Source organism: Clostridium autoethanogenum DSM 10061 (assembly GCF_001484725.1).
Classification (GTDB): domain Bacteria; phylum Bacillota; class Clostridia; order Clostridiales; family Clostridiaceae; genus Clostridium_B; species Clostridium_B ljungdahlii.
Genome location: NZ_CP012395.1, coordinates 4,094,674 through 4,210,016 on the forward strand (window position 1 = coordinate 4,094,674; position 115,343 = coordinate 4,210,016).

Below are 115,343 nucleotides of genomic sequence, written 5' to 3' on the forward strand. Positions count from 1 at the left end.
CACTTTTCTTTCCTCCTTCCATAACATCTTAAAGATACATTTATGTTTTTTGATATTATAGAAATTTATTCTATAATATACTAATTTCTCATTTGTATGTGATGGGTATGTGATGAAATAATTACAATAGTATTAATAAAATATAAATTTACTGTAAACTAAAAAATATAACTAGCATACTGACTGGCTATTTCTTTGAAAATGCCTTATATAGAACTAATTAGGACAAACAAATCGTATAAGTTGGCATTTTTCATAATATCCTTAAAATATAAAAGCTAATTAGTGATTAACTTTAAAAGTGATGTCAATAATATAGACAAGTATAAACTTTTATAAAAGTTCACGAAATAAGAAGTAGAGAGTCTGAATTGGAGGTAGTGATGGTATGGGATACAATATTATAGATATAATTAATAAGTCAATAAATATTGCAGTTAGAAGAAAAGCTGAATATGAGGACATAGGAAAAAGGTGCAATAAACAATCTATAAAAATAATGTCAGTTGTTTTAGTGAAACAATTAGATAAAAGTATTCAATATTACGAGAAGCTAAAAAAAGTAATAAGTGGTATGGAATTTGAAGAAATTGATTTTGTAATATATGATAAAATGTCTTTTTTAATAGATGAGTTTAACAGGAAAGTATATAAACCTGAGATAAATAATGTTAGAGACTATTTGAAGTCTTTTCTTGACTTAGAGAAAGATGTGTATTCTTTACTTGTTGATGTACAAGGTAGATTTGTGAAAAATACAAGTGATGTAAGTACAAAAACATATACAATATTGTCCCATATTATTAATAATGAGGCTAGCCATATTTCAACTCTTGAAAAAATGCTAAAATAAAATTTATATATAAAATATATTTCCTTATCTTATGGATGCCTATGGTAATACTCACTTCCACTAAGCAGGTAGTTATCGGATAAACATAATGCATCAGGTGTTGTTTAGAAAACTTCACCCAATGCATTTTAAAATATATTTATTTAATAGGAGGATCATCATTGATGATTCTATTTGCCTCTTCCTCCGAAAGGTCATAATTTAAAAACGTTTTATAAAAATTTCTAGTTTCTTTAACTATATCTATGTTAGAAAATTTATCAGGGTGTATGATTTTTGCTGCCCATTGTATTTGTAATGCTTCTTCTGCACTGTACCTATCCCAGTAAAAAGCTCCATCTGGATTAAAGTATACTTTTGAATTCTTAACAGCATTTACTTTTTGCCAGGAAGGATCATTTAATAAATTGTTTATATTTTTTTTGCCATTGCTTACTTTCATTAATGTATTGCTGCTTAATATTACAATATCCGGATTCCATTTTAATATTTGTTCCATGGATACTTGTTTATTATTTCCTTTTACTTCTGAAGCTGCATTTACTCCACCAGCTGCTTCTATCCAGGAATTAATTATTGTATTGTTTCCATCTACAGTTATTGGTGAAAGTGAAGTTACATGGAGAACTTTAGGCCTTTGTTCCTTAGGTATTTTAGACGTTATACTAGTTATAGTGTTGAGTTTTCCATCTAAATAGGATACATATTCATCTGCCTTTTTCTTTGAGCCTTGTCCTAAAATATCACCTGTAAGTTTAACACATTTTTTTAAACTATTAAAATCAGTAAAATTTAATTCTACAGTTGGAATTCCTGAATCTGATATTTTATTTACGCTTTTATCATTTAGTGGTGTAAATACAATGTCAGGTTTTGCTTTTATAAGTTCTTCTGTATTCACACCGTCTGAAGTAAATGCTGTCACTGCATTTTTCATTTGAGGATTTACTTTGTAGAGCCAGGGCCTTCCTTTTTCTGTGAGAATAGTGGCAACAATTTTATTTCCTTGGCCTAAAATACACAGAACCTCATTATGAGCTTGCCAGGAATCTCCTATCTTTTTAATATTTAAAGGCACGTCCACTTTTCGTCCAGCAGTATCGGTAATCGTTTTCGTCTGCGTGCTTTTTTCACTTGTTTTTTTTGATGTATCACCATTATTACATCCAGTTATTAAAAAAATAATTGCAAAAACAGTGATGAGTATAAATTTTAGTTTTTTCATGATTTAACACATCCTTTTAGGTTTATTTAACTATAGCTAAATGCTATAAAAATCCATCATAATATGTATTTATTGACATAATATAGTTGATTTTGGGGTAAAATATGAACTTAATGGTACAATAATCTGCTACATTTATTATAATATAATAATTTATATTACACAATTGATTTTAAACCTAAACAGTATAAAAAGTGACATAATATGCTTAAAACAAAATATAAAATATACTTTATATTATATTTTGTTATGTTTTATTGAAAACATAACAAGGATAGAATATAATATAAATATCTTAAAATTGTAATAAATGTTATTACGTAATTGGTAAAATAGAAATTCACCACAGGGAGTGTAGCATTAAGTTAAGACAGAGCCGAGTGCTTGGGCTATAGAATGTCTGGGTACTTTTGTTTATAAAATACTTACATAAATTATGATAGTAATGGGGGAATGGCAAGTAATGAAAAGAGAAAATGAGGAACACATATCGCTGCCTAGAAATGAGGCTCTAAAGAGAATAATGGAAAGATGTGATTTAAAATCACGAATAGAAACAATACCTCTAATTCATGGACTAGGAAGAGTGTGCGCTTACGACATTGTATCTATGAATACGCTTCCTAATAGTCTTACTAGTAGGTTAGACGGTATAGCTGTATATTACCATGATTTTGAGAATGGAACACCTGATACTTCTAGTTGGAAAAGAGGAGTACAATATGACTTTGCAAATACTGGAATTGCTATTAAAAAGGATTATGATACCGTTATCAAAATAGAAGAAGTTGAAGTAGACAAATTAGATAACATAAAAATACTAAAGGCACCTTCAGCAAAAGGAGAACTCACTCAGCCTGTAGGACAAAAAATGAAAAAAGGTGATGTACTTGTAAAGTCCCATACGTTACTTACACCATCTCATCTTGAAATACTTGCTATGGGGGGAATTGATAAGATTGACGTGCTGCAAAAACCTGTAGTAGCTATTATACCTACAGGTAATGAATTGGTTCCTGTAGGAACACCCTTACCCTTGGGAAAAAATGTTGAGTCTAATAGTATAATGATGAGAACAAAAGTTGTTCTTTGGGGAGGACAGCCGCTAGTTTATGATATCGTTCCAGATGATCCTAAAAAAATTATAAATACACTTCTTGATGCTTTAAAAAAGGCGGATATTGTAATAATCAATGGAGGATCATCAAAAGGTACTGAAGACTATAATATAAAAATGTTAGGAGAAGTAGGAGAAGTACTAGCTCATGAAGTAGAACATGGACCAGGTAAACATACGTCATTTACCGTGGCTTATGGAAAGCCTGTAATTGGAATCGTAGGCCCACCAATTGGAGCTGAATATACGGTAGATTGGTATATTATGCCTCTTATCAATAAATATCTTTTTCAACCAACCATAAAGCCGCAAAGGTTACAAGTAGTTCTTACAAAGCCAATTGTATCAAAGCGCCCATTCGATTTTTATGTACGTATTATTGTAAAATATGAGGATGGTCAGTATAAAGGTACGCCAGTAATTGGTCGTGACAGGCCTGTTATTGAAGGCTTGATTTATGCAAATGCTCATTTATGCATACCAGGAAGTGTTGATGGATATGAAGCAGGAGCTAAGGTTGAAGTTGAACTGCGCTGTCCTATCGAGCTTATAACAAGAAATGGAGGGGAAACAGAGTGAAATGTAAAGCGCTTAGTAAAAAAAGTATAACAGCTATTATTGCTATGGTATTTGTTGCTTCTACATTTATTGGATGTGATGGTAAAAGCAGTAGTGAATCGACTAAAAAAAATACAATTAAAATAGTTGACATGACTCATAGAAATGTTAAGGTACCTGCCGATATTAAGAGTGTTTTATCAATCAGTCCTCCAGCTACAATGCTAACATATATGCTTGCGCCAGACAAACTTATGGGATGGAATTTGAAAATGACAGGTAAGTACATACCTGATAAATACAAGAAATTACCTGTTGTGGGAGGATGGTATGGTACAACCAAAGGTAATTATGAAAAATATATGTCGCTGAAACCTGATTTGATAATTGATGAAGGACATAATGCTGTCCAAGCTGATGCAGTAAAAAAGGACACAGAAGAAGACCAGAAGAACCTGGGAAATATCCCGGTTGTAGGTGTAACAGATACTGTTACTCTGGCAAATTTTCCGAATTATATAAGATTTGTGGGTAAGATGCTCAATGAGAGCCAGCAGGCCGAAAAACTAGTGGCCTTCTATAATAAAGTAATAAATCAAGCTAAAAGCGTAGCAGCTACTATTCCAGATAATCAAAAAGTAAAGGTATATTATGCAGAAGGCTCAAATGGTCTTCAGACTGCCCCGGCTAAATCTATACACACACAGCCTATAGATATTTGTGGTGGAATCAATGTAGCACAGGTAGCATTAGATAAAATGGGTATGGTTGATGTATCTCCAGAACAGGTACTAAACTGGAACCCAGATGTGATTATAGCTACTGATGCTAATTTTTATAAAGGAATTTATTCCAATCCTGTATGGAAAGGGATTAAAGCTGTTAAAAATCATAAGGTATATCTTGTGCCAAGCGATCCTTTTAATTGGTACGACAGGTCTCCTAGTGTAAACATAATCCTTGGGGTGCCATGGACTGCTAAAATACTGTATCCAGATAAATTTCAGAATATGGATTTAAATAGCCTTATCAAGGAATTTTATACTGATTTTTATCATTATAATCTTACAGACAGTGATGTTAATAAATTATTAAACACCAAACAATAAAAGACAACTTTTGTAAGGTGATTAATTAGAGTTTAAAAGGAGGACAAGTATATGCTAGAAGAAATGAAACTGGCTAATTCGTCTGAAAAATCTATGTCAAAATCAAAAACAACTTATATTATGATACTTATTGCCTTGTTACCAATACTTTCTTTTTTCATTTCCTTAGCTTTAGGTAGATATCCTATATCAGTATCACAATTTTTTAATGTTATATTATCAAATGTTTCAGGGATGGATAATTCAAAATATGCAACTATTAGCACAGTTTTATTTAATGTCAGGATTCCTAGAATTTTGTCTGCATTACTAGTTGGGGCAGGTTTAGCTATAGCTGGTTCTGCATATCAGGGCTTATTTAAAAATCCAATGGTATCTCCAGATATACTTGGAGCTTCTTCTGGTGCGGGATTTGGTGCAGCGTTTGGAATACTTTTATCATTTAACAGCTTTGGTGTGCAGATTTCAGCATTTCTATTTGGACTTGCAGCAGTTAGTATAACCTATTTAATAAGTTTAATCATAGGAAGAGGTAATAATGCTACATTAGTACTTGTGCTTACAGGTATGGTTGTTTCGGCTTTATTCTCTTCTTTTATTTCTATAACAAAATATGTGGCTGATCCCTATGACAAACTCCCGGCTATAACCTTCTATTTGATGGGAGGATTATCTTCTGTCACTATGAAAGATATCAAAATATTATCGTTACCATTTATAATAGGAATTGTACCGCTAATTTTATTGAGGTGGAAACTTAATGTACTTTCTTTTGGTGATGAGGAATCAAAGTCTTTAGGCGTAGATACTTCAAAGTTAAGAATAGTTATAATACTTTGTTCAACTTTAATTACTGCTGGAGCCGTATCAATCAGTGGTATTATTGGCTGGATAGGGCTTGTAATACCTCATATAGCAAGAATGTTTGTGGGACCTAATTTTAAAGTTTTATTGCCTGCTTCCTTATTGATTGGAGGTACATTCCTTTTGTTAGTTGATGACATAGCTAGATGTGCTTTTTCTGTGGAGATTCCATTAGGAATTCTCACGTCATTAATTGGAGCACCATTTTTTATTTATCTTTTGATTAAAGGAAGAAGAGGATGGATATGAAAAAAATTTTTTTTACTGGTGAGAAGGGGATTGGTAAATCTAAATTATTAGAAAAAGTTATTAAAAATATAGATTGCTCTATAGGCGGATTTATTCAAGAAAAAGAGTTTACAGAAGGAGTGAAAATTTTTAAAGTTATTTCACTTTATAACTCGGATGATAATTATATTATTGGAAGATATGATATAAAAAAAGAAAAAATGTATATAGATATGGATATATTCAATGTTATAGCTAATGATGTACTTTTAAAAAGCCTATATAACAGAGATTTAGTAGTACTTGATGAATTAGGATTTATGGAGGAAAATGTATCATTATTCAAAGATACCATTTTTAAAATACTTAATAGTGATAAGCCTGTTATAGGAGTGTTAAGAGAATGTGATGGGGATTTCGTACAGAAAATAGCAAAGAGAGAAGATGTACAGGTAATTAGAATTGATGAAAATAATAGAAATTTTATGGAAGGTAAAATTCTTCGAACTTTACAAGAAAATAATGTAAGGTTGAAGAAAAATATAAGTTAAAAAAATCAATGGGGGAAGAAAAAATGAAAAAAATATCTAAAATTTTAATTCTATTATTAATAGTGTGTATCTTTGGAGCTTGTGGAAAAAGCACGACTTCTACAAGTACAACTACTGCAGATAGCAATAAAAAAATTACTGTTACTGATGGATTAGGAAGAAAAATAGAGTTATCCAAGCCAGCTAAAAAGGTGCTAACTAATTATGCTGTAGCAACACAGATATTGTGTGCCTTAGGGGAACAAAATAATATTTTAGGTATAGATGGAAAGGTTATGAAAAATCCATTAGGTTCTTCACCAAAAGCAGGTGCAAGTAAATCGTCTGCTACTAAAGATGCTAATGAGTTAAATGTGGAACAAGTAGCAGCTGCTAAACCAGATCTTGTTATTATACAAAAAAAGAACAAACAGGTTGTACCAAGCCTTGAAAAAGCTAATATTAAAGTTTTTGTTGTGAATGCAGAGGGTCTTGATGAATTAAAAGCTACTGTGAAAAATTTAGGAATAGTTACTGGTAAAGAAAAAAAGGCAGATGAATTTATAGATTATTATACAAAAAAGTTAGATTCTATTAATAATAAACTTAAAGGTATAGATCAAAAAAATAAGCCTAAAGTATATATGGCAGGAGGAAGTATGTATTTAACTCCAGGAAAGAATATGTTTCAAAACTCATTTATTGAATTAGGCGGTGGAATAAATGTGGCAGGTCCTTTAAGTAAAAGTGCTAAGTGGAGTGAAATATCTGCAGAGCAGTTAATTAGCTGGAACCCTGATATAATAATTCTTACACAATATTCTGCAGTAAAACCTCAGGATGTACTTAATAATGATGGTTTAAAAGATGTAAATGCTGTGAAAAATAAAAAAGTTTATTTGATACCTTCAAAAATGAGTTCATGGGATATGCCTTGCCCGCAGACGATTTTAGGAATAATGTGGTTAAATACAAAAACAAATCCTGAAGTATTTAAAGATACAAACATAACAAAAGAAGTAGATGATTTTTATCAAAAATTTTATGGAACTACTTATACAAAGCTTGGTGGTACTTTAGATTAAAATAGAAACGTCCTAAATGTCATAATCTGATAAAAGGAGGAGAGGGCGGATATGAAGTTAGAAATAAAAAATGTTAGTTGTGGTTATAGTACAAAAGTGGTTGTAAAAGATATATCCATGAGTGTGAGTTCAGGAGAAATATTGTGCCTATTGGGACCAAACGGTGTAGGTAAAACTACTTTTTTTAAGACTATATTGGGTTTTTTAAAGCTTAAAGGTGGAGAAATACTCTTGGATGGAGAAAATATACATAACTGGTCTAGAAAACAGCTGGCTAAAAATATTGGGTATGTACCACAGGCTCATACACCTCCTTTTCCCTACAAAGTTTTTGATGTAGTATTGATGGGCAGAACTGCCCATCTTTCAATGTTTTCTTCTCCTACAAAAGAGGACAAAGATATTGCTGAGGAGGCTATAGATATCTTAAATATATCCTATTTAAAAGACAAGATATATACGGAAATAAGCGGTGGGGAAAGACAAATGGTCTTAATTGCCAGGGCACTTGCACAATCTCCTAAAATGCTTATAATGGATGAACCAACTTCTAATTTGGACTTCGGAAATCAAATTAGAGTATTGAATCAAATAAAAAAGCTTTCTAAAAGAGGACTAGCAGTTGTTATGACGTCACATTATCCTAATCATGCATTTATATGCTCTACGAAAGTAGCGTTTATGCAAAGAAACAATGTATTTACAGTAGGTAATGTAGATGAAGTTGTTACAGAAGATATGCTTAAAGAAGCATATGGTATTGATGTAAAGATTATTAGCGTACCTAATTCAAATGGAGAAGAGATTAAAGCTTGTGTACCCGTGATCAATTAAGACGTATGATAGAATAATTAAATGAAAGTTAACAAGATATAAGTAAATATAAAATAACTAAAACAATATATTTTATATTTTTTTAATATGTTATGTTATGTTTTGTTGCAAATTTAACAAAAATATAATATAATATAAACATGTTATATATGTAATAGTATTTATTACACAACTGGCGATAATAGAATTGACCAGAAATAATGTGATAGTAATTTGAAACAAACAAGAGCGCCTGGACCATATAACGTCTAGGTGCTTTTGTTATATCAAAATGCTTATATAAATTATGATAAAAATAGGTTGATACATCGCTGCGAGAATGTTTAAATCTCTAAAATATTCAAAATTAAATTTTTTGAATGCAGAAAGGAGGAAGTACACATGTTGGAAGAAGACGTATCCATAAGAAAAACTAATTTTTTAGCTCATATTGTATGTCCTATGCAGCAAATCTTCAGAAGAAACTTTCAAATGAAACTTAACGAATATAAAAGATTAACAGGCAAAACATTCAAGTGCCATATAGCTGTTGGATGTGGTGGAAGTGATAAGTATGATGATATCTGGAAGGTAAAAAGTATAGAAGACTTTCCTGACATTGTAGCTTCTGTTACATTTGGAAACTTTTTTAGAAAGGATTTCATAGAGAAATTTGTTTACAAGGGATATTTTAAATCAGTAATAGAAAAAAATGCAAATGAGGACTTTGTAAGAGCAGGACTAGAAGACCCTGATGGTAATTATTCAGTTTATTCTGTATTTCCGCTTGTAATGCTTGTAGACAAGAACAAATTGGGTAACCTTCCAATGCCGAAAAAATGGAGTGATCTTTTAAAGCCTATATATAAAAATAACATAATTGTTTCAGGATCACAAAAAGGTATAGGAGAGCTCCTTCCTCTGTACATATATAAAGATTATGCTGAAAAAGGACTTCAAATGTTGGCAGCTAACATAAAGGAAGGGTGGCATGCTTCAAAAATGTCTAAAGTAGCAGGAACTTTAAATAATGAAGGGGCTGCAATATATGTGCTTTCATGGTTTTTTGCTAAAGTGTGTCCAAGAAAGGAGTATGTTTCTGTAGTTTGGCCTGAAGATGGAGCAATTGCAGAGCCTATATATATGCTTGTAAAAAAGTCAAAAATTAATGAACTGAAGGAAATAATAAATTTTATTACAGGGAGTGAATATGGGCAAAAATGCGCTTCATATTATTTTCCTTCGGCAAATGCTGCAATAGATAATAATTTACCCCAGAATGCGTCTTTTAAGTGGTTAGGGTGGGAGTATATTAAGCGCAATGACATTTATGAGGTAAAAGAACATGTAAGAGATAAAATTATGCAGTACTACAAATTAAAAAATAGGGTTGAGGGGGGATTTAAAAATGAAACGTAGGATAAGTAAAAGAGCTATAGTAGTTGTTATGGCTATAGTATTTGTCCTAATTATGTTTTTTGGATGTGGAAATAAAAAAAGTTCTGCAGTCAGTGAAACAGAAAAAGTAAGTATTACAGATATGGCAGAAAGAAACGTTAAAATTCCAGCTAATATAAACAAGGTACTGTCAGTATCTCCTGCTACTACAACAGCAGTATACATGCTTGCTCCTGAAAAGTTGGTAGGCTGGAATATGAAATTTTCACCAGATAATGCAAAATACATACTCAAAAAATATCAAAAACTTCCTATGGTAGGTTCTTGGTCTGGGAAAAATGATATCAATTATGAGACATATATATCCATGAAGCCAGATATAGTTATGGATAACTCTGAAAATAATTCTATAACTAAGGTGAGGCAGCAAAAACTTGGAAACATACCTGTGGTAGTTGTACATGATTTGGATACTCAAAATTTTGTCCCATACATTACATTTATGGGAAAGGTTTTAGGAGCAAAGCAAAAGGCAGACAAATTGATATCTTTTTATAACAATGTAAAGAAAGAAGTAGAGAGTAAAGTTTCAAATATACCAGATGAACAGAAAGTAAAGGTCTATTATGCTGAAGGACCTAAAGGCTTACAAACTGATTATGATTCAGGACCATCAGCTTTTAAAACCAATTATGCTAGTTTAAAAAACAATCAACACACTCAACTTATATATCTTTGTGGAGGACTAAATATTGCAAGGGGCACTGGAATTAATAACACCTCAGAAGTTTCAATAGAAAAGGTACTCCAGTGGAATCCAGACGTTATTATAACAAATAATCCTCAATTTTATAAAAGTGTTTACTCTGACAGTTCCTGGCAAAATGTAAAAGCTGTAAAGGAACATAGAATATATTTAACACCTACAAAACCTTTTAATTGGGTTGACAGACCACCAGGAATTAATACAATAATAGGAATACCATGGACAGCTAAAATGTTGTATCCTGATAAATTCAAGGATATGGATTTAAATAAACTTACCAAAGAATTTTATTCAGAATTTTATCATGTGAACCTTACTGATAGTGATATTAATGTTTTGCTTAATAATCAACAATAAATTTATGGAGGTAGGTGTTTTAGAAATTGTCCGAATCAGAAAAACCCAAGGTTTATTATGTGAGAGGACCTGATGCACTTACAAGTCATGGACGTAATTCCTATACAGAATGGTATGTGGAAATGGCAGGAGGAACACTTGTAACTTTTAGAATATGTGGATTTAATTTAAATAATCAAGATGATTTGCTAAATAAGTTTGGAGAAAGGACTATGCTCCAGACAGTCTTAAAAGTTAGAAAATTAAACATAAAGTCATATTGATTACAGGAAAAGAATTTGGAGGCGAATGTGCAGAAGGCTGCTGTCTGTCACTAAATCCTTGTGTAGATAACGAACTCCCTAAAAATGCAAAATTCAAGTGGATTGGTTGGAATTATATTAAATCCAATGATATGTGTAAACTAAAGAATTATTTAAATTCTATTTTTATTAACAGCATAAATTCAAATACCCTTTAAGAAATGAAAAGTAAGTATTTGACTATTAGGAGAGAAGGATATAAATATGTTTAAAAAATTAAAAACAAACAATTTAATTATATTATTAGTTGTTTTATGCATGATTTTAGTTACAGGTATTACGGGTTGTGAAAATAAGAGTTCGTCTTCAAGTGTAAACTCAAATAAACAATCACAAAGCACTAAAACTATTGTAGACATGGATGGAAATTCAGTTAAGGTTCCTGTGAAGGTTACTAAAGTGGCAACTTCTTGGCCTGGATTTTGTAATGCACTTTTTACAGTTAGTGGCAGAAATAATAAAATAGTTGCAACATCTCCTGCTATTAAGAAAAGCTATCCTTGGGCCATTAAATTGTATCCACAACTTAAGAATATATCTTACCCATTTAATGGAGAAACAACTAATATTGAACAATTGGTAAAGTCTAAACCAGATATAGCATTTTTACGTAAAGGCGACAGTGTACAAAAAGTTAAAGAAGCAGGTATACCTGTAGTTATGATTGATTATAAACATAATAGCATAGAAGACATAATAAATAGTGTCGTTATAACAGGTAAAGTGCTAGGAGAAAATGAATATAAGAAAGCAGAACAGTATAAAGATTATTTTAACAAAAATATAAGTAGAGTATCTTCTATAACGTCTAAAATACCTGAAAATGAAAGACCTAAGGTAATTTATCTATCTGTGCAAAATCAAAGTATTTCAGTATGGGGGAGAAACATGCCTCAAAATGAAACTATAAATATGGTAGGAGCAATAAATGAAGCAGCGAATGAAGTAGATGGATATAAAGAAGTTTCCATGGAGCAAATGCTTAAGTGGGATCCAGATGAGATAATAGTAGATGGGAATCTTAAAAAAAGTAAAGTAGCAAAAAATCCTTCATGGAGCCAATTAAAGGCAGTAAAAGACAATAAAGTATTTGTAAGTCCTAGTGGTGTCTTTTCATGGGCAAGACTTGGAACAGAATCAGCACTGCAATTATTATGGATGGCTAAGAACATATATCCCCAAAAATTTCAAGATATTGATATTGGAAAAGAAACAAAATATTTTTATAAAAATTTCTTTGAATATGAATTAAAGGATAATGAGGTTAAAGAAATACTAAATTGTGAAAATCCAATTTAAACAAGTATTAAAAAGTATATTTATGGAGTAGGTGAAAAAAATGAGATTAATTACCGTTTCAGGTCCACCTTCATCTGGAAAGACATCCGTAATTTTAAAAACTATACAGTATTTGAAGTTAAAAAAGCTAAATGTAGGTGTAATAAAATTTGATTGTCTTTCTACATTTGATGATATTTTATATAAAAAAGCAGATATTCCAGTGAAAGTAGGACTCTCTGGAAATTTATGTCCTGATCACTTCTATATAAGTAATATTAATGATTGTGTAAGTTGGGGATGTAAAAACAATTTGGATTTATTAATTAGCGAAAGTGCAGGATTATGTAACAGATGTTCGCCTCATATAAAAGGTGTCCTTGCCATATGTGTAATAGATAATCTCTCTGGAATAAATACACCTAAAAAAGTGGGCCCTATGCTAAAATTAGCTGACATTATAGTTATAACTAAAGGAGATATTGTATCTCAAGCAGAAAGAGAGGTGTTTTATTTTAAGGTAAAGCAATCTAATCCAAAAGCTTCAATTTTTTGTGTGAATGGTATAACGGGACAGGGAGCTTATGACTTAAGTGAAAGTTTAAAAAATGCTTCAGAAGTAAATAACTTAGAAGGAGAAATGTTAAGGTTCACTATGCCCTCCGCACTTTGTCCTTATTGTGTAGGTGAAAGGAAGATAGGCAAGGATTATGAAAAGGGAAATGTAAAAAAAATGAATTTGGGGGATGCCATATAATGAAGGATAAAGTTATATCAATTCCTATAAAACACTTAATAAAAGAAGACTCATATATAGAAGACTTTTTTACATCAATTGGAATTAAAAATTATAACAATGAGTGCACATTAGAACAAATAGTAGAAACACTTACAGATGAATTTATTGATGACTGCGGACTTGATAGAGAAGAGATATTAAACCATTTTCAATTGTTTGTTGAGAAAATGGAAGAGTTAAAATTAAAATCAGAAAGTCACATTGAATATATAACTATTATAGGAGGACATGACAAGTCAGGAAAAAATGAAAATATAAATATCACAGTAAAGCCTGGCGAAATCATATCTTTAGTTGGACCTACAGGAGCTGGTAAAAGCAGACTGTTAGCGGATATTGAATGTATTGCACAGAAGGATACTCAAACGGGTAGGCAGGTACTTATAAATGGGAAAGTACCTGAAATAGATAAAAGATTTTCTATGGACAATAAGCTAGTGGTACAGCTTTCTCAAAATATGAATTTTGTAATGGATTTAACGGTTAAGGAATTCATTACAATGCATGCAGAAAGCAGGATGATACATAAAGTAGAAGATACGGTTAAAGCAATAATTGAATGTGCCAATGAACTTGCCGGTGAAAAGTTTTCTTATGATGTACCTGTTACACAATTGAGCGGAGGTCAATCAAGGTCACTGATGGTTGCGGATACAGCACTATTAAGTATATCTCCTATAGTTTTAATTGACGAAATAGAAAACGCAGGTATTGATAGGGGAAAAGCAATAGAATTACTAGTGAAAAAGGAAAAAATAGTTTTTATGTCTACTCATGATCCTATATTAGCTCTTATGGGCAATAAGAGAATTGTTATAAAAAATGGAGGAATAAATAAAATAATTGAAACTAATTATGCTGAACGAAAAAATCTTCAGTTGCTTAAAAAATTTGATATAAAAATGACAAAACTTAGAAATACAATACGCAGCGGAGAGGTTATTGATTTTGATGTAAATGAATATTTATGTGATTTATAAATTAAAAATGGGGGAGCAATTATGTGGGAGATATATGATGAGTTAATAGAATTAATACCTAAGGATTTAGTTATAAAAGATTTTGTAGCAGGATTAAACTGGTTTTTAGTGGAATCTATTGGAACAGGTATGGCAATGACACCTAAAGAGGGAAATTCTTATTTGCAGATAGCGGGTAATGTGGTTGGAATGAAAGTCTGTGAGGTAGCAAAATTTATAAAATCTTGGAGTAATTATGAAGCGGCTTTAGGGTTAGCAGCAATTAATTCTGTAATTAATACTCCTTACAATGTAGAAACATTTAGTGGCATTAAGATAAGTGAACAGCCTAATATTAATGACTTTGAATACATGAAAGATAAAATAAAGGGAAAAAAGGTAGCCGTTATAGGACATTTTCCAGATCTTGAACCTTTAGCTGAGATATGTGAACTTTCTATACTTGAAAGAATTCCACAAAAGGGAGATTTCCCAGATCCATCCTGTGAATATTTATTACCCCAGCAGGAATTTGTGTTTATAACAGGAACTACTTTAATAAATAAAACCTTACCGAGACTTCTTCAGCTTAGTAAAAATGCTTACGTTACTGTTGTAGGACCTAGTACACCTATGACTAAGTGCTTATATAAGTATGGTATTAATATGCTTGCAGGGACTGTAGTTACAGAACGTAATAAAGTATGGAATTTAATCAGAGAAGGCGGTAGACATGAATTTTTTAATAATGGGGCGCTCATGGTTAAAATACCTAAAGACAAAGTAAAATAAAATAAAACAAGGAAGTTGACAGTAAAAATGGGGGAGCAATTATGTGGGAGATATATAATAACCTTATTTCAAGAATACCAGAAAATATAGAAATAAAAAGATGTTTAATGGGAGTAAATTGGTTTTTAGTGGAGTCCGAGGGAATTGGCATGGCAATGAGACCTTTAGAAGTGTATGGTAAGGTAAGTATTCCTGAACATATAGCAGGAATGAAGGTTTGTGAAATAGCTAGGTATGTAAAGTCCTGGAATAATTACGAGGCTGCACTTGGATTGGCAGCAATAAATTCGGTAATAAATACTGAAAGTAATGTTTCTAAAATTTATCCCGGTGATTTAAATGGACAACCTAATGAATCTTCATTTATATCGTTAAAGGAAGAAATAATAGGAAAGAATGTCACAGTAATAGGGCATTTCCCGAGAGTAGAAGCACTTAGAAGAATATGTAAACTGTCAATATTAGAGAGAAAACCTGATGGGGGAGATTACCCTGATCCAGCCTGTGAGTATATTTTACCTTATCAGGATTATGTTTTTATAACAGGAACGACTATTATAAATAAAACTCTTCCAAGGCTTCTTGAATTGAGTAAAAATGCAAATGTAATATTAATTGGACCAAGTGTTCCTATAACTGAAATGTTGTTTAGTTATGGGGTTGATGTATTAGCTGGTACAGTTATTCTTGAAAAGGAAAGAGCCTGGGATGTTATACAAGAAGGCAACCCAACAAAGTTTTTTAAACGTGGTGCCAGAAGAGTTAACATAAGTTTTGAAGATTATAAAAATGTACAATGGAGAGATGAAGTTCGATTAAGTAGGAAAGATATTTAAAAGATAATCAAATTAAGTTATTTGAAACAGGCAAAGCTGTTTAATTGATATAAAAAATTAAGATAGGATGTGAAAGTATAATGAAAAAAATAAGAAGAGTTAGAAATTTAATTGCAATTATTTTTGCAGCTGTGTTTTTGCTAGCAGGATGTGGACAAAGTAGCACAGATTCTACAAAGAGTAGTGAAAAATCGCAGCAAAAAGTTATAACTGATGCTGCAGGGCAGAAAGTGAAAGTTCCTGCCAAAATTGATAAAATAGCCGATGCATGGCCGGCACATAATGAAATGGTAACTATGCTTGGAGCTGGAAATAAGATAGTTTCAACAATTTCTACTCCGCAATCTGTTCCGTGGCTTTATAAAGTAAATCCACAGATGAAAAGTGCAGTTACTGATTTTACAAATGAAAGTGTAAATACAGAAGAAGTTTTAAAGACAAAACCTGATATATTGTTTATGCCGATAAATTCTAAGACAGCAGGAAAGGTAAAGGAACTTGGAATTCCTACAGTACAATTAAATTTTACTGACTTTGACAGCATGAAAAAGACTGTTAAATTAACAGGAGAAATTCTTGGAGGGGATTCAGTAAAGAGAGCAGACAAATATGTTTCTTATTTAGATAGCAAATTGAAAATGGTAACAGATGTAACATCCAAGATACCTGATTCACAAAAACCAAAAGTACTACATATAATATCTTTTTCACCACTTACGGTAGATGGAAAGAATACTATAATTGATTCATGGATAAAAGCAGCGGGTGGAATAAATGCAGCATCTGAAATAACTGGTAATATGAAAGTAACTTCTACAGAGCAAATACTCAAATGGAATCCAGATGTTATAATACTTGGAAGTAATACTTTAACTGATGCCAAAAGTGCTATAAAGAATATAGACCAGTTAACTCAAAATTCAACTTGGAGCCAGATAAATGCTGTTAAGAATAGGAAGGTTTATATAAATCCAACAGGAGCATTTTTGTGGGACAGGTATGGTGCAGAAGAAGCATTACAGATACAATGGGCAGCAAAGACACTTCACCCTGATAAATTTAAAAATTTGGATATAGTTAAAGAAACTAGAAACTTTTATAAGACATTTCTGAATTATGATCTTACAGAGGAAGAGGCAAGCAAAATTATAAATGATAAAAATCCTGATTAATTAATATATTATTTTATTAGACGCTGGATAAATGGATAAAATCATTTGAATCATTAAGTTGGCGAGGAGCAGAAGATAAATCTACTCCTCACAAAATCTAAATAATTTAAACCACTTTTGTTTCTTTTGTTTCTTTCTCTCCTTTCGGCTAATATATTCAGATTGATTATTTTGAATTTGTTCAACTAATTCTTTAGTATTTGTAATAGAATCAAATAGGGAATTTTTATCATTTAATATCTTAGATAAATTATCATTGATTAGAGAACTGCTTTTTTCAATATCACTTTTAATGATATTTGTATTGTTTTGCATAATATCTGAAACAGATTGTCTAATAATAGTTTCTATTTCAGGTTTTATCAAATTGGATATTGCTTGTGCTGCAAATTCTAAATCTTTTTGATTACTAAATAGGGAAGAATCATTATCTAAGAAATATTGTTTAATTTGTTGTGTTGTATAATGCTTTTCCTTGGATAAGTATTGAATCATCTTTAATTTGTTAATATCATCTTCAGTAAAATTTCTATATTTGCAGTGATGATTGGAGTTTAAATAGTCTTTGAAAGTAAGACAGTAATTTCTAATTGTTTGAGTGCTGGTGTTTAATAATTTTGCAACATCTTTTGTCTTGTAAGTATTTATTTTGAAATCGCTTATGTTTATTGATTTGTTTTCCATAGTTATCACTCCTTTTACAATATTATACAATTAATTGGAAATATTATCAAGACGATTTTTATATAAAATCATTAATATAAATAAAGTTCTTGACTAGGGAAAACTCTGTAAGGTTATTTTATTTAATTGCTCTATAATATAATATTTTAAGGATATTTTTTACTTAACTACAATATTTTATATTAGAGAGTAATTATATTTAAAAATTGATTTTTTAATGTTGGTACATAGAGATTTTCTCATTTTTATTGATATATACTTTGATAATTTTATTTGGTGCCAAAAATTTTGTTTATCAATGGATCTTACTTAGTGGGAGTGTTACAGTAGGCAGTTATCAGATAAAAAGTGAGGAAGTCCTATCATATAAATTTTAGTCCTTATGGGACTAGAAAAATAAAATCCTTAGAATTATGTTAAAGTCTAAAATAACTTATAAGGGGGTAATTGAATATGAAACTTAACTCTTTTGTAATAGCTGATGCCCATAAATGTATAGGGTGTAAAGCTTGCGAACTTGCCTGTGCTGCTTCACATTCTGATAATGACGGGAAGACAGTGGGAACAGTAGAAACTCCAATTATGCCGCGGCTTTTTCTTGTTAAAACAGCTGAAGTAACTGTGCCTATTCAATGTCGACAGTGTGAAGATGCTCCTTGTGCCAATGTTTGTCCGGTAAGGGCTATTAGTCAGCTTGACAATAAGATTGTGGTTGATACCGAAGCTTGTATAGGATGTAAAACTTGTATAATGGCTTGTCCGTTTGGTGCAATGGATCTTGTACCTAAGTATAAAGATGGTCAACTAGTTACTCAGAATGTGCTTATGTCTGAAACGGATAATGGTTTAGTAAAAAAAGAAGTAATTGTGGCACATAAATGTGATTTGTGTATTGATCAGCCTGATGGTCCAGCTTGTGTTAGGGCATGTCCAGAGAAAGCGTTGGAACTTATTGTACCAAAACAAGTAAAAAAGAAACGAAATATAGAGGCAGTTGATAATCTTTGGGATGCAGTAAAAGGTGTTTTTGATTAGAAATTTAATCTAAAATAAGCTAGGAGGCGATTGTTTTGACAGTTAAAAGTGAAGGTATTGTCAAAATTGATAAAGAGTTGTGTACAGGATGTAGACGATGTGCAGATATTTGTCCTGTAGATGCTATAGAAGGTGAGAAGGGACAACCTCAAACAATTAATACTGAACGCTGTGTTTTGTGTGGTCAGTGTGTACAAATTTGCAGTGCTTATGCATCTGCATTTGATGAAGATATTACTCCTCATAAGGAAAAGATAAAAGAGCGTAATATGCTTCCATCTGTTAAAGAGCCCTTATTTGCATCCTACTATAGAGGAGATGCTCCAGCAGTAAAAGAGGCCTTAGCAAATTCTAAACTTTTTACTATGGTTCAATGCGCACCAGCAGTACGTGTGGCTATTGCCGAAGAATTTGGTATGCCACTTGGAAGTTTAACACCAGGGAAAATGGCAGCTGCGCTAAGAGAGTTAGGTTTTGATCGAATTTATGATACTAATTTTGCTGCTGATCTAACTATTATGGAGGAAGGCAGTGAACTTATTAAAAGGGTTACTGAAGGTGGAGTACTGCCAATGTTCACTTCATGTTGTCCTGCTTGGGTAAAATTTATTGAGCAGGATTATCCGGAACTTATTCCACATCTGTCTTCTTGTAAATCTCCGCAGCAAATGGAAGGTGCTCTGCTTAAAACATATGGTGCACAGGTTGATGGTGTAGATGCTGGCAAGATTTATAGTGTTTCAGTTATGCCTTGTATTTGCAAAAAATTTGAATGTGAACGTCCTGAAATGAAAGACAGTGGATATCAGGATGTAGATGCTGTAATTACCACACGGGAACTTGCACAATTAATCAAGGATGATGGCATTGATTTTAATGGTTTACCTGAAAAAGAATTTGACAAGCCACTTGGAACTTATTCTGGTGCAGGCACTATTTTCTGTGCTACTGGTGGTGTTATGGAAGCTGCCCTGCGTACGGCATATAAATTGATTACTAAAGAAGAGATTCCAGATGTCGATCTCAAATTCATAAGAGGAGGCGAAGGCGCAAGAAGTTCAGAAATTAAAGTAGGAGATTTAACACTAAAAGTAGCAGTAGTTGCTGGTCTGAAAAATGTTGTACCAGTTTTGGAAGCAATTAAAACTGGGAAAGCAGATTTCCATTTCATTGAAGTGATGACCTGTCCAGTTGGATGTGTTAGCGGGGGCGGACAACCTAAGGTATTGATACCTGATGAAAAAGCTGATTCGTATACTAATCGTACATGCAGTACGTATGTACATGATGAAAATATGGAATATAGAAAATCACATGATAATCCTGAAATACAGAAAATTTATAAAGAATTCTTGGTAGAAGATAATATTCATCATTTGCTTCATACTACGTATACGCCAAGGAGGTAAGTATATTAAATACCTTATTGTATGGGGAATTTTTTAGTTTGTTACAAAACATAATTAAGATTATACTATTAATAAGTAACTCAATTTTCGCAGTTAAAAAACTTGCGAAGCAAAGCTTTTGAAAATAACAAAGTTCAAATAACAAAGAATAGATAAAGATGATTTTCTTCGTAACTCAGGAAATCTATAATTTTAATATTTTCTGACATTAGGAAGAAAGTTATCCTTATTTGATATTTGAACTTTGAACTTTGTTCTTTAAGAAAATTGCTTCGCAATATTTTTATATTAAGTCAAAATTTTATATGTGCGTAAATTGAGTAAATAGCTATATCAGAAGAGGAGAAGTAAAATGGAAACTAAAAAATATAATGTCCCCAATATGATTTTAATTGGTTCAACTGCTAGAAACAGTGGAAAAACTACTCTTGCTGTTTCAATAATAAATAAATATAAATTAAGTAGACCGGTGGTAGCACTAAAAGTGACAACTATCCAGGACAAAAATGGGAAATGCATACGCGGAGGAGAAGGTTGTGGGGCATGTTCAAGCTTAAAAGGAAACTTTGAGATAACGAAAGAGTTAAATTCAGACAATAATAAGGATACATCTTTACTATTAGCTGCTGGTGCAGAGAATGTTTACTGGCTAAAAGCATTAAAGAATAATATATACGAAGGGTTTAATGCATTTATTGCTAAAATGCCTGAAAATGCTCTTATAATATGTGAATCAAATAGCTTACGAAAAGTTGTTAATCCAGGCGTCTTTATTATGATAAAAAATTCAAAAGATAGTCAAATGAAAAAGTCAGCAAGTGAAGTTATAGATCAAGCTGACATAACTATAGAAAATAGTTTTAATAATGATTTTGAAAAAGTAATAAAAGAAATAGAGAATATAATTAATTGATCAAATTTAATTACATAAAAAATTCTATGTAACTGATTTCTAATGAAATTCTAATCTTTAACTAATTGTCTTCTAATTATTCCCCAGTAGTATATAGGCATAGAGAAAATTCATTATTAAAAAATAGTTATAGGGAGGAATTAAGATGACAATTTCAATTGAACAAATTGATTCATTAAGAAAAAGAGCAAATGTAAGCTATAAGGAGGCCAAAGAGGCACTTGAAAAATGTAATGGTGATTTGCTGGAAGCACTTTTGTATTTAGAGGAACAGAATAAAATCAAACCGGAGCATGAAAGCATAAAGGGATCACCTTTTATTAAAAAAATTAAAAATATTATTTTAAAGGCTAACAAGGTAAGATTTGTAATATCTAAAGATGATAAAACAATTTTAAATTTGCCTTCTACTCTGGCAGTTTTACTTTGTATATTTGCATTTCCTGTTGCAATAGCTGTTGTAGTAATTGCTTTAATTACAAGTTGTAAGATAAGATTTCATAAAGAAAGTGGAGAAGAATGCAGTATTAATAGTAAAATAGATAAAGTTACTGAAGCTATGAACAATGCCAAATATAAAATAACAGAAGAGATTAAGAATGCATAAAATGAAACCTGCTTATGATTTTTCATAAAGCAGGTTCTATTTTTGCATAGAATTTAGCTTATTATAAGGATTGTGAGTAATAAAAAAGGTATAATAAAATTAAAAAAGTACAGGAGGATAATATGGCTGGTGAAAAAATTCTTATTGTAGAAGATGAAGTGAAAATTGCAAGGTTTGTTGAGTTGGAACTTCAACATGAAGGATATATTGTAGATAAAGCTGTAGATGGAAGAGATGGACTGGAAAAAGCTTTAAATGAAAACTTTGATCTTATAATACTTGATGTAATGCTTCCTTCATTAAATGGAATGGAAGTACTAAGGAGGTTAAGGCAGAACTCTGAAGTTCCTGTCATCATGCTTACTGCAAAAGATGAAATAATGGATAAAGTAATGGGACTTGATATTGGTGCAGATGATTACATTACAAAACCATTTGCTATAGAAGAACTTCTTGCACGTATTCGTGTTACATTTAAGCATAAAAGGGTTACACCAGATAAATCTGGTATTATAGAAATAGGTAAATTGAAACTTAATGTGAGTAAATATCTTACTACATATGATGATGAAGTAGTAGAACTGACAAAAACAGAATTTGATCTATTAAAATATTTAATGGTAAACAAAAATATAGTACTTTCAAGGGAAAACATTCTTGAAAAAGTATGGGGATATGATTATACAGGGGATACTAATGTAGTAGACGTCTATATTCGTTATTTGAGAAGTAAAATAGATGATAGATTTAATCACAAATTTATTTATACCGTTCGAGGAGTGGGGTATCAATTAAAGGATGAGTAAGATTAAGCTTATATTTAGAATAATAGTTAAAATTATAAAGATTTTGTTTTTACTATTAGAGCGTGCTTTGAAGATTTTACCTAAATATTTAAGCAGGGCAGTTGAAAGTATAGAAAACAAACTTAGATTTTCCATTAGCTTTAAGATAACAGTAACCTATGTATTCACCTTTGTGATAATTTTTTTCTTCATTACTTTAGGTATAATTGGAAGCTTTAACTACTATATGCAAAATAGTAGAAAGGATAATTATATAGTAGTTCTTTTAGAAATTTTAGCAGTATGGAATATTATAGGATTAATTATAATCATAATAATTGGTTCAAAGGCCAGTAAAAAATTTTTATCTCCTGTGTATACTATGGCAGATACAGTGAAAAAGATATCAATTAACGCCCTGGATAAAAGACTTGATATTAAGGGATCAAAAAATGAACTTAAGGATTTAGCAAAAACTTTTAATGATATGATGGACAGAATTCAAAGTTCTATAGAGAAACAAAATCAATTTGTTTCTGACGCATCACATGAACTGAGAACACCTATTTCAGTAATCCAAGGATATGCTAATATGTTAGACCGCTGGGGAAAAGATGATAAAGATGTACTTGAAGAATCCATTGATGCTATAAAAAGTGAATCTAAAAGCATGAAAGACTTGATAGAGAAACTTTTATTTCTTGCAAGAGGAGATAAAAATACTCAAAAAGTTGAGAAAGAAAATTTCATGATGAATGAGCTGATAGATGAAATAGTAAAAGAGACAAAATTAATTGATGATGTCCATAAAATAGAAAATGAGCATAATGATGAATTTAGCATCAATGCTGACAAAAAGCTCATAAAGGAAGCTATAAGAATTTTCATAGACAACAGTATCAAATATACCGAGAAAGGTGAAGGCATAAAAATTGATTCTTATAAAAGAGAAAAGGAAGCTATAATAACCATTGCAGATAATGGTACAGGAATTTCAAAGGAAGACTTGCCTCATATATTTGATAGATTTTATAGAGCTGATAAATCTAGAACTAAAAGTAGTGGAGGTACAGGCTTAGGTCTTTCAATTTCAAAGTGGATAATAGATAAACATAATGGCAAAATTCATGTTTGGAGTGAAATAAACATAGGTACTATAGTAAAAATCACTTTGCCAATATAAATTGAATGTTTTGTCGTATTGTTATATAATTTTATTAGGCTCATATTTTGGGAATATGGGCCTTTAGATTACAGAAAAAGAGGTAAATATTATGGAGATTACTAACTTTAATCCGCAGGATGTAATATTTGCACTAGATATAGGTACAAGAACCGTAATAGGTACTGCTGGAATAGTGAAGGATAAAAAATTTAATATAGTATCAGAACATTGCGTGGAGCATGAGGAAAGAGCAATGATTGATGGGCAGATACATGATGTAGGTCTTGTGGCAAATGCAGTAAATGCTATAAAGAAAAAAATAGAAGAAGACCTAAACATGAAATTGGAAAATGCAGCAATAGCAGCAGCAGGAAGATTTTTAAGAACTGTATCTGTAAAAGAGGATATGAACATTGATTATGATAAGGAAATAGATAGGGATACCATAAGGAGTCTTGAGTTAACTGCGGTGAAGTCTGCGGAAAAGCAGGTAACTAAAAATACAAAGGGAAGATTGTATTGTGTAGGGTATAGTGTGAAAAGCTATTATCTAAATGGTTATCTTATAAGTAATCTATTGGCACATAAAGGAGAAAATATATCGGTAGAAGCTATAGCAACCTTTCTTCCAAGGTCTGTAGTAGACAGTTTGTATTCTGTTATGGAAAAAGTAGGCCTTCAGGTAGTAAGCTTGACTTTAGAGCCTATTGCAGCTATGGAAGCTGCAGTCCCACAAAATCTAAGGCTCTTAAATTTAGCACTAGTTGATGTAGGAGCAGGAACTTCGGATATAGCAATAAGTAGTAAGGATACTATAAGTGCTTATGGTATGGTATCCCAGGCAGGGGATGAAGTTACCGAAGTTATAGCACAAAATTATTTAGTCGATTTTAACACTGCAGAAAAGATAAAAAAACAGTGTAATGAAAATGAAACTATAAAGTATACAGATGTTTTAGGCATAGAAAGTAAAATATCTTCTGAAGAAGTTATAAAGCTCATAAATCCTGTTGTTAATAAGATAGCAGATGAAATTGGAAATAAAATAGTTGAGTTAAATGGAGATAAACCGCCTAATGCAATTTTTCTTGTGGGTGGAGGAGCTCATACTCCGGAACTGAAGGAATTCTTAGCTAAAAAGTTGAACATGCCTCTCCAAAGAATTGCCATAAAGGGAAGAGAAGCGGTTACGGATTGTGTATGTCTTGACAATTCTCTTGGAAGTACAGGGGTTACTGTTTTAGGTATTGCACTTATTTCCATAAGAAGACTAGGACATGGATTTATTGATGTAATGTTAAATGGAAATGTAATAAGTCTTTTTAATTCTCATGGACATACTGTAATGGATGTAATGCTGCAAGCAGGAATAAATCCTAAATCATTAATAGGCAAAAACGGTAAAAATATAAGATTTACAGTAAATGGTATAAAAAGAGTAGCTTTTGGTACTTTAGCTTCCAATACCAAAATAACTGTAAATGGAATTGAAAAAAGCATGGATGAGGAAATTAAAGAGGGAGACGACATAGAAATAAAGTATGCAATTAATGGAAAAAATGCTGTACCTAAAGTAATAGACTACATACAAAAATCCTATTCTGTGAGCTTTTTTATAAATGATTTAATAGAAAATTTAGAACCTGCAGCATATATAAATGGAAATAGAGTAAAATTGGATAGTACCATAAATGAAGGAGATAATGTAAATATAATCTTACCAGAAACCATTTCTGACTATGAAAAATATTTTTCGACTGACAGTGGAGAGGAATTTGTATATTATTTAGATGGAAACAAATTAGACAAAAAATATATTATAAATGAAGGGGACAGAATTTATAGAATAACTAAAGTAGAAGATGGAAAAGAAAAGAATTCTAAAGAAGAAAGACAGGAAAATTTAAGTTCAGAAGAAGTGGCTTTGGAAACGGCGCCAAAGGAAGAAGATATAAGAAAAGATAAAGAGGATGAATTACACAAATCTACTTTGGATGAAAAAAGTAAGGATACAAATGAAATAACTGTAGTTGCAAATGGAAAAACTGTAGTACTTACGGGGAAAAAGGATTATATATTTGTGGACATATTTAATCACATAGAATTTGATCTAACAAAAATTAAAGGAAAGCTGTATTTGCATTTAAATGGAAACAATGCAGGTTATTATGATAAGTTGTCTGAAGGAGACATAATAGAATTAGGGTGGGAATAAGTATTGATACTAATATTGGAGGAACAAATATGCAGAGAAACTTTTTGAAAATGGCAGAATCTATGAAACAAGAATTGATTGAAACGAGAAGGGATTTTCATAGGCATCCAGAACTTGGATATGATTTAGAAAGAACTTCTGGCAAAGTAAAACAATTTTTAAATAAATGGGGCATAGAGCATAAGGACACGGCCCGTACAGGAATATGTGCAATAATAAGAGGAAAAGGTACTAAAACTATAGGAATAAGAGCTGATATGGATGCACTTCCTTTAGAAGATAAAAAAGTTTGTGACTATTCTTCAGAGGTTAAGGGAAAAATGCATGCCTGTGGCCATGACGCACACACAACTATACTTCTTGGAGCTGCTAAAATCCTAAACTCTATAAAAGATGAATTAAGGGGAAATGTAAAATTGTTTTTTGAACCTGCAGAAGAAACTACAGGTGGAGCTAAGTTGATGATAGAAGATGGAGTACTTGAAGATCCAAAGGTTGATAGAGTAATAGGACTCCATGTAGAGGAAAATATAGAAGTGGGGAATATAGGACTTAAACTTGGAGTAGTGAATGCGGCTTCTAATCCTTTTGACATAAAAATTAAAGGAGTTGGATCTCATGGAGCAAGACCTCATATGGGAATTGATCCCGTTGTAATAGCAAGCCATGTAGTAATAGCACTTCAGGAAATTGTAAGTAGGGAACTTCCTCCTACAGATGCAGGAGTAATAACTATAGGATCAATTCATGGAGGTACGGCCCAAAATATAATACCAGATGAAGTCACAATATCAGGTATTATAAGAACTATGAAGACAGAGCATAGGGAATACGTAAAGAAAAGGCTTTGTGAAATAACAAATGGAGTAGTTAATTCTTTTAGGGGAAAATGTGAAATAGACATACAGGAGAGTTATCCTTGCCTTTATAATGACAATAGGGCAGCACAGGATATTTTAAATGCAGCATATGATGTTATAGGTAAAGATAAAGTAAAGATACTTGAGAAGCCAAGCATGGGCGTAGAAAGTTTTGCTTATTTTTCTATGGAAAGACCTTCTGCCTTTTATTATTTAGGATGCAGAAATGAAGAAAAACAAATAATACATCCTGCCCATGGAAATTTATTTGACGTAGATGAAGATTGTCTTCCTATCGGAGTTGCCATACAGTGCAAGGCAGCTTATGATTTTTTAAGATAGTACAGTATTTAAATGTACTTAGAGTTTTTATTGTAATGGGTATAAACTTTAAGTATATTTTTTATGTAGAAAAACAAGTATAAGTATGTAAGGTATTTTCTTTCAAATACCTAAGTTAAAAATTATATTTCTATTTATTGATTTAGTTAATAATAGTAGTATATAATTAGGTGTTGTCCAGATTAAATTGTAAATAATACAATTTGATAAATAGCAAAGAACTTTAAACTTTTTAAAAACTTTGCAATATAGAAATTTTAAATTACTAATTGCAGATATATAAGAGAGTTGTTAATTTTAAGACTTAGGAGAGATTGATATGAAATTGGAGATAGGAAAGAACGAAGCTGGTCAAAGATTAGATAAATTTTCAAGAAAATGGCTTCGGGATGTGCCACTTAGTGGTATATATAGAGCTATAAGAAAAGGTGATATTAAAGTAAATGGAAAAAAGGCTAAAGAAAAATATTTCCTTTTGGAAGGAGATATAGTAAATGCAGAATACATAACTTCTAAGGAAACGAAATCTAAATTTGAAAGAATAGACAACGCTTTCTTAAAGATAATTTATGAAGACAAAAATATGCTTTTGGTAGAAAAATGGCCTGGGGTTTTGGTGCATTCAGATAAAAATTCCAAGGATGCTACTTTAACTGATTATGTACTTTCACATTTGTATGATAGGGGAGAGTTTAATCCAGAAGAAGAGGTTACTTTTACTCCATCACCTTGTAATAGATTAGACAGGAATACTTCTGGTATAGTTATTTATGGAAAAAATTATGAATCATTGAAGTTATTGAATGAGATGATAAGGGAAAGAAGCATAAAGAAGTATTATATAGCTCTTGTAATTGGAAAAATAAAAGATGGAGTTTATGAAGGTTACATAAAAAAAGATAGAACAAATAACAAATCCAGTGTAAGCAATACACCGGAAAAAGATTCAAAAAAGATATCTATGAGAGTAAAAAATGTTAACACCTGCGGCATATATTCACTGATACAACTTGAGCTAATTACGGGTAGAAGTCATCAGTTGAGGGCTCACCTAGCATATTTAGGAAATGCAATAGTAGGAGACAGTAAATATGGTGTTTCAAATATAAATAGTTTTTTCTATAATAAATATGGTTTGGATTATCAATACTTATATGCATATAAGTTAAACTTTAGGAGCTGTCCTGAAGAACTTAATTATATGGAAAACAAGACCATAACAGAGGGACTTCCACCTATATTAAAGAAGATAAAAAAGGATATATTTAATAAATTCTAATATTTTAGGATATTAATAGTTTTTGATAGGGAGTTTTAAATTATGAAAGAGCAGTCAACAACTAAAGGTTTTGCCATACTTTCTATGGCAGGGATGGCCGTAAAAATATTATCTGTTATATATATACCACTTATGATGAAAATAATAGGTGAAGAGGGTTATGGATTGTATGGTGCATCTTATCAGGTATATGCCTTTGTTTTCGTACTTACGAATGCAGGTATACCTGTAGCTATATCAAAGCTTATATCTGAATTGAATGCAGTAGGTAATTATAGAGATGCAGTAAGGGGATTTAAAATAGCTAGATTTATTCTGGTCATTTTGGGAATAGTAATGGCATCTTTTCTAATTATATTTTCAGGGCCTTTAGCTAGTATAACAAAATATAACAAGGCGTATTTATCGCTTTTAACTTTGGCACCAGCTATATTTTTCACTTCCATTGCTTCTGCCTATAGGGGATATTTTCAAGGAAGGGCAAACATGACACCTACAGCAGTATCACAGGTTATAGAACAAATAGTAAATACCATATTTGCACTTGTATTTGCAGCCTATTTAATGAGATATGGAGTAGAAGTAGGTTGTACTGGAGGACCTATTGGAACTTCTTTTGGAGCTCTCGCTTCTGCTACATTTTTGATATACTGTTATGAAAAAAATAAAAAAATAAAGCTTCCTCAAAATTATGTGGAAGTAAGTAGGACAAGACTCACCACATCACAGCTTGTGAAAAAAATTATAAAATATGGAGTTCCTATAACTTTATGTGTAGGAATGACCTATGCTGGAAGTATAGTGGATTTAACCAATACTAAAACAAGGCTTATGGTTGGAGGAATAAGTGATACCAATGCTACTATACTTTATGGATATTTAAACAAATATCAGCAGCTTTTGAATGTTCCTATTGCTATAATATCTTCGCTTTCCGCAGCAATACTTCCAGCAATATCAGCAGCTTTTGCAGTTAAGGATAGAAAAAGGGTAAAAGATAAGATAAACTACTCTTTCAGACTTTGTTTCTTAATTGCGATACCTTGTGCAGTTGGATTTTCTGTTTTAAGTGGCCATATATACGAGCTTTTAAAGTTTGGAAAAGCATATTATATTATGGAATGTGGTTCTATAGTGCTTGTACTTATGTCAATAATGCAAATACAAACAACCATTTTGCAAAGTGTTGGAAAGCTGTTTACTGCTACATTTTATTCTGTAATAGGTATAGTAGTCAAAATATGTATAAATTATGTTCTTATTGCAATCCCTAATATAAATATATTAGGGGCAATAGTAGGAAGTATAGTGGGATTTGTCATACCTATAATATTAAACCATATAATTATTAGGAAATCTTTAAATGCAAAAGTTAGTCTTATAAGACATGCTGTTAAACCAGCAATTGCTTCTGTAATGATGGGAATAGTTGTATTTGCTTCTTCGTTTGCCATGGATTTTATATTTGGATTTATAAAGATTGCGTATATCCCAAATGCTATTTCTACAATAGTATCTGTTTTAGTAGGAATAATTACATATGTTTTTACTATGGCACTAATTGGCGGCATAAGAAAAAGGGATATGGAATTGCTGCCTGGTACAGTACGAAAATTAATACCAGGCTTTATATTGAGAAAAGTAAAATAAGATAGTATAAATAGAAAATTGAAATATTTTTTTAAAAAACTTGCATTACAAAATAAAATATGATAAAATTAGTCTTATTAAAATGCTAATAACTTATAACATGATTAGTATTTTACAGCAATATATCAAGTTTGATAATTAAATAACTATAATTCAAGGAAATTTTAAAATGCATTTCTGGGGGTCAGGGAAATGCATTTTTATTCAAAAAAATTTAGACGGGGGCTGAAAACATGAAATATAATTTAGGATTCCCTTCAAAACAAGGATTATATGATCCTGATTATGAAAAGGATTCTTGTGGGGTAGGATTTATAGCCAGTATAAAAGGTGAAAAAACTCATGATATTGTAAAAAAAGGTGTTAAAATTTTAGTTAACTTAACTCACAGAGGAGCAGTAGGAGCTGATACTAAAACAGGAGATGGTGCAGGTATACTTGTCCAAATTCCAGATGAATTTTTTAGAATAAATTGTGACAATTTAGGAATAGAATTACCTGAACCAGGTGAATATGCTGTAGGTATGGTGTTTTTTCCAAAAGAAACTGCAATAAGGCTGCAGTGTGAGGGAATACTCGAAAGGGCAGCAGAAGAAGAAGGACAGAAAATTTTAGGCTGGAGAGATGTACCTACAGATAATAGAAGTATTGGTGAAACAGCTAAGGGTACTGAACCTATTATAAGACAGATATTTATAGGTAAAAATGCACAAAATCAAACTGATTTTGAAAGAAAACTTTATATAATCAGAAAAAAAGTTGAAAATGAAGTTAAAAAAACTCTTGAAAGTGCAGCAAAGTCTTTTTATGTATGCAGCCTTTCAAGTAAAACTATAGTTTATAAAGGATTATTATTGGCAGATCAAATAAAGAAATTTTATATTGATTTAAATGATATAAACTTTAAAAGTGCCATTGCACTAGTACATCAAAGGTACAGCACAAATACTTTCCCAACTTGGGATTTAGCACAACCTTTTAGGTTTCTTGGACATAATGGTGAGATAAATACTATAAGAGGAAATAGAAACTGGATGAGATCACGTGAAGGCGTACTGAAATCTGAGGCTTTCGGAAAGGATATTAAGAAGCTCTTCCCAATAATAAGTGAAGGTGGAAGTGACTCTGCATCTCTTGATAATGTATTGGAGCTATTATATGAAGATGGAAAATCCCTACCACATGCACTTATGCTTCTCATACCAGAAGCGTGGGAAGGAAATAAATATATGGAAGAATACAAAAGGGCTTTTTATGAGTACCACGGTTCTCTTGTAGAACCTTGGGATGGACCTGCTGCGGTTGCATTTTCTGATGGTGTACAAGTTGGTGCTACCCTTGATAGAAATGGATTAAGGCCTTTAAGATATATGATAACTAAAAATGGTCTTGTAGTACTTGCATCAGAAACAGGAGTGTTAGAATTTAAAGATGAAGATATAGAGGAAAAGGGAAAACTAAAACCAGGCAAAATGTTCTTGGTTGATACTGCCCAGGGAAGAATAATAGATGATGAAGAATTAAAAAGAGATATATGCAAGAGTAAGCCTTATGAAGAAATGCTTCCTAAATTAAAATTTACTCTTGATATGTTTAATGCAGTTAGGACGAGAGAAGAAATACCACCTGTAGTATTAAAAGAAAAACAACAGGCTTTTGGTTACTCTCTTGAAGATTTGAGCAAAATAATAGGACCTATGGCAAGGGATGGTAAAGAGCCTGTGGGGTCTATGGGAAATGATACCCCTCTTGCAGTGCTTTCAAATAAAAATCAATTACTTTTTGCGTATTTCAAACAACTTTTTGCCCAGGTAACCAATCCACCTATAGATTCTATAAGAGAAAGATTAGTAATGTCTCTTGCAAATTATATAGGTTCTACTCAGGCTAATATATTAAATGGTAAAGATGGGGAAATCTCAAATGATCCTTTTATAGAGATAAAGAGTCCTACATTGACTAATGAAGAAATATCAAAAATCAAAAGCTTGAGAGATAAAAATTTTAAAACTACTACTATTCCTATTACATTTAAATGTGATACGGGAGTAGAAGGTTTTAAGGAAGCTCTTGAAAAAATTTGTGAGAGGGCTTCAAAGAGAATAAAAGAAGGATACAATATATTAGTTTTAAGTGATAAAAATGTTGATTCTTATGAGGCTGCAATACCAAGTTTACTTGCTGTTTCAGCAGTTCAGCACCATTTAATTAGAGAAAAAACACGTACAAAGGTTTCAATTATTGTAGAGACTGGAGAAGCAAGAGAAACTACACATTTTGCACTTTTAATAAGCTATGGTGCTTCTGCAGTTAACCCTTATCTTGTATATCAAACTATAGATGAAATGATAAAGGAAAAGGATATAGTTGGGATTAAACCAGAAGAAGCAAAGAAAAATTATATTAAAGCTATAAATCAAGGAATACTTAAAATACTTTCTAAAATGGGTATATCCACGCTGCAAAGTTATCATGGTGCGCAAATATTTGAAGCAATAGGTCTTGATTCAGAATTTGTGAATAAATATTTTGAGGGTACGTCATCTAGAATAGGCGGTATAGGTATTGATGTAGTTGCAAAGGAAGTACTTGCAAGACATAAAAATGCTTTTAATAAAATAAGAAAACCTATTTCTGAGCTCAATGTAGGTGGTAACTATTCCTGGAGAAAAGGAGGAGAGTTTCATCTCTTTAATCCTGAAACTATATACAAACTTCAAGTTGCAGCAAGAACTAATGACTATGGTATGTATAAGCAGTATGCTAAAGTAATAAATGAACAAGATAAAAATTTATGTACAATAAGAGGCTTGTTTCAATTTAAAAAGGGAAATGAAATACCTATAGAAGAAGTTGAACCAGTAAGTGAAATTCTTAAAAGATTCTGTACAGGAGCTATGTCCTTTGGTTCTATAAGCAAAGAAGCTCATGAAACTATAGCTATAGCTATGAATAGAATAGGTGGAAGGAGTAATACTGGAGAAGGTGGAGAAGATCCTGATAGATATGTACTAGATCCAAATGGTGACTCCAGAAGAAGTGCCATAAAACAGGTGGCATCAGCACGTTTTGGTGTAACTACAGAATATTTGGCAAATGCAGATGAAATTCAGATAAAGATAGCACAAGGTGCAAAACCAGGAGAAGGTGGACAACTTCCAGGTAGGAAGGTTAATAAGTATATTGCTAAAATAAGGTATTCAACACCAGGCATAGACCTTATCTCACCACCACCTCACCATGATATATATTCAATAGAGGATTTAGCTCAATTAATATATGATTTAAAAAATGTAAATCCTAGTGCAGCTATAAGTGTAAAACTTGTGTCTGAAGTAGGAGTAGGAACAATTGCTGCTGGAGTTGCAAAGGCTCATGCAGATTTAATACTTATAAGTGGTCATGATGGAGGTACAGGGGCATCACCTATGTCATCTGTAAAAAATGCAGGAATACCTTGGGAACTTGGATTGTCTGAGACACAACAAGTACTACTGTTAAATGACCTGCGAAGCAGAGTTAGAATTCAAACAGATGGACAGCTAAAGACAGGTAGAGATGTTGCAATTGCAGCACTTCTTGGAGCTGAAGAATTTGGTTTTGCAACTACTGCTCTTGTAGTAATGGGATGTACTATGCTTAGAAAATGTCATTTAAATACTTGTGATATGGGAATAGCTACCCAGGATCCTGAATTAAGAAAGAATTTTAAAGGAAAACCAGAGCATATAATAAATTTCCTTACTTTTATCGCGCAGGAAGTTAGAGAATATATGGCAAAACTTGGTTTTAAAACAATGAATGAAATGGTTGGAAGAGTAGATATGCTTGAGACAAAAAAGGCTATTACTCATTGGAAAGCTAAAGGTTTGGATTTGTCTGCTATACTTTATAAACCATATATGCCAAAGAGAATCAAATCCTACTGTGTAATACCGCAGGATCATGGACTTGATAAGGCAATAGATTATAAACTCATCCAAATGACACAAAAGGCAGTACAGGATAAGATAAAAGTTACTGCAAATTTAGAGATAAAAAATGTAAATCGTTCTGTGGGAACAATGCTAAGTGGAACAATTGCAAAGAAATATGGTGCCAAGGGACTTCCAGAAGATACTATAGTGTTAAATTTTAAGGGATCAGCAGGACAGAGTTTTGGAGCCTTTGGAATAAATGGACTTACTCTACTTCTTGAAGGAGATGCCAATGATTATGTTGGAAAAGGTCTCTCTGGTGCTAAAATAGTTATAAAAACTCCTGAGAAGGCAACCTTTGTTGCAGAAAAGAATATCATAGCAGGTAATACTATTTTATATGGAGCTACATCAGGAAAGGTATTTGTAAATGGTACTGTAGGAGAAAGATTTGCAGTAAGAAACAGTGGTGCTATAGCTGTAGCTGAAGGTGTAGGAGACCACTGCTGTGAATATATGACTGGCGGAAGAGTAGTTATTATAGGACAAACAGGAAGAAACTTTGCAGCTGGTATGAGCGGCGGTATAGCTTATGTACTTGATGAAGATGATTCTTTTGATAGAAAATGCAACATGGAAATGGTTGAAATTGCACAAATGGCAGATGAGGATGATGTAAATACAGTATATAGTTTAATACAGGAACATTATAAATATACAGATAGTGCAAAAGCTAAAAAAATTCTTGAAAAATGGGATGTATATAAAACCAAGTTTAAGAGGGTAATACCTACTGCGTATAAACTTATACTGGAACAAACCAAATTAGAAGCAGCTGCTGCTTCTAATATGTAGGAGGTATCACTATGGGAAAAATAACTGGTTTTAAAGAATATAAAAGAGAAAATCCAAAAGAACGTCCGGTAGAGGAAAGAATCAAAGATTATAAGGAAGTATACTATAAACTTCCTAAGGATAAATTGAATGTACAGGCAGCAAGATGCATGAATTGTGGAACTCCTTTTTGTAATTGGGGATGTCCTCTTGAAAATCTAATTCCGGATTGGAATGATTTTGTATATAAGAATGAATGGCACAAGGCGTTTGAAAGACTTTCATTAACTAACACTTTCCCTGAATTTACAGGAAGAATATGTCCTGCTCTCTGTGAAGGCTCTTGTACACTTGGAGTAAATAGAGAACCTGTTTCTGTAAGGCAGCTAGAACTTAATATAATCGAAAAGGCTTTTGAAGAAGGATGGATAAAACCTAATCCACCAAAAGTTAGAACTGGAAAAAGGGTAGCTATAGTAGGTTCAGGACCATCTGGACTTTCAACTGCTGCAGAGCTCAATTCTGTAGGTCATACTGTTACTGTTTTTGAAAGAGCAGATGAAGTTGGTGGACTTTTAAGATATGGTATTCCTGATTTTAAACTTGAAAAACATGTAGTTGACAGAAGAGTAAATATTATGAAAGAAGAAGGAATAATATTTAAAACAAACATAAATGTAGGAGTAAATTACGATGTAAATGAACTTTTAGGTAATTTTGATGCTGTTGTTTTAACAGGAGGTTCTACTATTCCAAGAGACCTTAAAGTGGAAGGAAGAGAACTTAAAGGCACTTATTTTGCAGTAGATTTTCTAAGGCAGCAAAATAAAAGAGTTTCTGGTAAGAAAATTACAGAAGAAGAGATAAATGCCAAAGGAAAGATAGTCGTTGTTATCGGTGGAGGAGATACAGGTTCCGATTGTATTGGTACTTCTATAAGGCAGGGAGCTAAAAAGGTTTATCAATATGAGGTTATGCCAAAGCCACCTGAAAATCGTGATAAAACAATGCCGTGGCCTGTTTTCCCAAAAACTTTGAAAACTACTACTTCCCATGAAGAGGGATGTATACGTGAATGGTGTATAAACACCAAAAAGCTTGTAGGAGAAAAAGGTGTATTGAAATCACTTAAAGGTGTAAAGGTTAAGTGGGAAGATAACAATGGTAAGAGACAAATGGTAGAAGTACCAGGTACAGAATTTGAACAACCAGTTGATTTGATACTTTTAGCTATGGGATTTTTGCATCCTCAGCATGAAGGATTGCTTGACAGCCTAGGTGTAGAATATGATGCTAGAGGTAATGTGGTAACGGATGTGAATTATATGACTGCAAAAGAAGGGGTATTTGCAGCAGGAGATATGAGACGTGGACAATCTCTTGTAGTTTGGTCACTAAATGATGGTAGAAGAGTGGCAAAGAATGTTGATAAATATTTAATGGGAGAAACATCTCTCAGAGGATAATTTTAATAATTGAAAATTAAGAGTTAAGAATTAATAGTTATGATGAATTTTTTCCCGTTAACACTTAAGAAAATCTAGTGCAGAGTGCTATTGAAGCAAAACTTCAATAGCACTCTTTAAATTTTTCATTATTGTAAAAATATTTGAAGTATAAGTTTATTTTTATGTTAGAAAGCCTATGAGATGATTCTAATTGAAATTTGCCATTATATGATTTGGTGTATTTAAATAACTTGTAAAAATAAAAGTTTTGCCCGACAATTGAATAAAATTGGGCACTTGAAATAAGAACATCCAATAAATAATTCACATGTATTGAAAAAGGATGGAAAACGGTATACAATAATCATATTAGATAGGTTGTGTTAAAAAAATAAATAGTATAATATAATATTTGTATATTTAAAATATTGAAATTGAGAAATTTAGATTACTCTCTATAAAGGGGGTTATTAAAGATAGCAGTCATTTAACTGACTATAAATTTATTATACGAGGAGGAATACAGATGGAACTTAACAAAAAAGTTGATGAAATGAAAAAAGAGTTGATTAAGGCAACTCAAGAGGTAGTTAGAATTAAAAGTACTCTAGATGAAGAAAAGCCAGGTATGCCTTTTGGTGAAGGCCCAGCAAAAGCACTTGAAAAGGCTCTTGAAATTGCAGCTGAACTTGGATTTCATACATATAAAGAAGAAGAAGGATATTACGGATATGCAGAATACGGTGAAGGGGAAGATTATGTAGCAGTTCTGGGACATATGGATGTAGTGCCAGAAGGAGATAATTGGATTTATCCACCTTATGGAGCAGAAATACATGAAGATAAGATTTTTGGCAGAGGTACATTGGATGATAAAGGAGCAACAATGGCAGCACTCTTTGGATTAAAGGCTATAAAGGATCTTAAAATGCCGCTTTCAAAAAAAGTAAGGGTTATTTTTGGAACAAATGAAGAGACGGGAAGCTCTGAAATGCATGTTTATAATAAGAAAGAAAAGGCTCCAGTATCTGGATTTACACCAGATGCCATGTATCCACTTATAAATGCTGAAAAGGGTATAAGAAGATTTCATGTTGTTAAAAAATTGACTTCTTGCAATTGTGGAATTGCAATTAAATCATTAAAAGGTGGAATAAGACCTAACATGGTTCCTGATAAATGTGAAACTGTAATATCTATAAAAAATACAGAAGATATGGTTAAAGCAGTAAAGGAATTTGCAGATAAAAAGGGATATAATATGAAAACTGAAATTGTAAATGGAGATGTAGTTTTACACACATTTGGAGTAGGAGCTCATGGAAGTATGCCTGAATTGGGTAAAAATGCTGTAATGCAGACTTTTGACTTTTTAGGAACTATTGCAAAAGGATCTTGTCCTCTTGCAGACTATATAAATTTCTTTAATAAATATGTTGGATTTGAAACAGAAGGTACTTCACTTGGAATAGCCTGTGAGGATAAACCATCAGGAAAATTATCATTAAATGTAGGGGTTGCTGAAATCAATGAAGAGACGGCTGATTTGTGGTTAGATATGAGATATCCTGTTACAAAGAAAGGTGAAGAAATCATGGATACCCTTTCTAAGAAATTTGCAGAGTGTGGTGCCAAAATAGAAAGAGTAGAAGCTGATGAACCTCTTTATTTCGCAGAAGATAGTGAGTTAGTTAAAACTCTTCTTAAAGTTTATAATGATGAGACTGGCCAGGAGGGAAAAGCTTATGGAATAGGCGGAGGAACTTATGCTAAGGAGCTTCCGAATATAATTGGATTTGGACCAATATTCCCTGGAAAACCAGACCTTGATCATCAGGCTAATGAATATATTGAAATTGGGGATCTAGTAATGAATGCTAAAATATATGCCCATGCAATATATGAACTTGCAAAATAATTTTACAATTTATAAGATGAAATAGCACGAGTAATTCGTGCTATTTTTATGATATAATACATGTTAATATTTAGAAGTGGAGAAAAGTATGAATCTAACAATAATTACTGTAGGAAAATTGAAAGAAAAGTACCTAAAAGATGCAGTAGAGGAGTATTCGAAAAGACTGTCTAGGTATTGCAAAATCAATATAGTGGAAGTTCAGGATGAAAAGACTCCAGAAAATGCTTCTAAAAAGGATGAAGATATTATAAGGGAAAAAGAAGGAGCAAGAATATCAAAGTATATAAATGATAGTATGTATGTAGTGGCAATGGATCTAAAGGGAAATACTATGACTTCTGAGCAGTTTTCTGATTTTATTGGAAATTTAGGACTTCAGGGCAGGAGCAATATTGCTTTTATAATAGGTGGTTCTCTAGGTATTTCCAGGGAAATTTTACAAAGAGCTGATTACAAGCTGTGTTTTTCCAAGATGACTTTTCCACATCAGCTCTTTAGGGTAATGCTTTTGGAGCAGATATACAGGGGATTTAAGATAATGAAAGGTGAACCTTACCACAAATGACCTAGATTTTTTGTGGAAAATGCTGATATAAGCGGGTTAAGAGAGTACATATACAAAATATAATTAAAATAATTATTACTATAGGGTAGATTTTAGAAGAGGATTATAATTAATTTTATAGAATACTATAAATTATACGCAATTAATGGAGTACAAAAGGAAATGGATGCTAATGTTTTTATTATTTTATTAAAGTATATGGCAATAAGTGTTTTGTTTTTTATTATCATAGTCCTTGTAGTAATCAATTTATATCCACTTTTATTTTATAAGTCTCCTGAAACAAAATTGAAAAGGGATAGATATGATGTGATAATTATTTTAGGATTTCCTGCATTACAGGACGGGAAACCTTCCCCTATAATGAGAGAGAGAGTTATAAAAGCAGTTGAATTATTTAATAAGGGATACGCTAATAACATTATATGTTCGGGTGGAGGAGTTTATAATAAATATATTGAAGCAGATATTATGGCTAATTTCGCAGAATCATTAGGTATTCCCAATAGTTGTTTGATTAGAGAGGATAAATCAAGAAACACATATCAAAATATACAAAATTCAATAAAGATAATGGAAGATAAAAAATGGTCATCAGCAATGATAGTAACTTCTCCCTGGCATTTAAGACGTTCTAACTATTTTTTATCAAAATTCAATATTACATATCAAATGGAGAAGTCTGACTATCCAAGAGAATTCTCTTATATTTATATTATTGCTATGTATATGTGGGAAAATTATGTAATGATCAAAACTAAAATAAAAAGGCACTAATACTATACTATTCCTAAGATTCTTATATTGTAAATTAAGAATTATTTGTATAGTATAAAGAAATGATTATGGAAGCTAATAAAGGAAATGATTTTAGAACATTTAATAACATTCGAGATGCTGAGAGTTGGATTTCAAAGTTATCTGATGACTGCCATTTGTAACATTTCATAAGCTGGTCATTCTAATGTTAATGATGTAAATAAGATAATAGTATGGTTAAATTTGAATAGTTAGTGATGTATAATTAGTATAGTTTAATATAAATGATAATTTAATAATATAACTAAGTAATGGAGGAGAAACAAGCCCAGATTGATATGGAGGAGAATCTCCTTTTTATTTTGTTTTAATTAAGAAATCTGAGAATAAATCCTTTAAAAATTTATATATGGATATCAATTATACAGAATATAAAAAGCAAATAATTATAGTATTTATATAAGCATTAGGAGATTAAATAAAATTTAATGTAAAGAATATTGACATGGAAGAAATAATATTATATTATAATATTACTTCCAAGGAAGAAATATTGAGGGGGGAAATTAATATGGATATTGTTGATGAGATCATATTTTTACTAAAAAAATTGCAAGAGAATAATGAGGTAACTATTCCTAATATTAAAAATAAACTTACTTTTTCACAAATTCATTGCATTGCGGCTATAGAATATATCGAAGATGCAAATATAACTAAGTTAGCACAAGAACTAGGAATGACAACAGGTGCTATAACTAAAATGTGCAGAAAGCTATTAAACGAAGGCTATGTTTCGAAATATCAAAAAGAAGGAAATAATAAAGAAATATATTATGATTTAACTGAATTGGGGTTAGATGTATCCAGGGTTCATAAAAAAGTTCATGAAAAATCATATAATAAGAAAAAAGACATTATAGCTCAATATAATAATGAGGAGAAAGTTGCTATATTAAGGTTTTTAAATGACATGAATTCAATAATAAAAGATACATTTTCAGAAGTTATAGAAAATTATACTAGAAGTGATGATTAAATCTAATAGAATATGGGGAGGATTTTATGAGTAATATTAATATAGTTAGTTATATTTGGAGTATATTTTGGATTTATTGGATATTAGCAGCGATAAAAACTAGATCCAATGTAAAAAAAGAATCAAGTGGTCAAATGAAAATAGAAAGATCAGTACATGTAATATTAGTAATAATTGCTTATGTCATTACCTTTTTTCAATTTAAAAATACATTCTTATGGAATAGAATAATACCTAATTATGGATATGCTCAATATATAGGAATTACAATTTTAGTCTTGTCTCTTTTATTTGCAATATGGGCGAGAATAGTATTAGGAAGAAATTGGAGTGGAGCGATTCAAAAAGTAGAGGGGCAAAGATTAGTTTGTAGTGGACCGTATAAATATATAAGAAATCCTATTTATACAGCAATGGTATGTGGATTTTTTGGAACTTTTATTACATTTGGAAGTTTAACTTCTTTTATAGGATTTTGTATCATTCTAATTACTTATATTATAAAAATAAATAGAGAACAAAGATTTTTAATAATAGAATTTGGTGACGAATATGAGAAATATATAAAAAGATCATGGGCGTTAATTCCTTATATATTCTAAATTTATAGTATTTATGAGGTTGTTACACTATAAAATTTTCATAATTAAAAAATAAGTTGAAATACATTTTAAATCATTATATGATGGATTCAGACATCGATGTAATCTATTAAAAAGGAAGGTAAATTTATGAATGTTAATGTTGAAATGATACCATCATATAAAATTGCTTATATACGAAGAACGGGTCCTTATGGTTCAGAAAACATTCAAATAATGGAACAATTAAAAAGTTGGGCTAGAGAAAAAAATTTATTTAATGAAAGTTCAATCATATTAGGAATAGCCCAAGATAACCCTCAATTCACAGAACCTAAAGATTGCCGTTATGATACATGTTTAGTTGTTTCGGATGAATTTAAAGTAGATAATAAGTATATTAAATTTGGAAAAACTATTGGTGGTAAATATTGCGTATTTAAAATAAATCATACAGTAGATGCTGTGAAAAAAGCATGGACGGAGATATTTTCAGAGTTATCAAAAAGAAATTATAAATTTGATTACAGAAGACCTATTCTTGAACGTTATGCTATGCAGATGATAAATAAGCATTATTGCGAAATTTGCACACCAATATTATAGAAAATGTTAAAACAGATTCTAATTTAGCTGCATGACCCTTAATGCAGCTTTAAATTTGCAGTATAATATATAGAAAATATAAATCCTATAAAAATAAAATGGAGTGTAGAGAAAAATGGGAAAGTACAAGCAAATTACAAAGAGAGGATTAATTTCATCAATAGTAGGCTACTCAATATTTACACTAGTATATTGGATTGCATTTTACGAGTTATATACTTTATGTAAATTTGGACGATTTAAAAATAATATAACTGTATTATTGGGATGTATGGTATTCTTTTTGGCTTGGTTTATAATTCTAATAATTAGAATTACGAAAAAACCAGCAGTTGCGGCTGACCAGAATGTAGATAGATATAAGTTCTATTCGCGTTGCAAAACTATATGGACTTGTACAATTATAATAGTTATAGTTCTTATAACATGTTTTTATGGAGTGAAAATATACCATAGTGCAATAAATTACAATGGAAAACTGTCATGGTTCTTAAGAGATTTAAAAAATAAAAGAACTGTAAAGCTTGAACATAATAATATATATGAAAGCGGTATAGAAGGGATATTTGCAGATGTTAACAAAAAAGTTCATATGCCACAAAAATTATATGTTGTAAATAACTTTAGTCTAAAATTTGATTCTAATGGACAAATTACATCTTTTGATACATTTCTTTATGGAAAAAATGCTAAAGGTGAGTTAGAAAGCTATTTAATTAGTTACAACAGCAAAAATTCAGGGAATATAACTATATATTTAAATGGTTATGTAAATGCAAATTATAATGATGACAAACTATTAGAACCATTAATTAAGACAATGAAAGTAATTCCACTTAAGAAAACAGTGAGAAACTGGCCTGAAAAGCAGTATGGTATTCTTTATTCTGGTAAACGAAGTTTTGGATATAATACAGATGGTATTGTTTATATTGATTCAAAAGGTAATACAAATTCAGCTGTTAATGCCTATTCTGAAATAGTAGGATATATTGTTTCTGTATTTGTACCGGGCAAAGAAAGTAAATATACTCCTGTTAGATACAATTTAACAGATTATTTAAATAATATTAAAACATCAGGACCTTCAAAGGACAATAAAGAGAGTTATAATCAATCAAATAATGCTGAAGATCAATTTTATTTATCAAAGCAAGTTGGGTATCGTTTAGAAGTAACGGCAGCTGCGGCGGGTAGTAGATCTTATTCATTAACTGGTACTACCGATGGTGGGCAAACATGGAAGACGATAAATGAAGATCCGTTTTCCGGGTCCCTTGGATCAGCAGTAGGAATAACATTTTTGAATAATAAGCTTGGATTTTTATGTTTATCTTATAGTGGTGGAAGCAAGGGTCAATTATACCGCACAGAAGATGGAGGAAAATCTTATAAAAAGGTAAATTTCCCAGAAACGAAAGTAGCATTAGATGGTGGCAAAACGTATAATCCTTTTGATTTACCTGGAATGCCTTATGAGAAAGGTGGAAATCTCAATGTTTTGGTTGGACAAGGATCTGATGGGGATTATAATGGAGGCTGTAAAGCTTTGTACCAATCAAAAGATAATGGAGTAACATGGCAGTATTTAGAAGAGAAAATGAATTAGGATTTTTGGAAAATGTGTCAAAACGAATTAATAATTTTATTTTTCATTTGAACGTATAAAATTTGATAACTGCATTTTACTATTAACATTTAATTTTTTATAAATATTTTGTATATGATTATCAACGGTCTTAGGGGATATAAAAAGTTTTTCAGCAATTTGTTTATATGTTACTCCTTCCATGATAAGTTCTATAATCTCACCTTGCTTTTCTGTAATGTCATATTTTTGCTTAAAGTAATCTGTAAGTTTATTATTAGCAATAAATGCTGGAGCGTTAAAATATTTTAAAACCAGTTTAAGATTAAAAATATTAATTGCAAGGAAATAAGAAGGAAGTGCTGCTATTTTTAAAATATCCATATTTTTAATGAAATGAATGTAAGAACTATATGATTCGAATATTATTAAAGGCAGAAATACTATAGTTAATAAAATAAAAGATTTTATTGCTTGTCTTAAATCTTTATTCACAACCTGTTTATAAGTTGTTAGTCCAATAAATAATTCGTATACAATTACAGCAATAATAGAAGCTCGTACTACAAACTTAAAAATATAGTAGGCGCTAAATAAGTAGTATATTGTTATTCCTACAAATTGAAATACAAAAATAGAAATGAATAATGTTTTTTTAAAATTTGTTATTTCTATGCCAAAAAGATAATTTATTAAGAACAATCCTGATAAAGAACTAAATGATGTGCCAACAATATCTAAAAACTTAGATAAGCATGGAATAAATGAACTTACTTGAATTACATATTTTGAGTATAGTCCTAATGTTATTGAATTTTGAACAGCAAAAAAAGAAAAATTCAAGACTATGAAAAATTTTAGAGACTTTTTTTTATTACTATTGTAGATAAAATAGGAAATTGAAATAGATGATACACCTGTGAATAATGAAATAATACAAAATAGTAAATGAATATCTTTCATAAAAAAGATGTCCTTTCGTTACATTTTACTTTGAGAAAAGATTTAATGGAGTAAATCTTTTCTCAAATGCAATATATAGTATAGAACAGATGATTTTAGAATTCAAGGGATTTAGACATAATGATTATTAGTCAAGAGTGTAAAAACTGTGTAAATTTAGGAATAGGGAGTATTCCCTATCCTTATTTTTTATGCAATAAAGGGTTTTTTGCCTATTGTTACTTGCTTATTTTTGATGTTTTAATGATTTATGAAAGCACGTGCTATTCTAAATAAGCTTTTGTATGATTAAAAAAATTATAAGTGAGGTATACATATGAAATTAAGAAAGAAAATCAGTTTTTTATCCTTTTTTTTGTTACCAATTACGTTAAATTATTTTTCACCAGTTCTTATAGTACAAGGAAGTTTTGAAAAAACATTTACAAGTATGCACATTATATTTGGATTAATGATTTTACTTGCAGTTTTCTTTGGAGGAGCATGGTGTAGTTATATATGCCCTTTTGGTGCGTTACAAGATTTGTTGCCTAATACTAGTTCCAAAGGTAAGTTGCCTAATTTGAAATTATTAACAGGAGGCGTTTTCCTAGTTTTAATAGTAGCACCCATAGTAATGGGTGGTTTTCAAAAAATAATATTGCCTTACCATATGCAAAACACTAAAATGTCTATAAGCAGCGTACATGACTTGATTCGATACTATATAATAACCATATCTATTATTTTGATAACAATAGCAGCAGGCAAAAGGACATGGTGCCGATACATCTGTCCAATGTATATATTTAATTATGTTGGAATTAAGATAGGAAGATTTTTTAAGTTACCTACCTTGAAAATAGTAAGTGAAAGTGATAAATGTACTCAATGCAGAAAATGTACTGAGCACTGTTTGATGGGTCTTGATGTAGCTAATATGGTTAAAAATAATAAATGGAATACTAATGAGTGTATCAAATGTGGGGAATGTTTAAATCAATGTAAATGTGATGCGTTGAAAATAAAGTGGACAAAGTAGGTAAGCAACAAAGTGATATTTGAAAATTGTTATGGTGTTATATTAAACAGTTTAATTTTATTTTTAGGCTATGTTTTAATATGATGTTGAAATATAGCCTAAAAAAATTATAGGTGGGATTGTCCACCTATAATTTTAAGTATAAGAAGAATATGGCTTTAATGCATTGATATATGAATGTGTTACATTGGTTTGTAATTTAAGTGGGAGTGTTATATTAGGTAATCACCAGATAAAGCTACTTAAATTAACAAAAGACAGAATATTGACTAGACTTTAGTGTTATGTTAATATTTAGACAGCATTATGTCTAAATGAAAGGAGATATCTATGAACAATCACAATGCATTATTCTTAATGCAACAAATTTATATAACAATTTTTTCGCTCACTAATAAACTTCAAGTAAAAGGTGATGGATATTATGAACATTTAACAAGTAGACAGGTTATGGCTTTAGTAGCAATTCTCCATTTGCCAGAAAATGAAACAACCATTAATAATATTGCTAGAATATTAGGAACAACCAAACAGAGTATGAAGCGAGTGCTATCTATTATAGAGAACAAAGGTTATATTATTTCTGTGCCTAGTCAGCTGGATAAGCGTGCAGTTAATCTTAAAATTACAAGATCCGGAAAACAGATTCTCAAAAACTGTGGTGAAAATTCAATAAGATTTCTTGCTGATATTTCCCAAAACCTTTCAATCGAAGAAATGGAAATGTTATGGGCTTTATTAAAGAAATTATATAGTTTTGATGGGGAAGAACAGAATGGTTTTGAAGAAGAAGTTGACTATAAAATTGGTGAATTTAGAAATGATTCCAAAATAAGAACATTAAATGAATTTGAAAGATTAAGAAACAAGACTGAATAGAGATTAATAATTTTCTTAAATAATAAAGGGAGATTTAAAATTATGAAAAATAAATCTAACAGATTAATTTATTTTGAAGAATATGTACATATAAATGGTATAGATCAATATTTGTTTCATGCTGGTACAAAATATGATAACCCAGTAATGTTGTTTTTACATGGTGGGCCAGGTTTTGCAGAATCAACACTTTCTTATATTTTTCAGGAAAAATGGGAGAGAATTTTTACAATAGTCCACTGGGATCAACGTGGTGCTGGAAAAACATTTACTAAAAATCCGGATAAATGCCCTACAATTGATTTAATGCTAAAGGATTTATTTGAAATTGTTCAATACTTAAAAATAAAATATAATAAACAAAAAATAATTTTATTTGGGCATTCCTGGGGAACTATTTTAGGAAGTATATTTATAAAAAAATATCCAGATGAAGTAGCTTATTATATTGCAGTTGGGCAAGTTATTAGTATGTTTCAAAATGAGCGTGTTGGCTATGAAAAAGTTAAAGAATTAGCTTTGCAGTCCAATGATAAAAAATCTCTAAAAGAGCTTGAAGCTTTAGGTGATTATCCAGGAAACAATTATGGTATTAATTTTAAGAAAGAATCTGAAAAACTACGTAAAGTTCAAGCCAAATATGGTTTAGCTGTTAACAGCAACTTTTCTGCAATTATGGGCCTAATTAGAAGTCCTATTTTTAGATTGTCAGATATTTCTGCATTGATGAAAATGGATAAAGTAAATAAAGAAATAGTGGAATTTTGGAGTAAATTTGATATAAGATCAGAATCATCAGAATATAAAGTGCCAATTTATTATATTTTAGGTAAAAATGATTGGCAAACCCCTTATATTATTGCTGAAGAATACTTTAAAAAAATTAATGCCCCATATAAAAAATTATATTTAATACCTGGTGCTGGACATATGACAATGGTAGATGAACCCAATTTATTTTTTGATGCTTTGGCAGATATTCGTATTGTAGAGAATGTTGTAAATTAAAAATTATTTATACAATTTCTGTGAGGGAATTACATTGTGAGGTATAAGTCTACTCAACTGTTATGGTGATTAATTTATAAAAGATGGTATGTAAGTGAAAAGTATATATGATATAAAATTGTTCGTGAATCTATATGATTGTTTTGGGTATAGATTTGGCTTTTACATAAATCTATACCCATTCCCAAAATAGAAAACTTATTTTACCTTTGCAATGTCTGCCATAGTTTGGGCACTTGCAGTAATTTCTTCTAATGTGGAGGTTATTTCTTCAGTGGTGGCTGCTTGTCCTTCTGAAATAGACTGAGCTTCATTTATTGTTTTAAAAGTTTGTTCTATGTTTTTACTTATTTTTGACAATACCCTAGAAACTTTTTGTGAAGATTCACTACTTAATTGTGCTAACTTCCTCATTTCACTTGCAACAACTGTAAAACCTTTGCCTTGGTCACCTGACCTGGCTGCTTCTATAGCTGCATTAAGTCCCAACAAGTTAGATTGCGAAGCTATATTTTGTATCATGTTAATAATTTCATTACTTTCTTTTATATTATTTTCTGTTTGTTTTGCAGTTTTTACTATATCTTCTATAACATTGTTTAATTTTTCTGATTCAGCACTAATTTCTTCAATACTTGCGCTGGTTTCTTCAAGGGAAGAAAATAAGCTGTCTGCTGATTCTTCAACTTTAAATTGTTGGTCTAAACTTTTTCCTATACCAACACCACCTACAACATTTCCTTCAGAATCTTTAATTGGATATGTAACTGCTTTAAATGGAACTCCATGTATTTCTTTAGAAATTATTGTACTGTATATCCTACCATCCTTCATTGTCTTATGTAATGGATCACCAATTGGTATATTGTCGCCTTTATTAATTCTTAAATCTAGTGTATCACTAGGTCTATAATATAAATACGTTGTTTTATCTACAACTGTTACCCCTATATCTTCTTGTAACACATCTTTAAGTACAGGCATGACTTGTAAAAATGCTTCTAAAATATCCTTTTTCATTGTAATACCCCCCTCTACATTGAACTATTTTTTATATTTGTTAAGTTACACTTTATTTTATCATACTTTTTATAAATTAACTTATCATAGAAAACTAAAAATACAGTTTTTTTGTCGATAACAGTTTGAAATTATTATATTGAAAAGGGTGGGTGTATTGGAGGTAAACTAAAAAATTTCATTTATATTTTTTGTTATTTACGTTTTAAATATTGTATGAATAGTTTAACTTGAGGCAGCATGCAATAAAAATTTTTACATAAAATATAGGTGCTGCGAGAAAATGGAACTCCATCTGAAAAATATAAATCTTTAATATAACCGTCAAAGTTTTCTAAGCAAATTTTTGGAAGAATACCCCATCCTAGCCCGTGTTTAGCCATTTCTAAACAAGTATCAATATTGTCAACCCAAAGTTTGGTATTGTTAATAGATATGTTATTTTCAAAAAGCCAAGTCTGAATTTTCCCTTGTGAAATGGGATCGGTAGTTCTGCCAATGTATGAATAAGAATTAAGAGAGAGATTTGCATTTTCCTTACTGCATACGAGGCACATCGGTTCAGTACCTAATAGTATGGTAACTTCATCCCACTTGTATTCTCCGCGTATGATAACTATAGAAAATTCATCGTTTTTAAGTCTATTATATAAATTTTTGCTATGATCAGTAGCTATATTGACATCAACATTTGGAAATGCTTCTGTATAACTTTTTAAAACTTTAGGAAGGCGATATCGTGCATAATTTAATGAAACTCCAACAGTTAAATTTCCACCTATAAAGTTATGGTTGGAGGATACATGTTCACGCATTTGCTTTAGAGTATTTACTACAGTTTTAATATAGGGGATGATGCTTTCGCCTAAAGGGGTAAACAATACTCCTTTTTTTGAACGAATAAGTAAATCGGTACCTAAATCTTTTTCTATTTTTTTAATTCTCTTTGTCAGGGCAGGTTGAGTAATAAATAATTTTTCAGAGGTCTTTGTAATATTTTTTAATTTATATAATGTCAAAATTAGTTTGTAATCTTTTTCATCCATAGTTATTAATCCTTTATCCATTACTTTTAGTTATGACTATTTATAAAATAGTATCATTATACATTGTACATTATAACATATATACTGAAATTAAAAGATTAAAGAAAAATTTTTAGATTAAAAGGAGATAAAATGATTAGTACAAATAAATTTAAATCAGATACTTTTACAATTACCAAACTATTTTTTACATGGTTACAAATTGGTTTTACATCATTTGGTGGTGGCGCAACTACCCAATATCTTATTCAAGAACAATTTATTTATAAGCATAAATGGATAACAGATGAGGAATATGCTAATATTATTGGAATGTGTCAAATAACACCTGGTATGAATATTATTGCATATACGATACTTATAGGAAAAAAGTTGGCTGGAGGGATAGGAATATTTATATCCCTGGTGGGACTTATTTTGCCTAGTGCAGCAGTTACAATTGTATTAACTACGATTTATACTTCCATTAGCAAGTCATCAAAAGTACATTCTGCACTTCATGCTGTATTTGCTGCTATTTTTGGTATAGCTTTAGCTACAAATTGGAGAAATGTACAACCTATTATTATAAAAAATTATAAAAGGGGATCTATGATTTTTGGGGTAACAATTGCAATAATGATAGGCAGTGGTGCTATTTATATATTTTTGAATCCATCTGTAATTTTATTATATGTTTTAGGTGGATTATGTGGTGCTGCTGCTTATTGGTATATTTCTAAAAAAGAGGTGAGGGTTAATAAATGAGCTGGGTTATATTTTTTTGGACTTTACTTAAATCGGTTTTATTTTCTTCAGGAGGTTACGGCCCCTTACCTAGTTTGCACTCTGATTTTATAAATTATGGATGGGCAGGACAGAAACAATTTACTGAATCTTTGGCAATTGGACAAATTACTCCTGGACCTAATGGACTTTGGGTTGTCAGTTTGTGCTATTTGGTTGCTGGATTACGTGGAGCACTATTAGCATGTATTGCATTACTTCTGCCGCCATTATTGATTCTAATCGTTCAGCGTTGCTATACTCGTATTGCAAAGTACCCAGCAACACAAGGACTACTTGATGGAGTAGTAATTGTTATAGCTAGCTTTAGTGTAATAGTTGTATTTAAAATATTTGTAAGTAATGGTATTGATGTAGAGACGATTGCCATTGCATCTATAAGTTCTATCTTGGCGATATCAAGGCGTGTATCTACAAATGTTATACTACTAGTTTCAGTTTTAGTAGGTGTAGTACCTTAATTGTATGGGGCAATGCGGTTTGAATAAGATAGAAAATAATGTTATCTTATTCAAATAGAGTTTGTGAACTATGAATACTTGTGACAAGGGAGTGTTGAATAAATGAATATTAATATTATACTATTTAATAATTTTGAGACTCTAGATATATTTGGACCAATAGAAATACTAGGACAAATAAAAGACTATCAGATACACTATTATTCAGAAGCTGGAGGTGTTATTACTAATGCACAAAATCTTAAAGTTGTAACTGATCCTATTAGTTCAGCAGATGAAAGTGGTATATTAGTTATTCCAGGAGGAATGGGTACAAGAGAATTAATTAATAATACACTTTTTTTAAATAAATTAAAGTCAATTGCAGAGAAATCTACATATTGTTTATCTATATGCACCGGTTCAGCAGTATTAGCAAGGTGTGGAGTTTTAAAGAATAAAAAAGCTACATCTAATAAACAAGCTTTAAAATGGGTAAAATCAGTAAGTGACCAAGTAAACTGGGTGAAAAAAGCGCGTTGGGTTGCTGACGGAAAGTATTATACATCATCAGGTATTTCAGCTGGAATTGATATGACATTGGGTTTCATTTCGGATAGATTTGGTAAAGATAAAGCTATAAAAATTGCTAATGATATTGAATATATATGGAATGATGATTGTACAAATGATATATTTGCAGGATAAATTTTCAGTTTGTAAAGTTGCAAAGCAAGTGTTAGTATGCTATTATTGTAAAACATTAATTGAGTTTTTATCCCGGTGAAGAAAAATTTAAGATTTAATGTAACCAATTTTAGGAGGAGTGAAAGTTGAAAAAGTTAGTAGTTTATGAATCTATACATCATGGTAACACTGAAAAAATAGGTAAAGTGGTAGCAGAGTGCTTAAATGCTGATTTGGTAAAAGCTGATGATGTAAATATAAATATTATAAATGACTATGATTTAATTGGTTTTGGTTCTGGAATATATTATGGGAAGTTTCATAAAAATATTGTTGAACTAATTGATAAGTTGCCAACTTTGTCTGGTAAAAAAGCATTTACTTTTTCTACGAGTGGACAAGGCAAGAATAAATACAATAACATTATTGAACAAAAATTGAAAGAAAAAGGTTTTGAGGTTGTTGGAAACTTTGCGTGTAAAGGCTACGATACCTTTGGACCATTTAAGATATTTGGAGGAATTGCAAAAGGCAGGCCAAATAATGAAGATTTTCAAAATGCAAAAGAATTTGCTCAGGACTTATTTGTTAAATAAAACTACATTATATTGATGATGTATATAAGAATGTAAAAAACTATTGACATTTACTTTTTCTAATTGTTAAAATGTAAATGTCAATAGTTTTTTACATTTTTGACTTTTGTATTAAATTTAAGTGAGGTGCAATTATTGTGAGAAAAATGGATGAAATGGAAATGAGTATTAGTTTGAAAGCGATAAAGTGTGCTTGGAGTTATACAATTATATTTTTAACGATTTGGGTTATATACAATTTTATTCATACTAAAGAAATTGGATTAGCTGGGTTCCTTTTGATAACACAAAATCTTGTTATGATATTAGTTGAATATTTTTTGAAATGGAAGCTTGGTAAAGATGAAAAATAATATAAAGGTTTTACGAAAACAGCTTGGACTTAGACAGGAAGATGTGGCAAATGCTTTAAATGTAACAAGACAAACTATAAATGCAATTGAAAATAGTAAATATAATCCTACGTTAGAGTTAGCAATGAGGTTAGCTAAATTATTAAATACTACAGTAGATGAATTATTTATACTTTGTGATTAAATTTTGAAAAGTGATAAATAATGGTGAATTTGTAAGTTTTGAGAAACAGAAAAAATTAATCTATCAGTGATAATGAGCATTATGATATAATGAAAATACATTTTAAATTTAGGTTGAATGGGGAAATTATGGATTGGATTGATTAAATGAAATTTTTATATAAAGTTATATTAGTGCTTGGAATTTTAATTGCTTTAAGTTGTTTTGTTCAATTTGTAGTGTTTAATAAATTTTTTATTGCTAATACTAATTCTTTATTATTGAGTACTAATGAAAAAGCCTCAGAAAATGTTAGTATGCAGCTTGTAGAAAATTTTAACAAAATACAGAATTTTGTAAAGACAGTTGCTGCAAATGAGGAAATTAGAGAAAATCAGGAACTTCTTAATAAATTTAATGCAATCATACCTGAAGTAGACGTAGTAACAATTTTTAATTCTAGAGGAGATATTTTACACATATCTGGTAACGCGCATATACCAAATGTTTCAAACTTGGCATATAGAGATTATTTTCAGCAAGCAGTTCATGGTAAAACTTATATTAGTAATGTTTTTACAAGCACCAGTGGAGTTAAGGTAGTTGTAATATCAGTTCCAATTGTGAAAGATGGCAGCATTGATGGTGTAGTTGTTGGGGCTGTTAAATTACAAGGAACTTATTTAGCATCCATGTTTGATAATAAGAAATTTGGAAGAAATGGTTATATTTCTATTTTAGACAGCAAAGGTTATGTTGTTTATCATCCTAATAAAGAACTAATAGGTAAGAAATCTGTAACTTTTGATAAATTGCAGGGAAAATCAAGGTCAAAGATAATGAAAGACTATTCGGGGAAGGAGCAGTTTGTTGGGTTTAGTAAAGTTCCAAATTTGAACTGGTATGTACTTGTCATTACCCCTACTGCCGACATAATGACAAGTAGGAATATTGTAGTTTATGAAACATTCCTGGGGTCAGTTGTAGTTGGTATTTTGATTATTTTACTTGGTATATATACAATAAAACGATACAGTAAGCCATTGAATAATCTAATCTTTTCATTTAACGCTTTGAAAGATGGAAAATATAAAAAGATTGAACCGCATAATTATGGCGAAGAGTTTCAGGAAATGGTTATAGTTTATAACAATACAATTGAAAGATTGAAAAAAGAGTATAATGACCTTGAAGAAGCTGCTGACATTGATTCTTTGACAGGTGCTTATAATAGACGTGCCTTTAATAAATTTTTAAGTACTTTGAAACAGGAAATGAGTAATTGTGGTTTGGGGAGAGTAGGAGCCCTTTTACTAGATATTGACAATTTTAAAAAATTGAATGATACATCAGGGCATTTAGCTGGAGATAATGTACTTAAAAACCTTGCTGAAATAATGAAATCCTCTGCTGGAGATAGGTCTGTATTTCGTTTTGGTGGAGATGAATTTGCTGTTGTAATTCGCAATATTTCAGATGAAAGATTGTTATCCATTGCAGAAGCAATTCGATTAAAATGTGAAGAAACTTTAAATGGTTGTACTGTTAGTATTGGTGCAGCTAAATTTCCCAAAGATACTTATTCTATAGATAAGTTGATAGATTTTGCGGATAAGGCTCTTTATATAAGCAAAAAAAGTAGAAATAAGGTAACTATTTTTGTGAAATAAACTTAAATTCTAAATTTGAAAAGGAGAAGCTGCAATGGAATTATGGGATGTATATGATAGTGAAAGAAATAAAACAAATAGGACAATGGTTCGGGGAAGGGATTTTAATGAAGGCGATTACCATATGGTTGTTCACATTTGCATATTTAATTCGAAGGGTGAGATGTTAATTCAACAAAGACAGCCATTTAAAGAAGGTTGGTCCAATATGTGGGATATTACAGTTGGGGGAAGTGCAATTGAAGGTGAGACAAGTCAAATGGCTGCAAAAAGAGAACTGATGGAGGAATTAGGAATCAAAATTAATCTGCAGGATATAAGACCACATCTTACAATTAATTTTGATAATGGATTTGATGATGTATATTTAATTCAGAAGGATATAGATATTGTTGATTTAACTTTACAATATGAAGAAGTTAAATGTGTAAAATGGGCTTCAAAAGAAGAGATTTTTTCTATGATAGATAGTGGAGAATTTATTTCATATTATAAAAGTTTAATACAATTATTTTTTGATAGTAAAAATCAATATGGATGTCATCAAACAATATAAAAAGTAATTGGAGGAAATGTTATGTTTCAATCAAGATGTGGAGTGTGTTGTAATGAATGTGAGAGAAAAGAAAAAGTAAATTGTACAGGGTGTATTAATATGGAAAAGCCATTCTGGGGTGGAGAATGTGGTGTAAAAAAATGTTGTGAAGGTAAGGGCTTAAATCACTGTGGAGAATGTTCAGAATTTCCATGTGAGATGCTTTCTACTATGGGGGCTGCAGAGGGTTTTGATCCAGAACCCAAAATTCAACAATGTAGAAAATGGGCTAATGAATAAAATCAAAATAATGTTAGTACATTAAAATATTTAGAAATAGTTTATTTGTGAAAAACAATCATAGTAATTATTATGGTTGTTCTTTTTATGGTAAAAAATGATTGACAAGTTACTTTGCAAGATGTATTATTCATGTAAGGTATAGTACTATGATGGTACTATGCTAGAGAAGGAAAATACAAATAATAAATAATTTAAATTAAGGGAGAAGGAAGAAATGAGCAAGTCAAATAAAAAGCAAATCGAAGAATTTAGTGAACTTTGGCACCAAATTATTAAAAAATCTAATTTTAGAAAGATAGAAGATCAATTTCAGCGGTTAAATGGATTAACAACTATTGAGATTAGTATAATTAATATTGTTTCAAAAAATCCTGATGTAATTTTGGGTGAAATAGTTCTAGCCTTAGATATACCAAAAAGTACGCTGACAAATGCTATTAATAGACTTGAAAAGCGAAATTATATAAATAGAATTATTAGCAAAAGAGATAGAAGATCTTATGGACTAAAACTTACTGAAGAAGGTCATCTTGCTCAAAAAGAACATTTGGATTTTGAACATACGGTATATGGAAGACTATTGGATGCCCTTGATACTGATGAAGAAAAACAAGAATTATTTAAATTATTTAGGAAGATGATTAATAATTTAGAAGAGTAAAAGGATTTGATTAATATTTTTAGGACAAATATTAAAATTTGGAGGATGAATTTATTATGGATATGGTTACATTTTATAGAACTTCAGGAGTATTTATTATTTTAGTTGCATTAGGATTTACTATTAGTCAAACAGGTATAACTAAGTTATTTAATTATCCTCAAATACTAAGATCTCCTGTTGATGTTATTTTGTCAAAATATTATAAGGGAGGAGCAAAATTAAAATTTTTTTGGACCTGTTTTGCATTGAGCTCATTAATGCTAATTCCAATGTCTGCAATATTTTATAAAGTTTTAAATAGAAATGATACTCCTTATTTAATAATTGGAGCAGCATTTGGGATGGTATCTGGAGTTTTTTATGTTTTAGGACTTATGAGATGGACATTTTTAGCAGATAATTTATCAAGTAAGTATATAAATGAAGTTGATAATACCAATATGAAAGAAACAATTGAAATAATTTTTCAATCTTTTCATGTGTATTGTGGAAATTCAATTGGTGAAACAATGGGATTCTTATGCATGGGTATATGGATTAGTATATCAGGAATATCAATGATTGGTTCAAAAATATTGCCTTCATTCATAGGTTTAGGATTTATTGTTTGTGGTATAGGAATATTTTTAGGCCCTTTAGAGTGGGTAGGTGTTAAATTTGCCAACAAAGTAAATAAGTTATCTATGAAAATATTAATGTTGCTTCTTGTGTATATGGGAATAAAATTAATTATTTGTTGAACATATCAATATTAAATAAATTTATAGTTATTATTTTATATAAAAAAGGAAGGTAATAAAATGAAGTATGGATTTTTTCCAAGGATGATGTGGTTTGCTTTTCACGGTTCATTTGAGAAACAGTTACATATTATGACAGGTGATGATCCAAAGATAGTGATGAAGAAAGCAAAAATTGTTTATCAAAGAATTTTAGAAGAGATTCCTGAGTTTGATAAAAATGATAAATTCATTGCAAATATTTTAAACGCAGCTATGTTAGCCGCTGTATATATGAGTCTTAAAGAAAAAACAAAGCTTGATGATATTACAACGTATTATCATAAGGCGATGAATGAAAGTGTGATAATGAAACATTTCATGAAAAATCAAAACAAATATTCCAATGAAGCACAAACAAAATTAGCACAACAGGCAAAAGTAAGTCAAAGTAAAACTAATCCTTGTACGTGGAAATTTCGTTATGAAGCTGGATCTGATATAAATAGTTTTTATATGTATTTTGATACTTGTGGAATATGTTATCTGTTTCAAAAGCTTGGCATATCAGAAATAACACCTGCAATGTGTTCCTATGATTATGATATGGCCAAGCGAGGAGGTTCAGTGCTTACGCGGCAGTATACTTTAGCGAAAGGTGGAACCTGCTGTGATTTTCATTATCAGAAAAAACATTAGAATAGTTTTTATAATTAAAAATCGAGTTTAAATATAACAGTAAGTTATTATCATTATATAAAAGATCCAGTTAATATAAGTTGTATAAAAATTCTATTTGGTAACAACTATGGATGGGGTATTATCGGGTATGATAAGTAATATCCCAGAAAAAACTTTGAATAGTTAGAGAAAAAACTTGGATTGTTTTGAAGAAAACTTAATTAAAGAATAAAGTCTACGATAAAATGAATACATCAAAGCTAACACAATACAAAATATAAACTACTAAAACTTAAAAAAACCAAAGCAAAGGGAACTGCTTATTTAGTAGTTCCCCTCTCTATATCCTTTCTCAAATAAAATTAATATCTTTAATAAAAATGACATAAATACTTATATGGTTATATTTGATAAATAGTAAATTTATTTTATAATATAGATATGAAAAAGTACTTAATATTTATTAAGATAATAAATAGGATTGTTCTAATGCATGTATCTGATCTACAAGCATTTCATTATAAGGAGTATCAATACAGTAGGTTTGTCCGAGATTGGCAACTACACCATTAATTTTATCAATTTCTGTACGGCGTTTATGCTGACGGTCTTGATACATACTGGCATAACCGGCAGCATCGCTTATGCATACATGTTGCACAGTTTCAAGAGCTTCTGCTTGGTTAAAGCATGTGCCATCAGCTTTAGCTACAAGGACACATTCGTGAACTACTTTTGTACAGATTTCCCAGAGATAAGGATTGGAATGAATTTTGCCTAGATTACACTCCATTATTGCGGATAGGGCATTTACACCGCAGTTTACAAATAATTTTCCCCATAGCACTTTTTGAATATTATCGATGATGTTGACGGTTAGATTGCACTGGCACATGGCTTGTGCTACGATTTTCACTGCCTTTTGTGATTCATCGCAGGGAAAGTCAGGACCAATATTGGTAGGGCCACAGCCTGAGTGAAAAAATTTGCCTAGCCCAAGGCTAACACTGTTATGGCTACTAGTACCAACGATAATATGTTCCTTTTTAACAAAGTTTGCAATGTCGTGATTGTTACCAGCACCATTTTGTAACGTCATGACAATGGTTTTTGGGCCGATTATAGCTTGATTTTCTTTGACTGCATCAAAAGTGTTGATACTTTTTACAAATACAATCAATAAATCCTGAATTCCGATATCAGTTCCACTTATTGAAGCTTTAATGGTATAATTTGATTCAGTATTGTCTTTTTCAACCTTGGTTAGACCATTTGTATTGATGGCATCTACTTGGGGCTTATAACTATCCAGCAGTGTTACTTCATGGATACAGGAAAGATAGGTAGCATATAGACTCCCCATAGCGCCAGCTCCTAAGATTGCAATTTTCATAGTCTTACCTCCTGTAACATAAAAATGTAATTTAAATTTCAAATTACACTTTAGCATATCGAAATAGTAAAATAAAATGCAGATTATTCAATGGAATCATGATGAAATTTCATGTAATATATTAAGTTATGATGAAAAGGGGAGAGTATTTGTGGACATAAATAAATATGCACTTTTTGTAAAAGCAGCTGAAATTGGAAATTTGACAAGAGCTGCCATGCAATTAAGCTATAGCCAGACTGCGGCCAGTCATATGATTTCTTCTTTAGAAGATGAGCTAGGGGTTAAACTTTTGTATCGTGGAAGAAATGGAGTTTCTGTAACAGAAGAGGGGGAACAGATTTTAAGTTTGGCAAAAGAAATTGTGATAAATGATGAGAGGATACATCAAATTATTGGTCAGGAAGGAGTATACAGAGGGAATGTACGAATTGGAGTCATTACTAGTGTGGCGGTACAATGGATGCCTAAAATAATTAGAAAATTTCGCAAAGAATATCCACTGGTAGAGCTGCAGATAAATGATGCCATTAATTATGAATGGATTAAAGACTGGTTTTCTAAAGATGAAATTGATTGTGCTTTTACTGCAGAAAATGGAATGAGTAATGGTAATGATATTCCACTAATATCTGACCCTTATTATGTAATAATGTCTAAGCACCATCCCCTTTGTAGATATGAGAAGATTACGAAAGAACTACTGGCAGGGGAAACTTTTGTTATTCCAAGTGAAGGAACTAACTATTCTATTGGGAAAATTTTACGGCAAGCAAAGGGCAGGTTACTAGAACATACTAGATTTTTAAGCGATCAATCAACTATTGCTTTAGTTCGGAGTGAATGTGGTATCAGTATTCTGCCGGAACTGGTGTTAAATTCTTATTCTTGTGAGGGACTAGTTAGGAGAAGATTGGAACCTGAGGTGAGTAGAACCATTTGCCTTTGCCTCCCGAACAGAAAATATATAAGCCCTAGTACAAAAGCTTTTGTGGCATTTATACAAAAATGGGTTCAGAAAGAATAGTTTAGCATTAAAAGATTTCAAAGAAAAGTTAATATATAGCATGATTTCAGCAAGTGGGAGATGAAAGTTAAAAAGTTTAAAAGTAGTACTCTTTTATAAACAAATAGCATAATTTATATCTGAATATTATGATTTATTTAATAAAAGTAGGAAAAAATTAAAAAAGTGTTGACAAAGGCATGTACACAGTTTAAAATTAAATTCATCAAAGAAAAGTGATGATGGAGATAAGTAAAAAAAATATTTCACCAACAGTGAACTGGAGATAGTGTGAATCCAGTGGCAGAGTTTTTTTGAATAACACTCCGGAGTTGCAAACTGAAATATTTGTAAACTGTACCTTAAACTAAATGTTTGAGATAGGTTCAAATTAAAGTAGGAGCGTCGTATTCCATGCGTTATTTGGATACCAGTAGTAGCTGGAAGGAGACCATTATTATATGGTAAATTAGGTGGCACCGCGGATAAGCATCAATTCGTCCTATTGTTTTATTTAGGATAAATTGATGCTGTTTTTATAACCAAGGAGGAATATTAATATGTGTACAATTATGTGCTATACAGGAACGGATATGAAACATGAAAAATTTGCAGAGGCATTGCAGAGAACTGAGTCCAGAGGACCGGATATGACGGAAATTCTTACTTTGCCATCTGGTATTTTGGGTTTTCAAAGACTTTCTATTATGGATTTAAGTTTTAGCGGAATGCAGCCATTCACAAGAAAAACAGATGCAGCTATCTGTAATGGTGAAATTTATGGCTTTCGCAAAATTAAAGAAGAACTAATAAAAAAAGGGCATAAGTTTATTTCTGACAGTGATTGTGAAATATTACTTCCTATGTACTATGAATATGGACTAGATATGTTTTCAAAGCTAGATGCAGAATTTGCAACTATTATATATGATGGAAAAAAGGACAGATATATTGCAGCACGAGATCCAATTGGAATTCGTCCTTTATTTTATGGCTATTCTTCATCAGGTAAGATCATGTTTGCAAGTGAAGCTAAAAACTTGGTTGGTCTTACATATAAAATTATGTCATTTCCACCAGGACATTACTATGCTGATGGTAAATTTACGTGTTATTGTGATATAGCAGCAACAGAAAGTGATTACTGCAAGGATGATTTAGAAACTATTTGCAGCAATATTCATGATAAATTGGTAGCAGGTGTAGAAAAACGTATGGATGCTGATGCTCCTGTAGGATTCTTGTTAAGCGGTGGTTTAGATAGTTCACTCGTATGTGCAATTGCTCAGAAAATGAATCCTGAAAAACCAATTAAAACATTTGCTATAGGTATGACTGAAGATGCAATTGATTTAAAATATGCAAAAGAAGTTGCAGATTACATTCATAGTGATCATACTGTTGTTTATATGACAAAAGAAGAAGTAATTGAATCACTTGATGAGGTTATTAAAATTCTTGGAACATACGATATTACCACAATAAGAGCAAGTATGGGAATGTATTTGATTTGCAAGAAAATACATGAGATTTCTGATGTCAGAGTGCTTCTCACTGGTGAAATTTCTGATGAATTATTTGGCTATAAATATACTGATTTTGCTCCAAATGCAGAAGAATTTCAAAAGGAATCACAGAAGAGAATTCGAGAGCTTTATATGTACGATGTACTTCGTGCAGACCGTTGTATAAGCTCAAATTCTTTAGAAGCAAGAGTACCATTTGGTGATTTGGATTTTGTAAAATATGTTATGTCCATTGACCCAGAAAAGAAATTAAACAAATACAACATGGGTAAGTACCTTTTGAGACATTCATTTGAAGGCGATTACTTGCCACATGATATTTTGTATCGTGAAAAAGCAGCATTTAGTGATGCTGTAGGGCATTCTATGGTAGATTATTTAAAGGAATATGCAGAAACATATTATTCTGATGAAGAATTTGAAAAGCTATGTAAAAAATATGAATATCATGTTGAACCATTTACAAAAGAATCATTGCTATATAGAGAAATTTTTGAAAAATATTATCCAGGACAAGCAGATATGATAGTAGACTTTTGGATGCCAAACAAAGAATGGGAAGGCTGTAACGTAAACGACCCTAGTGCTAGAGTATTATCAAATTATGGTGCTAGTGGTAAATAATTAAGAAAATACTCTTACCTTAAAAATATAGGTAAGAGTATTTTTATTATGAGATTTAGCTTGTTTTGTACGCATAGCGTGTAAAATAATAAATCATCTTTTTACTTAGTTGAACTTTCAACTAATATATCATATAATTGTTAAAAGTTCAACTCCAAATAGGGGACATACTTGCTTTATTAGGTGTTGCAATTATTACTGTGTACTTCCTCATAGGGCAGCATATGAGAAAAAGAATATTTTTTATTTATGGTATATTAAAAAGTGGTTTGTCTATGCTTTAAAAGTTTGCAAAAAGTGCTTAGCTGCAGAAGATAGATATTGATCTTTCATCCATACTATAGTAGTATTCGTATCCAATGATGGTTCATTAATTTCCTTATAATTTAAATTTGTATTTGGAATAAGCTCAATCCAATCTTTTGGTACAATGCCAATTCCCATTCCTGTATCTGCTAGTAATAATATTGATCTAGTATCCTCAATTTTACAAAGTATTCTTGGATTAAATCCTGTTTGTTTGCATAATTCTATTATCATTTTTTCATATCTGCGATGTACTAACAGAGGCTTACCTGCAAGTTCGTTTAGACATATCTTTCCTTTATTGTTCCAATAGAAACTGTTACTGCTTGCAGCCACCATTGGTTCAATAGGTAAGTTTATTGATTCGTAAATTTCTGAGTTCAAAGGAGTACGTATAATTCCAATTTCAATTACGCCGCTTTTTAACAATTCTAAGATTTCATTTGTGCTGCATTCTTGTATCTCAAAATTTATTTTTGGATATTTTTTATTAAAACTATATATTCGCTGAGGTAAAAGGATATCTCCTGCAGAAGATATGGTACCGATGGATAGAGTTCCTTCCATTCCTTCATTAAAGTCCTTTAGCTCTTTAACTGTTGATTCCATTAATTCTATTATTTGCTTAGATCTATGCCATAATCTTTTACCTGCGTCAGTTACCTGAAATTTTCGAGTAGTTCTTTCTATCAATTTAACATTTAATTCTTCTTCTAGAAGTTTCAATTGCTGACTGAGATGTGGTTGAGCTATATGTAATTTTTCAGATGCTTTAGTTATGCTTTTTTCTTCAGCAATTGTAAGAAAATAAGTAAGCTGCTTAATATCCATAAAAGTAGTCACTCCATGTATTAGATTTATACGTATTTTTGTATAAGTATAATAGTTTATACGTATTTTTAGTATATATGTTTATTTGTTATAATAGTAAGTGAAATAATAAATAAAGTCAAGTGAGGTATAAAAAATTTGCTTTAGATCTAGGAAATTCAGGAATTTTAATTATTATATTTATCCCATAGAATATAGATACATTAGTATCTACATCAACTATGAATTTAAGCACGATAGGGGTAGTACTGTCTTATACATTTTATCTTTATGTATTACCTATTATATTTTCATACATCTTAAATATTCCAGTGGAACTAAAATTAAATGTGAGTGCAATATTAGCTATAAATGATATGTTAAGAGGTGATTATCATAAAATTTCTTATTGTTAGTGAAGACCAATCTATTAGTTCTATTTTATCTAAAATTATTCAAGACCACAATCTTGGAGAAACAATTGAATATAGCTGTTCTCAATTTATTTCAGAAAGTTATCTGTTAAATATAAAAGCTATTGATATCCTTATTGTAAGTTTACCAATAGCTATTGTTAATAAATTAATTTCTAAATTTGATGGAAAAATTATAGTAGTTTCTGACATAAGTGATAAAACAATTATTGCCCAAGCTTACTTATTAGGAGTTGAATATTATATTACTAAACCAATTAATGAACTTGAGATTGTAGAAGTTATTAAAAAAGTAGTAAAACTTATAAAACTACAAAAATACATGTATAATATTAAAAATATATTAAATATGACAGGAACAAAAACTTAACTATAAGTTAGTTACTAGCTTTTTTCCCACGAATAATCCAAATAATTAATCCTATAAAAAAGCCACAGAATGCTGGTAATAACCATCCAAACCCATAATCAAAACCAGGTAAATACAAATGAGCAAAGTTAACAAGTTGTGTTACTATATAACTTTTTACAAATGGATCAGGCAGCGCCTTACAAAAGTCAAAAAATGCTGCAATACCTGTTAGCACAGTTGTCCATCTATAAATATCATTTTGTTTATGTATAAATGGAGTTAATAGTGACAATACAATTAAAGTAATTGCTAATGGATATAAAAACATAAGTACTGGTAAGGATAACTTAATTATGCTATTTAATCCAAAATTGGCAATTGCAAAGGAACAAACTGTAAATAAAACTGCATATTTTTTATAAGGAATGGATTTTGGAAACATTTCACTAAACATTTCAGAACAAGAGGTAATTAATCCAATAGCTGTTTTTACACATGCAATTGCTACGATAGCTGCTAATAACACTTTGCCAACAAAGCCAAAATAATGATTACTTACCATAGATAAAATACTTCCGCCATTATCAGCACGCTTTATACTGCCTAAGCTTGTAGCTCCCATATAAGCTAATGATCCATAGATAACAGCCATACCAACAACACTAACTAAACCCGATTTACATGTTTCAACAGCAATTAAATTTGGATTTTTAATACCTAACTTTCGTATATTAGAAATAATGATAATTGCAAAAGCTAAGGATGCTAAGGCATCCATAGTATTATATCCATCTAATAAGCCAGTAAATAATGGCTGAGTAACATACTTCCCTTGAGCTGCATATTGACTAACTTGTCCCATTGGCTTTACAAAGGTAGCAATTAATAGAACAGATAGAAGTACTAAAAAAATAGGAGTAAGATATTTACCTATCCAATCTAAAATTTGTCCTGGCCTTAATGAAAAATAAATGGTAAAGACAAAAAATATTAGTGAGAAAATAAATAATCCAAGTTTCAAATCTCCACTAGAAATAAAAGGATGAATTCCTACCTCAAATGCAACTGTGGCAGTACGAGGAATTGCAAACAGTGGACCAATTGTTAAATATAATAAGCAGGTAAATATTTTTGAATAACGTGAACTAATTGGACCTGCCATATCAAGCAAACTTTCACTTTTTGAAAGTGCTGATGCAACAATTCCTAAAATAGGCAATCCTACACCTGTAATTAAAAACCCAATAGTTGCTGTTAAAGTATGATTTCCGGCTTCTTGTCCCATTTGCACCGGAAAGATTAAGTTACCTGCACCAAAAAATAGTCCAAATAGTAATGAACCTATTAATAAATTTTGATTAAAACGTAGCTTTTCTTTCATAAATAGCCCTCCTCAAATGTTTAAATAATACCTTATTCAATTAGAAGCAATACATATGTAATTGATTTCTAAATATATGTAAGCAGCGTAATGCACACGAGAATGATAGCATAATTAGAATATAAATGCAATATATTACATTTTAGCTGGTAATTAGAGTATGCTAAAATAAATAACTTAAAATATATAGTATAAAAAGAAAAAGTTTTGGATACTTTCAGACGCTTAAATTAAAGAAAGCATAAGAATAGCAGCTATCAATTGGCGATAGCTGCTTATTTTTCATAAAGTGTATATTATTTTACTGTGTTAGTTACCTGAACTCTGAGTTGTTTGTCCAGATGATGTTCCTGAATTTGAACCTCCAGTTGTTTGTACAGATGAAGGCTTTGAATCCGAATTTCCAGTCGTTTGTCCAGATGAGGCTTTTGAATCTGAACCTCCAGTTGTTTGTCCAGGCGATGTTTTTGAGCCTGGATTTTGAGTTGTTTGTCCAGATGAAACTTTTGAGCTTGGATTTTCGGTTGTTTGTCCAGATGAAGCTTTTGAACCTGGATTTTCGGTTGTTTGTCCAGATGAAGCTTTTGGGCCTGGATTTTCGGTTGTTTGTCCAGATGAAGCTTTTGAACCTGAATTTCTAGTTGTTTGTCCAGATGAAGCTTTTGAATTTGAATTTTTAGTTGTTCCTTTTGATGAATTTGTAACATCAGTGGATTGATTTGGAACGACAGTTTCTACATCGGGGGTTTGCGTATTAGCAGATGCCCCTTTCAAATAAGATTTTCCTAAGACTCCAGCAAATACAAGCAAAATAATTGATACAACAATTATCAGTGCCTTTTTAGTATTACCAGGGTTCTTATTTCCATAACGTACTTTCCTATTTCTTCTATTTGTTGTTTCTTCAGTGCCTAACGGCTTCCTCATAACTTTTGTAAAGTCATCCTTTTCATCAGAAACTATTGCTTCAGGTTTTTTAACTGTATTTGAGATTGTCTCACTTATACTTTTGGGTATATTAAACAATAAAGCTAAAATTCCATTTTGTCTTAAAGAATCTATCTGCTTAAAATTTTCAGGTGATCTGAGTACAATGGCAGGCTTATTGCGCATTGCATATTGATCATCTCCATATACTGTAACTGAAAATTTATCATTCTTACTTAAAAAAGGAATGTAGACATCCAAAATGTTATCTTTTAGTGAAGAATCAAATTTTAATCCTCTTGTTATTTTTGCATCTGTAATATTTAAGTGAGTTTGTTGACTTTGTATATTTAGGGTTAACTTATTAATTGTTTTACTAGATATATTACTAACGGTAATAATGTATGCACGAATTCTTTTATTATCTTTTATAGGCATAGCACTTCTTATATTACATAATAGCCTAGGTGCTAAATTTTTGTAATAATCTAATAGTAACCCTGATATAAAAGATATCACTATAGTTACAATTGCAGTTTTAATAATATTTATCATATTAATCTTCGCTTCCTTATCCTTTCCAAATTACGTAATTAAATTATAAGGTAGATATATATAAGTGTCAAACTTAAAAATTAATTATAATTAGCCCCAAAATTCAGATAAAAAGTGTTTGCTTTTGATGGGAGCTGAGTTGATAAACAAAATTCTTTGTATCAGAAGTTTAAGCAAAATATGTTAAAAAATTATGAATTCATATATTTTTTACCCCAAAGGCATAGTTCAGTTAAGATGTTTTCTAAGGATTTTCCTCTATCTGTAGGTATATACTCTACCTTAGGTGGTATTGTTGTATAAGCAATTCTTTCAATAAGACCATCCATCTCCAAGGACTTTAATTCTTGAGATAGTACTTTATGACTTATATTAGGAATAGATTTTTTAAGCTCCCCATATCTTATAGGATCATTTTTCAATATATGCCATAATATTATTGCTCTCCACTTACTTCCAATTACAGTCATGGCAAATCCTATGGAACATTTAAAATCCTTTTGTCTTTTTCTTTGATTTGGAAATTTTTCAATTATGTCTCTATTCATACCCTATCCTTCTTTCCAAATGGTAAGTATCTGATTAAAAAGTGCGTACTTGTATGTGTACTCCAACAAAACTATTATAGTATACATAGATATTAATTGCTATGGATTAATAAAATAGTGTTTAATACATTAATGTATAATATATTTAGGAGATAAAAATCATGACAAGAAAGTATAATTTATACCAAATTGATTCATTTACAAAAGAAAAGTTCACAGGAAATCCAGCAGGAGTAATAACAAATGCAGATGGATTAACTGATTATGAGATGCAAAAAATTGCTAGAGAACTCAATAATTCTGAGACAGCTTTTATCTTTTCTTCAAATAGCAGAGAATATGATGCTCATATACGTTTTTTCACTCCAACAAATGAAGTGCCAATTTGTGGCCATGCTACTATTGCTGCTCATTATGCCCGTGCTGTAGAAAATGGACTTGATACGTCAAGAGTTTATCATAAGACGGGTGCCGGAATTTTACCTGTTGATATAGTAAAGAAAAATGAGGATTATAAAATTGTTATGACGCAGGGCAAAATTGAATTTGGTACCATTATTGACGGTATGAGTAGAAAAGAACTTTTAGCAGCACTTAATATAAAAAATAGTGATCTACTGGAAAACTATAAAATTCAAATTGTGTCTACAGGTCATTCTAAAGTTATGATTGGTATAAAGAGTATTGAAATTTTAAATGCACTGGAGCCGAATTATGATGCACTTTCTAAGCTAAGCAAGGTTATTAAATGTAATGGATATTATGTTTTTACAACTGATTTACAAAATAGTGATATTTTAATACATGGTAGAATGTTTGCACCTGCAATAGGTATTAATGAGGATCCTGTTACAGGCAATGCAAATGGCCCTTTGGGTGCATATCTTGTCCATCATAACCTTATTCACCACAATAATTCTTTATTTAAATTTAAGGCTGTGCAGGGCGAAGCTATAAGAAGGCCAGGAATTATTGAAGTTGAGGTAAATATAGAAGATAAAGAGCCGGTAGAAGTTAAAATTTCTGGAGACGCTGTAATAACATTTAAAACTGAATTATTATTAAATGATTAAAGAAAAAATCTATATTTTTAGATTATACTTATTTATGACTAATTTTAACAATTAGCGCCAGGTATTGACTATATGAGCATTGTTTAATATTATATTCTCATGAATGAGAATTAGAAAGAAGGTCTTTATCATAAAGAATATAATATTTGATGTTGACGGTACATTATGGGATACAACAGAAATTGTAGCAAAAGCCTGGAACAGGGCAATTTCAGAAGTAGGGAAAGCAGCTCCACTTATAACATCCTCTGTGTTAAAAAAAGAGTTTGGAAAAACTATGGATGTAATAGCAGATGATTTGTTCTATGATGCTAGTGAGAGTAAAAGAAAGTTGATAATTAATAGATGTTGTAAATATGAGCAGGATGCCTTGAGAGAAAATACAAATAACCTGCTGTTTCCCGATGTAAAAGAAACCATTAGGAAATTATCAGAAAAATGTCATTTGTTTATTGTGAGTAATTGTCAGTGCGGCTATATTGAATTATTTATGAAGAAGGCAGGAATTGAAAAGTACATTACAGACTTTGAATGCTTTGGAAATACAGGTAAGGGCAAAGGAGAAAATATAAAGCTTGTTATAAAAAGAAACAATTTGAATGATGTAGCATATGTTGGAGATACCCAGGGAGATTATGAGGCAACGATACTTGCTGAAATTCCTTTTATATTTGCAAAGTACGGTTTTGGTAGTGTTGAAAATTACTATTTAGCTATTAATGAAATAAAAGAATTGTTGAATTTGTGCTAGAAGGGAAAAATATTCTTAATGTAGGAAGAGGAAGTGCAGAATATATGGAATGAAAGTGATATTAAGAAGCATACAGATAACACTATAGGTGACTTTACCAAATTAAAATAGAATTTGAGAGAAATTAAATTGAAAATAAGCATAAATTTGTTTTTTAAGCAAATTTATGCTTATTTTTTAATTTTTTACATTTAAGAAATAGGATTAATACTGCAAATTTATTTCGGTAAATATTTTCTCCCTCTTACATATCTTCTTATGGATTCCCCTGCTTCAGCAAGTTGAAAAGCATCAACTAATATTCCCTCTTTATTTTTAACCTTGAGTTTTTCAGCATTAAAAAAATAAAAAGAATCCTTAACTAATCCATCTTTTACAGAATCCAAAGAACAATATAAGATCTTTGTACATTCTTTATTAAGCTGGACAGTATACCTATTATAGCCATCCCAATCACAAAAATAAGGTATAAAATATTTAAAATCAAAACTATCCAAGAATTTTTTGCAATCTTCTCTGTTATTAAAATAATTTAAACTATTAATTTTTAGTCATCTCCTTCTTACATAAGTTTAGGATTGCCTAACTCATTGATTATATTATACTTGCTACTTGTCTTGTTGCCAATATATATTTTTTAATATTATAAGTAATAGAAAAATTTAAAATGGTAAGACATGACTAGAATTAAGAAAAAATATGGGGACATAATAAAAATGCAACTAATCTATTTTAGGCATTTGAAAAAATGGGCTAGCATACTGACTAGTTATTTTTTGAAAATGCCTTATGGGAGGGTAATAAAATGAAAAAAATTGATGAGGCAATTGATAGAATTAGGACGCTTGAATGCCCAACGGGAGACTTAGAAAATAGAGTTACAGAAATACTAGAAGACTATGGGGTTGCAGATAGAAGCAAAATAAATGTTAATAGAGATGAATATTTTGATAAGGATGAAGCACAGGCATATCGAGTTCAAATACTGAATCAGGAGCATCCTATTATGGTACTAGCTAAATCAGGATATGATGACTATGTTGCGAAGGTTACAGATGTTTATTAAAGTAGAAAATCTAAAGTTTAACTCTAAGTCTAAGATAAGGTAACATTAAACTTTATGCAGGCTACGGCATTCCTTCTTAAGGTCATAGATGAAGGATGCGTAGGCTGTAGTAGTAAAAAATGATATAGCTCTTTACGTATAGTTAGTGGTTACAGCACGAACTTTTCTAAAACGTTAGCTACTCCATTTTCTTCATTTGTTAAAGTGACATAGTCAGCAGTATGCTTTATTTCATCTGAAGCATTTCCCATGGCTACAGGGAGTCCTGCGCATTTAAGCATGTCCAAATCATTTGGAGAGTCTCCAATACAAATGACTTCCTTAGTAGGTATGTCCAAGTATTGGCACAGTTTTTTTACACCAGTACCTTTATTAGTATTTTTGCTCAATACTTCAAAGGTATAAGTACATGTTTTAAGTACTGAAAAATTTTCATAAAAATGTTGCGGTAAACTATCGCCTAGCAGCAAATTTTTATCATAGGTACTTCTAAATTTAAAATCACTGTAAGGGGACATGTCAAATCCAAAATGATGTACATAGTGCTTTAAAACATCTGAGTTTTCATTTATTAGGTTTACCTTTAGTATGTTGTTACGTTTTATTAAGTTTTTGAATTCAGTTATCTCATATTTTGTATTGTTTGCAACAGATTCTAATTTACCATATAAGTTGTTCTTATAAACTGAGTACGTACCATCATTATAAAAACATAAGTCTAGGTTTAAGTCTTCTGCCATGTTATATAAATATTCTAGATCCTTGCTGTTAAAAGGTGACTGAAAAATAATTTTATCCTCAGTATTGTTTTGTACATTAGCGCCAGTACAAGTTACGCTGTATTGATTATTTGCTATTAAATTCAGATCAGAAAGATTATGTTTAATTCCATCTATTGGTCTTCCAGTACAAAGAACAATTTTAACATCTTTTTCTGTAGCTGCTTTAATAGCTCGTTTATTTTCATTGGATATTGACTTGTCGTCTTTAAGTAAAGTTCCATCCATATCTATAAAAACAATTTTATACATTAAAATATTACCTCCTCTAATATTCTATGAACTAATAATACATTTGTAATTTTAGATTTTACTTTATATAAACAGAGTTTTTGGCATCAGATGAAGTACTATTAAATTATACAATAGGAATAAATACAAGACAATAATGAGAGATAGTTTTAACATATAGGTGGCAATTCAAGGAACGCTTAAAAAAGTATGCCAAAGACATACTTTTTTAAGTAGTACTATTTTTTTAATGCATCTGGATTAGCATAAACTTCATCCGGTTCGGAACCTGTCCTTATTCCTTTATCAAGCTGCTGAATTTTAGCCATGTCATCTTTACTTATTTCAAAATCAAATATGTCTGTATTTTCTTTTATTCTTGATGGAGTAGTTGATTTTGGAATAGTTACAACTCCCATTTGTAAATCCCATCTAAGCACGATTTGAGATACTGTTTTTTTATATTTTTTTGCAAGCTCTTTTAGAAGGGGAATTTCAAATACTTTACCCCTCATTAAGGGAGACCATGCTTCTAATTGTATACTATTTTTTTGGCAGAACTCTCTTAGATCGTTTTGAACTAGCAGAGGGTGAAATTCTACTTGATTCACCATTGGCATAATTTCAGCATTTGACATTAAGTCTTTCAAATGACCAGCGGTAAAATTGCTAACACCTATTGCTCGTACATATCCTTCTTTATAAAGCTTTTCTAAAGCTCTCCATGTTTCATTATGCAGTGGATTAGGCCAATGAATTAAATATAGATCAAGGTAATCTGTTTTTAGTTTTTTAATAGAAGTTTCAAAAGCTTTTAAAGTTTTTTCATAACCTTCATCGGAAATCCAAACTTTACTTGTTAAAAAGATTTTTTCTCTAGGTACTTTACTTTCCTTTATCCCAGTACCAACTCCATCTTCGTTTTTATAGAAAGCAGCAGTATCTATATGACCATAACCAACTTTGAGAGCTTCTTTTACTGAGTTAATAACAGAAGGACCATCAGCTTTATAAGTACCGAAGCCTATCCAGGGCATTTTTACTCCATTATTTAAAATTGTGCAGCTCTTTATATCTTGCATTTTAATCATCCTCCCAATTATAGTAAATACAAAATAGCATTTATATATTACCAATATACTTTTAGAAAATCAACATATTTTATTTATTATGTCAAAGTATGCCTTTATTTTATATAGTATATCTAACACAATTAGAAGTATATAGAATAATATGTAGTGCAAAGAAACTATTAAAGTAGACTAAATGGGAGGATTATTTATGAAAGCAGGATTTAGAGAATTTTGCAAGCATGTTGATATAGTTAATTCTCAAAAAATTATAGATATCCTATCGAGTTTTGGAGATGATAAAGCTACTGGAAATCGTTCTGCAGGGTCGAAAGCAAGTACTGAAGCTGCAAATTATCTTTATAGAGAGTTTGAAAGGATTGGGTTGAAAAACCTAAATAGGGACAAGTTTTACAGTTGGGGTTGGACTTATAAAGGTGCTAATATTTCATATAAAGATGAAGATGGACAAGAACAGAAGATTGTTTTAGGAGGTTATGCTACAAGTATAGAAGCAAAGGATGACTTTTTTAAAGTTGTAGATGGTGGAAGTGGAACAATAAGTGACTATAAATCTTTGGGAGATGTTACAAATAAATTAGTGTTAATTAGTATTGATCCATTCAATGACTTTTGGATATCGCAACCAGCATATCAGGCTTATTTAAAAAGAGCAAAGGCTGTTCTTGTTGTTACAAAATATAAAGTACAGCATAAAGATTACCTTATATCTCAGCCAGTAGAAGGACCATCTTATGCTCATGTTCTTGCTATTAGTAAAAGAGATTCTGATATATTAAAAAACCTTATAAATAAATCTGCGGATAGGGAAATAACAGTTAAATTAGATGCACATTCCTATGTTGAGTTAGAAAAAGCTTCTTACAATATATGGGGAGAAATACCTGGAAAAACTGATGAAGTTATATATTTAATGGCTCATTATGATGGATATTATCATTCTTACTTTGATGATGCCTCTGGAGTTTCCACGATATTAGGTATAGCAAAGGCAATAATAGATAGTGGATATAAACCTAACAAAACTATACGAATTATTACTCATGGTGCTGAGGAATGGGGAAAAGAAAATTCAGATTATGACTGGGCAATGGGAGCCTATGAGGAAATTACTCATATTCATCCAGAATGGTCAAAAAAAGCATTTGCTGTTATTAATATTGATGGAAATTTTCCTGTGCCTAATGAAAGAAATTTTCAGATAATGGTATCCGATGAATTACTAAAATATACTAAAAAGAGTGTAAAACCCATTTTGCATCATACAGCCTATAAATTTGAATTTATATCACCAACTTCTACTGGCAGTGAAGAGTTTTGTTATACTAAGACAGGTATTCCTTGTATTACAGCAAGGGATTCTATGACATCTAGTATATATTATACTAATATTTATCATAGTTCCATGGATAATAAAGCTTTTGGATTTGACACTAAAACCTATAAGTTAAATCATATATTATATGCAAAAATATTGTTTGATTTAGATGCTGTGCCTATTAGACCAATGGATTTTTATGAGCGTTTCTTTAAAATGAAAGAAACTATAGATTCTAATATTGTAGAAAAATCTTTGGTAAAAACTATTAAAAAGGCTTCCCATTATGCACAAGAATTATCTTCAAAAATAGAAAAATTAAATTTTAGAAATGCTAGCATGACAGGTGAAAATACTGATTGTATTAAGCTTAATTTAAAACTTTTTCAATTGTACAAAATGATGCAGAACAGTTTTATAAGATTAAATTGGGAAGTAAATGTTGTATTTCCTCATGAAAACTATGAAAAAAATGTTGATTTATTAAAAAAGTCAATTAAAGCGTTAAAAAATAGAAGAGAGAGCCTAGAAGAAATTGTTAACAAATATATAAAGTCTATCGATTTTAATAAATATGTCTATGATTTTGATAGAATAACCTATGAGTTTTTTTCAAGGCGTGTAACACATGGAAATAGTAATACTTGGGGTTATAATTTAGTAGAAAAACCAAATGAAGATTTATATGAAGTGGCACAATCTTTAAGAAGTAAGTTCAACGAAAAGAATCCAGATGTAGATGCAGAAATATCGGCATTGAGAAAAGCACTTAAAAGACAAGCTATGTATTTAAAAGAAATAGTTTTTAGGGAAAAAACTGATATTAAAAGAATAATAGTTAAAATGAAAAAGATTAGTTCTATAATTTAAGTTCACTTTGCATCCATAGGTTTTTACAAATCTATGGATGTGAAATGAACCTTAAACAATATTGCTTATATAATGATTATTTTTCTAAAGAATATGCCAATGCTGCTTTACAGTAAAGTTTGATCATTTGCTTTTTATATAGAAAAATTTATTGTCTATAGCCCTCATTGTAGCCAGTATGCCATCAAGATGATCGTATTCATGTTGTATTAATTCTGATAGATCTCCTTTGAACTTCAGTGTTTTATCTGCAAAATTTATATCTTTGTATATTATAGAGCATTCTTTATAGCGTTTAACTTTTACTAAAAGATTTGGAAAGGACATACAGTCATCCATTACGTCCATCATTTCTTTGTTATCAAATTTAAGTACTGGATTAATAAAAACTATAGGCTTGTCAATATACATATATATCAATCTTTTAAATACCCCAATTTGTGGAGCGGCAATTGCTCTGCCTGCATTGTATTTTTTACGAAAGTCAATTAAGGTATCATGTAAATCTAAAACAGTTTCCTTTATTGAATCCATGTCTTCTTTTTCTACAGGTAAACTTTTTTTGTATAAAGCATCATTTCCAAGTAATAGTATTTCTTTTATCATAAAATAGCCTCCTTGTTGTACATTTGATAAAATAGTACTATATAATTGTAACTATAAAAAGGTATGATTTTTATAAAAATTAAGGGGATGATTTTATGGAGATACCAATATTTATTAAGAGGCACAGTGAAAAACCACTGTATATTCAGATATATGAATGTTACAAAAAAGCAATATTAGAAGGTACACTTAAAAGAGGGGATAGGCTAGAGTCTATAATGCAGCTTAAAAATAGACTTTGTGTTAGCAGAAATACGGTTCAAGGGGCATATGATCAACTACTATGTGAAGGTTATATATATAGCAAAAATGGAAGTGGCTATTATGTGGAATATATAGAAGATCAAATAAAAACCGCCCAAAAAGAAAATATACCCTTAAAACTTAAACCCTTAAAAAGCATTCATATAGATGATAAAGTATATCCTTATAATTTCAAACCTGGTTCAGTGGATCGTAAAAGTTTTCCATTTGAAAATTGGAGGAAAATTGAGCAAAGCCTTATGAAAAAAGAAAATATAGATATATTAACCTATTCAGATCCTAGAGGTGAATTTGAATTAAGAAGTCAAATTGCAAGTTATGTTAAAAGTTCAAGAGGAGTAATTTGTTCTCCTGACCAGATAATTATAGGTGCAGGAACGCAGACTTTGATGGCTGTATTATGTGACTTGTTTAGTGAATCTTGTAATAAAAATATTGCTTTTGAGGAACCTGGATTTTCTGCTGTAAGAAAGGTTTTTGAATGGTATGGATATAACATAGAGCCAATTGAATTGACACAAGTGGGAATGAATATAGAAAAGCTTGAAAGCCTTAAAGTGGCTCCTGAGTTTATATATGTAACCCCATCCAACCAGCATCCTTTGGGAATGTCCATGCCTGTTTCAAATCGTATAAAACTTCTTAATTTTATTAGTAAGGGTAGGGGATATATTATTGAAGACGACTACGACAGTGAATTTAGATATAACGTAAATCCTATACCTTCACTTCAAAGTTTGGATAGTGAAGATAGAGTGATTTACCTTGGAACTTTTTCAAAAACTCTTTTTCCAGGAATGCATGTTGGCTATATGATTTTACCTGAAAATATAATGAATCTTTTTATTGAAAAGGGAAACTTTATAAATCAAACTGCATCAAAAATTCATCAGCTGACAATTGCAGAATTTATGAAAGAAGATTTATTTGAAGCACATCTTAGAAAAATGAGAAATATATATGCTAAAAAGCAGCAATTTCTTATAGACTGTATAAAACAGCAACTTGGAGAAGATGTTGTGATTTATGGGGAGAGAGCAGGAGTTAATATTGCACTTCAGGTAAAAAATAATCTAAATGAATTGGAATTGATAAATAGGGCTTTAGAAAATGGAATTAAAGTCTATCCCATATCATTTTATTATTTTGATCAAGGTAATTATAAAGAAGGTAATATGGTTTTCATGGGATATGGACATTTAAGCTTTGATGATATGGAAAATGGAATAAAACTTTTGAAAAAAGCCTGGTTTTAAATTTACAAAACTGGGCATCAATTATACTGCCTACCTTAGTGAAAAGATAAACATATGGCGTGGAAAATACTTCTCTGGTAGAACGAAATTGGATGGAGTATTGAATAAAAATTGTAATAAAAGATAAGCTATAAATGATTTTACATTTATCATCTACAGCTTATTTTTATATCAATTGTACTTCATTTTTCATATAGAAACGACTTAATTATTTTTTCATTTCTTTAAATATGTTTTTGACTTGCTTATTAAGAGCATAAGTTTTAATATTGGATTTTAATTTTGATATAAACAACTGTTCATTTATAGGTTTAGTTATAAAATCATCAGCCCCAGAATTTAAAATAGATGCAAGGGTTTTAGGATTATCTAGGGATGTAACAGCTATTATAGAAGCTTTTAGATTGGCTTTCCTTATATCCCTGATTAAATTTTGGCCAAACTCATTTTCTAATATAATATCAACTAAATATATATCATATTTTTTATTGCTGTTCAGTAAGTCCTTACTAGATTTATAGGAATCCACATTATTTATATTATACTTTTTAAATAGATCTTTTTCGATTAAAGAGTCGAAACTACTGTCGTCTATAATTGCAATTTTTGCTTCCCTTAAATCTTCCATATATTTATCTGATTGAAATATAGAATCTATACGTTGAATAATTTGTTCATTTAAATCCTTTTTTAAAATATAATCGGTTACACCTAAGTTCAGAAGCTTTTTTTTTGTTTCATCAATTGCATTACTAGTTACAACAAATATAGGGATATCTTTTTTACTGCTGTAATTTATATCCTTAAGAAAATTTTCTATAGAACCTCCTTTTGCATAAAGAGATGTTATAATGATATCTATATCGGAATCCTGTAGTATTTTATAAGCTTCATTGAAATTATCAGCGGATATATAGGAATAGTTACCTTGTACTAAGGTATTTTTTACAATGTTACAAAAAAATTCACTTTCTTCAATATGTAAAACAGTATGCATATACTTCACCCCTTGGAGAATATTTATCTGATGTCTACCTACTAGAACACTCCCATGTACGTTGTGAAAGCAATTCACTTTAAATCAAAGATTTAAGTTCTCGGCTTGCACACAACGAAAGCGACTATCACCAAATCAAAGATTTGGGATATATGCTTTTCCCACTAAGTAAGATTCATTGATAATTACGTTATTAGATATATTATCGTAGATATATAGGAAATAATTAATATGTTTTACATAGTTTTTAAAAATACTTATAATAAAGTTATATTATTAAAGAGAAAAAAAAATAGGGAGGAAGCGGCATGAATAATGGATTTTATTATGAAACGAAAATTGGTAAAATAGGTATTGTTGAAAATGGAAAGGCCATTACTCATATAACTTTTGGAAAAATGAATTTTCAAGATATATGTATAAATGAAACATCTTTATTGAAAAATGCAGGCAATCAGCTCCAAGAATATTTGGAGGGAAAAAGAAAAAAGTTTGATTTGCCTCTGGAACCGCAGGGTACGGAATTTCAAAAAAAAGTATGGGATGCACTGCAGGATATTCCCTATGGCAAAACATTTAGTTATAAAGATGTGGCCCAAAATATAGGAAATATAAAGGCTTGTCGTGCTGTTGGCATGGCAAACAACAAGAACCCTATTCCTATATGTATTCCATGCCATCGTGTTATAGGTTCAAATGGCAAATTAGTTGGCTATGCAGGTGGTTTACATATAAAAGAAAAACTTTTAGAAATAGAGAAGCAAAATGCAGATAGTTAAGGTTGAAGTTCTTTAACTGTGAAATTGTATGAACTTCTGCAAGTTATTTTTCTATTAATGGGGGAAATTAGTATGAGTGAAAATGATTTGTATAAAAGAATGATAAGAGAAAAAATTTTTGAATTGGCGGATGATGAATATAAAAAATTTCAAGAAAATTTGTGTCCCGACAATGATAATATTGTAGGAGTAAGACTTCCGCTTTTAAGAGATCTTGCCAGAGAAATAGCTAAAGGAGATTGGCGTACTTATATAAAAACCGCACAGGATGAATATTATGAAGAAATTATGCTTCAGGGAATGGTAATTGGATGTGTGAGAACTGATGTTGAAGAAAGGTTAAGGTATATTACAAATTTTGTTCCTAAAATTGATAATTGGGGTGTTTGTGACAGCTTTTGTAGTGGATTAAAGTTTACAAAGTCCAACATGCAGCGTGTATGGGAGTATTTACAGTCTTATGCATTTTCTGAAAAAGAATTTGAAGTCCGTTTCTTTGTTGTAATGCTTCTTGATTTTTATATAAAGGAGAATTATGTTGATAAGGTGCTAAAATCATTAGATAAAATAAAGCACAAAGGTTATTATGTTAAAATGGCTGTTGCCTGGGCCGTTTCAACTTGTTATATTAAATTTCCAGAAAAAACAATGGAATATCTGAAAAATAATACATTAGATAATTTTACATATAATAAGGCACTGCAAAAAATAGTTGAGTCCTTGAGAGTTGGAGAAGATGCAAAAGTGATTATTCGAAGCATGAAACGTAAATGAAATAAAAAGACACCAATTTTTGTTAATAGGTGTCTTTTTCATATAGGATTCAAATTTTTAACTAGAGCTTACACATTTATCTTTTGCTAATACAATTGTACAAATTAGTATAAGAGCACTTCCAACCAATATTGCAAGAGACATTTGCTCATTGAGAAACAGTACACCTAAAAATACACTAACTATAGGTTCGAAAGTTCCTAGTATGGATGAAGATGATACTCCTATTAGTTCTATAGCTTTTAGAAGTAAAATTATTGATAATATAGTTGAAACTACAGAAATTCCTAAATAGCAAACTACAATTTTAAAATTAAAGTTTAAAGCTACGGTTTTGTTAAACAGCCCACATAGAGCTGTACCTATTGTTGAACCTAGACAAAGATACATAGTAGTAACCCTATTATCTAAAGACCGGATGGATTTTAAATTAAGGGCGATTAGTGTGAGTCCATAGGAAAAACCTGAAAATAGAGCTAAGGAAATTCCTAAAATATCTATAGTATTATTTTTAAAACCAACTAATGTGTAAATACCAGCTGCAGCAAGTAATAGGGATATAATTTTTTTAGTACTCATTTTATCTTTATAAAATATAAAACCTGCTATGCAAACTACAACTGGATATATAAAATGCAAAGTAGTTGCAAGGCCCCCACCTAAATAATTATAAGATATAAATAAAGCTTGAGTTGTTATAGTATATCCAGTAATACCAATGGATATAAGTAACAGCACCTGTTCCTTTTTTAAGTTAATATTAATGTGGCTAAAGTTTAAGTACAAAAATAATATTAATGTTGAAATCAAAAATCTAAATAGTAATACGGTGGTTGGATTAGAACCATTGAAATATGCAATTCTAGCCAAAATAGGCATAATCCCAAATGCTGTTGATGATAAAAGTGCATAAGCTATTCCTTTGTAATTATTCAAAACTTGTCCTCCTTTTGGATGTCAATAAAAAGCCTAAAAAAGCCATACATATTATAGCATAAATTTGAAACTGTTATAACAGAAATAATATATTTTGCTCATTTATTACAACAGCTTTTTCATATTTTATACCAAATACTTTCACTGAATAAATTGTTTGACATTTTATACATCTGATACATTCATCGTAGTGAACTTTTACATTGTGATCTTTTTGCACAATATCCGTGCTTTTACATACTCAGGCAATAAATTATTAACGAAGTAAACTGCTCTTATAACAGAAACGCCATGACTTGATAAGGCAACTTTAGGCATCTAAAGCCATATATATGTGTCACATTTCTGTAAGCCTTGGAGATGGAAATATACATATTGTAATAGCATAGTAAGTGGTAGAATATAGAAATTATAGAATTTTGACAAATTAAAAAAAATTGTGACAAATTAAAAAAAAGCATAAAACTATGATAAAATATTGTTTGTAGAATAATAAACAAGTGTTATTAAAAAAGGACTAATCTATTAGTAGACATTTTTGAAGGGGGATATTTCAAGTGGAAGAAAAAGAATTAACACGTGGTCTAAAAGCTCGTCATATTGAATTGATTGCTTTAGGTGGCACAATTGGCGTAGGCTTATTCATGGGATCAGCTAGTACGATTAAATGGGCCGGGCCATCGGTACTGTTGGCTTATGGAGTAGCCGGCATTGCTATGTATATAGTTATGAGAATTATGGGAGAAATGCTTTACCTTGAACCATTGACAGGTTCTTTTGCAAATTATGCAAATAAATATATATGTCCTTGGGCTGGATATATGACAGCATGGTGTTATTGGTTTATGTGGATAGCTGTTGGTATGTCGGAAGTTACTGCTTTAGGTATTTATATGCATTATTGGTTCCCAGCTTTACCAGCCTGGATTCCAGCTTTAATCGGTGTGGCTATTCTTGCTGCTGCTAATCTGACTTCAGTTAAGTTTTATGGTGAATTTGAGTTTTGGTTTTCCTTAATTAAGATTGTCACGATTATAGCTATGCTTATAATCGGATTTGGATTGATTTTCTTTGGTTTTGGTAACCACGGTCAAGCTATTGGTTTAGCAAATCTTACAGCAAATGGAGGCTTCTTTGCCGGCGGTTGGAAAGGTTGGTTATTTGCCTTATGCTTGGTAACAGCATCTTATCAGGGCGTAGAACTTATCGGCATTACAGCAGGAGAAGCGCAGGACCCAAAAAACACATTAAGAAAAGCAACGAAAAATATCATTTGGCGTATATTGATTTTTTATATCGGTGCTATATTTGTAATTGTAACTATTTATCCATGGAATAAAATCAGTGCTCTTGGCAGCCCATTCGTTTTAACTTTTGCTAAAATTGGGATTTCCGCTGCTGCTGGAATCGTCAATTTTGTAGTACTGACAGCCGCAATGTCTGGCTGCAACAGTGGAATTTATAGCTGTGGTCGTATGCTTTATACCTTGTCAAAAAACGGACAGGCTCCTAAATTTCTTGGTAAAGTAACCAAAGATGGTGTACCAGCCAATGCTATTAAAGTAACTTTAGCTTGTTTGCTTGCTTGTGTGGCTTTAAATTATATCTGTCCAAATTCTAAATTATTTGTTTATATCTATAGTGCCAGTGTTCTTCCGGGCATGGTTCCATGGATTGTTTTATGCATTAGTCAAATAAAATTTCGAAAAGAACATGCATCCGAAATGGCAGGGCATCCTTTTAAATCAAAGCTTTTCCCATACGCCAACTATATTGTAGTAGGGTATCTTTTCTTAGTTCTAATTGGCATGTGCTTTAACTCTGATACTCAGATGTCTTTACTTGTTGGTGCGGTGTTCTGTGTCATCGTTACTATCGGCTATTTTGCTTTTGGCATTAACAAGCGGGGTGCTCTGAAAGCAGAAGAATTTGAAGATGAAAAATTAGAAAGTAAATAAATAAAATAATGCAAGCACCATTATGAGTCTTATTACCCATGATGGTGTTTTTGTTATGTATAAATATCTTTTTACTAGAAAAACTATAAAAGATAAGATATGGAATATTGTATAATATCCATCAGCATAATCTAAAAAAGTACAAAATATTAAAATAGGAGGAGCTTTATATGAGTCAAACTACACTAGAAAAAAATGAAACTATACGAGAAAGAACAGAAGGGCGAGTTAGCTATCACGATTCTGTAGAGGAAATGCTTAAAAGAATCAGAGAAGATGGTATGTCAAATGTATTTGACAGATGGTCCTCTCAAGAAAAAATTAGATGTAAGTTTTGCCTAGAAGGATTGAGCTGTCAATTGTGTTCTCAAGGCCCCTGCAGAATTAATCTTAAAGGAGAACAGAAAAAAGGTGTTTGTGGAATTGGCCCAGATGCTATGGCAATGCGAAATATGTTACTTAAAAACATAATGGGAGCTGGTACATATAGCCATCATGCATATGAAGCCTTTAGAACATTAAGAGAAACTGGGGAAGGCAAGACTCCATTTACAATTAAAGACTTGGATAAACTCAAATGGATGTGCCAGAAAGTTGGAATTGATACAAGTGGAGATACTAATAAAATGGCAGTGGATCTGGCAAACTTTTTGGAAGCTGAAATGGGTAAAGATGTAGAGGAACCCAGTGTTATGGTAGATGTGTTTTCACCAAGGAAGAGAAAAAAAGTTTGGAAAGATCTTGGAATTTATCCTTCAGGAGTAGTTCACGAAGAGCAAAATGCAGTAGCAAGTTGCTTAACAAATGTTGATGGAGATTATGTATCATTAGCTAAAAAAGCGCTGCGGTTAGGCCTATCAACTATTTATACAGCACAAATAGGACTTGAAATGGTACAGGATATACTTTTTGGCACGCCTACACCCCATGAGGTAAATGTGGACTTAGGAATTATGGATCCAGAGTATATAAATATTGTATTTAATGGACATCAACCTTGGGCTGGTGTTGCTACCATTCAAAAGGCAAAGATGCAGCAGATACAGGAAAGAGCAAAGGCAGTTGGTGCAAAAGGGCTTAGAATAGTTGGGTCAATTGAAACAGGGCAGGAGCTATTACAAAGATTTGAAGTAGATGATGTATTTGTAGGTTTAATGGGAGATTGGCTATCTATAGAACCACTTCTTGCTACAGGTACAGTTGATGTTCTTGCAATGGAAGAAAACTGTTCTCCACCTGCAATAGATCATTATGCTGAAAAGTATCAGGTAACTTTAGTAGGGGTAAGTACTATTATAGGTATTCCGGGATTAAATCATATGATTCCATATAATCCTGAAAAAGTGGGTGAAATGGCTGACAAATTGATTGATTTGGCCATTGAAAATTTTAAAAAGAGAAAGGATAACATTACACCAAAGGTTCCTAAAATAACACAGAAAGCAATAGCAGGTTTTTCTACTGAAGCAGTTTTAAAAGCTTTAGGAAATAAGCTTGATCCACTTGTTGATGTTATTAAGGCAGGAAAGATTAAAGGAATTGTGGCTTTGGCAAATTGTTCAACTCTAAGAAATGGTCCTCAAGATTGGAATACAGTTAATCTGGTAAAGGAATTGATTAAAAAGGATATTTTAGTTGTGGCTGGTGGGTGCGGCAATCATGCTCTTGAAGTAGCAGGGCTGTGCAACCTAGATGCAATAAACATGGCTGGCCAAGGATTAGAAGAAGTATGCAATATGCTAAAGATTCCTCCAGTTCTAAGCTTTGGAACTTGTACAGATACGGGAAGAATATCCATGCTTGTTACAGAACTTGCTAATCACCTTGATGTAGATATACCAGATCTTCCTATTGCAGTAACGGCCCCCGAGTGGATGGAACAAAAAGCTACTATAGATGGTTTATTTGCAGTAGCCTATGGGGCATATACACATTTATCTCCGACCCCATTTCTAACAGGTGCAGAACAGCTTGTAAAGCTTCTTACTGAGGATGTAGAGAATTTAACAGGAGGTAAAGTTGCATTAGGAGACAATCCCAAAGAGGCAGCTGATAATATTGAAGCACATATATTAAGTAAAAGAGAGGGTTTGGGGTTATAAGATATAAGGCATTTTCAAAGAAATAATTAGTCAGTATGCTAGCCTATTTTTTATCATACTGCGTCGGTAGAAACCTTAGATAGGATTCACTATTTGCGGAACCTGCCTCCTTGTCTGATAAACAAAGTTCTTGGCATCAGATGAGGTTTTAAACTTCATCTGATGCTTAGAAATTGTTATCCAGGGGCGTAGCCACTCTTTGCTCACACTTGGAAAAGTGTAAGCATTAGAGTGGGTAGTCATCGGATAAAAAATATTCGTCGCATCTTTGACTTGTTATTTTCTTTTAAATGCCTTATTAAATGGACGGCTAAAAATAATAGCCGTCCATTTTTAACCCTAAATCTTAGCTTCAGGAACTTAAAAAACAAAAATATGTTTGTGTGTGTATGTATTAAATAGAAAGGGAGTTCATTTAAATTTATGAAAATGACTTTTTATTGAGCTGTAAATTGAGCTATAAAATCATCCTCATTATCCCAGGGTAAAACGTCTCCATCTTCCCGAAGATAATCTAAAATTTTCCATACTCCTTTTTTTGTATAAGAACTTATGCGGAAAATTGTTTTACATCCAGCAAGTTTTAACCATTCCTCTGCTCGATCTGGATTAGCATTAGGTCGGTCTATTTGCGTTACTATACCTATAACTTCACGGTTTACAAGAGGTCTAATATTAGGGGGATATATGGAATAAGGTTCTATAGCACTAAGCAACAGACCTACTACATCTGCTTCATAAGAATATATAGCAAGAGCACTTGCTAACGATCTATTTTCTGCATATTCCCCTGGGGTGTCAATAATTACATCAAAATTATTAATATATTGGGTTTTGTGGTAAGAGATTTCTTGCCCTCTTAAAGTTTGGGTTAAAGTAGTTTTTCCGCATTCGCTTCTGCCAAACAAAATTAATTTTTTCATGTATGATCACCTACGTTCTTGTCATTTCACATGTTGTAAAGCCAAGAAATTCCTTACAATAGTCAATAATTGATTTTACAGCAGACTCAACTTCAGAAATTCCGCCTGTTATAATTAAGGTGCCACTAAATCTGTCTACAAATCCTAAATCTAGGTTGCCAGTTTTAGTAGCTATATCTGCCGCAATAATTGCAGTTTCACTAGGAGTCATAGTCATGATTCCAATAGCGGCTTTTCCATAATCAATATTAGGATTTAGCCCCAACTTTTTATATATAATATTGTCAGGACCAGCAATTATATGTGCAAGAGTAATTTGTTTACCTGGAACAGTTTCTTGTATAATTCTCATTTTACCTTCATGCTCTATCATATTTTGTAAATCCATGTAATAACCTCCTTTTCGACGTATTTTGCTACTAAATTCGACCTATTTTGATATAACATTTTAATAATAAAGCATTGATGTACAATTGTCAACCAGGCATTTTTAGGCTATACATGGCATATGCATTACAGCGGGAGAAAGTATATTTTAATTAATAGTTAATAATGAAGAATTAATAGTTAATGTGGATTTTTGCGATAGTTAAAAATCAATCTTCACTATTAACTTTTCATTATTAATTCTTAACTTGTGAAGCTTTTCTTCCCAATGTTTTTAAACTGTGAAAGTTAAATATTTGATAAATTTATAGAAATATAAAAAATTAAAGTACGTTCAAAAAACGATCAATAGTCAAAAAACGAACACTATTTTTTGACTATTTTGATCTAAAAATGAACACAATATAATAAGTGACATAAAAAAACTACCTAATTTGGATACTTTGGGCAGTGGCATACATATTGCTTGTAATAAACAATAACATTAAATATTTCACCATTATTAAGACATCTGTAATTCTCAGTATGAATATAATTGAAATTGGGAATTGCAGATGTAGTTACAAAGGGATGTAAACGTATTTTGCTATTAAAAATTTTTTTAGATAGAAGGTGAAAAAATGTTTGAAGACATATATAAACAATTAGTAAATGAAGTAGACAAGGGACATCAATGTGTAACATTAACTTATATTGATTTACTTAGTACAGAAGAAGGTTCTATTATAAAGAAAGTTATTCTAACTAAAGAAGATATAGAAAAAAAATCCTTTCCAGTTGATGATAATATTTATGAAAAAATATGCAGTTCTTTAGAAAGTGGCAAACTTGAAATGGTTGAGATAGGGGAAAATAAGAATGTTTTAATTGAACCATTTGTTCCCAAACCACGTCTAGTTGTTTTTGGTGGTGGACACATAGCAAAGCCCGTGACAGAATTTGCATCAAGAGTGGGATTTTCTGTTACAGTTATAGATGATAGGCCTTTCTTTGCAAATAAACCAAGATTTCCTGAAGCAGAAAAAGTCATTTGTGAAAGCTTCGAGAAATCCTTCGATTTAATTAATTTGGAAAAATCTGATTATATAGTTATTGTAACAAGAGGTCATAGATATGATGGAGTTGTTTTACGTAAAGTCTTAAAGTATGATCTTAGTTACGTTGGAATGATAGGCTCAAGGCGTAGAGTAACTGCTATGAAAAAGGAGCTATTGGAAGAGGGATTCCCTAAAGAAAAGTTGGAATTAGTTAATGCTCCAATTGGCATAGATATAAACGCTATTACTCCAGATGAAATAGCTATTTCTATAATAGCACAGCTTATAAATTTTAAAAATAAAGAAACTATGAGCAAATTTGGTAAAAATTTTGCTATTCCTGAATTTGACAAAGAAGTACTAAAAAATGCATCTGAAAAATCACCAAAACCTAAAGCATGTATAACTATACTCTCCTCTAAAGGATCAGTTCCTAGAAAAGCAGGAGCCAAAATGATCACTTATCCTGATGGTATGAGCATTGGAACTATAGGTGGAGGATGCAGTGAATCCTCTGTGCTGCAAAAGGCAAGAGAAATGATGAGGAAAACTGCAGGAGAAAGGAGTTCTTTCATAGAGCATGTAGATATGACCGGAGATGTTGCTGAATCTGAAGGAATGGTTTGTGGGGGAACTATGGAGGTATTAATAGAGGTAATTTAGAGAGGAGTTGAATTACAATGAAAAAGATTAAAACTAAAGAAGCTGTAGGTCATGTACTTTGTCATGATATTACACAAATTATTAAAGGAGTAAAAAAGGGTGTTGCATTTAAAAAGGGACATATTGTTACTGAAGAAGATATTCATGTTCTATTATCAATAGGAAAAGAGAACCTCTATATATGGGAAAAACGAGAAGGCATGCTTCACGAAAATGAAGCAGCAAAAATTCTTTATAATATTTGTAAAAATGACTATATGTGTCCTTCTGAAATTAAGGAAGGAAAAATTGAGTTAATTGCTGAAGAAGATGGTGTACTTAAAGTTGACATTGAAAGGCTTTGTAAAGTCAATTCACTTGGAGAAATGATGATTGCTACCCGTCATAATAATTTTCCTGTGAAAAAAGGGGATAAATTAGCGGGTACACGTATTATCCCTCTTGTAATTGAACAAGAGAAAATGGATAAGGCTGTTGAAGTTGCAGGGGATAAGCCACTTATAAAAATTATGCCATTTAAAAATAAAAAAGTAGGTATTGTAACTACAGGCAGTGAAGTCTTTTATGGAAGAATAAAGGATACCTTTGGCCCAGTTATCAGAGAAAAACTTGCGGAATATGATACGGAGGTTTTAGGACAAAAGATTTTAAATGATAACCCAAATGAAATTACTCAAGCTATCAAGGACTTTATTAATGAGGGAGCAGAATTAATAATATGCACAGGTGGAATGAGTGTTGATCCTGATGATACAACACCAAGTGCAATAAAAGATACAGGTGCAAAAATTGTTTCTTATGGTGCTCCTGTGCTTCCTGGTGCAATGTTCTTGCTAGCATATTATAAAAACACAATTCCAATTTTAGGATTGCCAGGTTGTGTAATGTATGCTAAACGTACCATTTTTGATCTAGTTCTTCCAAGAGTTATGGCAGATGATAAGATAACTCTAGAAGACCTTGCAAGCCTCGGACATGGTGGCTTATGCCTTTCATGTGATGTTTGTTCATTCCCTAATTGTGGATTTGGAAAATAGATGTTATAGACAGTAAATTAAATTACTCAGCTTTCGTATGTGCGAAAGTTAAGTTAAATTATTATATAATGGAAATAATATCACAGTAAGTGCTGTATGGAAAAATATTATGTAGAAATATTTTAAAGAGAATATATAATTTATATATATTATTTAGTATAATAAAAATATATAGTATATATTTTATATGGATTTAAAGTAGGCGATAATAAGTTAGTTGGCCCTTTTCCATAAGGAGGGTAGTGCTGTGAAACAATATCAATTAAAATATGAGAATTTTGAAAAAATGCAGCATTTTATTTACGGCAATAATATCAATAATAGTGATAATATTTTGATTCAGATTTTTACAGCAGTAGTAGAAATGAAATTTATTAAGGACCTCACAGATAAAATAACATCCATGTTGCCTAGAGCAGAAATTATAGGTGCAACAACTGCTGGAGAAATATATGAAGGAAACGTGCTTAGTAAAACTACAATAATATCGTTTTCTATTTTTGAAAAAGTAAGAATTAAAGCAAAGCTTTTAAGTGATAAGAATGAGTATAAGATAGGAGTAAATATTGTTAAAGAATTAAGTGAAGATGATACAAAAGTCATTATATTATTTTGTGACGGATTGATCACAAATGGGTATGAGATTATTAAAGGTATAGAATCAGCAAATAATAAGCTTATTGTTTGTGGTGGCAAAGCTGGTGACAATGGATATTTAAAGAAAACCTTTGTATTTACAAAGGAAGGCATTACAGAAAATGGTGTGGCTGCAGCTTCACTTACTGGAAAAAGTTTAAATGTTACAACAGAACGTAGTTTTTCGTGGTCACCTATTGGAAAATTAATGACTATTACTAAAGCATTAAATAATAGAATTTTTACAATAGATAATATTAAGGCAATTGATGTTTACAGAAAATATCTTGGAGATGAAGTGGCCAAAGATTTGCCTATGTCTGCAACTGAATTTCCATTAATAATTAAGAGAAATGGTACCTACGTAGCAAGAGTGGCTTTTGGATGCCATAATGATGGATCTTTGAGTTTTCTTGGAGATGTTAAAGTTAATGATAAGGTTCAGTTTGGTTATGGAAATGTAAATATGATAACATCTCAAGCCTTAGAAATGACGCATAGGTTAAAAAATAAAAATATTGAAGCAATTTTTATTTATTCTTGCTCAGTGAGAAGAAATTTTATGCAAAATAAAATTGGCATTGAAACATCTGCTGTAAATAGTATTGCCCCAACTTTTGGATTTTTTACTTATGGTGAATTTTTTACTTTTAACCGTTCAAATGAACTTTTAAATACAACAATGACAATACTGGGAATATCTGAAGGCAACCAAACTTTTTATAAAAATGAACCTACGCCTAATAGTGAAAATGAAAACTCTTCAAAAAGCTTTTTTGAGGGAAAAGACGTTGGTGTAATTAAAGTGTTTACTAATCTTGTAAATCAAGTCACAAAGGAATTACAGGAGGCTAATAATGTGTTAGAAAAACAAAAATATAAAGTGGAGCAGATGAATAATGCTACAAAAGCTATTATGGAAATAAACAGCCACATGTTGTCTTCCTGTGAAATTGATAGTTTATTTGAAATGATACTTTGTAAGGCATTAGACGTAATTCCAAGTGGCACTATGGGAAGCATTTTATTTATGAAAGATGATGAATTAGTTTATAAGGCTACGAAAGGATATTTTCCTGATAAAATAAAAGAAATAGGATATAAATTGAAGAATTTGTACCAATATAAAGTTCACGATATGAATATTAAAGAATTACGTAATCCTATAGTAATAAGTAACCTAGAAAAAAATCTGTTTAATGAAAAAGATAAATATAACTCATGGAAAAAATTATTTATAAAAGATCCTTATCAGCTTTTAACTTGTGGTATATGTATTGATGGATGTGTTAAGGGATTTATTGATATATTTAATACAGATGAGAAAGAAAGTTTCAATGAGGATGATAAAAAGCTGCTGAAGTATTTGTCCTATGATATTGCCATAGCTTTTAAAAATGCTCAATTGTTAGAAAATATTTTATATATGTCTAGATACGATAGCTTAACTAAAGTGTATAACAGGAGCTATTTTAATAAGTTGTTGGATGAAACTTTGAATAAAGCAAGACTTTCAGGCAGTATTTTTGTTATATGTATAATAGACCTAAATAATCTTAAAGTTATTAATGATACCTATGGTCACATTGTAGGTGATGAAGTTCTGGTGAAATTTGCAAATATATTAAAAAAAGAAATTTGCGAAGAGGATATTTTTGCGAGAATTGGCGGAGATGAGTTCGCAGTAGTATTTGTAAATAAGGATAAGAATAGCGTTATTAATATTATAAGTAGGGTTTCAAAGATATTTAAAGATTATCCTTTTAATTTAAATGGAGACAAGAAAGAGATTAGTTTTGCTTATGGGCTTTCTCAGTTTAAAGACGATTCAGATGATGTTAATGAACTTTTAAAAATAGCTGACAAAAGAATGTATGAAAAAAAGAAGAAAATGAAGGATAGAAGAAAAATATGATGTATAATTTAAGTTATACATCATATTTTTAGGTATTATTTTTTATTTATTGGGAAATACACTTCTGTTACAAATTCATTGTGACTGCATTTAGAATCAGGGCCTTTGATGTATTCATCATGAGGAGGTCCAGCTATTTTATAGGAATTTTTATTTATCCAGTCAAGGAGTTCAGCATAAGCTTCACCGATTTCACTATAAGGACCTATAAAAGTTGTGTGTACATATAGACCGCCTTTTAAAACTTTAGTTGATACAGTATCTGTTTTTAGCTGTCTGTTTACTGGAATGCAAACTTCTATATCTGCATTATTGTGATCAAAGTCACTGTCAGAATTTTGATCAAAATCCTGGTCGTAGTAAATAGTTCTTATGTTTCCCAAGGGTGAAAGACCACTTTTGTAAATATTTTCAAAAACTTTACCTATTAAGTTGCCTATATTGTCCATTGAAATTGTGTCTCTTATGCTTAAAACTGTTGTATCTTTTAAAGTATCAATTAAAATATGGAAACTTCTTTTAGAATTCATTATATCCTCACCTTTCTGTAATTGATCCATTGAATGTTTAAGATGAAGTAAAATATTGTTGCTTTGTTGTATTTCAGTTTCGAATAAACTTATCTGCTTTGATAAGAATTTTTCTAAAGTACTGTTACTTTTATCCTTAATAATTTGTTTTATTTCATCCAATGAAAATTTATATTTTTTAAGTCTATTTATTTTTAGAATGTCTTGTACTTGATGCTTTTCATAATATCTATACTGATTTTCTGGATTAACAAAAGTTGGTTTTATCAATCCAATTTTGTCATAATGTCTGAGCATTTTGGTTGAAACATTTCCAATTTTCGAAAATTGTCCTATAGTGTACATAAAAACCTCCTAATATTTATTTCCTTCGAAGTGATTAATTATATTTTAAACTTTACCATAATGTCAAAGTCAATAGTTATAGAGTCAAAAATTGAATTATGGCATTTACTGGGTAAGTTATGCTATAATTTCTAGTAGAATAAAAAATTTAATTTATTGCTGGAGGTTTATTCTATGAAAAAAGTTTATTTTAAGGCTATTAATTCATACTCTAAAACGGAAGAGATAAGTGATGCTGCTGGTAAACTCTTAAAAAAAGTAGTGGAAGAGGAGCATATAAGTCTTGAAAAATTCATACCTCTTAAGGTTCATTTTGGAGAAAAGGGTAATAATACTTTCATACAATCGAAAAATTTTACTGGTATAATAAATTATTTAAAGGAAAATAACATAGATAGTGCATTTATAGAGACGAATGTTCTCTATAGAGGTGAAAGAACTACAAGGGAAAAGCATTTGAAACTTGCAAAAGATCATGGGTTTACTGAGCTCCCTATAATAATAGCTGATGGTGAACACGGAGAAGATTTTGAGGAGGTTGAAATTAATAAAAAGAATTTTAGCAAATGTAAGGTAGGAAAAGAAGTCGCAAACAAAAAACAGCTTATTGTCCTAAGTCACTTTAAAGGTCATATACTTGCTGGTTTTGGAGGTGCTATAAAACAACTTGGAATGGGATGTGCATCAAGAGGAGGAAAACTTGCCCAACATGCAAATTCTGTACCTAAAATTAATTTCTTTAAATGTAAGGGATGTAGCGCTTGTGCAAAAAAGTGTCCTCAAAATGCCATAATCGTAAACAGAAAGGCAAGGATCAATAAAGACAAATGTGTTGGTTGTGCTTCTTGTATGGCAATATGCCCACAGGGAGCTATTTATCACAGCTGGCTTGGATCTATGACCAAATCTTTTAATGAAAGGCTTGCAGAATATGCTTATGCTGCAGCAAAAGGTAAGAATCATATTTACATAACCTTTGCTTTTAATATAACTAAAAATTGTGACTGCGAAGGGCATGATATGAAACCAATAGCAAAGGATATTGGAGTTTTTGCTTCAACAGATCCTGTAGCTATTGATAAGGCTTGTCTTGATATTCTTGATAAAAATAGTGGCAGAGTTGTATTTAAAAGGGGAAGATATACTCTTGATTATGGGGAAAAAATAGGTTTAGGTAGTAAAGAATATGAACTTGTTGAAATAGATTAATTGATATCCATAAAAATTATATATTTGGCATTTATAAAAGCATTAAAAAGCTAAATAGGTGTAATGGAATAAATGGCGTTTTTTTAGTTAAAATATATGTATGCTGAAATATAATTGAGAGGTGTAAATAATTATGGATGAGAAGTTATTACAAAGGTTTAAAGATAAATTGAAATCAGAAAGAGATGCAGCTTCTGATTTGTTGGAACAAATGGAAAAGAATGAAACTATAAAATCCAATGCAGAACTATCTAGGGAATTGTCTTTTTATGATAACCACCCAGCAGACAACGCTAGCAACATATTTGATAAGGAAAGAGGGCTGGCTTTTCAAAAAAACGAACAAATTGTTATAGAAAAAGTAGACAATGCTCTAAAAAAAATAGAAGAAGGTACTTATGGCATATGTGAAGTCTGTGGTAAGGAAATAGATATAAATAGATTAGAATTTCTTCCATATGCAGAGCGCTGTATTGACTGCCAGCAAAGTATGGATAATTCAAAACCTGATGAAATGAATAACAGACCTCCAGAAGAGGATGTTCTTAAGGACACTTGGAATAGAGGATACCGTGGGGATGATGATCAGGTTGGATTTGATATGGAAGACAGTTACCAATCAGTTAACAAATTTAATAGAAGAAAAAATATAGTTGAAGAATATGTGGATGAGGATGAAACATATGTTGATCCTATAGAGAGAATAAGTAACCAAGAGTATAAAAATCAATTACCTTAAGAAAATCAACAGTTTAAACTTTGGGCATTTTCAAGTTATAGGTATGGACTATACCTAATTTATCTATGTAAGTAAAATATAGAGGTTAAGATAAATAGGGTTCTTGGCATCAGATGGAGTTTTGACTCTACCTGATGCTTAGAACTTTGTTTATTTGAAGTATTATTTTATAGTATTGATTTTTATAGTTTGTTTTAATTCTTTTTCTTTGGTCAGTGGCTCTGTGGGATAGCCTAATGCAATGCCAGAAACGGGTACAAAGCCTTCTGGTAAATTAAGTTCTTTTAATAATTCTTTCTCTTTCGAAAATGAAGCCAAAAATGCCCATAAATACACACTACCTAAACCAATATCAGTAGCAGCAAGAGCCATATTTTCGATAACACAAGCAGCATTAGCTATTTCAACGTGAGGTGCTTTATCATTTGCTTTACCAGAAACAACAATTAAAGTAGGAGCACCATAAAAAGGTTTCATATTTGGGCTGCCAAATGCATTTGCCGTTGCTTTTGTAATTTTATCTAGTAAGCTAGAATTTTGAATTACTGTTAAATGAACTGAATCATAAGCACCCATTCCTACAGGTGCAGCACAACCTGCATTAAGTACAATATTTAAGGAATCATCACTAATTTGCTCGCTTTTGTAATTACGAGTAGATTTACGCACTGCTATTGCTTTCATCATTTCCATGGTTAAAATCTCCTTTATATGATATTTACTCAGGTTAGTAAACCTGGTATAATTATTATACTTACTATTAGCTAAGCAAACAAGTACTAAGAATTTTATGACTAGGTATTCTTTTTTATACTATGGAGGATTTTATATGGCTACAGAGCAGGAATTAAAACAGTACTTAAAATTAATTAAGGAATCGTACAATACAAAAGAATGTCCTGTGAAATATACTCTGGATATTATAGGTGGGAAGTGGAAATTGCGCATATTAGTGCAGTTGATAAAAATGGAAGTAGTGCGTTTTAATGAATTAAAACATGCAATATCAGGGATAACAAATACCATGTTGTCAAATTCTTTACATGAACTGGAAGATGATGGCTTAATTACTAGAAAACAATATAATGAGATGCCTTTAAGAGTAGAATATTCATTGACTGACAGGGGGAAAAGTTTATTACCTTTACTTTATGAATTATCTACTTGGGGAAGTAATCAGATAGAGAAATAATTTGCCACACAGAAAATTTTTCTATGAACGAAAAAGATTGCAATCAAGTTACATAAAGTAAAACTTGTGCAATCTTTTTTGTCCGATGACTACCTACTCTAATACTCCCACTTTTCCAAGCGGGAGTAAAGAGCAGCTACGTCCCTGGATAACGATTTCTAAGCATAGGTGGAGTCAAAACTCCATCTGATGCCAAGAACTCTGTTTATTATTGAATATAGGTTAAATATTTTGAAGAAGACCATCCTTCAATTCCATTTATACGGATCTTGTACCAGCTGCCATCTGAAGTTTGACCAATTTTCTGTGCATATTGTCCTTGAGAGAGCACCCCAACTATTTGTGCTGTAGACGATGAAGTTGCTCTTATATTTAACTGGTATACACCACTAATAGTTACGTACTGATTTGCTGGTACTGTACCAAGGGTGTTTCCCCAGATCCATCCTGTCTGTCCGTTGTAGGTAACTTGATACCATCCATTTGAGTAATTCATTAAGTTTAAAATAGTACCTTTTGGAACATTGGTTAAAATAGTATCATCTGTTGATGGATTTGCTCTTAAATTTGCGTAACTTGTTACATTGGCAACCTGTGCATATCCTCCAACTTTAAATTTAGGAGTGGATGGTGTTGTATCTTCAACTATATTTATATAACGAGCAGGTATATATCCTTGGTTAATTGTGTTCATGCTTATAAAATATCTTTTAGTACCCTGTATTCCACCATAAGTTTGATCAGGTGTTGATTCATAGGTAAAAGCACCTTGTACTCCATTTAAAGTTCCCCATTTATCAAAGATAACTACATGATCACCTGGCTTGTCTAGGATATCCATGTGTTGTAGACTGTTTAAATCAATTTTTTTAAAATAGTTGTTTAATAAGGTGCTTGTTGATTGTTTGTAGTCTGCAATATTAAAAGAAGCTTGTACAAAACCAGAGCAATCTATTCCTGCAGTTCCAGGTATATATCCTAGTCCACCATCTGTATTTACGTTTCCTGTGAAGGCACCTTTGTTAACTGCATCAAGGAAGCTTGTCCACGGAGCGTTGTAGGAATTGGTATTAATTCCGTCAATACCGCCCCAATCATAAGGTATACCTTTAAAAGTAGCTGTTGTTATACCTTTAAACTGGCTTGGGAGTGTAACACTTGATGCATATTGAGAAGATATATTGCTATTTTTATTTGCAGAGTATGTCCAAGTTAAATCCATTAGACTTGCTGCCCTTTGCTCAACTTGAGTTCTTGATATTGGAGTTTGTGCAGCTGCACTTACTTTGTAAAAAGGCACACTCATTACTGAGGTAAATGCAATCAATGGAACCAAAATTTTAGCTAAGCTTTTTTTCATTTTTTCCATCCTTTCAAGAATATTTTGAAAACGTTCAATATTAGAACCTAATTAAATTATAATAATACAATCCTATGTTATCAATCATCAAAAGTTGGAATGATCTAATACCAAAATGTATTTAAGGTGTAATATACCAAAGCCCAGACACTATACCCGTTGTTTTTTTAATCTGTATTTGTTATAATACATATATAACAAATATAAGAATTATAACAAATATAGTATATAAAAGAGGGGGAGCATTATGCTAAATAGAAATACTAAATTGAGTGTTGTGCTAGCTTTAGCAACTTGTACTTTTTTATCTTATCCTGCTTATGCAGACGACAACTTTAGTGTACAAAGATTATATGGTAGTGACAGATATGAGACTTGTAGCAATATAGCTAACTATTTTCAGCAAGGACAATTGGACAGTGTAATAGTTGCAAGTGGAGAACAATTTGCAGATGCACTTTCAGCTGGATGTCTACAGGAATTAGGAAATTCTCCTATAATGCTTGTAGGTAAAAATATAAAAAGTAGTGATAAAACATTAGGTTATATTGAAAATCATTTAAAAAAAGAAGGAACTATATATATTTTAGGAGGGGAAGCTTCTGTAAATAGTGAATTTGAAAGGTATTTTAAAGAAAAAGGATTTAATAAAATAATAAGATTAGGTGGAAAAGACAGATATGAAACCAATGTAAAAGCAGTAAGCAAAGCAGATGTAAAGGAAGGAACTCCAGTAATTGTAGCAAATGGTGACAATTTTCCCGATGCTTTAAGTATAGCAAGCATAGCTTCCTATAAAGGATATCCTGTTTTTATAACTCCTTCTGGAAACCTGCCAAATGAGATAGAAGAAAAAATTAAGGAAATAAAACCTTCTAATATGTATGTGATAGGAGGAATCAGCTCTGTAAGCAGCAATATAGAGAGTAAATTGAAAGAAGTATCACAAAATGTAGTGAGAATAGAAGGTAAAGATAGATATGAAACTTCTATAAATATATGCAAATATTTCAATAAGGATTTGAAAAACTTAGTAGTTGCAAGTGGAAAAAACTTTCCAGATGCACTTTCTGGTATTGCTCTTTCAGCTAAATTTAAGGCACCTATAGTAATAACTGATGAAGGTAATGTAGAGGAGCTTAAATCTTATGTACAGAATCAAAAGGTGAATAAGATTGTAATACTTGGAGGAGAAAATATGATTTCTAAAAATGTAGAGGATATTTTGAATCCCCTGAGCTTAAAATCTAAAGCTGAGGATTTTATGACATGTTTACTAAATAAAAAAATAGATGAGGCTATGGAAGGATTAAGCACTGATTTAAAATCAGGATATGGAGAAAGCATAATGAAAAGTTCTTTTTCCAGTATGAGCTTTAAAGGAATGGATACAAAACCTCTAGATATAAAGCAGGAAAAGCTGCCTCTTGGCAATATGGTTACATTAACCTATAAAGTAGAAGGGCTTCCTACAAATTTAGATATAAAAATAAAATATGACAATGATGGAAAAGTATATGATTTCACATCTGAAGCTGCCCCAGTGGAAAGTAATTACAAACTTCCAACTTATGTAAATATAGATAATTTTACTGAAAAAAATGTGGCTATAGGAGATGAAAAGTATAAACTTCCAGGAGTATTGAGCATACCTAAAGGGAAGGGACCATTCCCGGCAGTAGTGCTTGTCCACGGAAGCGGCGCTAATGATATGGACGAGACCTATGGGGACACGAAGGTATTTAAGGATATATCTGCAGGACTTGCTTCAAAGGGAATTGCAGTGCTTCGCTATAATAAGAGGTCAAATGAATATCCATCCTTAACTGCAATAGATACAAAACTTGATTTGAATAAGGAAACAGTAAATGATGCAGTAGATGCAGTGAAGTTATTAAAGAAAACTAAAGAAATTGATTCCAGCAAGGTCTTTGTTTTAGGACACAGTCAGGGGGCAATGCTTACACCAACTATATTAAAAGATTGTGGCAATAGCGGTGCAGCTGGTGGAATAATGATGGCAGGACCGGTAGATTTTTTAGACACTCTTTTAGAGCAAAGTAAATATTTGAATTCAATAGGATATATGGATGAAGATAATCTAAAGTATATACAAAACTTATATGACTTAGTAAAAAACAATAAAGATTTTCCTAAAAATATATCTGAAAATACTATAATCTTTCATGCATATCCTTATTATTGGTTGAGTGTTAAAAATTCAACTCAAGCACAGGATGCAGTAGACATAAAAAATCCCCTTCTTATTCTTCAAGGAAAGAGGGATTATCAAGTAGCTGCTTCTAATTTAGAAAAGTGGAAGAATATATTGAAGGATAAACAAAATGTTGAGTATAATTCTTATGATAAGTTAAATCACTTTTTTATAGAAGGGGAAGGAAAGATGACTCCTGAGGAGTATGGAAAGGGGAATGTACCAAAGTATGTTATAGATGATATAGTAAGCTGGATTAGTAAATATTCTAAATAAGGAAAATATCTTATTTTAAAACGACTTTCCTCATATTAATCTTCAAATTGTGTTGTCTTAATAAAGAAATTGCAATAGTTAATATTATATAAATGTATAAATAGTTGATTTAATTGTAGAAATTGTTATAATATACTTATTATTATAATGATAAATTTTAATATATATTTTTAAAATTAAGGCAAAAATATTCGCTTAGTTATATTAAATCTGTAATTATAGGAGGATTGATTATGGGGAAAATTGTTTTTTTTATTTTAATGATCTTATTTGCCGATCTATTTTTTAATCTATTTTTATATGAGAAAATAAAATATAATAAAATTGTCAAATACTATGATGATGTACTTGATAAAATACTGTCCGGTAACTTTACATATAATTTTCAAAGAAAAGATTCCATATCGAATAAAATTGATAGGCTATGTAAAGATATGTTAGTATGGATATATAAAACTTTGAATTCATCTATAACTATGGGCGATGATTTGGAATATATATCAAATTCCTGCAGTATGTCTAAAAAGGGACTTTTAAAAATTAAAGGATATATAAATGAATTTAATAAAAATGCAAATGCTATATGTGATAAAATATCTGAATGTTCAAATTTATCTGCGAATATGGCAAATTCAGAAGTAGAAATGCGCAAATTTTCAGATAGTGTTACAGGCAGTGGCAAAAAAGCAGATGAATATATTACACGCAGCAGTGAATCCGTAGAGAAATCTGTAACTATTCTTGAGAATATGAATTCCAGTATGGAGCTTCTGTCAAATAATATAAGTAATCTCTCTAATATAACAGATAAAATTGAGAATATGGCAGAATTGATAAATAAATTAACTGCAAATATAAACCTATTGTCATTAAATGCTTCTATTGAAGCTGCAAGAGCTGGCGAAAATGGAAAAGGATTTGCAATTGTAGCTTTAGAAATAGGAAAATTGGCTGATGAAAGTGCAGTCTATTCTAAAAATATAAAATCACAAGTAGATGAAATAAAGGGACATACTGTTGATACTGTAAAGTCTATTGAAGACTTGATAGAGAAAAGCTCACAAGGAAAAGACTCTATAAAATCTATTAAAAATTATTTTAGTGAGTTTAGCAGTGAAATTCATAATATAAATAATAATTTAGCCTTTCTTTCACAAAAAATTGTAGAACAAACTGAACACACACAGTATGTTGCGGCTTTTAACCAAAATTTAGCAGCTTTCTTTGCTGATTTTAAAAGGGATGTTTCTGTAATTGTGGTTGAGACAGAAAATCAATCTGCTTTGGAGGATGAGAATATAGAGTGTTCTCAAAAAATGCATTTTTCTATGGAAAAACTCACTGATTTTACAAAAGAATTTGAAAAAATAATAGAATCTAAACTTATAGAGTACTGCAACGATATTGCAGAAAAAATATGCAAAGATAATTTTACTATTGAAAAACTTTGCGAATATGTTGGTAAAACTAACATATCTAGTTTTTATATAACAGACGGGGATGGAGTGATTGTAATGACAAATGATTCTGAAACCATGGGATTTAGATTTGAGGATAATCCTTCATCTCAGACATTTCAGTTTAGAAAAATATTGTCTAATAGGGACTTAGTAGTGGTACAAGATTTTGTGAAAAGAGATTTGGATGGTAAATACTATAAGTTTGCTGGAATTTCACGTAGAGATAAAAAGGGAATTGTACAGGCAAGTATTTCTATGGACGATATAGTTAATTTGAGAAATTGTTGTGCATGAGATGCTTGTGAATAATTTAAAATTAAATAATCTTTTAAATAGAGATTTTTAACGGGCCACCCATTTTAAGGGTGGTCATAAATTAGGATTAAAGATATGACTCAGTAAAATGGTTTAATTTTTAAATTTGAGAACTAAGTACTTCATTGTCTAGATTGTCAATGTATTCATGAAGTATTTTTTTTAGATTTAATACGTCTTTCATTTCGTAGTATCCAGATTTTTTATAAATGTAGTTTACTGCATTAAGAGCTCCTAGTGAAAAAGCTTTTTTTGAAAAAGATTCATGGCTTATTTCTATTCTATCCTCATCACCAATTATAAGAACTTTATGTTTTCCTACTACCCCTCCAGCACGTACAGAGCTTATAGGAATAGGTTTATTTTGTACACCAGATATTTGAAGACCATGTTCTATTTCATCTGATAGTTTTAATGCAGTCCCTGAAGGGGAGTCTTTTTTGTTTTTATAGTGCATTTCTATAATTTGAAAATCATAATTATTTAATATAGTAGCTGCAATATTGCTTAGCAGCATTATTACGTTTACTCCTAAAGTGATGTTTGGGGCGTAAACTATGCCGTTTTTAAACTTATAGGATATAGTTTGAAGCTTGTCAATATCTTCTTTGGAGAAACCTGTTGTGCCTATTACCATATTTACTTTCATTTTTGATAGTATGACGGCATTTTTTATGGTTGCTTGTGGATTTGAGAAGTCTACCACAACATCTGGTTTGGTTTTAAAAATAGTAGCTTGGAGTTCATCAGAAGTAGTTATTTTTACTTTTGTTTTAAAATTACCAAGTAACTCTCCTAAATTCATTCCCTTTTTTTTACTATTAGGGCTGCAGATTGCAGCTACCATTTCCATGTTATCTTGTTGTAAAATACCTTCTGCAATATATTTTCCTGTCTTACCTAAACCTATTAGACCTACTTTGATCAAATCAATTACCTCCTTTTTGACGCTTACAAGAAAAATTTCAAGTATTGACATCATTTTTTGTTATTTATCCCTATTTTAAAATTAGTGACAACTTAATTCTATCATATAAGTTGCTACTTGTCATTAATAGTTAATGTATATTTATAATTTATACATAAATTCAATTAATTCTATTTTAATATAGATCAAGGGCTTATATGAAATTTTAATTAGTAATTCCAACAAATTGTTAAATTATTATTTACATAGTATAAATAATAATTTATACTTAATATTGATTTATCCAATCGCTACCATTTCTAACCCCCCATCGCACTCTGCGAAAGCGACTATCATCAAATCGAAGATTTGAGATATCTTCTTTTCTATCAAAGTGGGGGGATAAGCAATGCTACGCGCTTGGATAACGATTTCTAAGTTTTAGATGGAGAAAAAACTCCATCTGAAACCAAGAACTCTGTTTATAAGGATTTTATTGGAAGGAGGCTTTACTTCAAGTTATCAGAATAACTTAAAGTAAAATTTAAAATGTCATCGCAAAATGTTACAAAACCTGTATACCAGAAGATAGCAATTGATATAGCTAATAGAATATTAGACGGTGATTTTTCCATAGGGGATAAACTTCATGGAAGATCATCTCTTTCAAGTCATTATAATGTTTCTCCTGAAACTGTAAGAAGAGCTATTATGCTTTTAAATGAAGTGGATATTGTAGAAGTGATAAAGGGCAGTGGGATTATTGTTAAATCCGTGGATAATTGTTTGAAATTTATAAATAAATTTAAGGACATAGGTTCCATGAATAAATCTAAAAATCAAATTTTGGGCTTATTAAATGAGAGAAATGAAATTGAAAAAAAAATTGGAGAAAGAATAAATGAACTCCTAGATTACTCAAATAGATTTGTAAACATTAATCCATTCATGCCTTTTGAATTTAAAATATATAAGGGACTCAGCATTGTAGGGAAAACTATATGTGAGAGTAAGTTCTGGCAAAATACAAATGCTACTATAATAGGTATACGTAGAGAAGGAAATTTAATACTTTCTCCAGGACCTTATGCTGTATTTAAAGAGGAAGATATTTTTTTAGCAATAGGCGAAGAAGATGTGTACCATAAAATCAAAAAATTTCTTTATGGAGATAATAATTAGTAATATTAAAAAAATTTAGTTTTTAAGGCTTTTGAGGAAAGAAAAAAGAAAGTTTAAATCAGTTAAATAAAAATAAATTAATCAAAATATTAGAATGAAAAAGTCAGATAATGTAATCTGACTTTTTTTAATAGGAAAGTTGATTTTTATATATACACAAAAAAATAATAGGTTAAAGCTATTATTATACCTGTTGACACTCATATCATTTAATGATATAGTCTATTTAATGATATGTCATTAAATGATATATGTGAGGTAAAAATGGCTAGAAATAATGCTTACTGTTTAAATGAATACATTGATTTTTATGTTTATACTGTATATAATGTATATATACAGTATAGATATATTTTGGCAAGTAAAACGTAAAAGAAAATTATTTAAAAGTAGGAGGGGAAGTTAAATGTCAGAAGAAAATTCAGAAGAAAGAAAAGATGGAATTTTAAAAAATATTATTGGTGCTATAGTTTCGCCAAGAGAAACAATGGAAAGAGTCAATAAAAATCCTAAAATATGGAGATATTTAATACCTGTAACATTAATCCAGTTAATTATTTATATAATAGAAATACCCAAACTTACAAGTTTTGCTGTTTTACAAGCTCAGCAAGTGCCAAACTTTTCTCAAGCTGCAATTCCAATTATAAAAACTGGAGCTATAATTTTTACGGTAATTAGTGCATTAATTACGCCGGCATTATTTGCATTAATAATTAGTGCTGTTATTAAACTTATAGCTTCTATTTCAAAAGAAACAGGAAATTTTAAAAATTTATATTGTATAAACATATTAGCTTATGTTCCAGTTTTAATAGGTGGAATCTTAACTGCAATAATAATGCTTTTTACAGAGCCACAAAATATAAAAAACATTTCAACTAGCCTTACATTGGTTTTAAGTTCATCAACAGATATGAAAAGTACAATTTATAAGTTGTTCTCATGTATAGATTTTTTCTATATATGGAGTGCAGTGATATCAACAATTGGTACTTCTATTGTGTTTAAAATGAAGACAAAAAAAGCAGCAATTATAGTTTTTGTGATTTACGCTGCTGCAGTATATGTTTTTAAAGTTTTAATTTAAAAACATTGTTGAAATTGAATAGTACTTTGTGAGCTAGACAAGCTGGCATTGTTTTTGTACAGTGTCAGTTTTATCTTTATATCAATAGTTTGGAAAAAGGTTTATAATTTTTAGTAAGATTGTAGAAAAAATGGGGAGGAAAATAAATGAAACTTAAATTGAATTTTGCAAAAAACAAAAAAAAATTAGCAATTATAGTAGCCGTTATATTTATAATTACAGCTATAGGAATATCTTCTTATGTAAAGTCGAGGAAATCACAAGGTAAGAAAGTAACTATATCTAAGGTAATTAAAAGAAATATAGTTCAAAGTACTACGGTTTCAGGAAGCATAGAACCGAAATATAGCAATGATATAACTTTAAATAATACCCAGAAGGTATCAAAGGTTTTAGTAACTGAAGGGCAACAGGTTACAAAGGGAGATATTTTAGTTCAAATGGATACATCTGACTATGACAGTGAACTAAAAAAGCTAAAGATTGATTTAAAGAATGCTCAAAATGCAGTATCACAGTCACAAGCACAAGCGGTACCAGGGACTAGCAAAGATAATGCAGGAAATCAAACAGATTCTATTAAAGCTGAAATAGACAATTTAAATGCAAAGATAGAACAAAGTAATATAAGATCTAATGTAGATGGAAGAGTAATGAGAGTTGACGCTAAGGAAAATCAAGTCCCTAAAGCAGGAGATATGATTATTGTAGATGATATTTCACAATACAAAGTTTCTATAGATATGAGTCAATATGATGCTATGAAAGTTGCAAAAGGACAAAAGGCTATTGTTAAAATAAAAGGTAATGATCAAAAAAAGTATACTGGTTCCGTTACAGATGTAGGACAAATAGCTCAAGTTAAGGCTGATGCTAAAGCCACCAATCAGGAAGCTAAAGTAAATGTGATAGTAACTCTAGATAATGCAGATGATAGTATAAAAGTAGGTTATGAAGCAGATGCAGAAATTGTATTTAATGAAAAAAGAAATGTAGTTTGTATGGGCTTTGATAGTGTGAAAGAAGAAAAAGGTACAAAGAAGAAATATGTTTACATAGTGAATAGCAAAAATAAGATTTCAAAAAGATATATAAGCACAGGCATAGAGACAGATGATTATATGGAAGTTATAGATGGTCTTAATGAAGGAGAAAAATATGTATCAAATCCTCCGGATACTCTTAAAGATGGAGATATTGTAGAGACTCAAGCAGGAGGGAACAATAAGTGATAATTAAATTGGAGAATTTAGTTAAGATATATGATACTGGTGCTGTAAAACTTAAGGCTTTAAAGGAAATTAATTTAGAAATTGAAAAGACAGAATATGTAGCTATAATGGGGGCATCAGGATCAGGTAAGTCTACTCTTATGAATGTACTTGGTTGTTTAGATAAACTTACAGATGGAAAATATTATTTAGATGGTGTAGATATATCATCATTAGATGATAACAGTCTAGCTGATATAAGAAACAAGAAAATAGGTTTTGTATTTCAAGCATTTAACTTACTTCCCAAACTTACAGCTATAGCTAATGTGGAATTGCCCATGATGTATGCAGGAGTATCTAAAAAAGAGAGAGAGAAAAAAGCTAAATGGGCTCTAGATAGAGTTGGATTATCTCATAGACTTCATCATAAACCTAATGAAATGTCTGGTGGACAAAAACAGAGGGTAGCTATTGCAAGAGCTTTAGTAAATGATCCATCTATAATACTTGCAGATGAACCTACAGGAAACTTGGATAGTATTTCTAGTGAAGAAATAATGGAGATTTTTCAGCAATTAAATGATGAAGGAGTAACTATTGTTATGGTTACACATGAACCTGACATAGCCATGCATACAAAAAGAACCATAGTTTTTAAGGATGGAGCTATAATTTCAGATAATCCAGTAGAAAGAAGAACTATAGTTGGGGGGAAGAAGTAATATGAATGTTGAAGAAAGCTTTCAATCTGCACTACAAAGTATAAAATCAAATAAATTAAGATCCTTTTTAACTATGCTGGGAATAATAATTGGAATATCCTCTGTAATTACTATAGTGTCTATGGGTGCTGGAGCAAAACAATATATTACAGGACAATTTCAGGGCATGGGTAGTAACGTAATCAATCTCCAGCTTAATCAGTCTTCAGATAGTGCTATAGAAAAAAGAGATTATTTTACTATGGATGATATAGACCTTATAAAGGAGAAAATACCTGAAGTTACATCAGTTGTTCCTACGCTCGGAGGAGATGGAAATTTGAAGCTTGAAAATAAATCCAAGCGTGTCCAAATTGTGGCATCAACAGAAGGTTACGATAAACTTTCAAATATAAAAATGGTTAATGGAAGGTTTTTAAAAGAACATGATGTAGATATAAGGTCAACTGCAGCAGTTATAGATGAAAAAACAGCTGCAAAATTATTTCACAATACAAATGATGCTCTTGGAGAAAGTATTGAATTAAGTTCAGATGACCAAGATATAGATTTAAATATAGTTGGAGTATGTAAAGATCCAAATGGTAATCTCGGGTCCATGTCAGATAATGCTCCCGGTTCAATATTTATACCTATAACTATTGCAGATAGAATACTTACAAATACCGATATTGGTTATATGTCAGTGATGTTGTCTGACATGAGTAAGGCTGAAGAAATAAGTTCCAAAATGGTAAAAATTCTTGAAAATAAACATCAAAACAAAAACAAGTACACAGCTCAAACTGGATTTAAAGAGCTTGAAAATCTAAATAAATCATTATCTGTTATAACAGGTGTATTGGGTGCTATTGCAGCTATATCACTTTTAGTTGGTGGTATAGGTGTTATGAATATAATGCTTGTATCTGTGACAGAGAGAACTAGAGAAATAGGCATAAGAAAAGCTATTGGAGCAAAAACTAGAGACATAAAAGTACAATTTTTAATGGAGTCTATAATACTGTGCCTTATAGGTGGAACTATTGGAACTATATTAGGTATAACAATAGGTAAAATTGCAGGATCTTTCTTAAAGATGCCCGTACCAGTGTCATTTAAAATAATATTTATAGCATTTTCATTTTCATCAGCAATAGGTATATTCTTTGGGCTGTACCCGGCAAGCAAGGCAGCAAAATTAGATCCTATTGAAGCTTTAAGATATGAATAAAAATTTTTTGATTTGTTTTAAAAAGGCTATATAATATGATTAGAAGAAAGTTAAAGTACAGGGAGTGAATTTATGGACAGCGAAAAGCAGCAATTGAGTATTGAAGCAGCAAGGTTATATTATAAGTCAGATTATAGTCAACAGCAAATTGCATCCCAACTTGGAATATCAAGGCCTACTGTATCTAGGCTTTTGCAATATGCTAAAGAAAAGGGATTTGTAAAGATTGATATTGTAGATCCTTTTGATGATTTAGATAATATGTCACATCAATTAAAGGAAAAATATAGATTAAGAGATGTTCGCGTTGCTTTTTCGCCAAAGGATGATTATGAACTTATAAGAGAGTATATTGGCAAAGAGGCAGCAGAATATTTAAGTGAAATTTTAAAAAATGGTGATATGCTTGGAGTAAGTTGGGGAACTACTATGTATGAAGTTGCAAAGAATCTTGAGCCTAAAAATCTTAAGGGAATAGAAGTGATTCAGCTAAAAGGGGGTATTAGTTATTCAGAAGTAAATACATATGCTTTTGAAACTATTGAACTATTTGCAGAAGCATTTCATACGATACCAAGGTATTTGCCTTTGCCTGTGATTTTTGACAATTCAACTATAAAGGAAATGGTTGAGCATGATAGGAATATTAACAGTATTATAGAAATGGGAGCAAATGCCAATATAGCAATTTTTACAGTTGGTACTGTAAGGGATGAGGCATTACTATTTCAACTAGGATATCTAAATGATTCAGAGAAAAAGAAGTTAAAACAAGAAGGTGTAGGAGATATTTGTTCGAGATTCTTTGACGAAAACGGTAAGATTTGTGATGAAGACATAAATAATCGTACTATAAGGGATATCACTAGAAAATTTAAAGAAAAAGGAAAAGGCAATCTTAGTTGCAGGGGGATCACATAAAGTTGAGGCAATTAAAGGAGCCTTAAAAGGAAAAAATGCTAATATATTGATTACAGATAAATATACTGCCAGGAAACTTTTAAAATAGGTATATGAACTAAATTTCATATACCTATTTACAAATGTTCAAAAAAGATTTATTATGTATGTGTAATAGAAATTGAGGGGAGGATACAAATTTGATGGATTATAAAAATTTAGTTTCTAAGGCTTTTGAAGGAAGAAAAAATGCTTATGCTCCTTATTCCAACTTTAAAGTTGGAGCAGCTGTACTTGCCGAAGATGGAAAGGTTTATACAGGTTGTAATATAGAAAATGCTTCATATGGTGCAACAAATTGTGCAGAAAGAACTGCAATATTTAAAGCTATATCGGAAGGAAATAGAGCTATAAAAGCGATTGCCATTGTAGGAGTAGAAAACGATTATACATATCCTTGTGGAGTTTGCAGACAGGTTATAGCAGAGTTTGCTTCAAAGGATGCAGAGATAATACTTGGAAAAGGTGAAAGTGAATATATAGTTAAGACATTAGATGAATTATTACCAGGAGCCTTTACCAAAGAAGATTTAAATAAATAGTATAAACTATAAAGGTGTTCTTTTATTTTGAAATCAAGCTAAAAAGAATACTTTTAATTTGAAAACGTATGAACAAAATTTCATAATAAGCTTTACAAATGCTAAAATTTATTATGAATTACTGTATGAAAGGAAGATTTATTATGAATATTGCTAAAATGATTGACCATACATTGTTAAAACCGGAAACAACGAAAAGTCAGATAATTAAATTGACGGAAGAAGCAAAGAAGTATGACTTTGCTTCAGTTTGTGTAAATCCGACATGGGTTAAACTAGCAAGTGAGAAGTTACATGGTAGTGAAGTTAAGGTATGTACGGTTATTGGATTTCCTCTTGGGGCTAATACAACTGAAACAAAAGTGTTTGAAGCAAAAGATGCAATCAAAAATGGTGCGCAGGAAGTTGATATGGTCATTAATATTGGAGAATTAAAGGATAAAAATGATGTGTATATAGAAAATGATATAAAGTCTGTTGTAGAAGCTGCAAAAGGAAAGGCATTAGTAAAAGTTATTATAGAAACTTGCCTTTTAACACAAGAAGAGAAAGTTAGAGCTTGTAAGATAGCTAAAAAAGCAGGAGCAGATTTTGTAAAAACATCAACGGGGTTCTCAAAGTATGGAGCTAAAGTAGAAGATGTTAAACTCATGCGTGAAACAGTAGGAAAAGATATGGGAGTTAAGGCATCTGGTGGTATCCATACTAAACAAGAGGCTTTAGATATGATTGAAGCAGGAGCAAGTCGTATAGGTGCAAGTGCAGGTATTACTATTGTATCTGAATAAATATTTGTATGGACTCTATTAGTAGAAGCTATGCTTATATATTAATAACTCAACTTTCACATATACAAAATGTAGACTTAATATAAGCAAAATACAAAGTTCAAATAACAAAGAACAGATAAAGATGATTTCCCTCATACCTCAGGAAATCTATAATTCTAATATTTTCTGACGTTAGGAAGAAAATTATCCTTATTTGATATTTGAACTTTGAACTTTGTTCTTTAAGAAAATTGTTTCGCAATTTTTTTAAATTGCGTAAGTTACTAAATTACTATCAATTTAAAAAATTATATTTATAAATGTAATCGTTATTTGAAGATTTGGACATTTTAGTTAAAAGTATTTAAGGAGGGATACACAAAATGAAATTTATTATTGGAATTATTGGACTAGCCATTGTAGCTGGACTTGCGCTACTTGGCAGCAATGATAGGAAAAGTGTAAAGATAAAGCCTATAATTATAATGGTTGTCTTACAATTTATTTTTGGATTTATTTTGTTAAATACTGAAATAGGTAATATTTTAGTAGGTGGAGTAGCAAATGGTTTTGGAGCACTTCTTAAATGTGCGTCAGAAGGTGTAAACTTTGTATTTGGTGGCATGGTAAATAAAGGAGTAACCTCAGTATTTTTTATAAATGTTCTTATGCCAATCGTGTTTATTTCAGCTTTAATTGGTATACTACAATATTGTAAGATACTACCTTTTATAATTAAGTATGTTGGATTAGCATTGAGTAAAGTAAACGGTATGGGCCAATTGGAATCTTATAATGGAATAGCATCAGCAATTCTTGGACAATCAGAGGTATTTATTTCAGTAAAGAAGCAGCTTGGTTTATTGCCTAAAAATCGTCTATATACTCTTTGTGCATCAGCTATGTCAACAGTATCGGCTTCTGTTGTTGGTTCTTATATGCTTCTTATAAAACCTAGGTATGTAGTAACAGCACTTATATTAAATTTATTTGGTGGATTCATTATAGCTTCAATTATAAATCCATATACTGTAAAACCGGAAGATGACATTTTAGAGGTTGAAGAGAAGGAAAAACAGTCATTCTTTGAAATGCTCGGTGAATACATCATGGATGGATTTAAAGTTGCTATTACAGTTGGAGCAATGTTAATTGGATTTGTCTCAATAATTGCATTAATTAATGCAATATTTAAAGGAATATGTGGTATTTCATTCCAGGATATTCTTGGATACATTTTCTCTCCATTTGCATTTTTTATGGGTGTACCATTTAATGAAGCAGTAAAAGCAGGGGGTATAATGGCAATAAAACTTGTATCAAATGAGTTTGTTGCAATGACTACACTTGCACAGGGAAATCTTGGCTTATCCTATAGAGCAACAGCTATAGTATCTGTATTTCTAGTTTCATTTGCAAATTTCTCATCAATTGGAATTATAGCAGGTGCAGTTAAAGGATTGAATGAAAAACAAGGCAATGTAGCTGCACGTTTTGGATTAAAATTATTATATGGAGCAACACTAGTAAGTGTACTTACAGCAACTATTGTTGGATTAATTGTATAATATATATGTAAGGAGTGATTTTGATGAATGAATTTAAGAGAATACATGTAATAGTTATGGACTCTGTTGGCATTGGCGAGGCACCAGATTCAGAAAAATTTGGTGATGTTGGCGTTAATACATTAGCGCACATTGCGGAAAAAAAGAACGGATTAAATATACCTAACATGGAAGCTATGGGATTATCTAATATATATGAAATCAAGGGAGTAAAAAGGGCTGCTCATCCAAAAGCTTATTTTACAAAAATGCAGGAATCTTCACGTGGAAAAGATACTATGACAGGGCATTGGGAAATGATGGGGCTGTATATTGATAAGCCATTTAGAGTTTTCCCTAATGGTTTTCCAGATGAATTAATTAAGAAGATTGAGGATTTCTCTGGAAGAAAAGTTATAGCAAATAAGCCAGCTAGTGGAACGGAAATTATAAAAGAACTTGGAGAAAGACAGCTTAAGACCGGAGAGCTTATAGTATATACATCTGCAGATTCTGTACTTCAAATTGCAGCACATGAAGAAGTTATACCACTGGATGAGTTATATAAAATATGTCAATATTGCCGTGATATAACACTAGATGAACCATATAAATTAGGAAGAATAATTGCTAGACCGTATGTTGGAAAAACAGCGGATACATTTAAGAGAACTTCAAATAGACATGATTATGCATTAAAACCTTTTGGTGAAACAGTAATGGATTATATAAAGAATGCAGGTTTGGATTCAATTGCTATTGGAAAAATTCGAGATATATTTGATGGTGAAGGAGTCACAAAAGCAATTAGAACTAAATCAAACATGGATGGTATGGATAAGTTTATTTCTGTACTTGATGAAGATTTTCATGGCCTCAGCTTTACTAATTTAGTTGATTTTGATGCAGTTTATGGACATAGACGTAATCCAATAGGATATGGAGATGCTATAGAAGCATTTGATAAAAGACTCACTGAAGTATTTGAAAAGTTAAGGGAAGATGATTTACTTATAGTTACAGCAGATCATGGTAATGATCCAACATATACTGGAACAGATCATACTCGGGAATTTGTACCTTTACTTGTTTATTCAAAGAGATTTGAAGAAGGTAAAGATCTAGGAATACGTAGAACTTTTTCAGATATAGGTGCAACAATTACAGATAACTTTAAAGTTAAGATGCCTAAATATGGCGAAAGCTTTTTACAAAAATTAATATAAAGGTGGTATGTAAAAATGAGAATGGTAGACATAATTGAAAAGAAACGTGAAGGAGGAGAATTAACTACAGAAGAGATTAAATTTTTTATAGAAGGTTATACTAAAGGCTCAATTCCTGATTACCAGGCAAGTGCACTTGCAATGGCAATTTACTTTCAGGATATGACTGATCGTGAGAGAGCAGATCTTACTATGGCAATGGTTCATTCTGGAGAAACTATTGATCTTTCAGCAATTGAGGGTGTAAAAGTTGATAAACATTCAACAGGTGGAGTAGGAGATACAACAACACTTGTTCTTGCACCTATGGTTGCATCTCTAGGCGTACCTGTTGCAAAGATGTCAGGACGTGGACTTGGACATACAGGTGGAACTATTGATAAACTTGAATCAGTAAAAGGATTCCATGTTGAACTTACAAAAGAACAATTTATTGATTTTGTTAACAACAGTAAAGTTGCAGTTATGGGCCAAACTGGTAATTTAACTCCAGCAGATAAAAAGTTATATGCTCTTCGTGATGTAACTGGAACTGTAAATTCAATTCCACTAATTGCAAGTTCAATAATGAGCAAGAAGATTGCAGCAGGAGCAGATGCAATAGTACTTGATGTTAAAACTGGTGCAGGAGCTTTCATGAAGACGGAAGAAGATTCAGAAAAACTTGCACATGCTATGGTTAAAATAGGCAATAATGTAGGTAGAAAGACTATGGCAATAATTTCTGATATGTCTCAACCTTTGGGATTTGCAATTGGAAATGCTCTTGAAGTAAAAGAAGCTATTGATACATTAAAAGGAGAAGGACCAGAAGATTTAACAGAGCTTGTTTTAACTCTTGGAAGCCAGATGGTTGTACTTGGTAAAAAGGCAAAGACGTTAGAAGAAGCAAGAGAGAAATTACTCGAAGCAATAAAGAGTGGTAAAGCACTAGAAAAATTCAAGGAATTCCTTAAAAATCAAGGTGGAGATCCATCAGTTGTGGACAATCCTGAAAAATTACCTCAAGCAAAATATAAAATACCTGTTCCTGCAAAGGAAGGAGGATATGTTTCAAATATGGTAGCTGACCAAATTGGTATAGCAGCAATGCTTTTAGGTGCGGGAAGAGCTACAAAAGAAGATAAAATTGATTTAGCTGTAGGAATAGTTCTTAATAAAAAAGTTGGAGATAAGGTAGAAAAAGGTGAATCACTTATGACTATTTATTCAGACCGTGAAGATGTAGAAGATGTAAAAGCTAAGATTTACGAGAATATCACTATCAGTGCTCATGCAGAAAAACCAGTTCTGATCCACAAGATTATAACAGAATAATAATAGAGTTTCTAGTTTGAAAGTTGACTTATGCTAGCCACATACTGACAAATTTCATCACACTAAAAACTTTTAATAAGTCTAAAGTTCAGTATTTTAAAAATCTAAAGGAGCTTATATAAACTCGTACCTCAGACATATATAAGCCCCTAAGATTTTCTAAAATACCTCACTAAGACTTATGGAAAAGTTTTTAAATGTGATTTCAATTTTGTCAGTATATTTTATGCATAAGTTCAAATTTCAAGCAGAAACCCTCGTATAGCTCGTATAGATAGTTACTTCACAATTAAACTTTACGATCTATATATGAACATTCTAACTAAAAAATCAACTTATACGCAGGCATATTTTTACAATAATGAAGCTCTTTTAAATATTTTGTATATAAGGCTTAGAAAAAAATCTTTTAAAAATTTAGAACTTTTGAATTGTTTGAGGTACGAGTTTTCAAAAGTTCTCAGTATTTTTTAAATTTTTTCCTTAGCCTTATCAAAGTATTTAATCGAGCTGAAGGTTGTAGAAAATATCCGGAGTATAAGTTGATTTTTCGTTTATAAACTCTATATAGTTTTTTTATTTTCTACTATTTGGAGAATTTATGTGGTATAATATGGTTAAAATTGTTTTTAGGTTGAAGGGAGAAAACTAAGTTGAAGTTGTATGGTGTAGTAACAATGGATATTGTTGATTCTAGAAATATACCAAATCGTGAGATGTTGCAGCAAAAGTTAAAAAAGTATTTTGGCGTGATACATCAAAAGTACTATGATAGCTTAGTTTCTCAAATAAATTTTACCCTTGGGGACGAGTGGCAGCTTATTACAAGTAAGCCTGAAAACTGCTACGATATTATTCATGATTTTCAAAGATTGCTTTGGCAAGATAATGTAAAGTTTTATTCAGGAATTGGAATAGGTGAACTGAAAACAGATATTTATGAAGATACCCGCAGGATGGATGGCTCATGCTTTATAATGGCCCGGGAGGCTATAAATATAGCCAAACAATCGTCTAAAAAAAGGACAAAATATATTTATAGTAAAACGAATAAGGTTTTTTTTAAATCTATAATGAGTTACGTATCAGTACAAAATCATTTTCTTAAAACAAAAGGGAACATTCCATTTAATGAAGAAGTTGCAGTGGATGTAGTAGATTGTAATGAATTAATTTCTTTAGATGATATAATAAACGTTGTTATAGAAAATAATGAAATTCTAAAAAGTAGGCTGACACGGAAGCAAAAGATAATATATATTGAATATATGAAGCATAAATCTTATAGAAAAATAATAGAAAAAAATGCAGATAAATTAAATGAGACTATAGGAGGAATAAGTCAAAAGTTAAATAGTGCTGAATATTTTACTATTCAACGAAACCATGGAATGGTAAAGCTATTAATAAATTTATTGACTTCTATTTAATAAGTAATAAAATGGAATAGATTATGAATATGCATTTACTACAATAGGCAGGTTTTGCTTCTTGGCATCTATAAGAGCATCTCTAGCTAGGTAAAATGATGGACCATCTAATTGATTTACAGTTAATTGAAAATTCTTAATAGAAACAGGTCCTATGCCGATACCACAATAAAAGTCAATTGATTTTAATTCCTTATGAAAAAAATCTAAGATTTTCATGTAATTACAATCGTAATTTAACAACCCTTCCCATTCATCACCTATAGTAATAATAAAAGGAACAACTATTATTGATTGAAATATTTCATTAGTTTCTTTTAACATGTCAATTAACTGATACTGAACTTTTTCTCGATTTACAAGCTTTCTTGACTTCCTTAAATCACAAATCATAGTTAAATAGTTCAATATATCACTCCTAGAATGCAACCATACTTACATTGCATTATTTTTGTTACATAGTTATCTTGTGAAATAAAATTATACGCGTTTAGGTTTTAATCAAAACACATACAATGTTTAGTTAAAAATCAAAACACGTTTTCAAGTGATATTTACACAAATTATCTTTTGTGATATTTTATGATTTGTAAGTAAAATTGGTGAGAAAAAATATTTAACTATTTATTGATTATATATTTCAGTAAAATTCCACCTAAGATGCCAAGAGACGTACTAAATAGAGTACCTACTAGGTAATATTGAGCAAAAAATTTTTCTTCTAATTCACGGAACCTTGCTATTGACTTTGCTGTGAATATAAATGCTATTGCCTGATATGCTCCATTGATAACTAAAGTGATTATAATAAATCTTTCAAATATTCCTATATAGTCACTGTCGGAGGTCTTTTTTAAGGGGGATATGATTTGAAGATTCATTGCTTTATTTTTATATGGTTGAAGATAAAGTTCAGATATAACAACGTTTATAAAGAATCTTCCACCAAAACATACATACAGGTATATAATTAAATAACTTAGAATATCTATAGTAGAAGTTCTATTGAGGTAGACACAGTTGATAATGTTTTCGCTACTCTGTATGCTAGTTTGTCCCCAAATAAAAGCGATAACTGCTACATGTAGAATTTGATCTATAATAAAAATTAAGGAATTAATCCATCGGAATAGGGGACTTAAAATAATATAAAGGAAAGATGTTTTTTGATGACAAATAGGTCTATCATGGATAGATTTTATCTTTAGAGAAAGTAAATTTTTAATTAAGTCAATAGTAAAATGAAAAAGCCCTATTAGAAGTGAATAAGCCAATGTTGTTTTAAATTTATATCCAACAATTAGAAAGGTAAATAATATACTAAATACGATTATGGCATGGATGATATTACCTTTTAAACACTTCTTTAAATTAGAACTTTTTCTTAATTGTACAATATCATTACTTTGAAATATAAAATCTGCTAAGCAGTGGGATAAAATAGCTAATTGTAAAAAGACCACTTATTTTAACCTCCATATATCTCAGTATATA

Annotated in this window: 107 protein-coding genes, 1 pseudogene and 1 other annotated feature (1 of these 109 running past the window's edge); of the genes and pseudogenes, 83 read left to right on the plus strand and 25 right to left on the minus strand. The window is 30.9% G+C overall.

What is annotated here, in order from left to right:
• A protein-coding gene (locus tag CLAU_RS18665; protein ID WP_013238368.1) for a G1 family glutamic endopeptidase crosses the window boundary here: on the minus strand, positions 1-3 show its 5' portion. 963 nt of this gene lie to the left of the window's left edge; only the first 3 of its 966 coding nucleotides appear in the window; its start codon is at positions 1-3; its stop codon lies beyond the left edge, outside the window.
• Positions 4-388: 385 nt separating this feature from the next.
• Between CLAU_RS18665 and CLAU_RS18670 the strand changes: the two genes are divergently transcribed.
• Positions 389-853 carry a hypothetical protein gene (locus CLAU_RS18670; protein ID WP_013238369.1) on the plus strand — a complete coding sequence of 155 codons (465 nt, stop codon included), beginning with the start codon at positions 389-391 and terminating at the stop codon, positions 851-853.
• A 139-nt stretch (positions 854-992) separates the two neighbouring features.
• Here CLAU_RS18670 and CLAU_RS18675 read toward each other — a convergent pair whose 3' ends face one another.
• Positions 993-2,078 carry an ABC transporter substrate-binding protein gene (locus CLAU_RS18675; RefSeq protein WP_013238370.1) on the minus strand — a complete coding sequence of 362 codons (1,086 nt, stop codon included), beginning with the start codon at positions 2,076-2,078 and terminating at the stop codon, positions 993-995.
• A 463-nt stretch (positions 2,079-2,541) separates the two neighbouring features.
• Here CLAU_RS18675 and CLAU_RS18680 point away from each other — a divergent pair, with 463 nt between their 5' ends.
• The 16 genes from CLAU_RS18680 (at position 2,542) to CLAU_RS18755 (ending at position 17,041) form a co-directional block, all read left to right on the plus strand.
• On the plus strand, positions 2,542-3,774 hold the full coding sequence (locus CLAU_RS18680) for a molybdopterin molybdotransferase MoeA (RefSeq protein ID WP_013238371.1): 1,233 nt from the start codon (positions 2,542-2,544) through the stop codon (positions 3,772-3,774).
• Positions 3,771-4,862: an iron ABC transporter substrate-binding protein gene (locus CLAU_RS18685; protein ID WP_013238372.1), complete on the plus strand. Its 1,092-nt coding sequence runs from the start codon at positions 3,771-3,773 to the stop codon at positions 4,860-4,862. The genes CLAU_RS18680 and CLAU_RS18685 overlap by 4 nt, the downstream gene beginning before the upstream one ends.
• A gap of 51 nt (positions 4,863-4,913) precedes the next feature.
• Complete coding sequence (locus tag CLAU_RS18690) at positions 4,914-5,975, plus strand: FecCD family ABC transporter permease (RefSeq protein ID WP_013238373.1); 1,062 nt, start codon at positions 4,914-4,916, stop codon at positions 5,973-5,975.
• Positions 5,972-6,505 (plus strand): nucleoside-triphosphatase, encoded by a 534-nt coding sequence (locus CLAU_RS18695; RefSeq protein ID WP_023163432.1) that lies wholly within the window; start codon positions 5,972-5,974, stop codon positions 6,503-6,505. Before CLAU_RS18690 ends, CLAU_RS18695 begins: the two co-directional genes overlap by 4 nt.
• A gap of 23 nt (positions 6,506-6,528) precedes the next feature.
• On the plus strand, positions 6,529-7,569 hold the full coding sequence (locus tag CLAU_RS18700; RefSeq protein ID WP_013238375.1) for an ABC transporter substrate-binding protein: 1,041 nt from the start codon (positions 6,529-6,531) through the stop codon (positions 7,567-7,569).
• Between the two features lie 51 nt (positions 7,570-7,620).
• On the plus strand, positions 7,621-8,403 hold the full coding sequence (locus CLAU_RS18705) for an ABC transporter ATP-binding protein (protein WP_013238376.1): 783 nt from the start codon (positions 7,621-7,623) through the stop codon (positions 8,401-8,403).
• Positions 8,404-8,784: 381 nt separating this feature from the next.
• Positions 8,785-9,801: an ABC transporter substrate-binding protein gene (locus CLAU_RS18710; RefSeq protein ID WP_013238377.1), complete on the plus strand. Its 1,017-nt coding sequence runs from the start codon at positions 8,785-8,787 to the stop codon at positions 9,799-9,801.
• Positions 9,791-10,903, plus strand: a complete 1,113-nt coding sequence (locus CLAU_RS18715; protein WP_013238378.1) for an ABC transporter substrate-binding protein — start codon at positions 9,791-9,793, stop codon at positions 10,901-10,903. The genes CLAU_RS18710 and CLAU_RS18715 overlap by 11 nt, the downstream gene beginning before the upstream one ends.
• A gap of 26 nt (positions 10,904-10,929) precedes the next feature.
• Positions 10,930-11,166 (plus strand): hypothetical protein, encoded by a 237-nt coding sequence (locus CLAU_RS18720; protein WP_013238379.1) that lies wholly within the window; start codon positions 10,930-10,932, stop codon positions 11,164-11,166.
• Positions 11,163-11,363 carry an ABC transporter substrate-binding protein gene (locus tag CLAU_RS21530; RefSeq protein ID WP_023163433.1) on the plus strand — a complete coding sequence of 67 codons (201 nt, stop codon included), beginning with the start codon at positions 11,163-11,165 and terminating at the stop codon, positions 11,361-11,363. The genes CLAU_RS18720 and CLAU_RS21530 overlap by 4 nt, the downstream gene beginning before the upstream one ends.
• A gap of 46 nt (positions 11,364-11,409) precedes the next feature.
• Entirely contained in the window at positions 11,410-12,504 is a 1,095-nt protein-coding gene (locus CLAU_RS18730) for an ABC transporter substrate-binding protein (RefSeq protein WP_013238380.1), read from the plus strand.
• A 40-nt stretch (positions 12,505-12,544) separates the two neighbouring features.
• A complete protein-coding gene (locus CLAU_RS18735; RefSeq protein WP_013238381.1) occupies positions 12,545-13,240 on the plus strand; it encodes a GTP-binding protein in 696 nt (231 codons plus the stop codon).
• The gene (locus CLAU_RS18740; protein WP_013238382.1) at positions 13,240-14,262 is read left to right on the plus strand and encodes an ATP-binding cassette domain-containing protein; all 1,023 of its coding nucleotides are present in this window, start codon (positions 13,240-13,242) and stop codon (positions 14,260-14,262) included. Before CLAU_RS18735 ends, CLAU_RS18740 begins: the two co-directional genes overlap by 1 nt.
• A gap of 21 nt (positions 14,263-14,283) precedes the next feature.
• Positions 14,284-15,033 carry a DUF364 domain-containing protein gene (locus tag CLAU_RS18745; RefSeq protein WP_013238383.1) on the plus strand — a complete coding sequence of 250 codons (750 nt, stop codon included), beginning with the start codon at positions 14,284-14,286 and terminating at the stop codon, positions 15,031-15,033.
• Positions 15,034-15,074: 41 nt separating this feature from the next.
• Positions 15,075-15,869: a DUF364 domain-containing protein gene (locus CLAU_RS18750; protein WP_013238384.1), complete on the plus strand. Its 795-nt coding sequence runs from the start codon at positions 15,075-15,077 to the stop codon at positions 15,867-15,869.
• An 80-nt stretch (positions 15,870-15,949) separates the two neighbouring features.
• Positions 15,950-17,041, plus strand: a complete 1,092-nt coding sequence (locus CLAU_RS18755; protein ID WP_013238385.1) for an ABC transporter substrate-binding protein — start codon at positions 15,950-15,952, stop codon at positions 17,039-17,041.
• An 81-nt stretch (positions 17,042-17,122) separates the two neighbouring features.
• Here the strand turns inward: CLAU_RS18755 and CLAU_RS18760 are convergent, their stop codons facing one another.
• A complete protein-coding gene (locus tag CLAU_RS18760) occupies positions 17,123-17,725 on the minus strand; it encodes a MerR family transcriptional regulator (RefSeq protein WP_013238386.1) in 603 nt (200 codons plus the stop codon).
• A 453-nt stretch (positions 17,726-18,178) separates the two neighbouring features.
• On the opposite strand from CLAU_RS18760, the gene CLAU_RS18765 reads away from it, so the two are divergent.
• From CLAU_RS18765 to CLAU_RS18855, 19 genes are all read left to right on the plus strand, one after another.
• Entirely contained in the window at positions 18,179-18,760 is a 582-nt protein-coding gene (locus CLAU_RS18765) for a 4Fe-4S dicluster domain-containing protein (protein ID WP_013238387.1), read from the plus strand.
• Positions 18,761-18,795: 35 nt separating this feature from the next.
• Positions 18,796-20,169 (plus strand): [FeFe] hydrogenase, group A, encoded by a 1,374-nt coding sequence (locus CLAU_RS18770; RefSeq protein WP_023163434.1) that lies wholly within the window; start codon positions 18,796-18,798, stop codon positions 20,167-20,169.
• Positions 20,170-20,521: 352 nt separating this feature from the next.
• Positions 20,522-21,082, plus strand: a complete 561-nt coding sequence (locus tag CLAU_RS18775; protein WP_023163435.1) for a hypothetical protein — start codon at positions 20,522-20,524, stop codon at positions 21,080-21,082.
• 145 nt (positions 21,083-21,227) lie between these two features.
• Positions 21,228-21,689 carry a DUF4342 domain-containing protein gene (locus tag CLAU_RS18780; protein WP_013238390.1) on the plus strand — a complete coding sequence of 154 codons (462 nt, stop codon included), beginning with the start codon at positions 21,228-21,230 and terminating at the stop codon, positions 21,687-21,689.
• A 122-nt stretch (positions 21,690-21,811) separates the two neighbouring features.
• Positions 21,812-22,495 (plus strand): response regulator transcription factor, encoded by a 684-nt coding sequence (locus CLAU_RS18785; protein ID WP_013238391.1) that lies wholly within the window; start codon positions 21,812-21,814, stop codon positions 22,493-22,495.
• Positions 22,488-23,657: a sensor histidine kinase gene (locus CLAU_RS18790; RefSeq protein ID WP_013238392.1), complete on the plus strand. Its 1,170-nt coding sequence runs from the start codon at positions 22,488-22,490 to the stop codon at positions 23,655-23,657. Before CLAU_RS18785 ends, CLAU_RS18790 begins: the two co-directional genes overlap by 8 nt.
• Positions 23,658-23,748: 91 nt before the next feature.
• Positions 23,749-25,854, plus strand: coding sequence for a cell division protein FtsA (locus CLAU_RS18795; RefSeq protein WP_013238393.1), 2,106 nt, complete (start codon positions 23,749-23,751; stop codon positions 25,852-25,854).
• Between the two features lie 29 nt (positions 25,855-25,883).
• Positions 25,884-27,056, plus strand: coding sequence for a M20 metallopeptidase family protein (locus CLAU_RS18800; RefSeq protein ID WP_013238394.1), 1,173 nt, complete (start codon positions 25,884-25,886; stop codon positions 27,054-27,056).
• 319 nt (positions 27,057-27,375) lie between these two features.
• A complete protein-coding gene (locus CLAU_RS18805; RefSeq protein WP_013238395.1) occupies positions 27,376-28,335 on the plus strand; it encodes an RluA family pseudouridine synthase in 960 nt (319 codons plus the stop codon).
• A 42-nt stretch (positions 28,336-28,377) separates the two neighbouring features.
• Positions 28,378-29,985, plus strand: a complete 1,608-nt coding sequence (locus CLAU_RS18810) for a putative polysaccharide biosynthesis protein (RefSeq protein ID WP_013238396.1) — start codon at positions 28,378-28,380, stop codon at positions 29,983-29,985.
• 233 nt (positions 29,986-30,218) lie between these two features.
• The gene (gene gltB / locus CLAU_RS18815) at positions 30,219-34,757 is read left to right on the plus strand and encodes a glutamate synthase large subunit (protein ID WP_013238397.1); all 4,539 of its coding nucleotides are present in this window, start codon (positions 30,219-30,221) and stop codon (positions 34,755-34,757) included.
• An 11-nt stretch (positions 34,758-34,768) separates the two neighbouring features.
• Positions 34,769-36,202 (plus strand): glutamate synthase subunit beta, encoded by a 1,434-nt coding sequence (locus tag CLAU_RS18820; RefSeq protein WP_013238398.1) that lies wholly within the window; start codon positions 34,769-34,771, stop codon positions 36,200-36,202.
• 508 nt (positions 36,203-36,710) lie between these two features.
• The gene (gene pepV / locus CLAU_RS18825; RefSeq protein WP_023163436.1) at positions 36,711-38,102 is read left to right on the plus strand and encodes a dipeptidase PepV; all 1,392 of its coding nucleotides are present in this window, start codon (positions 36,711-36,713) and stop codon (positions 38,100-38,102) included.
• Between the two features lie 88 nt (positions 38,103-38,190).
• A complete protein-coding gene (gene rlmH / locus CLAU_RS18830) occupies positions 38,191-38,670 on the plus strand; it encodes a 23S rRNA (pseudouridine(1915)-N(3))-methyltransferase RlmH (RefSeq protein ID WP_013238400.1) in 480 nt (159 codons plus the stop codon).
• A 162-nt stretch (positions 38,671-38,832) separates the two neighbouring features.
• Positions 38,833-39,447: a YdcF family protein gene (locus CLAU_RS18835; protein ID WP_013238401.1), complete on the plus strand. Its 615-nt coding sequence runs from the start codon at positions 38,833-38,835 to the stop codon at positions 39,445-39,447.
• Between the two features lie 487 nt (positions 39,448-39,934).
• On the plus strand, positions 39,935-40,468 hold the full coding sequence (locus tag CLAU_RS18840; RefSeq protein WP_242825703.1) for a MarR family transcriptional regulator: 534 nt from the start codon (positions 39,935-39,937) through the stop codon (positions 40,466-40,468).
• 26 nt (positions 40,469-40,494) lie between these two features.
• Complete coding sequence (locus tag CLAU_RS18845; RefSeq protein WP_013238403.1) at positions 40,495-41,070, plus strand: methyltransferase family protein; 576 nt, start codon at positions 40,495-40,497, stop codon at positions 41,068-41,070.
• 129 nt (positions 41,071-41,199) lie between these two features.
• Positions 41,200-41,655 carry an AraC family transcriptional regulator gene (locus tag CLAU_RS18850; protein WP_013238404.1) on the plus strand — a complete coding sequence of 152 codons (456 nt, stop codon included), beginning with the start codon at positions 41,200-41,202 and terminating at the stop codon, positions 41,653-41,655.
• Positions 41,656-41,770: 115 nt separating this feature from the next.
• On the plus strand, positions 41,771-43,264 hold the full coding sequence (locus CLAU_RS18855; protein WP_013238405.1) for a WD40/YVTN/BNR-like repeat-containing protein: 1,494 nt from the start codon (positions 41,771-41,773) through the stop codon (positions 43,262-43,264).
• Positions 43,265-43,300: 36 nt separating this feature from the next.
• On the opposite strand, the gene CLAU_RS18860 is transcribed toward CLAU_RS18855, so the two are convergent.
• The gene (locus CLAU_RS18860; RefSeq protein ID WP_013238406.1) at positions 43,301-44,206 is read right to left on the minus strand and encodes a helix-turn-helix domain-containing protein; all 906 of its coding nucleotides are present in this window, start codon (positions 44,204-44,206) and stop codon (positions 43,301-43,303) included.
• A gap of 316 nt (positions 44,207-44,522) precedes the next feature.
• Between CLAU_RS18860 and CLAU_RS18865 the strand changes: the two genes are divergently transcribed.
• From CLAU_RS18865 to CLAU_RS18875, 3 genes are all read left to right on the plus strand, one after another.
• Positions 44,523-45,227 (plus strand): 4Fe-4S binding protein, encoded by a 705-nt coding sequence (locus tag CLAU_RS18865; RefSeq protein WP_013238407.1) that lies wholly within the window; start codon positions 44,523-44,525, stop codon positions 45,225-45,227.
• A 330-nt stretch (positions 45,228-45,557) separates the two neighbouring features.
• Entirely contained in the window at positions 45,558-46,106 is a 549-nt protein-coding gene (locus tag CLAU_RS18870; RefSeq protein ID WP_013238408.1) for a MarR family winged helix-turn-helix transcriptional regulator, read from the plus strand.
• Between the two features lie 42 nt (positions 46,107-46,148).
• The gene (locus CLAU_RS18875; protein WP_013238409.1) at positions 46,149-47,114 is read left to right on the plus strand and encodes an alpha/beta fold hydrolase; all 966 of its coding nucleotides are present in this window, start codon (positions 46,149-46,151) and stop codon (positions 47,112-47,114) included.
• Between the two features lie 198 nt (positions 47,115-47,312).
• Here CLAU_RS18875 and CLAU_RS18880 read toward each other — a convergent pair whose 3' ends face one another.
• Both CLAU_RS18880 and CLAU_RS18885 read right to left on the minus strand, forming a co-directional pair.
• Positions 47,313-48,134: a methyl-accepting chemotaxis protein gene (locus tag CLAU_RS18880; protein WP_013238410.1), complete on the minus strand. Its 822-nt coding sequence runs from the start codon at positions 48,132-48,134 to the stop codon at positions 47,313-47,315.
• Between the two features lie 194 nt (positions 48,135-48,328).
• On the minus strand, positions 48,329-49,180 hold the full coding sequence (locus CLAU_RS18885) for a LysR family transcriptional regulator (RefSeq protein ID WP_013238411.1): 852 nt from the start codon (positions 49,178-49,180) through the stop codon (positions 48,329-48,331).
• Positions 49,181-49,312: 132 nt separating this feature from the next.
• Here CLAU_RS18885 and CLAU_RS18890 point away from each other — a divergent pair, with 132 nt between their 5' ends.
• The 12 genes from CLAU_RS18890 (at position 49,313) to CLAU_RS18945 (ending at position 56,795) form a co-directional block, all read left to right on the plus strand.
• A complete protein-coding gene (locus CLAU_RS18890; RefSeq protein ID WP_013238412.1) occupies positions 49,313-49,927 on the plus strand; it encodes a chromate transporter in 615 nt (204 codons plus the stop codon).
• Positions 49,924-50,427, plus strand: coding sequence for a chromate transporter (locus tag CLAU_RS18895; RefSeq protein ID WP_013238413.1), 504 nt, complete (start codon positions 49,924-49,926; stop codon positions 50,425-50,427). Before CLAU_RS18890 ends, CLAU_RS18895 begins: the two co-directional genes overlap by 4 nt.
• Before the next feature lie 102 nt (positions 50,428-50,529).
• A complete protein-coding gene (locus tag CLAU_RS18900) occupies positions 50,530-51,114 on the plus strand; it encodes a DJ-1/PfpI family protein (RefSeq protein ID WP_013238414.1) in 585 nt (194 codons plus the stop codon).
• Positions 51,115-51,239: 125 nt separating this feature from the next.
• Positions 51,240-51,689 (plus strand): flavodoxin family protein, encoded by a 450-nt coding sequence (locus CLAU_RS18905; protein ID WP_013238415.1) that lies wholly within the window; start codon positions 51,240-51,242, stop codon positions 51,687-51,689.
• A gap of 146 nt (positions 51,690-51,835) precedes the next feature.
• Positions 51,836-52,042, plus strand: coding sequence for a hypothetical protein (locus CLAU_RS18910; protein WP_242825721.1), 207 nt, complete (start codon positions 51,836-51,838; stop codon positions 52,040-52,042).
• Complete coding sequence (locus CLAU_RS18915) at positions 52,032-52,226, plus strand: helix-turn-helix transcriptional regulator (RefSeq protein ID WP_013238417.1); 195 nt, start codon at positions 52,032-52,034, stop codon at positions 52,224-52,226. The genes CLAU_RS18910 and CLAU_RS18915 overlap by 11 nt, the downstream gene beginning before the upstream one ends.
• 146 nt (positions 52,227-52,372) lie before the next feature.
• Entirely contained in the window at positions 52,373-53,875 is a 1,503-nt protein-coding gene (locus CLAU_RS18920; protein WP_013238418.1) for a sensor domain-containing diguanylate cyclase, read from the plus strand.
• Between the two features lie 34 nt (positions 53,876-53,909).
• A complete protein-coding gene (locus CLAU_RS18925) occupies positions 53,910-54,431 on the plus strand; it encodes an NUDIX hydrolase (RefSeq protein ID WP_013238419.1) in 522 nt (173 codons plus the stop codon).
• Positions 54,432-54,452: 21 nt separating this feature from the next.
• Positions 54,453-54,710 carry a DUF3795 domain-containing protein gene (locus CLAU_RS18930; protein ID WP_013238420.1) on the plus strand — a complete coding sequence of 86 codons (258 nt, stop codon included), beginning with the start codon at positions 54,453-54,455 and terminating at the stop codon, positions 54,708-54,710.
• Between the two features lie 217 nt (positions 54,711-54,927).
• On the plus strand, positions 54,928-55,374 hold the full coding sequence (locus CLAU_RS18935) for a MarR family winged helix-turn-helix transcriptional regulator (RefSeq protein WP_013238421.1): 447 nt from the start codon (positions 54,928-54,930) through the stop codon (positions 55,372-55,374).
• 56 nt (positions 55,375-55,430) lie between these two features.
• Positions 55,431-56,117 (plus strand): DUF4386 family protein, encoded by a 687-nt coding sequence (locus CLAU_RS18940; protein ID WP_013238422.1) that lies wholly within the window; start codon positions 55,431-55,433, stop codon positions 56,115-56,117.
• Between the two features lie 60 nt (positions 56,118-56,177).
• Complete coding sequence (locus tag CLAU_RS18945) at positions 56,178-56,795, plus strand: L-2-amino-thiazoline-4-carboxylic acid hydrolase (RefSeq protein WP_013238423.1); 618 nt, start codon at positions 56,178-56,180, stop codon at positions 56,793-56,795.
• Between the two features lie 445 nt (positions 56,796-57,240).
• Here the strand turns inward: CLAU_RS18945 and CLAU_RS18950 are convergent, their stop codons facing one another.
• A complete protein-coding gene (locus CLAU_RS18950) occupies positions 57,241-58,170 on the minus strand; it encodes a ketopantoate reductase family protein (RefSeq protein ID WP_013238424.1) in 930 nt (309 codons plus the stop codon).
• 151 nt (positions 58,171-58,321) lie between these two features.
• Here CLAU_RS18950 and CLAU_RS18955 point away from each other — a divergent pair, with 151 nt between their 5' ends.
• Positions 58,322-59,197: a LysR family transcriptional regulator gene (locus CLAU_RS18955; RefSeq protein ID WP_013238425.1), complete on the plus strand. Its 876-nt coding sequence runs from the start codon at positions 58,322-58,324 to the stop codon at positions 59,195-59,197.
• Between the two features lie 209 nt (positions 59,198-59,406).
• Positions 59,407-59,684, plus strand: a binding site (T-box leader).
• Between the two features lie 52 nt (positions 59,685-59,736).
• The gene (gene asnB, locus CLAU_RS18960) at positions 59,737-61,326 is read left to right on the plus strand and encodes an asparagine synthase B (protein WP_013238426.1); all 1,590 of its coding nucleotides are present in this window, start codon (positions 59,737-59,739) and stop codon (positions 61,324-61,326) included.
• Between the two features lie 273 nt (positions 61,327-61,599).
• On the opposite strand, the gene CLAU_RS18965 is transcribed toward asnB, so the two are convergent.
• Positions 61,600-62,463, minus strand: coding sequence for a LysR family transcriptional regulator (locus CLAU_RS18965; protein WP_013238427.1), 864 nt, complete (start codon positions 62,461-62,463; stop codon positions 61,600-61,602).
• A gap of 366 nt (positions 62,464-62,829) precedes the next feature.
• Between CLAU_RS18965 and CLAU_RS18970 the strand changes: the two genes are divergently transcribed.
• On the plus strand, positions 62,830-63,246 hold the full coding sequence (locus tag CLAU_RS18970) for a response regulator (RefSeq protein ID WP_013238428.1): 417 nt from the start codon (positions 62,830-62,832) through the stop codon (positions 63,244-63,246).
• 7 nt (positions 63,247-63,253) lie between these two features.
• On the opposite strand, the gene brnQ is transcribed toward CLAU_RS18970, so the two are convergent.
• The 3 genes from brnQ to CLAU_RS18985 form a co-directional block, all read right to left on the minus strand.
• Positions 63,254-64,609: a branched-chain amino acid transport system II carrier protein gene (gene brnQ / locus CLAU_RS18975; RefSeq protein WP_013238429.1), complete on the minus strand. Its 1,356-nt coding sequence runs from the start codon at positions 64,607-64,609 to the stop codon at positions 63,254-63,256.
• A gap of 309 nt (positions 64,610-64,918) precedes the next feature.
• A complete protein-coding gene (locus CLAU_RS21270) occupies positions 64,919-66,091 on the minus strand; it encodes a hypothetical protein (RefSeq protein WP_013238430.1) in 1,173 nt (390 codons plus the stop codon).
• 191 nt (positions 66,092-66,282) lie between these two features.
• Positions 66,283-66,639 carry a winged helix-turn-helix transcriptional regulator gene (locus CLAU_RS18985; RefSeq protein WP_013238431.1) on the minus strand — a complete coding sequence of 119 codons (357 nt, stop codon included), beginning with the start codon at positions 66,637-66,639 and terminating at the stop codon, positions 66,283-66,285.
• A 161-nt stretch (positions 66,640-66,800) separates the two neighbouring features.
• Between CLAU_RS18985 and CLAU_RS18990 the strand changes: the two genes are divergently transcribed.
• Entirely contained in the window at positions 66,801-67,712 is a 912-nt protein-coding gene (locus CLAU_RS18990; RefSeq protein WP_013238432.1) for a PhzF family isomerase, read from the plus strand.
• A gap of 103 nt (positions 67,713-67,815) precedes the next feature.
• The gene (locus CLAU_RS18995; protein ID WP_013238433.1) at positions 67,816-68,463 is read left to right on the plus strand and encodes an HAD family hydrolase; all 648 of its coding nucleotides are present in this window, start codon (positions 67,816-67,818) and stop codon (positions 68,461-68,463) included.
• A gap of 218 nt (positions 68,464-68,681) precedes the next feature.
• On the opposite strand, the gene CLAU_RS19000 is transcribed toward CLAU_RS18995, so the two are convergent.
• Complete coding sequence (locus tag CLAU_RS19000) at positions 68,682-68,960, minus strand: hypothetical protein (RefSeq protein ID WP_013238434.1); 279 nt, start codon at positions 68,958-68,960, stop codon at positions 68,682-68,684.
• 308 nt (positions 68,961-69,268) lie between these two features.
• Here CLAU_RS19000 and CLAU_RS19005 point away from each other — a divergent pair, with 308 nt between their 5' ends.
• Positions 69,269-69,529, plus strand: a complete 261-nt coding sequence (locus CLAU_RS19005; protein WP_013238435.1) for a hypothetical protein — start codon at positions 69,269-69,271, stop codon at positions 69,527-69,529.
• Positions 69,530-69,678: 149 nt separating this feature from the next.
• Here the strand turns inward: CLAU_RS19005 and CLAU_RS19010 are convergent, their stop codons facing one another.
• On the minus strand, positions 69,679-70,560 hold the full coding sequence (locus tag CLAU_RS19010; RefSeq protein ID WP_013238436.1) for a Cof-type HAD-IIB family hydrolase: 882 nt from the start codon (positions 70,558-70,560) through the stop codon (positions 69,679-69,681).
• A 218-nt stretch (positions 70,561-70,778) separates the two neighbouring features.
• A complete protein-coding gene (locus tag CLAU_RS19015) occupies positions 70,779-71,621 on the minus strand; it encodes an aldo/keto reductase (protein ID WP_013238437.1) in 843 nt (280 codons plus the stop codon).
• 199 nt (positions 71,622-71,820) lie between these two features.
• On the opposite strand from CLAU_RS19015, the gene CLAU_RS19020 reads away from it, so the two are divergent.
• Positions 71,821-73,818, plus strand: coding sequence for a M28 family peptidase (locus CLAU_RS19020; RefSeq protein WP_013238438.1), 1,998 nt, complete (start codon positions 71,821-71,823; stop codon positions 73,816-73,818).
• Between the two features lie 123 nt (positions 73,819-73,941).
• Here CLAU_RS19020 and CLAU_RS19025 read toward each other — a convergent pair whose 3' ends face one another.
• Positions 73,942-74,424 carry a peptide deformylase gene (locus CLAU_RS19025; RefSeq protein WP_023163437.1) on the minus strand — a complete coding sequence of 161 codons (483 nt, stop codon included), beginning with the start codon at positions 74,422-74,424 and terminating at the stop codon, positions 73,942-73,944.
• Between the two features lie 95 nt (positions 74,425-74,519).
• On the opposite strand from CLAU_RS19025, the gene pdxR reads away from it, so the two are divergent.
• On the plus strand, positions 74,520-75,944 hold the full coding sequence (gene pdxR, locus CLAU_RS19030; RefSeq protein WP_013238440.1) for a MocR-like pyridoxine biosynthesis transcription factor PdxR: 1,425 nt from the start codon (positions 74,520-74,522) through the stop codon (positions 75,942-75,944).
• Between the two features lie 208 nt (positions 75,945-76,152).
• Here pdxR and CLAU_RS19035 read toward each other — a convergent pair whose 3' ends face one another.
• Positions 76,153-76,941, minus strand: a complete 789-nt coding sequence (locus tag CLAU_RS19035; RefSeq protein ID WP_013238441.1) for a response regulator — start codon at positions 76,939-76,941, stop codon at positions 76,153-76,155.
• A gap of 308 nt (positions 76,942-77,249) precedes the next feature.
• Here CLAU_RS19035 and CLAU_RS19040 point away from each other — a divergent pair, with 308 nt between their 5' ends.
• Positions 77,250-77,720, plus strand: a complete 471-nt coding sequence (locus tag CLAU_RS19040; protein ID WP_013238442.1) for a methylated-DNA--[protein]-cysteine S-methyltransferase — start codon at positions 77,250-77,252, stop codon at positions 77,718-77,720.
• Positions 77,721-77,792: 72 nt separating this feature from the next.
• Positions 77,793-78,494 carry a DNA alkylation repair protein gene (locus CLAU_RS19045; RefSeq protein WP_013238443.1) on the plus strand — a complete coding sequence of 234 codons (702 nt, stop codon included), beginning with the start codon at positions 77,793-77,795 and terminating at the stop codon, positions 78,492-78,494.
• 57 nt (positions 78,495-78,551) lie between these two features.
• Here the strand turns inward: CLAU_RS19045 and CLAU_RS19050 are convergent, their stop codons facing one another.
• Positions 78,552-79,430 carry a DMT family transporter gene (locus CLAU_RS19050; protein WP_013238444.1) on the minus strand — a complete coding sequence of 293 codons (879 nt, stop codon included), beginning with the start codon at positions 79,428-79,430 and terminating at the stop codon, positions 78,552-78,554.
• A 557-nt stretch (positions 79,431-79,987) separates the two neighbouring features.
• On the opposite strand from CLAU_RS19050, the gene CLAU_RS19055 reads away from it, so the two are divergent.
• Entirely contained in the window at positions 79,988-81,388 is a 1,401-nt protein-coding gene (locus CLAU_RS19055; protein WP_013238445.1) for an amino acid permease, read from the plus strand.
• 170 nt (positions 81,389-81,558) lie between these two features.
• Positions 81,559-83,490, plus strand: coding sequence for an anaerobic carbon-monoxide dehydrogenase catalytic subunit (cooS, locus tag CLAU_RS19060; RefSeq protein ID WP_013238446.1), 1,932 nt, complete (start codon positions 81,559-81,561; stop codon positions 83,488-83,490).
• Between the two features lie 437 nt (positions 83,491-83,927).
• Here cooS and CLAU_RS19065 read toward each other — a convergent pair whose 3' ends face one another.
• Complete coding sequence (locus CLAU_RS19065; RefSeq protein ID WP_013238447.1) at positions 83,928-84,413, minus strand: EutP/PduV family microcompartment system protein; 486 nt, start codon at positions 84,411-84,413, stop codon at positions 83,928-83,930.
• Between the two features lie 10 nt (positions 84,414-84,423).
• Positions 84,424-84,801 (minus strand): BMC domain-containing protein, encoded by a 378-nt coding sequence (locus tag CLAU_RS19070; protein ID WP_013238448.1) that lies wholly within the window; start codon positions 84,799-84,801, stop codon positions 84,424-84,426.
• A gap of 619 nt (positions 84,802-85,420) precedes the next feature.
• Here CLAU_RS19070 and CLAU_RS19075 point away from each other — a divergent pair.
• The 3 genes from CLAU_RS19075 (at position 85,421) to CLAU_RS19085 (ending at position 90,088) form a co-directional block, all read left to right on the plus strand.
• Positions 85,421-86,500, plus strand: coding sequence for an XdhC family protein (locus CLAU_RS19075; protein ID WP_013238449.1), 1,080 nt, complete (start codon positions 85,421-85,423; stop codon positions 86,498-86,500).
• Between the two features lie 17 nt (positions 86,501-86,517).
• Positions 86,518-87,537, plus strand: coding sequence for a molybdopterin-binding protein (locus CLAU_RS19080; RefSeq protein WP_023163440.1), 1,020 nt, complete (start codon positions 86,518-86,520; stop codon positions 87,535-87,537).
• A gap of 247 nt (positions 87,538-87,784) precedes the next feature.
• Complete coding sequence (locus CLAU_RS19085; protein WP_013238451.1) at positions 87,785-90,088, plus strand: sensor domain-containing diguanylate cyclase; 2,304 nt, start codon at positions 87,785-87,787, stop codon at positions 90,086-90,088.
• A 35-nt stretch (positions 90,089-90,123) separates the two neighbouring features.
• On the opposite strand, the gene CLAU_RS19090 is transcribed toward CLAU_RS19085, so the two are convergent.
• A complete protein-coding gene (locus CLAU_RS19090; protein ID WP_013238452.1) occupies positions 90,124-90,963 on the minus strand; it encodes a MerR family transcriptional regulator in 840 nt (279 codons plus the stop codon).
• Positions 90,964-91,137: 174 nt separating this feature from the next.
• Between CLAU_RS19090 and CLAU_RS19095 the strand changes: the two genes are divergently transcribed.
• Together CLAU_RS19095 and CLAU_RS19100 are read left to right on the plus strand one after the other, a co-directional pair.
• Positions 91,138-92,172, plus strand: coding sequence for a DUF362 domain-containing protein (locus CLAU_RS19095; RefSeq protein WP_013238453.1), 1,035 nt, complete (start codon positions 91,138-91,140; stop codon positions 92,170-92,172).
• A gap of 133 nt (positions 92,173-92,305) precedes the next feature.
• On the plus strand, positions 92,306-92,911 hold the full coding sequence (locus tag CLAU_RS19100) for a TraR/DksA C4-type zinc finger protein (RefSeq protein ID WP_013238454.1): 606 nt from the start codon (positions 92,306-92,308) through the stop codon (positions 92,909-92,911).
• 162 nt (positions 92,912-93,073) lie between these two features.
• Here CLAU_RS19100 and CLAU_RS19105 read toward each other — a convergent pair whose 3' ends face one another.
• Positions 93,074-93,604, minus strand: a complete 531-nt coding sequence (locus CLAU_RS19105; protein WP_013238455.1) for a nitroreductase family protein — start codon at positions 93,602-93,604, stop codon at positions 93,074-93,076.
• A gap of 136 nt (positions 93,605-93,740) precedes the next feature.
• Here CLAU_RS19105 and CLAU_RS19110 point away from each other — a divergent pair, with 136 nt between their 5' ends.
• A complete protein-coding gene (locus CLAU_RS19110; RefSeq protein WP_013238456.1) occupies positions 93,741-94,103 on the plus strand; it encodes a winged helix-turn-helix transcriptional regulator in 363 nt (120 codons plus the stop codon).
• A 208-nt stretch (positions 94,104-94,311) separates the two neighbouring features.
• On the opposite strand, the gene CLAU_RS19115 is transcribed toward CLAU_RS19110, so the two are convergent.
• Positions 94,312-95,463 (minus strand): SH3 domain-containing protein, encoded by a 1,152-nt coding sequence (locus CLAU_RS19115; RefSeq protein WP_013238457.1) that lies wholly within the window; start codon positions 95,461-95,463, stop codon positions 94,312-94,314.
• Positions 95,464-95,710: 247 nt separating this feature from the next.
• On the opposite strand from CLAU_RS19115, the gene CLAU_RS19120 reads away from it, so the two are divergent.
• Together CLAU_RS19120 and CLAU_RS19125 are read left to right on the plus strand one after the other, a co-directional pair.
• Positions 95,711-97,954 carry a cell wall-binding repeat-containing protein gene (locus CLAU_RS19120; RefSeq protein WP_013238458.1) on the plus strand — a complete coding sequence of 748 codons (2,244 nt, stop codon included), beginning with the start codon at positions 95,711-95,713 and terminating at the stop codon, positions 97,952-97,954.
• Positions 97,955-98,187: 233 nt separating this feature from the next.
• Positions 98,188-99,708, plus strand: a complete 1,521-nt coding sequence (locus CLAU_RS19125; RefSeq protein ID WP_013238459.1) for a methyl-accepting chemotaxis protein — start codon at positions 98,188-98,190, stop codon at positions 99,706-99,708.
• A gap of 121 nt (positions 99,709-99,829) precedes the next feature.
• On the opposite strand, the gene dapB is transcribed toward CLAU_RS19125, so the two are convergent.
• On the minus strand, positions 99,830-100,657 hold the full coding sequence (gene dapB, locus CLAU_RS19130) for a 4-hydroxy-tetrahydrodipicolinate reductase (RefSeq protein ID WP_029169931.1): 828 nt from the start codon (positions 100,655-100,657) through the stop codon (positions 99,830-99,832).
• A gap of 528 nt (positions 100,658-101,185) precedes the next feature.
• Between dapB and CLAU_RS19135 the strand changes: the two genes are divergently transcribed.
• The 12 genes and pseudogenes from CLAU_RS19135 to CLAU_RS19190 all read left to right on the plus strand — a co-directional run bounded on the left by CLAU_RS19135 (position 101,186) and on the right by CLAU_RS19190 (position 113,849).
• The gene (locus CLAU_RS19135) at positions 101,186-101,818 is read left to right on the plus strand and encodes a GntR family transcriptional regulator (protein ID WP_013238461.1); all 633 of its coding nucleotides are present in this window, start codon (positions 101,186-101,188) and stop codon (positions 101,816-101,818) included.
• A 406-nt stretch (positions 101,819-102,224) separates the two neighbouring features.
• Entirely contained in the window at positions 102,225-102,908 is a 684-nt protein-coding gene (locus CLAU_RS19140) for a Yip1 family protein (protein WP_013238462.1), read from the plus strand.
• 146 nt (positions 102,909-103,054) lie between these two features.
• Positions 103,055-104,140, plus strand: a complete 1,086-nt coding sequence (locus tag CLAU_RS19145) for an efflux RND transporter periplasmic adaptor subunit (protein ID WP_013238463.1) — start codon at positions 103,055-103,057, stop codon at positions 104,138-104,140.
• Complete coding sequence (locus CLAU_RS19150) at positions 104,137-104,844, plus strand: ABC transporter ATP-binding protein (protein WP_023163443.1); 708 nt, start codon at positions 104,137-104,139, stop codon at positions 104,842-104,844. Before CLAU_RS19145 ends, CLAU_RS19150 begins: the two co-directional genes overlap by 4 nt.
• Before the next feature lies 1 nt (position 104,845).
• Positions 104,846-106,057, plus strand: coding sequence for an ABC transporter permease (locus tag CLAU_RS19155; protein ID WP_013238465.1), 1,212 nt, complete (start codon positions 104,846-104,848; stop codon positions 106,055-106,057).
• Between the two features lie 72 nt (positions 106,058-106,129).
• A pseudogene (locus tag CLAU_RS19160) lies at positions 106,130-107,066 on the plus strand (sugar-binding transcriptional regulator).
• A 94-nt stretch (positions 107,067-107,160) separates the two neighbouring features.
• Positions 107,161-107,559 carry a cytidine deaminase gene (locus CLAU_RS19165; protein ID WP_013238467.1) on the plus strand — a complete coding sequence of 133 codons (399 nt, stop codon included), beginning with the start codon at positions 107,161-107,163 and terminating at the stop codon, positions 107,557-107,559.
• Positions 107,560-107,702: 143 nt separating this feature from the next.
• Positions 107,703-108,347 (plus strand): deoxyribose-phosphate aldolase, encoded by a 645-nt coding sequence (deoC, locus tag CLAU_RS19170; protein ID WP_013238468.1) that lies wholly within the window; start codon positions 107,703-107,705, stop codon positions 108,345-108,347.
• A 365-nt stretch (positions 108,348-108,712) separates the two neighbouring features.
• Positions 108,713-109,897 carry a NupC/NupG family nucleoside CNT transporter gene (locus CLAU_RS19175; RefSeq protein ID WP_013238469.1) on the plus strand — a complete coding sequence of 395 codons (1,185 nt, stop codon included), beginning with the start codon at positions 108,713-108,715 and terminating at the stop codon, positions 109,895-109,897.
• 23 nt (positions 109,898-109,920) lie between these two features.
• A complete protein-coding gene (deoB, locus tag CLAU_RS19180; RefSeq protein WP_023163445.1) occupies positions 109,921-111,102 on the plus strand; it encodes a phosphopentomutase in 1,182 nt (393 codons plus the stop codon).
• A 15-nt stretch (positions 111,103-111,117) separates the two neighbouring features.
• Positions 111,118-112,419, plus strand: a complete 1,302-nt coding sequence (locus CLAU_RS19185) for a pyrimidine-nucleoside phosphorylase (protein WP_023163446.1) — start codon at positions 111,118-111,120, stop codon at positions 112,417-112,419.
• 653 nt (positions 112,420-113,072) lie between these two features.
• Positions 113,073-113,849, plus strand: a complete 777-nt coding sequence (locus CLAU_RS19190) for a SatD family protein (RefSeq protein ID WP_013238473.1) — start codon at positions 113,073-113,075, stop codon at positions 113,847-113,849.
• 21 nt (positions 113,850-113,870) lie between these two features.
• On the opposite strand, the gene CLAU_RS19195 is transcribed toward CLAU_RS19190, so the two are convergent.
• The gene (locus tag CLAU_RS19195) at positions 113,871-114,257 is read right to left on the minus strand and encodes a SatD family protein (protein ID WP_013238474.1); all 387 of its coding nucleotides are present in this window, start codon (positions 114,255-114,257) and stop codon (positions 113,871-113,873) included.
• A gap of 212 nt (positions 114,258-114,469) precedes the next feature.
• A complete protein-coding gene (locus CLAU_RS19200) occupies positions 114,470-115,312 on the minus strand; it encodes a DUF3307 domain-containing protein (protein ID WP_023163447.1) in 843 nt (280 codons plus the stop codon).
• Between the last annotated feature and the right edge of the window lie 31 nt (positions 115,313-115,343).

Excerpts from the sequence above, each read along its gene's own strand:
- CLAU_RS18935 (WP_013238421.1), top strand. The coding sequence starts at position 54,928 with ATGAGCAAGTCAAATAAAAAGCAAATCGAAGAATTTAGTGAACTTTGG.
- CLAU_RS18870 (WP_013238408.1), top strand. The coding sequence starts at position 45,558 with ATGAACAATCACAATGCATTATTCTTAATGCAACAAATTTATATAACA.
- CLAU_RS18910 (WP_242825721.1), top strand. The coding sequence starts at position 51,836 with ATGGATGAAATGGAAATGAGTATTAGTTTGAAAGCGATAAAGTGTGCT.
- CLAU_RS18760 (WP_013238386.1), bottom strand. The coding sequence starts at position 17,725 with ATGGAAAACAAATCAATAAACATAAGCGATTTCAAAATAAATACTTAC.
- CLAU_RS18800 (WP_013238394.1), top strand. The coding sequence starts at position 25,884 with ATGCAGAGAAACTTTTTGAAAATGGCAGAATCTATGAAACAAGAATTG.
- CLAU_RS19155 (WP_013238465.1), top strand. The coding sequence starts at position 104,846 with ATGAATGTTGAAGAAAGCTTTCAATCTGCACTACAAAGTATAAAATCA.
- CLAU_RS18820 (WP_013238398.1), top strand. The coding sequence starts at position 34,769 with ATGGGAAAAATAACTGGTTTTAAAGAATATAAAAGAGAAAATCCAAAA.
- CLAU_RS18985 (WP_013238431.1), bottom strand. The coding sequence starts at position 66,639 with ATGAATAGAGACATAATTGAAAAATTTCCAAATCAAAGAAAAAGACAA.
- CLAU_RS18840 (WP_242825703.1), top strand. The coding sequence starts at position 39,935 with ATGGAAGAAATAATATTATATTATAATATTACTTCCAAGGAAGAAATA.
- CLAU_RS18735 (WP_013238381.1), top strand. The coding sequence starts at position 12,545 with ATGAGATTAATTACCGTTTCAGGTCCACCTTCATCTGGAAAGACATCC.
- brnQ (WP_013238429.1), bottom strand. The coding sequence starts at position 64,609 with ATGAAAGAAAAGCTACGTTTTAATCAAAATTTATTAATAGGTTCATTA.
- CLAU_RS18965 (WP_013238427.1), bottom strand. The coding sequence starts at position 62,463 with ATGGATATTAAGCAGCTTACTTATTTTCTTACAATTGCTGAAGAAAAA.
- CLAU_RS18785 (WP_013238391.1), top strand. The coding sequence starts at position 21,812 with ATGGCTGGTGAAAAAATTCTTATTGTAGAAGATGAAGTGAAAATTGCA.
- CLAU_RS19075 (WP_013238449.1), top strand. The coding sequence starts at position 85,421 with ATGTTTGAAGACATATATAAACAATTAGTAAATGAAGTAGACAAGGGA.
- CLAU_RS19025 (WP_023163437.1), bottom strand. The coding sequence starts at position 74,424 with ATGATAAAAGAAATACTATTACTTGGAAATGATGCTTTATACAAAAAA.
- deoB (WP_023163445.1), top strand. The coding sequence starts at position 109,921 with ATGAATGAATTTAAGAGAATACATGTAATAGTTATGGACTCTGTTGGC.
- CLAU_RS19135 (WP_013238461.1), top strand. The coding sequence starts at position 101,186 with ATGTCATCGCAAAATGTTACAAAACCTGTATACCAGAAGATAGCAATT.
- CLAU_RS19125 (WP_013238459.1), top strand. The coding sequence starts at position 98,188 with ATGGGGAAAATTGTTTTTTTTATTTTAATGATCTTATTTGCCGATCTA.
- CLAU_RS19175 (WP_013238469.1), top strand. The coding sequence starts at position 108,713 with ATGAAATTTATTATTGGAATTATTGGACTAGCCATTGTAGCTGGACTT.
- CLAU_RS19145 (WP_013238463.1), top strand. The coding sequence starts at position 103,055 with ATGAAACTTAAATTGAATTTTGCAAAAAACAAAAAAAAATTAGCAATT.
- CLAU_RS18875 (WP_013238409.1), top strand. The coding sequence starts at position 46,149 with ATGAAAAATAAATCTAACAGATTAATTTATTTTGAAGAATATGTACAT.
- CLAU_RS18845 (WP_013238403.1), top strand. The coding sequence starts at position 40,495 with ATGAGTAATATTAATATAGTTAGTTATATTTGGAGTATATTTTGGATT.
- CLAU_RS19015 (WP_013238437.1), bottom strand. The coding sequence starts at position 71,621 with ATGCAAGATATAAAGAGCTGCACAATTTTAAATAATGGAGTAAAAATG.
- deoC (WP_013238468.1), top strand. The coding sequence starts at position 107,703 with ATGAATATTGCTAAAATGATTGACCATACATTGTTAAAACCGGAAACA.
- cooS (WP_013238446.1), top strand. The coding sequence starts at position 81,559 with ATGAGTCAAACTACACTAGAAAAAAATGAAACTATACGAGAAAGAACA.
- CLAU_RS18765 (WP_013238387.1), top strand. The coding sequence starts at position 18,179 with ATGAAACTTAACTCTTTTGTAATAGCTGATGCCCATAAATGTATAGGG.
- CLAU_RS18795 (WP_013238393.1), top strand. The coding sequence starts at position 23,749 with ATGGAGATTACTAACTTTAATCCGCAGGATGTAATATTTGCACTAGAT.
- CLAU_RS18855 (WP_013238405.1), top strand. The coding sequence starts at position 41,771 with ATGGGAAAGTACAAGCAAATTACAAAGAGAGGATTAATTTCATCAATA.
- CLAU_RS18755 (WP_013238385.1), top strand. The coding sequence starts at position 15,950 with ATGAAAAAAATAAGAAGAGTTAGAAATTTAATTGCAATTATTTTTGCA.
- CLAU_RS18850 (WP_013238404.1), top strand. The coding sequence starts at position 41,200 with ATGAATGTTAATGTTGAAATGATACCATCATATAAAATTGCTTATATA.
- CLAU_RS18880 (WP_013238410.1), bottom strand. The coding sequence starts at position 48,134 with ATGAAAAAGGATATTTTAGAAGCATTTTTACAAGTCATGCCTGTACTT.
- pepV (WP_023163436.1), top strand. The coding sequence starts at position 36,711 with ATGGAACTTAACAAAAAAGTTGATGAAATGAAAAAAGAGTTGATTAAG.
- CLAU_RS19020 (WP_013238438.1), top strand. The coding sequence starts at position 71,821 with ATGAAAGCAGGATTTAGAGAATTTTGCAAGCATGTTGATATAGTTAAT.
- CLAU_RS18695 (WP_023163432.1), top strand. The coding sequence starts at position 5,972 with ATGAAAAAAATTTTTTTTACTGGTGAGAAGGGGATTGGTAAATCTAAA.
- CLAU_RS18860 (WP_013238406.1), bottom strand. The coding sequence starts at position 44,206 with ATGAAAGATATTCATTTACTATTTTGTATTATTTCATTATTCACAGGT.
- CLAU_RS19095 (WP_013238453.1), top strand. The coding sequence starts at position 91,138 with ATGAAAAAAGTTTATTTTAAGGCTATTAATTCATACTCTAAAACGGAA.
- CLAU_RS19115 (WP_013238457.1), bottom strand. The coding sequence starts at position 95,463 with ATGAAAAAAAGCTTAGCTAAAATTTTGGTTCCATTGATTGCATTTACC.
- CLAU_RS18890 (WP_013238412.1), top strand. The coding sequence starts at position 49,313 with ATGATTAGTACAAATAAATTTAAATCAGATACTTTTACAATTACCAAA.
- CLAU_RS18745 (WP_013238383.1), top strand. The coding sequence starts at position 14,284 with ATGTGGGAGATATATGATGAGTTAATAGAATTAATACCTAAGGATTTA.
- CLAU_RS18750 (WP_013238384.1), top strand. The coding sequence starts at position 15,075 with ATGTGGGAGATATATAATAACCTTATTTCAAGAATACCAGAAAATATA.
- CLAU_RS18920 (WP_013238418.1), top strand. The coding sequence starts at position 52,373 with ATGAAATTTTTATATAAAGTTATATTAGTGCTTGGAATTTTAATTGCT.
- pdxR (WP_013238440.1), top strand. The coding sequence starts at position 74,520 with ATGGAGATACCAATATTTATTAAGAGGCACAGTGAAAAACCACTGTAT.
- CLAU_RS18945 (WP_013238423.1), top strand. The coding sequence starts at position 56,178 with ATGAAGTATGGATTTTTTCCAAGGATGATGTGGTTTGCTTTTCACGGT.
- CLAU_RS18900 (WP_013238414.1), top strand. The coding sequence starts at position 50,530 with ATGAATATTAATATTATACTATTTAATAATTTTGAGACTCTAGATATA.
- CLAU_RS18680 (WP_013238371.1), top strand. The coding sequence starts at position 2,542 with ATGAAAAGAGAAAATGAGGAACACATATCGCTGCCTAGAAATGAGGCT.
- CLAU_RS18705 (WP_013238376.1), top strand. The coding sequence starts at position 7,621 with ATGAAGTTAGAAATAAAAAATGTTAGTTGTGGTTATAGTACAAAAGTG.
- CLAU_RS18710 (WP_013238377.1), top strand. The coding sequence starts at position 8,785 with ATGTTGGAAGAAGACGTATCCATAAGAAAAACTAATTTTTTAGCTCAT.
- CLAU_RS18865 (WP_013238407.1), top strand. The coding sequence starts at position 44,523 with ATGAAATTAAGAAAGAAAATCAGTTTTTTATCCTTTTTTTTGTTACCA.
- CLAU_RS18950 (WP_013238424.1), bottom strand. The coding sequence starts at position 58,170 with ATGAAAATTGCAATCTTAGGAGCTGGCGCTATGGGGAGTCTATATGCT.
- asnB (WP_013238426.1), top strand. The coding sequence starts at position 59,737 with ATGTGTACAATTATGTGCTATACAGGAACGGATATGAAACATGAAAAA.
- CLAU_RS19100 (WP_013238454.1), top strand. The coding sequence starts at position 92,306 with ATGGATGAGAAGTTATTACAAAGGTTTAAAGATAAATTGAAATCAGAA.
- gltB (WP_013238397.1), top strand. The coding sequence starts at position 30,219 with ATGAAATATAATTTAGGATTCCCTTCAAAACAAGGATTATATGATCCT.
- CLAU_RS18805 (WP_013238395.1), top strand. The coding sequence starts at position 27,376 with ATGAAATTGGAGATAGGAAAGAACGAAGCTGGTCAAAGATTAGATAAA.
- CLAU_RS18790 (WP_013238392.1), top strand. The coding sequence starts at position 22,488 with ATGAGTAAGATTAAGCTTATATTTAGAATAATAGTTAAAATTATAAAG.
- CLAU_RS18810 (WP_013238396.1), top strand. The coding sequence starts at position 28,378 with ATGAAAGAGCAGTCAACAACTAAAGGTTTTGCCATACTTTCTATGGCA.
- CLAU_RS18730 (WP_013238380.1), top strand. The coding sequence starts at position 11,410 with ATGTTTAAAAAATTAAAAACAAACAATTTAATTATATTATTAGTTGTT.
- CLAU_RS19040 (WP_013238442.1), top strand. The coding sequence starts at position 77,250 with ATGAATAATGGATTTTATTATGAAACGAAAATTGGTAAAATAGGTATT.
- CLAU_RS18835 (WP_013238401.1), top strand. The coding sequence starts at position 38,833 with ATGGATGCTAATGTTTTTATTATTTTATTAAAGTATATGGCAATAAGT.
- CLAU_RS18715 (WP_013238378.1), top strand. The coding sequence starts at position 9,791 with ATGAAACGTAGGATAAGTAAAAGAGCTATAGTAGTTGTTATGGCTATA.
- CLAU_RS19120 (WP_013238458.1), top strand. The coding sequence starts at position 95,711 with ATGCTAAATAGAAATACTAAATTGAGTGTTGTGCTAGCTTTAGCAACT.
- CLAU_RS19105 (WP_013238455.1), bottom strand. The coding sequence starts at position 93,604 with ATGGAAATGATGAAAGCAATAGCAGTGCGTAAATCTACTCGTAATTAC.
- CLAU_RS18740 (WP_013238382.1), top strand. The coding sequence starts at position 13,240 with ATGAAGGATAAAGTTATATCAATTCCTATAAAACACTTAATAAAAGAA.
- CLAU_RS19165 (WP_013238467.1), top strand. The coding sequence starts at position 107,161 with ATGGATTATAAAAATTTAGTTTCTAAGGCTTTTGAAGGAAGAAAAAAT.
- rlmH (WP_013238400.1), top strand. The coding sequence starts at position 38,191 with ATGAATCTAACAATAATTACTGTAGGAAAATTGAAAGAAAAGTACCTA.
- CLAU_RS19010 (WP_013238436.1), bottom strand. The coding sequence starts at position 70,560 with ATGTATAAAATTGTTTTTATAGATATGGATGGAACTTTACTTAAAGAC.
- CLAU_RS18940 (WP_013238422.1), top strand. The coding sequence starts at position 55,431 with ATGGATATGGTTACATTTTATAGAACTTCAGGAGTATTTATTATTTTA.
- CLAU_RS18895 (WP_013238413.1), top strand. The coding sequence starts at position 49,924 with ATGAGCTGGGTTATATTTTTTTGGACTTTACTTAAATCGGTTTTATTT.
- CLAU_RS18670 (WP_013238369.1), top strand. The coding sequence starts at position 389 with ATGGGATACAATATTATAGATATAATTAATAAGTCAATAAATATTGCA.
- CLAU_RS18675 (WP_013238370.1), bottom strand. The coding sequence starts at position 2,078 with ATGAAAAAACTAAAATTTATACTCATCACTGTTTTTGCAATTATTTTT.
- CLAU_RS19090 (WP_013238452.1), bottom strand. The coding sequence starts at position 90,963 with ATGTACACTATAGGACAATTTTCGAAAATTGGAAATGTTTCAACCAAA.
- CLAU_RS18930 (WP_013238420.1), top strand. The coding sequence starts at position 54,453 with ATGTTTCAATCAAGATGTGGAGTGTGTTGTAATGAATGTGAGAGAAAA.
- CLAU_RS18690 (WP_013238373.1), top strand. The coding sequence starts at position 4,914 with ATGCTAGAAGAAATGAAACTGGCTAATTCGTCTGAAAAATCTATGTCA.
- CLAU_RS19080 (WP_023163440.1), top strand. The coding sequence starts at position 86,518 with ATGAAAAAGATTAAAACTAAAGAAGCTGTAGGTCATGTACTTTGTCAT.
- CLAU_RS18780 (WP_013238390.1), top strand. The coding sequence starts at position 21,228 with ATGACAATTTCAATTGAACAAATTGATTCATTAAGAAAAAGAGCAAAT.
- CLAU_RS19035 (WP_013238441.1), bottom strand. The coding sequence starts at position 76,941 with ATGCATACTGTTTTACATATTGAAGAAAGTGAATTTTTTTGTAACATT.
- CLAU_RS18925 (WP_013238419.1), top strand. The coding sequence starts at position 53,910 with ATGGAATTATGGGATGTATATGATAGTGAAAGAAATAAAACAAATAGG.
- CLAU_RS19140 (WP_013238462.1), top strand. The coding sequence starts at position 102,225 with ATGTCAGAAGAAAATTCAGAAGAAAGAAAAGATGGAATTTTAAAAAAT.
- CLAU_RS18990 (WP_013238432.1), top strand. The coding sequence starts at position 66,801 with ATGACAAGAAAGTATAATTTATACCAAATTGATTCATTTACAAAAGAA.
- CLAU_RS19065 (WP_013238447.1), bottom strand. The coding sequence starts at position 84,413 with ATGAAAAAATTAATTTTGTTTGGCAGAAGCGAATGCGGAAAAACTACT.
- CLAU_RS21270 (WP_013238430.1), bottom strand. The coding sequence starts at position 66,091 with ATGATAAATATTATTAAAACTGCAATTGTAACTATAGTGATATCTTTT.
- CLAU_RS18700 (WP_013238375.1), top strand. The coding sequence starts at position 6,529 with ATGAAAAAAATATCTAAAATTTTAATTCTATTATTAATAGTGTGTATC.
- CLAU_RS19185 (WP_023163446.1), top strand. The coding sequence starts at position 111,118 with ATGAGAATGGTAGACATAATTGAAAAGAAACGTGAAGGAGGAGAATTA.
- CLAU_RS19070 (WP_013238448.1), bottom strand. The coding sequence starts at position 84,801 with ATGGATTTACAAAATATGATAGAGCATGAAGGTAAAATGAGAATTATA.
- CLAU_RS19045 (WP_013238443.1), top strand. The coding sequence starts at position 77,793 with ATGAGTGAAAATGATTTGTATAAAAGAATGATAAGAGAAAAAATTTTT.
- CLAU_RS18885 (WP_013238411.1), bottom strand. The coding sequence starts at position 49,180 with ATGGATGAAAAAGATTACAAACTAATTTTGACATTATATAAATTAAAA.
- CLAU_RS19005 (WP_013238435.1), top strand. The coding sequence starts at position 69,269 with ATGAAAAAAATTGATGAGGCAATTGATAGAATTAGGACGCTTGAATGC.
- CLAU_RS19110 (WP_013238456.1), top strand. The coding sequence starts at position 93,741 with ATGGCTACAGAGCAGGAATTAAAACAGTACTTAAAATTAATTAAGGAA.
- CLAU_RS18915 (WP_013238417.1), top strand. The coding sequence starts at position 52,032 with ATGAAAAATAATATAAAGGTTTTACGAAAACAGCTTGGACTTAGACAG.
- CLAU_RS18775 (WP_023163435.1), top strand. The coding sequence starts at position 20,522 with ATGGAAACTAAAAAATATAATGTCCCCAATATGATTTTAATTGGTTCA.
- CLAU_RS18995 (WP_013238433.1), top strand. The coding sequence starts at position 67,816 with ATGAGAATTAGAAAGAAGGTCTTTATCATAAAGAATATAATATTTGAT.